Source organism: Bartonella sp. MF74HXZ, assembly GCF_042194445.1.
In the GTDB taxonomy this organism is placed as follows: domain Bacteria; phylum Pseudomonadota; class Alphaproteobacteria; order Rhizobiales; family Rhizobiaceae; genus Bartonella; species Bartonella grahamii.
Genome location: NZ_JBHIMW010000008.1, coordinates 1 through 89,938, shown reverse-complemented (window position 1 = coordinate 89,938; position 89,938 = coordinate 1). Strand labels below are relative to the sequence as shown.

General features: G+C 37.7%; 56 protein-coding genes, 2 tRNA genes, 6 pseudogenes and 1 riboswitch. Of the genes and pseudogenes, 37 read left to right on the top strand and 27 right to left on the bottom strand.

Annotated elements, in window-relative coordinates:
* Positions 1-332: 332 nt before the first annotated feature.
* Entirely contained in the window at positions 333-911 is a 579-nt protein-coding gene (locus ACFIJ8_RS07670; protein WP_375639315.1) for a hypothetical protein, read from the bottom strand.
* A 921-nt stretch (positions 912-1,832) separates the two neighbouring features.
* Here ACFIJ8_RS07670 and ACFIJ8_RS07665 point away from each other — a divergent pair.
* The 4 genes from ACFIJ8_RS07665 to ACFIJ8_RS07650 all read left to right on the top strand — a co-directional run bounded on the left by ACFIJ8_RS07665 (position 1,833) and on the right by ACFIJ8_RS07650 (position 7,855).
* On the top strand, positions 1,833-3,029 hold the full coding sequence (locus ACFIJ8_RS07665) for a multidrug effflux MFS transporter (protein ID WP_375639314.1): 1,197 nt from the start codon (positions 1,833-1,835) through the stop codon (positions 3,027-3,029).
* Between the two features lie 259 nt (positions 3,030-3,288).
* Positions 3,289-4,020, top strand: a complete 732-nt coding sequence (locus ACFIJ8_RS07660) for an alpha/beta fold hydrolase (RefSeq protein WP_375639313.1) — start codon at positions 3,289-3,291, stop codon at positions 4,018-4,020.
* On the top strand, positions 4,017-6,191 hold the full coding sequence (locus ACFIJ8_RS07655; protein ID WP_375639312.1) for an isocitrate/isopropylmalate family dehydrogenase: 2,175 nt from the start codon (positions 4,017-4,019) through the stop codon (positions 6,189-6,191). The genes ACFIJ8_RS07660 and ACFIJ8_RS07655 overlap by 4 nt, the downstream gene beginning before the upstream one ends.
* Before the next feature lie 857 nt (positions 6,192-7,048).
* Entirely contained in the window at positions 7,049-7,855 is an 807-nt protein-coding gene (locus ACFIJ8_RS07650) for an N-acetylmuramoyl-L-alanine amidase (RefSeq protein WP_375639311.1), read from the top strand.
* A gap of 1,241 nt (positions 7,856-9,096) precedes the next feature.
* Here the strand turns inward: ACFIJ8_RS07650 and ACFIJ8_RS07645 are convergent.
* Positions 9,097-10,296, bottom strand: a complete 1,200-nt coding sequence (locus ACFIJ8_RS07645; RefSeq protein ID WP_375639310.1) for a porin — start codon at positions 10,294-10,296, stop codon at positions 9,097-9,099.
* Positions 10,297-10,615: 319 nt separating this feature from the next.
* Between ACFIJ8_RS07645 and ACFIJ8_RS07640 the strand changes: the two genes are divergently transcribed.
* A tRNA-Ser gene (locus ACFIJ8_RS07640) sits at positions 10,616-10,706 on the top strand.
* Between the two features lie 84 nt (positions 10,707-10,790).
* Here ACFIJ8_RS07640 and ACFIJ8_RS07635 read toward each other — a convergent pair.
* The 4 genes and pseudogenes from ACFIJ8_RS07635 to ACFIJ8_RS07620 form a co-directional block, all read right to left on the bottom strand.
* A pseudogene (locus ACFIJ8_RS07635) lies at positions 10,791-10,930 on the bottom strand (integrase); the annotation flags it as partial.
* A gap of 1,259 nt (positions 10,931-12,189) precedes the next feature.
* Positions 12,190-13,410 (bottom strand): MFS transporter, encoded by a 1,221-nt coding sequence (locus ACFIJ8_RS07630; protein ID WP_375629239.1) that lies wholly within the window; start codon positions 13,408-13,410, stop codon positions 12,190-12,192.
* Entirely contained in the window at positions 13,407-14,333 is a 927-nt protein-coding gene (locus tag ACFIJ8_RS07625) for a ThiF family adenylyltransferase (RefSeq protein ID WP_375639309.1), read from the bottom strand. The genes ACFIJ8_RS07630 and ACFIJ8_RS07625 overlap by 4 nt, the downstream gene beginning before the upstream one ends.
* Positions 14,312-14,470, bottom strand: coding sequence for a hypothetical protein (locus ACFIJ8_RS07620; RefSeq protein WP_375639308.1), 159 nt, complete (start codon positions 14,468-14,470; stop codon positions 14,312-14,314). Before ACFIJ8_RS07620 ends, ACFIJ8_RS07625 begins: the two co-directional genes overlap by 22 nt.
* A gap of 765 nt (positions 14,471-15,235) precedes the next feature.
* On the opposite strand from ACFIJ8_RS07620, the gene ACFIJ8_RS07615 reads away from it, so the two are divergent.
* The 11 genes and pseudogenes from ACFIJ8_RS07615 to ACFIJ8_RS07565 form a co-directional block, all read left to right on the top strand.
* Positions 15,236-15,826 (top strand): hypothetical protein, encoded by a 591-nt coding sequence (locus tag ACFIJ8_RS07615; RefSeq protein WP_375639307.1) that lies wholly within the window; start codon positions 15,236-15,238, stop codon positions 15,824-15,826.
* A gap of 332 nt (positions 15,827-16,158) precedes the next feature.
* A complete protein-coding gene (locus ACFIJ8_RS07610; RefSeq protein WP_273788255.1) occupies positions 16,159-16,359 on the top strand; it encodes a hypothetical protein in 201 nt (66 codons plus the stop codon).
* A gap of 171 nt (positions 16,360-16,530) precedes the next feature.
* A complete protein-coding gene (locus ACFIJ8_RS07605; protein ID WP_273788225.1) occupies positions 16,531-16,713 on the top strand; it encodes a hypothetical protein in 183 nt (60 codons plus the stop codon).
* A gap of 21 nt (positions 16,714-16,734) precedes the next feature.
* A pseudogene (locus ACFIJ8_RS07600) lies at positions 16,735-17,600 on the top strand (baseplate J/gp47 family protein).
* 261 nt (positions 17,601-17,861) lie between these two features.
* Positions 17,862-19,040 (top strand): YbfB/YjiJ family MFS transporter, encoded by a 1,179-nt coding sequence (locus ACFIJ8_RS07595; RefSeq protein ID WP_375639306.1) that lies wholly within the window; start codon positions 17,862-17,864, stop codon positions 19,038-19,040.
* 119 nt (positions 19,041-19,159) lie between these two features.
* A pseudogene (locus tag ACFIJ8_RS07590) lies at positions 19,160-19,663 on the top strand (FAD/NAD(P)-binding protein).
* The gene (locus ACFIJ8_RS07585) at positions 19,636-21,003 is read left to right on the top strand and encodes a hypothetical protein (protein ID WP_375639305.1); all 1,368 of its coding nucleotides are present in this window, start codon (positions 19,636-19,638) and stop codon (positions 21,001-21,003) included. The pseudogene ACFIJ8_RS07590 and the gene ACFIJ8_RS07585 overlap by 28 nt, the downstream one beginning before the upstream one ends.
* A 25-nt stretch (positions 21,004-21,028) precedes the next feature.
* Positions 21,029-22,333, top strand: coding sequence for a hypothetical protein (locus tag ACFIJ8_RS07580; RefSeq protein WP_375639304.1), 1,305 nt, complete (start codon positions 21,029-21,031; stop codon positions 22,331-22,333).
* Between the two features lie 14 nt (positions 22,334-22,347).
* Complete coding sequence (locus ACFIJ8_RS07575) at positions 22,348-22,557, top strand: 2-hydroxymuconate tautomerase family protein (protein WP_015856802.1); 210 nt, start codon at positions 22,348-22,350, stop codon at positions 22,555-22,557.
* Positions 22,558-22,643: 86 nt separating this feature from the next.
* Positions 22,644-22,916: pseudogene (locus tag ACFIJ8_RS07570) on the top strand (phage tail protein); the annotation flags it as partial.
* 51 nt (positions 22,917-22,967) lie between these two features.
* Positions 22,968-24,051: pseudogene (locus ACFIJ8_RS07565) on the top strand (replicative DNA helicase); the annotation flags it as partial.
* Positions 24,052-24,183: 132 nt separating this feature from the next.
* Here ACFIJ8_RS07565 and ACFIJ8_RS07560 read toward each other — a convergent pair.
* From ACFIJ8_RS07560 to ACFIJ8_RS07540, 5 genes are all read right to left on the bottom strand, one after another.
* A tRNA-Gln gene (locus tag ACFIJ8_RS07560) sits at positions 24,184-24,257 on the bottom strand.
* 63 nt (positions 24,258-24,320) lie between these two features.
* Positions 24,321-25,079, bottom strand: a complete 759-nt coding sequence (locus tag ACFIJ8_RS07555; RefSeq protein WP_375629221.1) for an ABC transporter ATP-binding protein — start codon at positions 25,077-25,079, stop codon at positions 24,321-24,323.
* On the bottom strand, positions 25,076-25,951 hold the full coding sequence (locus ACFIJ8_RS07550) for an iron chelate uptake ABC transporter family permease subunit (protein WP_375629218.1): 876 nt from the start codon (positions 25,949-25,951) through the stop codon (positions 25,076-25,078). Before ACFIJ8_RS07550 ends, ACFIJ8_RS07555 begins: the two co-directional genes overlap by 4 nt.
* A 67-nt stretch (positions 25,952-26,018) precedes the next feature.
* Entirely contained in the window at positions 26,019-26,975 is a 957-nt protein-coding gene (locus ACFIJ8_RS07545) for an iron chelate uptake ABC transporter family permease subunit (RefSeq protein ID WP_273788235.1), read from the bottom strand.
* Positions 26,976-27,077: 102 nt separating this feature from the next.
* Positions 27,078-28,028, bottom strand: coding sequence for a siderophore ABC transporter substrate-binding protein (locus ACFIJ8_RS07540; RefSeq protein ID WP_375639303.1), 951 nt, complete (start codon positions 28,026-28,028; stop codon positions 27,078-27,080).
* 199 nt (positions 28,029-28,227) lie between these two features.
* Here ACFIJ8_RS07540 and ACFIJ8_RS07535 point away from each other — a divergent pair, with 199 nt between their 5' ends.
* The 10 genes from ACFIJ8_RS07535 (at position 28,228) to ACFIJ8_RS07490 (ending at position 52,469) form a co-directional block, all read left to right on the top strand.
* Positions 28,228-34,686 (top strand): autotransporter outer membrane beta-barrel domain-containing protein, encoded by a 6,459-nt coding sequence (locus ACFIJ8_RS07535; RefSeq protein WP_375639302.1) that lies wholly within the window; start codon positions 28,228-28,230, stop codon positions 34,684-34,686.
* Between the two features lie 674 nt (positions 34,687-35,360).
* Entirely contained in the window at positions 35,361-38,486 is a 3,126-nt protein-coding gene (locus ACFIJ8_RS07530) for an autotransporter outer membrane beta-barrel domain-containing protein (RefSeq protein WP_375639301.1), read from the top strand.
* Positions 38,487-39,658: 1,172 nt separating this feature from the next.
* Positions 39,659-42,409: an autotransporter outer membrane beta-barrel domain-containing protein gene (locus ACFIJ8_RS07525; protein WP_375639300.1), complete on the top strand. Its 2,751-nt coding sequence runs from the start codon at positions 39,659-39,661 to the stop codon at positions 42,407-42,409.
* 444 nt (positions 42,410-42,853) lie between these two features.
* A complete protein-coding gene (locus tag ACFIJ8_RS07520; protein WP_375639299.1) occupies positions 42,854-46,087 on the top strand; it encodes an autotransporter outer membrane beta-barrel domain-containing protein in 3,234 nt (1,077 codons plus the stop codon).
* A gap of 278 nt (positions 46,088-46,365) precedes the next feature.
* Entirely contained in the window at positions 46,366-46,626 is a 261-nt protein-coding gene (locus tag ACFIJ8_RS07515; RefSeq protein WP_273788241.1) for a hypothetical protein, read from the top strand.
* Positions 46,627-46,841: 215 nt separating this feature from the next.
* A complete protein-coding gene (locus ACFIJ8_RS07510) occupies positions 46,842-47,099 on the top strand; it encodes a hypothetical protein (protein WP_375639298.1) in 258 nt (85 codons plus the stop codon).
* A 106-nt stretch (positions 47,100-47,205) separates the two neighbouring features.
* Complete coding sequence (locus ACFIJ8_RS07505) at positions 47,206-47,511, top strand: hypothetical protein (protein ID WP_375639297.1); 306 nt, start codon at positions 47,206-47,208, stop codon at positions 47,509-47,511.
* 369 nt (positions 47,512-47,880) lie between these two features.
* Positions 47,881-48,171 (top strand): hypothetical protein, encoded by a 291-nt coding sequence (locus ACFIJ8_RS07500; RefSeq protein ID WP_375639296.1) that lies wholly within the window; start codon positions 47,881-47,883, stop codon positions 48,169-48,171.
* A gap of 576 nt (positions 48,172-48,747) precedes the next feature.
* The gene (locus tag ACFIJ8_RS07495; protein WP_375639295.1) at positions 48,748-48,894 is read left to right on the top strand and encodes a hypothetical protein; all 147 of its coding nucleotides are present in this window, start codon (positions 48,748-48,750) and stop codon (positions 48,892-48,894) included.
* 332 nt (positions 48,895-49,226) lie between these two features.
* Complete coding sequence (locus tag ACFIJ8_RS07490; protein WP_375639294.1) at positions 49,227-52,469, top strand: autotransporter outer membrane beta-barrel domain-containing protein; 3,243 nt, start codon at positions 49,227-49,229, stop codon at positions 52,467-52,469.
* 263 nt (positions 52,470-52,732) lie between these two features.
* Here ACFIJ8_RS07490 and ACFIJ8_RS07485 read toward each other — a convergent pair whose 3' ends face one another.
* The 3 genes from ACFIJ8_RS07485 to ACFIJ8_RS07475 are packed head-to-tail and all read right to left on the bottom strand — an operon-like array spanning position 52,733 to position 55,502.
* The gene (locus ACFIJ8_RS07485) at positions 52,733-53,704 is read right to left on the bottom strand and encodes a WD40 repeat domain-containing protein (RefSeq protein ID WP_273788244.1); all 972 of its coding nucleotides are present in this window, start codon (positions 53,702-53,704) and stop codon (positions 52,733-52,735) included.
* A gap of 10 nt (positions 53,705-53,714) precedes the next feature.
* On the bottom strand, positions 53,715-54,737 hold the full coding sequence (locus tag ACFIJ8_RS07480; protein WP_375639293.1) for a CobW family GTP-binding protein: 1,023 nt from the start codon (positions 54,735-54,737) through the stop codon (positions 53,715-53,717).
* Between the two features lie 21 nt (positions 54,738-54,758).
* The gene (locus tag ACFIJ8_RS07475) at positions 54,759-55,502 is read right to left on the bottom strand and encodes a creatininase family protein (protein ID WP_273788246.1); all 744 of its coding nucleotides are present in this window, start codon (positions 55,500-55,502) and stop codon (positions 54,759-54,761) included.
* Positions 55,503-57,709: 2,207 nt separating this feature from the next.
* Here ACFIJ8_RS07475 and ACFIJ8_RS07470 point away from each other — a divergent pair.
* Positions 57,710-58,066: a hypothetical protein gene (locus ACFIJ8_RS07470; protein ID WP_375639292.1), complete on the top strand. Its 357-nt coding sequence runs from the start codon at positions 57,710-57,712 to the stop codon at positions 58,064-58,066.
* A 797-nt stretch (positions 58,067-58,863) separates the two neighbouring features.
* Here the strand turns inward: ACFIJ8_RS07470 and ACFIJ8_RS07465 are convergent.
* Positions 58,864-60,198, bottom strand: a complete 1,335-nt coding sequence (locus ACFIJ8_RS07465) for an NAD(P)H-dependent oxidoreductase (RefSeq protein ID WP_273788248.1) — start codon at positions 60,196-60,198, stop codon at positions 58,864-58,866.
* Positions 60,199-60,361: 163 nt separating this feature from the next.
* Here ACFIJ8_RS07465 and ACFIJ8_RS07460 point away from each other — a divergent pair, with 163 nt between their 5' ends.
* Entirely contained in the window at positions 60,362-60,841 is a 480-nt protein-coding gene (locus tag ACFIJ8_RS07460; RefSeq protein WP_273723586.1) for a MaoC family dehydratase, read from the top strand.
* A 944-nt stretch (positions 60,842-61,785) separates the two neighbouring features.
* Here ACFIJ8_RS07460 and ACFIJ8_RS07455 read toward each other — a convergent pair.
* The 3 genes from ACFIJ8_RS07455 to ACFIJ8_RS07445 are packed head-to-tail and all read right to left on the bottom strand — an operon-like array spanning position 61,786 to position 64,318.
* Positions 61,786-62,445 carry a methionine ABC transporter permease gene (locus tag ACFIJ8_RS07455; protein WP_375629177.1) on the bottom strand — a complete coding sequence of 220 codons (660 nt, stop codon included), beginning with the start codon at positions 62,443-62,445 and terminating at the stop codon, positions 61,786-61,788.
* On the bottom strand, positions 62,438-63,472 hold the full coding sequence (locus ACFIJ8_RS07450; protein WP_015856779.1) for a methionine ABC transporter ATP-binding protein: 1,035 nt from the start codon (positions 63,470-63,472) through the stop codon (positions 62,438-62,440). Before ACFIJ8_RS07450 ends, ACFIJ8_RS07455 begins: the two co-directional genes overlap by 8 nt.
* Before the next feature lie 27 nt (positions 63,473-63,499).
* The gene (locus ACFIJ8_RS07445) at positions 63,500-64,318 is read right to left on the bottom strand and encodes a MetQ/NlpA family ABC transporter substrate-binding protein (RefSeq protein ID WP_273788251.1); all 819 of its coding nucleotides are present in this window, start codon (positions 64,316-64,318) and stop codon (positions 63,500-63,502) included.
* 525 nt (positions 64,319-64,843) lie between these two features.
* Between ACFIJ8_RS07445 and ACFIJ8_RS07440 the strand changes: the two genes are divergently transcribed.
* Entirely contained in the window at positions 64,844-65,491 is a 648-nt protein-coding gene (locus tag ACFIJ8_RS07440; RefSeq protein WP_026500587.1) for an SH3 domain-containing protein, read from the top strand.
* 281 nt (positions 65,492-65,772) lie between these two features.
* On the opposite strand, the gene ACFIJ8_RS07435 is transcribed toward ACFIJ8_RS07440, so the two are convergent.
* From ACFIJ8_RS07435 to ACFIJ8_RS07420, 4 genes are all read right to left on the bottom strand, one after another.
* The gene (locus tag ACFIJ8_RS07435) at positions 65,773-66,804 is read right to left on the bottom strand and encodes an aspartate-semialdehyde dehydrogenase (protein WP_273788252.1); all 1,032 of its coding nucleotides are present in this window, start codon (positions 66,802-66,804) and stop codon (positions 65,773-65,775) included.
* A gap of 1,232 nt (positions 66,805-68,036) precedes the next feature.
* The gene (locus ACFIJ8_RS07430; RefSeq protein ID WP_375639291.1) at positions 68,037-68,417 is read right to left on the bottom strand and encodes a helix-turn-helix domain-containing protein; all 381 of its coding nucleotides are present in this window, start codon (positions 68,415-68,417) and stop codon (positions 68,037-68,039) included.
* A gap of 630 nt (positions 68,418-69,047) precedes the next feature.
* Positions 69,048-69,254, bottom strand: coding sequence for a Trm112 family protein (locus tag ACFIJ8_RS07425; protein ID WP_273788597.1), 207 nt, complete (start codon positions 69,252-69,254; stop codon positions 69,048-69,050).
* Between the two features lie 13 nt (positions 69,255-69,267).
* Positions 69,268-69,930, bottom strand: a complete 663-nt coding sequence (locus ACFIJ8_RS07420) for an LON peptidase substrate-binding domain-containing protein (RefSeq protein WP_273788596.1) — start codon at positions 69,928-69,930, stop codon at positions 69,268-69,270.
* Between the two features lie 446 nt (positions 69,931-70,376).
* Positions 70,377-70,474: riboswitch (glycine riboswitch) on the top strand.
* Between the two features lie 137 nt (positions 70,475-70,611).
* Between ACFIJ8_RS07420 and gcvT the strand changes: the two genes are divergently transcribed.
* The 3 genes from gcvT to gcvP are packed head-to-tail and all read left to right on the top strand — an operon-like array spanning position 70,612 to position 74,900.
* Complete coding sequence (gcvT, locus tag ACFIJ8_RS07415; RefSeq protein ID WP_375629166.1) at positions 70,612-71,724, top strand: glycine cleavage system aminomethyltransferase GcvT; 1,113 nt, start codon at positions 70,612-70,614, stop codon at positions 71,722-71,724.
* Positions 71,725-71,730: 6 nt separating this feature from the next.
* Complete coding sequence (gcvH, locus tag ACFIJ8_RS07410; RefSeq protein WP_015856760.1) at positions 71,731-72,099, top strand: glycine cleavage system protein GcvH; 369 nt, start codon at positions 71,731-71,733, stop codon at positions 72,097-72,099.
* Between the two features lie 5 nt (positions 72,100-72,104).
* Positions 72,105-74,900, top strand: coding sequence for an aminomethyl-transferring glycine dehydrogenase (gcvP, locus tag ACFIJ8_RS07405; RefSeq protein WP_375629255.1), 2,796 nt, complete (start codon positions 72,105-72,107; stop codon positions 74,898-74,900).
* Positions 74,901-76,523: 1,623 nt separating this feature from the next.
* Here gcvP and alr read toward each other — a convergent pair.
* On the bottom strand, positions 76,524-77,639 hold the full coding sequence (gene alr, locus ACFIJ8_RS07400) for an alanine racemase (protein ID WP_375639290.1): 1,116 nt from the start codon (positions 77,637-77,639) through the stop codon (positions 76,524-76,526).
* Between the two features lie 1,103 nt (positions 77,640-78,742).
* Between alr and ACFIJ8_RS07395 the strand changes: the two genes are divergently transcribed.
* Both ACFIJ8_RS07395 and ACFIJ8_RS07390 read left to right on the top strand, forming a co-directional pair.
* Positions 78,743-79,570: a ferredoxin--NADP reductase gene (locus tag ACFIJ8_RS07395; protein WP_273788592.1), complete on the top strand. Its 828-nt coding sequence runs from the start codon at positions 78,743-78,745 to the stop codon at positions 79,568-79,570.
* Between the two features lie 34 nt (positions 79,571-79,604).
* A pseudogene (locus ACFIJ8_RS07390) lies at positions 79,605-80,038 on the top strand (ferredoxin--NADP reductase); the annotation flags it as partial.
* On the opposite strand, the gene eda reads toward ACFIJ8_RS07390, so the two are convergent.
* Complete coding sequence (gene eda, locus ACFIJ8_RS07385) at positions 80,017-80,682, bottom strand: bifunctional 4-hydroxy-2-oxoglutarate aldolase/2-dehydro-3-deoxy-phosphogluconate aldolase (protein ID WP_273788591.1); 666 nt, start codon at positions 80,680-80,682, stop codon at positions 80,017-80,019. The pseudogene ACFIJ8_RS07390 and the gene eda overlap by 22 nt on opposite strands.
* 115 nt (positions 80,683-80,797) lie before the next feature.
* On the opposite strand from eda, the gene ACFIJ8_RS07380 reads away from it, so the two are divergent.
* The 3 genes from ACFIJ8_RS07380 to ACFIJ8_RS07370 all read left to right on the top strand — a co-directional run bounded on the left by ACFIJ8_RS07380 (position 80,798) and on the right by ACFIJ8_RS07370 (position 85,210).
* Complete coding sequence (locus tag ACFIJ8_RS07380; RefSeq protein WP_375639289.1) at positions 80,798-81,715, top strand: rhodanese-related sulfurtransferase; 918 nt, start codon at positions 80,798-80,800, stop codon at positions 81,713-81,715.
* Between the two features lie 1,701 nt (positions 81,716-83,416).
* Complete coding sequence (locus ACFIJ8_RS07375; RefSeq protein ID WP_273788590.1) at positions 83,417-84,550, top strand: type III PLP-dependent enzyme; 1,134 nt, start codon at positions 83,417-83,419, stop codon at positions 84,548-84,550.
* A 75-nt stretch (positions 84,551-84,625) separates the two neighbouring features.
* Positions 84,626-85,210: a GNAT family N-acetyltransferase gene (locus ACFIJ8_RS07370; RefSeq protein ID WP_273788589.1), complete on the top strand. Its 585-nt coding sequence runs from the start codon at positions 84,626-84,628 to the stop codon at positions 85,208-85,210.
* Between the two features lie 1,158 nt (positions 85,211-86,368).
* Here ACFIJ8_RS07370 and ACFIJ8_RS07365 read toward each other — a convergent pair.
* The 3 genes from ACFIJ8_RS07365 to ACFIJ8_RS07355 all read right to left on the bottom strand — a co-directional run bounded on the left by ACFIJ8_RS07365 (position 86,369) and on the right by ACFIJ8_RS07355 (position 89,605).
* Entirely contained in the window at positions 86,369-87,940 is a 1,572-nt protein-coding gene (locus tag ACFIJ8_RS07365; RefSeq protein ID WP_273788588.1) for a DHA2 family efflux MFS transporter permease subunit, read from the bottom strand.
* 22 nt (positions 87,941-87,962) lie between these two features.
* Complete coding sequence (locus tag ACFIJ8_RS07360; protein WP_273788587.1) at positions 87,963-89,057, bottom strand: HlyD family secretion protein; 1,095 nt, start codon at positions 89,055-89,057, stop codon at positions 87,963-87,965.
* A 155-nt stretch (positions 89,058-89,212) separates the two neighbouring features.
* On the bottom strand, positions 89,213-89,605 hold the full coding sequence (locus tag ACFIJ8_RS07355) for a Fur family transcriptional regulator (RefSeq protein ID WP_273788586.1): 393 nt from the start codon (positions 89,603-89,605) through the stop codon (positions 89,213-89,215).
* Between the last annotated feature and the right edge of the window lie 333 nt (positions 89,606-89,938).

Below are 89,938 nucleotides of genomic sequence, written 5' to 3'. Positions count from 1 at the left end.
TCTCCTTGAATATGCTGGAGATACAATGTCTTTTTGCCAATTATGTTCCAAAAGTGAATAGATATGCGCTAAAAAGGACAGAAAACATCGAAAACAAGACGGTGATCATTACTTAAAATTCCGGAGTCTTTATTTCATTTTTTTGTAAAAACAGCGCGTCTTCTAAAATTTTAGTTTTTTATATATACTTATAATTAAAAGAATGCCTCAATTATTCAAAATAAATATCAAAAGTATTCAATTCAAAAAGCTATGAGAGATAAAAGAGAAGGAAGAAACATTAGTGTTCTAAGCTGTTTTTCCTTCTCTTATTGCTCTATATCAAAGAAATGCTAGAAAAATTTTCTAAGTTCTTTGAGTAAAAACTCCCAAAACCAGAGAGGAAAGTTGAAAAGTTTTGAGACAATGTCCAAAAGTTTCGAGATTCTCTCCAAAGATTGTTTTTTAGTTTCGCACGCAGTTTTTTTATGCGATGTAAGAGCATTTTGATTTGAGAGATAAATTTGACTTGATGGACCATCTTGTACTAAGAAACTGCATTTTGTAAAAGTCATGTGTTCTCCCTTTATGACGTAGGGATTATGAACTGTAACCGATTCATAGGTGCTGCAGGTTTTTGCATTTGCAGTTGTCATGGATTCTGTTTCAAATGTATTTGTCTGAAGATTACTTGTGTGTTTTTCGGGTTTACTGTCGATTAAAGTACATTCATCCATTACGCTTTTTATGGGTGCATTTACTTTGTTTAGCATTTTATCAAACTCTTTTAGTAATTCTTTTATTAAAGGCCCGTAAATATCTTTAATGTTTAAAAAATCACGAACACCAAGTTTACTGATGGCATTATAGGACCACCCTGAAAGACATGCGATTATTTCAATTGATTGCTCGTCACCTTCTTTGCTCTGTATTGCTTTTAGGTCTTTAAAGCTCGGGCGGCGTAAGGTGATTTCTGTGTATGTCTTTCCACTTTAATAGGTACAAGTAATTGGTACATGGCTAGTTCTGTTATATTCATTAATAGCTTCTCCTTGCTTTCTAAATTAGATGCAGAATGATTTATCAAATTTTCATTATATCATGTTTGTCAATAGCTTAGGCAGTAAACTTTGTGATGGTTATGTAGAATGAAAATCTAACAAAATGGACAAGATGAATTTAGATTTTAGGGGGAGACAGAAGCACCATTTGCTTTATGATATTAGTGGGCTATTAAGTTTATTTGCTCAATTATTTGTGTTGATAAAGACTTCTCTATGAGCCATTATTATACGCTGTATTGTTACAATAATATTCGCGTGGGTAGTTTTGAGGAGAGGGAGTTTGTGGCTTCTTTTTTCTTTGAGCGTTGTAAACCAATTCTGATAAAAGATATTGTCGGGAGAGTGATGTTGTTATCATGGAGAGGGGATAGATTTTGGGAGCGTTTTTGTTGATGATATCAATGAAAAAAAGCTGATGAAGATAGGGCAACATGAATACAATAAAATGCGCTATTTTGGATTGGGAAATATATTTCTGAAGGGGAGTTTTGATCTTTTAGCTTCTTTTGCGTATAGTTTTAAAATTGCGATTTGCTATGCTTTAAAATTAATTATAAAGTGAAGTGCTAAGTGTTTATTTACGTGTTGCGTGTGCGTGCGGATCAGACATTGGATTTATGCATCAACAAGATGAATTATTCTCAAATAAAGTAAAAGAATAAAGAAAAATTATTATTTTATTCCCTGTGGATAAAGTTAAAATAGATTTATATTTATAAATATAAATTATTATTTTGCTATACACGTAAAATTTAAATATTTTTAAATTTAAGAAATGTGATTTTCCTGATGAAACATAAATATACATTACCATTCATTATACTTATCGTATGTTTATCAACAGGAGGTTTGATTTCTACCGACATTTTTTTACCAGCACTGGGAGAGATGCGTCAATATTATCAAGTGACACAATCTCAAATTCAGAATGCAGTGGCAGTTTTTTTGTTGGCATTGGCACTTGGACAGCTCATTTATGGGCCGCTGAGTGATAATTTTGGGCGTAAAAAAACACTTCTATTGGGCTTATTTTTGTGGTTATTTACAACACTTGGTGTGATTTATACGGTTCATATTCACGCTTTTCTTGTGTTACGTTTTTTGCAAGGTCTTGGTGCTTGTGCGGGTATCGTCTTAAGTCGTGCAATTATCAATGATTTGTTGGATAAAAAAGCAGCCGGAAAACTTTATTTGATTGTTTTCCCTTTTATTGGAATGTCACCAGCACTTGCACCTTTCATTGGTGGACTTTTGATACAAGCTTTTCATTGGCAGGCAACTTTTATCTTTTTAAGCTTTTTTATATTTTTGACCATTTTGCTGTGTTATTTTGTGCTCACGGAAACTCTGCCTCCTCAAAAACGTCAGCGTTTTTCTCCTGTAGGATTGATGAAGGCATATTTAGGCGTTTTTAGAAATAAACAATTTATTTTTTATGCACTTATTCCGTGTTTTTCTTATGCGGCCTATTTTGCTTATATTGTGGAATCTCCTTTTTTACTCACAATATTGGGTTTATCACCTGTCTATATTGGCTATAGCTATGTCGGGGTTTCTCTCCCCTATATTTTAGGGAATCTCGTGGCGCGGTGGTTTTTTCAACGAGAGTCTATGGAAAGGACTGTGCGGCGGGGATATATTATTTTTGTTATAGGAGGCGTGCTCTTTGCTGTGCAAATGTATCTAAGTCCATGGCCCCTTGTGACAAGTTTTATGGCTATTGCTGTTCTTACTTTTGGTAATGGTTTTTTATTGCCGTTAGGGACAGCATTGGCTATTTCATCACATCCGCAAGCTGCTGGGGCTGCATCTGGTATGATGGGGGCTTTACAATTAGGAAGTGCGGCGCTAAGTGCGGCGGTTATCGGAAAGATATCTGGCCATAGCCCACGGGCTATGGCCACTTTGTTAGCTGTGTGTTGCGTGATCGGTTTTATCATTTATATTCAAAAAGCCCGTCATTTTATGACCTCAGAAATGAGCTGAGTGAAATGATAAAAAGAAAGTATTATGCGGAAATGCTTTTGATGTTTTACACGAATGGGGCATCTGTACATTAGATGAATTTTTTTATTATGTTGTTGGATTGAGTGGGTTTAAAATTTGTTACAAGCTTAGTTTGAGTTTAACAAATCGATTATGATGGGGGGAGTATGAGCCTAGAGTTTCAACATATTTTCATTATATTGGGTGGGAAAAGTTTTGGCTCTAATGCATGTTTTAAAATAAGGGGAGGAATTGATCAATGAGCCTTCCTATTATTATTCTTTCTCCTGTAATGCCAATTTGGGATGGTGGTGTTTTTTGTTCTCCATTGACAAAGCTATGCTTATCAAAAGGATTCACTGTCACTCTGCTGGATACGCTTTCTCTTTTTCCTAAGAGTTCTCATGTTCTCAATCATGCTGCTGTAGACACTTTATCTTTTATGGCAGAAAAACTTAAAAGCTATTTTAAAGAGCCCGCAGTGCTTGTGGGATTTTCTATGGCTGGAATGTTGGTACAAATATTGGCAGCACGGCTTCCCAATGTTCAAGCTGTGCTTGCTGTGAATGCACCTGGCTATCCTGATAAGGTTTTGAAACGGCGCCTTGGAGATATTCTTGTTTACTTAGAAAATAATGATTTGTCAGGAGCTTTGGAAATACTCAATGGTTTTATGCATCCTTCTGGTATTATGAAAAAAAGAGTTTTATTGGAGGTTCCTGATGAACAAAAAAGCGTGGCAATTGAACGCATGACAAGAGGCTTTAAACTCTTATTGGCGATGGATGCGAGAGATGAAATAGTTAAGTATAAGGGGAAGTTTTTAGCTTTAGTGGGAGAAAAGTCACAACTTGCAACGGTAGATAATCAGACGAAAAGCCCTTTTTTCAATCATGAATATAAGATTATCTCTAGTGCTGGTACGCGTTTGTGGGATGATAATCCTGTTATGACGAATAGAATTCTTGCTGAATGGATGAGTGAATTATGAAAAAGAAAGTTCTTGTATTACCTGGTGATGGGATAGGACCAGAGGTTTGTGATGCTGCGCTGATGGTCTTAGAGCAATTTCAATTGCCAATTGAGTTTACTTATGGTGATATTGGTTTTGAATGTTGGAAACAGGAAGGAGATCCTGTCCCTCAAGCAACTTGGCAAAAAATTACTGAGAGTGATGCGATTTTACTTGGAGCTGTGACCAGTAAGGGAAAAGAAGCGGCTTTAAAAGAACTGGAACCGCATTTACGAGAGAAAAAACTTGCCTATGTGTCACCGGTACTTCAACTTCGCCAAAAGTTAGGTCTGTTTGCAAATATACGCCCTTTCAGATACATCTTTGGTCCGAGAAAGCCTTTTCATTTTTGTGTTATCAGAGAAAATAGTGAAGGTCTTTATGCTGGACTGGATTTTCGGGGTATAACATCTGAGACAGCGGCATGGTTAAAACATCCCAATTTAGAAAAATATGGTCTTGAGGAGGCGGCGTGGACAGTCCGTTTGCAGACACGCTTTGGTTTAGAGCGGTTATTTGAATACGCTTTTTCTTATGCACGGGAATATGGTTTGAGGCGGGTTACTTTTGCCGATAAGCCGAATGTTATGCGGGAGAGTGGTCAATTTGCTCAAGAAATTTTTGAGAAAATTGCGCAAAACTATCCAGAAATTGAAGCAGACATTCACAATGTAGATGCGGTTGCTTTGTGGATAGCAACCAAGCCAGAGCAATTTGGGGTGATTGTTGCTGAAAACATGTTTGGCGATATTCTCTCTGATCTTGCCGCTGGAGTCATGGGAGGATTAGGGCTTGCACCTAGTGTGAACGTGGGAAGCAGAATTGCTTATTTTGAGCCTGTTCATGGCAGTGCACCACGTATTGCTGGACAAAATAAAGCAAATCCTTCTGCCATGCTTTATACCACGGCTTTACTCTTAGACCATTTAGGTTTTAAAGATGAAGCAAAACAATTATCTGAGAGTGTTGATCAGGTTATTCGTGCTGGAAAAACTGTATCTTACGATCTAGGAGGCTTAGCCTCTACACGTCAAATGGCTGAAGCTGTTCGCAATTCTCTTGTGAAACCTGTCTCTGTTTGTCGTGCTGCGATTATTACTGTTGGTGATGAACTTCTTTCAGGGCAATATTTGAATACAAATTTGCAGGATTTGAGTCAGAGCTTGAATAAAAGAAATATTCAAGTCACGCGTCATTTTGTTTGCGCTGATCAATTACAACAAATTAGTGAGACAGTGATTGCTTGTCTTGGGCAAGAAGATCTTATCATTATCAGTGGGGGATTGGGACCAACATCAGATGACATAACACGTGATGCGGTTGCAAAAGCCGTGCAGCAGCCTTTGTTACATCACGAAGATGTTTGGCAAACAATAAAAGGTCAATTACAACGATTAGGGATTACGGCGGATAAGAGTAATGCCCGTCAAGCATTGTTTCCTGAGACAGCAACCGTGCTTGATAATCCTACAGGCACAGCTCCAGGGTTTTATCTCTCTTGCGATGGAAGTACGCTTGTTGTTTTGCCTGGTCCACCATCACAGGCTCTTGCACTTTTAGAGAATTATTTAGAACACAATGAGAAGAAATATTCTTCTGTATCGCATGCGAGGTATGCATGGACTTTGATTGGAATTGATGAAAGTACCATTGCGCAGTGGGTTGATTGTCATCTTGAAAATGAACCATTTGAACGGCATTTTTTATGGAAAAGTCCTTATGTTCTTGTGCAGCTTGTTGGTCAATCAGAAGCACCTTTGGCACAGCATTTAATCGAACAATTTGAAGATCATTTTCGTCCATATTTGGTTGGTGCAGAAGTTACTACTGCTCGTGAACAATTGGAAAAGCATACAGAGGTTCATTGGTCTGTCAATGATCCATATCTTTTAAAATATTTTCAGCCCATAGAAAAAAGTACAAAAAATATTCCAAAGCTTGAGGTTGAAGTGAGCCTAGAACCTTCTATCGAGATATTAGAAAATCAAGAAGAAAGCCTTGGACATGCCACGATGACTATACGGATGAAGGGTTATGACGATGATCGTGTAACTTTTCCCTATACGCGACCACTTTTAGGTGCCGTCTTACAAGAATATGCAGCTTGGTTGGTTTTAAAAAGATATTTGCAAACTGAGAAAAGCAAATGAACCTCTATGGGGACGTAAAAATATTGCTCAAATTATTGAACGTTCTATTATAAGAAGTATTTTGATCCTTTTCTTAAGTGATTTTTATCTATAGGTTAATCTTTCTTTTGATGTGTAATTAAATGACTTTGATTAATTCAAGATTAAGAAAAACTTTACTATATTAGGCTTGCTACATTCAATATTTATAATGATTAGTTATTATTATAAATCAATTCGTTATCTTTCATAGAGCTGATGACAAGGAATCCAGAGACGTCATGTGCCTCAAGCGTTGTAAATAATTGAGATTCTTTGTAAATCAAAAAGCAGTGTTGTGAAAAGACAAGAAGTTGTGTCATTTACAGGAAAGCTTTGCAAATTTTATTGAAAAATATGTCCAGTTTATTGCGAATATGTGCCATTCAGTTATCTGATAATAAATTGCTGTAAAGAGCTTATAAAATTTTTCCTTTAAGTTTTTGTGTGATTGCACGATCGTTGAGTGTTCGCTTCCGAGGGGCGATATTTTTCAGTTCGATAACAGCAAGAACTATTTTTTCTGTAAGATGTGAAGGTTTAAGGAGTGATCATTTTACGCTTTTGTTTTCTTTTCGATTGGTAATTTGTAGGAATTTGTTTGGGGAAAATATTTAATGCCGTGTGTTTGTGAATGTGGTTAAAAACATTTTACGCGTGTGTGGGGGAGAAATAAAAATGTGTCTTAATTGTTGGTAAGAGTGTCAATGTTTTTGATGAACAAATTTTAGGCGTAATTCTTAGTATCTAAATGGAAAGCTCATTGCAAATTTTTAAAGTTTGTGTCCTATCTGTTGTGATGCGCAGTGGTCTTTTTTAGCAAAAAAGAAAGGGCTTTTATGTATCAGATTGATTACAACAGTTATCGTTCTGTCAAGAGTTTTAATCGTCGCGTTCGTTTTCTTGTCATGCATTATACGGCTCTTGATTTTAAATCCTCGATTATGGCACTTACAGGAGAAAAGGTTAGTGCACATTATCTTGTTCCTGATCCTTCAGAGCAGACATATCGTGAGGCAGGCTTTAAGGATATGCGTATTTTTAATCTGGTCGATGAAAATGAGCGTGCATGGCATGCGGGTGTGAGTTCATGGGCTGGGCATAGTCATCTCAATGATGCATCTATCGGGATTGAAATCGTTAATTTAGCGACTGGTCATTTTGAGTCTCCAGAAGAGACAGTTGATTTTATGGCTTATCATGGTGAGGGGGGTATATTTCCTCCTTATAATCCAATACAAATTGATGCCGTTAAGGAGCTTGCATTGAATATTCTTCAACGGTATCCCGATATTATGCCAACTGATGTTGTGGGACATAGTGATATTGCCATTGGAAGAAAAAGTGATCCAGGAGCAGCTTTCCCATGGAGAGAACTTTATAGGGCAGGTATAGGAGCATGGTATGATGATGAACTAAAAAGTCATTATCAAGAGAAATTCTCTAAGAATTCTCCACCCAAAGAAGATGTTTTGGCGAAGCTAAAATGTTATGGATATGACATTTCTGCTGTGTGTACCCAAACAGGATACAAAGATTTGATCCGAGCATTTCAACTTCATTTTCGTCAAGAAAATTATGATGGAATTCTAGATGTTGAAACAGCAGCAATTCTTTATGCATTGGTTGATAAGTATTTTCCGTGAATTCAATGCCTTTTAATTGAAAATATGATTACGTGTAAGTCTTTTTCTTATCAAGAGAGGCTTCTTTTTGCCAATACGCTTTATGTAAAAAGGGCATTAATCGTGTAAAAAATCCCATGTACGGTATAAGGCGTTTTATGGAAACATAACTCTATAGAAAGCTCTGTGATTTGCAGAGATTAAATTTTACTGTTTCTTTGTCTTATATTTTGCTTCCTTTAAAAATGAGTAAAGTCAAGATGTTGCGTATATGACGGCATGCTCCTTACGCAAGATAAAACGCTTCAATCCAAAATGGACTTGTATTGTATATTTACATGCTTGTTTTAAAAATGTCTTTTAGTGTGTACCACAATACATATTTTACAGTGACGTTCATAAAGAATATAATCTAAAATCCTCTATGAAGTGTACCTTCATTTTTATGCTTAATAAAAGTGCCTAGAACCATCATAAACTTTTCCAGATCTCAATGTTACTACAGCCCTTGGAACTTAAAACGCTTCATAAAAGGATTTTCTTTACTCGTTTTTATTCACACAGCTCTCTCCATTTGTCGTCTACAAGTGAATGGTTTTGGTTGATTCAACATGCAAAATAATAAATTGTCATTATAAATTAATGTGATGCAGATTCAAAAAAAGGTGGGTCGTTTACAGATTGCTACTGATAGGAGTCTCTATTCTTTAGATGGGGAAGAGGTTAATTCATTTTTTGAAGATATATCTATTTTCTCTTTTATTGCTTTAGAGGATATTTTCATCGTTTTGACAACATGTTTCTTGATGATTAAGTTTTTTAATGCGCGGCAGTGTTGTAAAATGTTGTGTTTTAGGATGTTAATAGAAGACACATTCATGCATATCAAAAACACAATGATGTCTTGTTTTTTCAATATTTTATCTGTTCAGTGTAGAATTTATCTGAGAAGATCATGACCTAAATTAACAAAGGTTAGAGGTAAATTACCAAGAAAGACCAATTTGGTAATAAAGCAAAGGGATTTGTCCACCTTTAAAGGGCACGCAAGAGATTGTTTGAATTGATGTGTAGAAACCGCCTATGCAGTGTTCTTATCAAGCACATTAGGTCAATTTTCTGAGAATATTTTTGTGAAAGTCAGTAATTTTTGTCAAAAAGACAAGAAATGAGTATCAAGAAAGATGCTCATGATATTTGATTTCAAAAATAAAAACTGGCGACATAATCGCCAGTTTTTAAAATCTTTAGCTTAAATAGGATTAGAATGAACGCTGTAAACGGATCATACCTTGAAAAGCACTTTTTTTATTGAATAAATGTTTTTCATCATTACTTTTATCCGTCACAACGCGATCGTCATTCCAAGAAACATAGGTCAATTCAGGTGTAATTACAAACCCTGGAACCAACGTATATGCAATATTTACAGAAGTTGCAAAAGTTTTTACAGCACTATAAGAGACTTGTGCATTCAGATTTGCCTTTGGAGTAAGTTTGTAAGTGGCACCTGCCCAAGCAGCCCATTTACCGCCCCAGTTTGCATAGATCGTTGTGCTTTGTCGTGATAATTCATCACTATTTTCTTTTACTGTGTAGTAATCAAGGCCATTTTTATAACCAGCCATTACCCATAGATTGAAACGATCATTGATATTGAAATCTGCACGTACTTTTCCAGCCCATTTTTTGTAGTAAGTATCATATGCTGCAACCGCTGAAAAACCACCCCATTTTTGCATAAACTTTATACCCAAAACCACATTCGGGGTGTAATTTTTAATTGCTTTACTTGGAAGAGTATCATTCGTGATAGAAACAAGCTTATTATCTTTATCAATATAGTATCCGTTTATTCCAGGAAGAGGATCTGCATTATTACCTATTTCAGCTCCGATAATAGCAGAAAAGCCGGAGTCACCATTAAAGGTGTAGGAAATAAAATTGGTGCGTGTTACGCCGGCAGGTGCTATGCTGTCATCATTGAGAACATTTCCATAATCACCAGTCCAGCTGTTGAAAATTGTGTCATCAAGACCTACGCGAAAACCACCCAGTTCAATGTAAGCCGCTGCAAGCTTTGCACCAGCGCTGTTTCTACCATCATCCCAGCTTGAGAAAATTCTTGCATATGAACGAAGTGTTCCCATTTCTGTTTCAGAAGCTGCTTGAAAAACAAGGGTGAGCCGTGATGATGCGCCATAGGTTTTTCTTTTGTCGTTCAGTTCAGTTTCGGTTGTTGCATCGATATTATCACCGCCTGTAAAATCAGTACGAACATTTCCTGATAAACGCATGCAGGTTTCTGTTCCAGGGATATAAAAATACCCTTTTCCGTAGGCATCACAAACGCGAATATATTCTACTGGTTCGGGTTCGGGGATAACTGTTGAAGCAGCATGTGCTCCAGAAATTGTTAAAAAAGCTGCTGTAGAGCTTAAAAAGAGGGATTTAATATTCATATGGGATCTCCGAGGTCCGTTTAATCTTCTTCTAAATTCTAAAGAGTATCATTTACCTAACGCATTAAGGACAAAGACATAAATAAAATACGCGGCACTTGTTATCTTAGCTATACTAATCTTTTTAGATATTCAAATATGAAATTACCTTTTTGTAATGTATACATGTACTATTCGAGATAATGTGGTAAAAAAGACACAATTTTTGTTTTGTTAACTTTTTACCCTATGGGCTCAATAGGAGAAAAATTTCAGATATTTGGGAAAAAAATCGAAAATGTCTTGAACTTTCTGTTGATACCATTTATGCCTCTCTGTTGGAGAGGTGGCCGAGTGGTCGAAGGCGCTCCCCTGCTAAGGGAGTAGGGCTCAAAAGGCTCTCGAGAGTTCGAATCTCTTCCTCTCCGCCATCTATTGTTATAAAAGCAGTCGGTTGTGTGTGGGAATTTTGTTTTCAGTGATTTGTGCCCATTTGCTTTTCTACCAATCCCAATTTTGTGAAGCTTTTTAATTGCTTTTCTTCCTAGACGTTTTCTATCGGCTGTTTTGGTATAGAGTGGTGCTATTTTATCTTTCTTCCATCTAAATTTATTTGCGAAATTGTAATACCTGCGCTAGCAGCGCGTGTGGTTGCTCATTTTCTTAATTCCTGTGTTGATTTTAAATTTTATGTTTCATGAAACAAGTTACAAAAACTTTTTTTCTAATGGCGTAAACTAAAGCAAAACCAATGGGGGATGTTTTAAGCGCAATATGTTTTATGTAAATCGCTATGCCAATTTATATTAAAGGAAATATGATCAGTTGTGGAAAAAATTTATCGCGAGAAAGATGGGTTTGTTTCAAAATTTCTCATGCTTTTGTTGATAAAGGAAAGCGAAGCTCTATTGTAGTATCACATTGACGTTGCATATTTTTTAGCTAAGGATTGCTTATTTATTTTTATGGATATAGGGAGCAGCACGAACGTTTGTAAGAATAAGCGGCCGTAAAGCTAGATATGTTACGGATTTTGTTCTACAAAGTGTTTTTGACTTCCCTATATTGTTCCAATCGTTTGGTGGCATATTTATTATCTTATGACGTTGTTTTGCTAAGCTTTTGCTTTATCGGTTATGTCAGCTTTTATATGCCAAATAGGGGAGAAAATATTGTATATATTTGCTAGCGAGTCATTTCTAAAAACGGAAGGATCTTTTTAATTTTGAAAAAAATATAAAAGCGGAAAAGGTGGAAGTTAGCTCCTATTTCTATCATCATCTTATTAATTCAGTTTTATAATTTTCATAAATCTCTATGGTCATGTCTTTTAAATAATGAAGATTATGTGTCTTACGCTTTTGTTTATCCCGTTGGGATTATGCCTCTCATATAAAAAGAATATTCTAAACAAAAATATACTTGTGTTGCCAATTTATGCACTTGTGTTAAAGAGATATCCTTCAATGTGTATAGGCCTATTTTGCGACGGCACCTCTTAAATGGTATAAAACGCAAAAGTTTCTGTGAGGCATATAAAGTCTTATAGAGCCACACCATTTGTATACTTATGAAGATGCAAAGGGGCATATTATACTCCTGCTTCCATGTTGTGATAGACTTTGATTATGGGAGTTCATAAAATGCATTTTTCCTTTCTAAATTGTTTTTATTTATACGGCTTTCTCCACTTACTGATGTGCAAGCAAATGATTTTGATTGTTTCAACCATAAAAACAGATTTGAAAAGAAAGAATCGTACAATATTCGAGTTTGCTATATTATCATTATAAATCAACATATTGCTTTATATTTTCATTGTATGTTGAACGTTGGATGTGGCAATGTTCTCAAAAAATTATCGATCTCTTTTAGAAGAAAACATTGTGGGTGATAATTTTAAAAATTTTCCTCTCATAGCGATTTGTGGGAGTGTTTCATCCATCTCATGACAACCAAACCACACATGAAAAAAGTAATGGTCGGTAATATTAGGTAGTAAGATGGAGAAACTTTTGCAGGAAGAAAAGAAATAATACTTAATACTGTAATTGAAAATATTCTTCCGCTAAAAGATACAGCACCAACAATACCGGAAATATGCTGCGTTTGTTTTTGGTTAAGTTCTGAGAAAAATAAGCTTTTGGCCCCTATCGGTACAGTGCAAATAAATCCATGGATTAAAGAGAAGGCGATGACTGATGCAGCAGTTTGATGGTTATGAACTGAAAAATAGAGCGCTATGCACATCAGCGCAGAAAAGAAGGAAAAATATTTTATAGAATTCTTATATTTTTTATCAAGAACATGATACTTAGACATCAGTAAATTTGAAAAATATTGTGCTGAAAAGGCTCCAATATGGCAGAACATCAAGACGAGCATTTGCGAACCGTTGAGGTGGTTAATTTTCCCCCCTGAAAGTATTATCGGTTGCCAGAAATGATAAATAATTTGAATACCAGCGCTAAAAAGGCACATGAGGAAAATAAACCATGCTCCTCCTACTGTATTTTGAAAGATCCAAAGCGTTTCCTTGGCATTGTGCAAGATTGTTTTTGTTTTGGATGTTTCAATTGTCGTTTTCTTTTCTTCCGGAACAATAAGGAATATCAAAAAAATAAATCCCATCATGAGGCATGAGATGATATATCCCAAAAAATATTGTCCAGAGTAATAGATCGTTCCAATTCCTATAATCCCACTGAGAATACTTCCGAAAGAGTTAACTTGGTGGTAGAGATGAGCATAATGCGAAAAGTGATCCTGTTTATCGCCTAGAGAATGGTAAATCCATCCGTCAATGGCGCTGACAATGATGCAAATGCCCGCTGCATAGAGAATTTGCGCAATAATAAGTGCCGTCATATTGGGAGCTTGAAGGCATAGAAGATAAAATACTCCTGTCATAAAGACCCCAGCCATAACGGAATATTTACGTCGATATCTGTCAGATAAAACAGCGCAGGGAAAATCAAGCAGCAAGATGGTGGTGGAAAAGACAACCTGAAGCAGAGCTAATTGCGCCAGACTAACTCCCATGGACATTAAAAAAATAGCATGGTAAACGCCGATCAGCATGCGGACAGCATTATAGGATCCATAGTTGAGAGCAAGGGTGCGAGGTCTGTTCATTGTGTTGTTCCACAAACCTTGCAGTGAGGATTTTTCTTTAGAGAACGCTCTTCTGTGAAAAGTTGGCTGCTCCATATCCCCACACGGCGATCAGTGGAAAGAAGGCTTCCATAACCACCCAAAAATTTAAGAGCATCATTAGCACATATGGCAGCTGAAAGTGCATTAACAGGAGGAAATGTAGCAACTTTGAAGTTATTATTAATCATAATACAAGCTTTATAAATAAGATGATCACTTTTTGCCAGAAGATTGCCTATAGACGAGCTACATGTGTAACAACCAGTTTTACCAGGTATGTAAAATGGACCAAAGACAGCTATATCATTAACATAACCGGAATTTATATAGGCTTGTTTATTTTTCACACACCATTCATTGATCCATAGGCCTAGTCGAACAGGTGAATCAGCAGAAATGATCCATAAATCAGCTTTGGGTAATTTGTTGATAGCCTCTTTTTCAGTAATCAACATTTGTAATTCATGAACTTCAATTTGGCTGTTTCTCCGCATCAGCTTACGTTTAAGAACTGTTGTTTTCGGAAGACCGATATCTTCTTCAGTAAAAAGAATTTGTCTGGTAAGGTTGGTTATCTCGATCACATCATTGTCAACAAGAGTCAATTTTCCAATGCCAGAGGATGCAAGCATTGCTGATACATGATTACCAATCCCACCACCCCTTAAAATGACAACACTTTTTTGCAAAAGAGTATGCTGAACAGAGGTTGGATGCATACCATAACATTTGATAATGGAGATGACTTCTGGAATACCGATTATTGAGAATATTGTTTGATGTTTCAGCTTGGACAAGAAAATGGTTAGAAACAAGGAAATCAAACGCACGGTCAAAACTTTTTTTAATAGGATTAGCGATAGTGAATTGTAAACTTCATCTACTGTCTTTTTTTGATCCATTGTGCCGCAATAAGCACTAAGTGGTCCCAAAATTTTTTATTATTGATAATAAACTGCTTTGAACCTGCACTAAAAATAGCATCCTCTTCACAAACAACAATACGTGTGTATTTTCCTAAAATATATTGTTGTTTCATTTCTCCTCCCCACGTGTAGAGCAAACCAACTCTTCCCTGAAAAATAATTTCAGGTAAATTTTTTTAGTTATTACTTACATTCTGTATGATCCATGATTTCCTCCCTGTTATTGATGTTTTCATTATTCACCACATTACATGGGAGGAGGATCCTATATAAAAATGTAAATACACTTTTATGATGTAAAGTAAATATTCCTACATCAAATATTGATGAATGTACATTGAGAAAAGAACGCATCTCATCAGTTTAAAACTCTATGATCTTTATCAACTTAAAAGTAATAGCATAAAATATAATATAAAAAATGAATAAATTTGAATTTATGTAAAAAATACAAACTTTTTTATTGCTTCTACTGATAAAACAAACAAATCTATATTATAAAGTAGTTTATCACTACATTAATTGTGGTTATCCGTTTTGTATACGCATCATTTTATAATTGTTAATAGATTTATTAATCAAAATATTATTTTTGAAGCAATTATAATATCCTATTAAAATATTTTAAAGTTACCTATAAAGTGATTAAATTGCTTCTATAGAGATATAAAGCTAGACAGAAAAATCTATGACTATTTTATTGAATAAATTAGTTTTTATAGCTTTATTCTGTTTGTTAAGTATTTAATTTGTGTACAATTTATCCCTTTTTATTTTTATCATAGATTATTCTAAATAGATTTAATAAATTTCATTATTAATTTTTCAATACGAATTTAATTGTTTATTTTAATTTATTGCATACGAGAAAATAAAAAATGTTTACAAAAAAAGTTCTGTTGAGAGAAGGCTTGTTGCTTATCGTATTTTTGCTAACATATCTTTTATCTACCTCGCATGGCTATACTGGTATAGATAAATTATTTTGTTCCCAAGTTGTTAAGGAACGTGATGATGCGGTTCAGAAGTTGGATTCAGCAAAGTTTGAAAAAGACAATGCGGAGAGAGGATGGAACGATACAATGCAAATATTGGGGGTGTCGGTAGAGGACTTGAAGAGAATAGCTTTTGAACAGCAGGCACTCTATTTTGCATTGCTGAAAAATATGCCAAATAACAAGCAACTGGCTTATAAATATGAAATAACGCAAAAGCGGAATGCTGCAATTTTTGAACGGCTCGAGAAGGTTTTTACTTTATTTGAGCATGTTGAGAAAAGAACAGAGGCTTTTCGAGAATTAAATGAAGCAAATAAGCTTAAGGATCAGTCTCAATCATTACATTATTTAGAAGTGATTTCTAAACATCAAGAACATATTGATAACTTAAATCAAGAGATTAAAAGGTTCGATCACGAAGTTGATAATTTAAATAACAGGCTTCAAAGTCTGAGGAAAATATTTCGATAAGAAACGAAAAGTTATTCATTTAGAAGACACGCTTGAGCAACGAGATAAAGCTCTTACAGCACAAAAAAGGAAAGAAAAGTGACGGCTCTTATGGCACTTTTCGTATCACAAAGAATGAGCTCATTCTCTCCCATGGGGAAAACCAAATCCATTTGAGTAGCCAAGGTTTGGTGCTTTATCATCAAGGAATTCATGTTGAATTAATGGGCAGTGTGCATATTCAAGCAGAAGATTTGCAGCACAATCAAAAATCTGTTGGCGCAAGCCACAAACACGGTGGGGTCAAAATGGGGTCCCTCCACAACCTCTCACCCCCTTTAAAGGAGTTTATCATGCGTGAGAACACTTATGTTATTTTAACCAATGCCGATTTTGTTGCTGGTAAGCGTTCACTGGGCAAAGGTGAAGAAATTTGTTTAAGTGAGGAAGCGGCTAAATATCCGTTGCTGCTTGGTCATATTGCTGAAAAACCAGCACCTGTTGTTTCTGTGTCCCCAACGGTTTCTCTCACAAAGACAACAAAGGGTGCTTAAAGCATGCGGTGCGGGATGAGCGAAAAGGATGGCTCTCTTTTATATGGCTTTGCGCATTGACAACAGTCACTCCGTAAATGTCTGACGACAAGGATTGGGACACGGGTTTTGCGTCGTCATTATGGGTGTGATGTTGGAGCATTCTAAGATGCCAATGCTGATCCTGCGACGATGATGCAGCTTTATCAAGCAATTGTTGAAGCACTCGATGATCCAGAGTGTGGGGAGCCTGGGTTTTCGTTGCAGAGGATTGATCTGACAAAAGCAACGCGTGAAGGTACATTCCATTTTGTTTTAACGGGTGTTTTTTATCCCAATGGGCATTTTGGGATTGGTCACACAAAGAGCCAATGAGTACTAATTTAGAGGTTGGTGATGACAGAGTTTGAACCTTTATCCATTCCACAACTCCCTCTCCCACAAATTATTGAAGAGCTTTCTGTTGAAGCAATTTTAGAGCAAAAGATCACGCGTTTGACTGAGCTTTTTGCGGCGCATCATATTCCTTATAATGTGGAAAAGACGGCTTATGATCCGGTGGTCATTCAATTGCAAGCGGCGGCTTATGAAGAGTTGCTATTGCGCCGGTGGGTCAATGAGGTGCGCGAGATAATTTACTCACATTTGCGCGTGGAACAAGTTTAGATCATTTGGGGGATTTTCATGGGGTCACGCGCCTTTTGGATGAAGATGATGAGCGTTTGCGCCGCCGCATTCGCTTGAATAGACAAAGACATTCCACAGGTGGCACAGCGCCACGTTACCAATATTTTGCCCTCTCAAGCGATATCCATGTCAAAGATGCTTTTGTTTATCGTGTGGGTAAAAGCCCGCTTATTCATGTTGCGCTTTTTAGTGACGCCCTTTCAAGGGTGGCTGATGAGGCTTTAATTGCAAAGGTGCAAGCAGCCCTTGATGCCCCTCATGTTAAAATGACCAATGACCACATCCTTGTGAAAAGCGCGGTACAGCGGATGATCAATGTTTCTGCTGATCTTTGGTTGTTACCGGATGAAGGCTCCTTTCTTTTGGAAAGAGCGGAGCAGAATTTAAGAGCAGAATGGGCGCGTGCGCAAAGGCTTGGGTGTGATCTGTCTTTAAGTTGGATACTAAGCCGCCGGATGGTTGAGGGCGTTCACCATGTGAACATAACGCAACCTTGTGAGGATATTTTAGTCGCACCTGATGAAGCAGTAGCTTTAGGGGAAATTATTTTGTCAAAGCAGGGGCGTGCTTCTTGATGTCCTCGTTGTTATTGCTGCTTAATTTCCGCCATTATTTTTCTGAAAAAAGAAGCTTTGTAGGGAGAAGAGCATCCATGGAGCAGAGTGTAAAACGAAGAAATGCATATAATTGATCCAGTAATGTTGACAATAATCGCTCAATATGTTGCCCTGATTGCTTAAACAAATGGCTAGATTGGCTTTCATTCTCTGAGATAAGTGCTACTGTTGATGAGGTAGAATGCGGATGAGCGAATTATTAGTTAAGGAATTAGAATAATGGGGGGAAAAAATAATCGTCAAGATTTGAGTTATTTCAAAATCGCTGTATTCGGTATGATTATTATGATTTTGGGGATGGGGATTGGGCGATTTTTCTATACGCCGGTATTTCCGGTTATGTTGGATGAAGGATTGTTTACCTTTAAGCAACTTTCTTATATAGCTAGCGCTAATTATGGCGGTTATTTAGTTGGGAGTATTTTTTTTTCGTTTTGCAGAGTTGGGAATATATCCCGTGCTCCCTACATGCTATTTGGTGCAGCTATAGTGACGAGTGCACTTATTTTTGCCATGGTATTAACAACAAACTTTTACTTGGTCTTCTTTATCCGCTTTGCTGCCGGTATCGCGAGTGCGGCAATGATGATTTTTGGTTCTATTACGGTTATGCAGTATAGTCACAAGTTGTGGGTTATTGCTTCGCTTTATGCAGGTGTGGGAGTTGGTATTCTACTGGGTAATGAGTATGTTATTATTGGTTTGAGTAAATCGCTGAACGCGAAAAATATTTGGTTTGGAGCTGGTTTTATATCTGTTATATTGTTGCTCTTGTTGTTTATTTTATTTCCACGTCGTGTTGATGCGTCTCAATTTTCTGGTAATGAGTCATTGGCACACGAAAATATCGTTTGGTGGGAACTCGCTCTGATTTATGGGCTCGCTGGGTTTGGTTATATTATTGTCGCGACATATCTTCCTCTGATGGCGAAAACATTTAATTTTCCACTACTCGCTAACCACTTATGGTCGTTTGTTGGAATAGCTATTGTTCCTAGTTGTTTCATTTGGTTATGGGGAGCCCATCGGTGGGGGGTATTACGTTGTCTGATGCTCAATTTGCTTATCCAAGGAGGATGCGTATTACTGACATTATTCAGCCAGTCTCTTGTACTGATAGTTCTCAGTTGCATAGGGTTTGGATTTACTTTTATGGGGACGACCTCTCTAGTTATGCCGTTAGCTAAGCGTTTATATGCGCCGTATGGCATAAATCTGCTAGGCTTGGCTACCTTAACTTACGGCTTTGGCCAAATATTAGGACCTCTCTTGACGAGTTTTTTACAGTTTGGTTCACATGCCATTGCGCTTTCCGTTATCTGTGGTGCTGTAGCGCTTTTTGCTGCTGCTGGAATCTGTCAATATTGTCTTTGTAAAAAGGTCGTTGGCGTTTCATAAACCCGCAATTTTCACTAAAAAGTCGAAAGAATTTATTACGTTCTTTTTGAAACATTTTGTGAAAGTCAAATTATTCTAATAGGGGAGATTACAGAATTCTTCACTCTACAGTCGCTATTTTGGGCGTTGGTCCTCGTGGGATCAGTATTCTCGAACGCTTGCTCACACTTTATTCCCATTATCCATTTTCTGGGAACATTGATATTTTATTGATTGATCCCAATGAGATGGGAATCGGTCCCCATAGTGTGCATTAGCCAGATCATTTATTGGTTAACACTGTCGCCTGCCAGATTACTTTATTTGGTGATGATACAGTTAAGGGGGTAGGGACTATTCGTAAGGGACCGAATTTCTATCAATGGGCTATTCAACAAGGTTATCGTAATATTAACGGTGTTTTTTCTCGTACAGAGCATAATGTTGGGAGAGAAATCAAAGAAAATGATTATTTATCACGTCGTTTGTTAGGGGAATACCTGGCTTGGGCTTACCAAGAGCTCACGCAAGATTTACCTTCCGGTATTCGTATTAAGGAGATCCGACAAAAAGTTATCAATCTCCATATCCACCAAGATAATAAACGGATGTTCTTTTGGAAGATGGCTATCGTTACAGTGTAGATTTTGTTTATATTACCACGGGTCACGGTAAGAATACATATTCATCGCATGATGAAAATCTGCAACAGTTTGTGGCTGGTCATCAAATGAAAAATGCGCTTTTGAACTATTATTCGAATCCTTATCCAATTGAAAAGTTGGATTCTATACAATCTCAGACTCGTGTGCTGGTGCAGGGAATTGGATTAACTAGCTATGATGTCTTGTCGCAATTGACTTACGGTCGCGGTGGGACTTTTACTGAAAATGCTGGACAATTGCACTACATGCCAAGCGGCAAAGAACCGAAGATAGCTCTATTCTCCCGTCAAACATTGCCTTTTAGTAGTCGCGGGATTAATCAAAAGGGTGGTAGTGGGCAATATATACCATCATTCCTTACTCTCGATGCAATACATCATCTGCATAAGCAATCCAGCATTGCTAACGGTTCTCCGAAGCTGGATTTCGAAACGCAGCTTTTACCTCTGTTGCTTAAAGAAATGTGTTATGTCTATCGAAGTACGCAGCTGGGGCACTGGCTAGACCCTGAAACCTATGTTGTTACTTCCAAAGACGAGCAGTGTATTCAAGCGTTGCTGTATCCTCATCGAAATAAAATATTTGCCTCTTTGAAGGATTATACAAGATTCTTCATGGAGCATTTGAAGGACGATCTTCATTCTTCCGCTGCAGGTAATGTTGATGGCCCAGTGAAAGCTGCTACAGATGTGCTACGAGATGTCCGTGATATCTTACGTTCAGCAATTGATTTTTGCGGGTTAACGTCTTCATCTCACAAGTACTTTATTGAATATTTTAATCCAAACTTTAACCGTATTTCTGTCGGCCCACCGATGCAGCGAAACCAAGAGTTGAAGGCTCTGATGGAGGCTGGTATCGTGACTTTGGCTGGCGGTCCTTCACCTAAACTTGTTCTCAATGCTAGTACTAGCCGTTTCGAAATTCAGTCTGTTTTCCAAGATGAAAACAGTTCAGTTGATGGAGATGTGCTGATCACGGCCAAGATTGATAGTTTTTCTCCGTTGCGTGATGAGTCTCCTTTTATCAAAAATTTGGCTGCTCAGGGTATCATCCGGCCATTTATCAACCAAGGATATCATCCTGGTGGTATTGATATTGACTGTCAGCAGCATCCTATAGATACTAAAGGACAAGTACAAAATACATTATGGGTGGTAGGTAATCCAGTAGAGGGGCCCAATTTTTATACATATATTTTGCCTAGGCCTTTAGTTAATTCGCGTGCACTGCGGGATGCAGGGCGCTGTGTCACTGACATGTACGAGCAGCTTCTTAATCGCCACTCAGTCAAAGATTCAACAATTAATGTACATTGATAATGTAAAAAGCTTCCTGATACGCATGTCCTCCGTATCCGCTATAATAGCGATGCTGATGCTATTCATTTTTCTTATATCTATCTCAATGAGAACTTGGTTTCTTATTCCATTGGATGGAGTGACTGTTTTCGGTTATTTGCTTTTGACGATACCATACTGGTGGTTGAAGGGGAATGCACGCAGTGGTGTGTTCATCCTGTTGGCTTGTACTTTAGTGCTGATATGGCGTTGGCACTTTCCTGATGTTAGTACTGTGCTTGTGCGTTTTACTGATGTCTTTTGGCTATTACTCGCCATGGGATTGTTGCGCCATGTGATGAATATATGGCGTATTTCAGAATTTCTCTCTGAACGGTTGATGCGCTATGGAAAGGGTTCGCTTACCCTGTCCATAGCGATACTGACTGCGTTTCTAGCTTGGCCGATGAGTTTGGGGGTTATCCCCCTAATGATTGATGCCTTGAAGAAAAGTGTTTTTCCCTCTCGCCATTTGGCCGCTATTGTGATGCGAATGATGAGCATCACAATGGTACTGATGCCAACCAGCATCGGTGCAGCAACAGTTTTCTCTGCTATGCCTAGAACACCAATATTCACATCCGCTGCTTTGGGGATACCACTTTTTCTATTCAGTCTGTTGTTGTTGTGCATTTCTCCTGTTGTAGCGCTAGCTAATCCGATTATTTGCGATGAGAGGAGAGCGAATAAAGAAGGAGAGAGGTTAAGAATTTGGATTTTTTTGATATTGTTCTGGCTAACATTTATCGTTGCGTTGACAGTTATCAGGTTGAATGCACTAGAAAGCATTGCGTTGACGGCGAGCATTCTATATGTCCTTGAGCGTGGGAGTTCACGCAGTGTTGATTTTTTGACTCCTTTGGTGGCAGTGATACGCAGTATATCAAGTGAAATTCTGTTGTTGCTAGGTTGTAGCCTGCTAATATCTACTTGTGATTTGCTTATTCCTTTGTTGCCGGTGACGTTTAGTCACTCATTGGCATCATTCTCTGTTTGGCAGCGCTATGCCTGTATTCTCTTCGTATTGCCAATTTTCAGTGTAGTAGGAATTCACCCTATGGTGCTATTTAGTTTGGCATTTCCCTTACTAGGGTCATCGATAACTTATGGGGTTACGGATTATTTGGTTTGGATTTGCTTCTTTATTGCAGCTCAACTCCTTTCTCCTGTATCAATCAATGCTATTTTTGCTTCCAGTAGCCTGCATATTTCACCGGTGGATACAAGCTTTAAAATGCATAGTTATTATGTATTAATGTTTAATCTTTTTGCGTTCATTTATTTGAGCTTTTTTGTACAATATTTGTAAATTATGGAGATCTTATGCCTTACATAAACATTAAAATTACTAATGAAGGGGTTACCTCTGAACAGAAACGACAACTAATAGAAGGGGCAACTCAATTATTAGTTAATATTCTGAATAAAAATCCGAAAACGACGGTTGTAGTGATCGATGAAGTGGAGACAGATAATTGGGGTATTAATGGTGTTCCCGTCACAGAATTAAGGAAAGATCAAAATAAAGAATAACTCTGTGTATTTGACAATAATTTAAGGTCAATAGGGTTAATCAATGTAAAAAATCACGTTCTTAAGCAACATTTGATCAAACCGCCATTGGTGCGGTTGTTACAGCCCCTGATGCTGATGCACAGATCTATCTCCTCAACGAGCCTGTTCTTCTCTTCACACATGAGATAGAGAAACTGAAAAAGCTTGGGAAAAAAAGAGGTACAGCTCTTGATGTCATTAACGCCGTGTGTGCGCAAGGGGTTGAGGCACAAATTATTCTTGTGCGAGTGGAAGAAAAATCAACCATTACTGAGACACAAGCGGAAATGGTAGGATCAAATGCTCACCTGACCGGTGTGCATGCGCTGAAACATGCGTGAGGTCATTTAGGTGTGGAAACCTAGGATTTTATTGGCAGCAGCTTGTTTTTGATTAATCTTGGCAATGAAGTTGCCAATACAGCTTTTGATGCGCCTGTCGAACTTACACCTTCCCAACAAATTGAAACGATTGAAAATCAGTTATTTGAGCTAGCTGAAAAAGGCAAATATGGGGGTGGGCTTTAACAGGTTTGAAAACTTTGATACAGCCATTGCAAAAGCACTTAACATGGCAAGCGCTGCAAAAAAGCGTTCCTCACAGCTCTCAGGGATCGCTACCCATATCAAAACCCTTGATGAGAAAATGGGGGGGCTACAGCCATCTGATTTGATTATCATAGCTGGACGCCCTGGGATGGGGAAAACCTCTCTGGCAACCAATATTGCTTTTAATATTGCCAATGCTTGCAAGCGTCATGATAACAGCCAAGCCAATGAAGGGGGTATAGTAGGATTCTTCTCACTTGAAATGTCATCCGAACAGCTTGCAACTCGCATTATCTCAGAACAAATAAAGGTTTCTTCTTCTGATATGCGTCGTGGTAATATCTCAGAAGAGCAATTTACCAACATCATTTACGCAATGCGTTCCTTACAAACAATCCCTCTTTATATTGATCAAACAGGTGGTGTATCCCTTGCACAATTGTCCGCCCGTGCAAGGCGTCTCAAACGACAACATGGTCTAGATGTCTTGATTATCGATTATATCCAACTCATGACAAGCGGTTCAAAGCGTTCATTAGAAAATCGCGTTCAAGAAATTACAGCCATTACCACCGGATTAAAAGCACTTGCAAAAGAACTCAATATTCCCATCATTGCTCTGTCACAACTTTCGCGTCAAGTTGAAAATAGAACAGATAAACGTCCACAACTCTCCGATTTACGTGAATCTGGTTCAATTGAGCAAGATGCTGACATTGTTCTATTCGTTTATCGTGAAGAATATTATCTCAAAAATGAAGAACCCAAAGAAGGCACTGCTGAGTATAGCAAATGGCAAGAGGCAATGGAGCAAGCCAATGGTAAAGCTGAAGTTATTATAGCAAAACAACGCCATGGTCCAACAGGAATCGTTCCACTGGCATTTCAATCGGATTTTACACGCTTTAGTGATTTGGAAAAATAGGAGCAGAAAAACGCGTTAAAGGGAGCTTTAAATACCCTTTGAGAACCACTTTAAAACTCTTTGAGAAAAAATAAATTGGTACAAAACCTAGTGGCAAAATATACAAAACCCGCTGGCAAGCTACAGCTACACTGGCTGGGGAACTTGGATTCGAACCAAGATTGACGGAGTCAGAGTCCGCTGTTCTACCATTAAACTATTCCCCAATAAGCCAATTTTATCATCTCTAGCAGATTCTACAGTGTAGGCAAGCGCAAAAAATCTTTAGATTATCGATAATAAAGAGCGATAGGAATGTCATTGATTGTTTTGATTTGAATATCAACATCATAAATGTCTTTAAGAATTTCTGGTTGCATAATTTCTTTGGGAGTTCCACAATAGGCTGCTTTTCCATTTTTCAGTGCAACAATCATATCTGAATAAGATGAGGCAAAATTAATATCGTGCATAACAATAAGAATGGTTTTTTTCAGTTCATCAGCTGTGCGGCGTAACTGCTTCATCATAGAAACGGCATGTTTCATGTCCAGATTGTTTAATGGTTCATCTAAGAGAAGATAATCAGTATCTTGGCAGATAACCATGGCTATAAAAGCGCGTTGACGCTGACCGCCAGAAAGCTCATCTAAAAAACGGTCTTTTAAATCTTGTAAGCCGAGATAGCGTAGCGCACTGTCGATAAATTGTTTATCTTCATGTGTATACCAGCCTTTTGAATAAGGATAGCGTCCGAAACTTACTAAATCGTATACGGTTAAACGGAAGGATAAAGGATTATCTTGACGCAGAATTGAGAGTTTTTGAGCCAAAATATCGTGGGGCATTTTATCAATATCAAAGCCGTCGATATGAATTGTACCATTATGGTGTGGCAAAAGACGTCTTATCAGCATTAAAAGAGTTGATTTTCCCGAACCATTGGGTCCAATGAGAGAAATAATCCCCCCTTTGGGAAGATGAAGGCATAAATTGTCGATAATCAATCGTGCTCCGTAAGCCTTGGAAAGATGATTGATCTCAATCATTTTAGTTTTCCCTTCATCAGTAACATTAAGAAAACAATTCCCCCACAAAACTCAATGATAAAACTTAAACGTCCTGCCATGTGAAAAATTTGCTCTAAAATAAATTGTCCCCCCACCAAACAAATAATCGCTAATAATATTGCAATCGGCACAACAACGCTGTGTTTTGCTTGAGGAGAAAGTTCATAGGAAAGGTTGGCAACTAACAGTCCAAAAAAGGTGACTGGGCCTACTAATGCGGTAGAAATGGAAACGAGAATGGAAACAAAAATAAGGACAGCTGTCGCACTTTTGTGGTAGTTAACGCCAAGATTAAGAGCGTTATCACGTCCCAAAGCCAAAATATCAAGAAGATGACGAGAATGCCATCCAATCAGACTCACAATGAAGACAATGATTGTGGCAAAGCTTATGAGGGACGTATTAAATTTATTAAAATTTGCAAACATAATATCCGTTAAATTCATCATTTGGTCTGGATTTAATTGCAATTGCATAAACATCCGTAAACTGAAAAAAAAGCCGCCTAAAACAACACCAATTAAAAGCGTTAAGTGAAGTCCTTTTAGGCTTCCTGAAAATAGCCAGCGAAAAAGGCTTATTGAAAAAAGAATAAGAATGAGGGCTTCGAGAATGAGTTGTCCTTCTTCATTTAAAAAGGGCAAAGAAAGAGAGCCTACAAAATACATCAGAACAGTCTTTATTAAAATATAAAGCTGATCAAATCCCATAATTGAAGGGGTAAGAAGCCGATTATTAACGATTGTTTGAAATAAAACCGTAGAAACGCTTATTGCATAGGCAATAAGAAGCAGAGAGGAAAGTTTTGTAAGACGAAATGTCCATGTATAAACATTGATATTCCACGTCATGTAAAGACTAATGACAGTACATGCTATGATGATAAGTGTTGTTAGTACACATATTGTTTTTCTTCTTCTATCCAAGACGCTTTCTCCAGCGTAAAAGCAGTATCATAAAAATAAAACTACCGATTACACCCATCATAGTGCTTATGGGAATTTCAAGAGAGGGATGAATTATTCGTCCTACAAGATCACAAATCAAGACCAATCCTGCACCGCTGATGGCCACCCAAGGAGCAGTACGGCGCATATTATCGCCCATGAAATTTGACACAAGGTTGGGCACAATGAGTCCAACAAAAGGAATACGGCCAATTGTACAGACAACAACAGCAGTGATTGAGGCGACAATAAAAAGACCAAAAAACATGACAACACGATAATTCAATCCAAGGTTATTGGTTAAATCTTCTCCCAAACTTGCAACCGTAAAGCGATCAGCAGTACAATAGGCCAGAATACAAAGGGGAAGGGACAGCCATAAGAGCTCATATTTTCCTTCAAGAACCATTGAAAAACTGCCAAATAAGTAAGCTTGAAGAGAGGGAAGTAACATTTCATAATCTGCAATGGCATTGGTTAAAGAGCCAATGATATAGCTTAGCATAATCCCTGTAAGGGGTACAATGAGAGCAGATTTTAGAGGAATGCGGCGCAATAAAAACATAAAAAGTAAAGTGCCTGTCATGGCAAAAAGTGTCGCAACGACCATTTTTCCTAAAACAGAAATATCGGGCAGAAAAATCATAATAAAAAGAATGCCAAGGGAAGCAGATTCAACAGTTCCAGCGGTTGATGGCTCGACAAAGCGATTGCGTGTCAATAGTTGCATAATCATACCTGAAAGTGCAAGTGATGCACCTACTAAAAGGATTGCAATGGTACGAGGAAGACGGGTTTGCCAAAAAATAAGCCACGCATGGGGATCGGCTGCGAAAAGGTCAGAAGGCGTGACATCAGAATAACCAACAAAAATGCTGAGGATAGACAGGAGAATGAGAAGTGTTATGGTTATCCAGTAATTCTTCACGTTAAATCATTTTCTAACAAAATTAAAAAAAGCAAAGACTGCTTAATAAACAATCTCTGCTTTTAAATTTTATTTATATAGCAAGCAAGCTCTTTTGTACGCTTATTTGCTCTTTGTAAAGGCTTCATTGATCTGCTTAGCGGTTTCAAAGAGTCCCGTTAAACCACCACTTGCACGATACCAGCTCCAAGAGTCCAAATAAATAATTTGATTTTTTTTGCTTGCTGTTGTGCGGTGAACAAGCTCATTGTTAAGCAATTGTGCTGCGGATTGCCCTTCACGTCCAATTGCGGCATCCCGATCAATCACCAACAACCAATCAGGATTTGTCTCAAGAATAAATTCAGGAGAAATGAGTTGTCCATGTTTTTGTACAGTGAGTTTATCGGTTGCAGGGGCAATTCCAAAAGCGGAATGCAAAATATCAAAACGTGACTTTGGTCCTAAGGCACTGATTTTTCCACCAGAAGTCATGAGTACAAGACCTTGGCCTTTTCCTTTAGTATTTTTACGAACTTCAGCTAAAGTTTCATTGAGTTTTGCAATTTCTTCTGCAGCTTCTTTTTCTTTGCCAAAAATTTTGCCAAGGATAGACACATTCCGTTCAATATCTGCAAGAGAGTTTTCATTTCCTACAGTTAGATCAATTGTTGGAGCGATTTTGGATAAATCATTATATTTTGCTTGAGTTCTGGAGGAAATAATAATCAAATCAGGTTGAAGGGTGGCAATTTTTTCATAATCGGGTTCAAAAAGGGTACCAATTTTTTCATATTTTGCATCATCAAATTGTTGCAGATAGGATGGTTTTTTACCTTCAGGAATACCGATAACCGTTTTGATACCAAGGCGATTCATATTATCAAGAGAGGCAATATCAAACACAACAACCTTTTGCGGAGAAGCAGGAACAGGAGTCGTGCCTGAAACATGATTAATTGTTACATTTGTTTGAGTACTCGTATTTGCAATACTCGTCTGTGTCCATAAAGCTGTTGCAAAGCTGGTTGCAACCAGTAAAACAGAAGTCATCCGTTTCATATATTTTATCATCGTAATTTTATCCTTTTATCTAATATTACAAGGGGTTGCGCATTTAAAAACCTTAACTTAGGTATTTTTATGCACAAAATGGAGCGTAAATAAATAACAGTATGTTGTAAAGTTGACTAACATATGTTACAAATTGTTCACTTACCTCATTTTCACTTAATTCTAGTGTTTTTGCAACATTATTTAGAAAGTTTAACATATGACCAATGTATTTAAAAAGCGTACAAGTCTGTACGCATTGACAACAAGTGCTCTCTTCTTTTTACAAAGTGTAGATGCTTCGGCTAGTTGGTTTAACGTATCACTTCCAAAACTACCTTCTTCATTTTCATCTCTGCTACCATCTTTCGGAGGTTCATCACAATCTTCTGAGCCTAAAGCAGCAGAGTTACCTGCGCCTCCTGCACCACGAGTCGCTGGCTCAAACGAGGGTAATCGTATAGGCAATGGCAATGGCGGTGGCGCCCCTGGTGCTGGTGGTGCTGGTGGTGCTGGTGGTGCTGGAGCTGGCGTCCCTGGTGTGGGTGTTGGAGCTGGCGGTGTTCCTGGCGGTGTTGGTGTTGGCGGTGTTCCTGGCGGTGTTGGTGTTGGCGGTGTCCCTGGCGGTGTTGGTGTTGGCGGTAACCCTGGCGGTGTTGGTGTTGGCGGTAACCCTGGTGCTGTCCCCGGTGCTGCTCCTGGTGTTGTCCAAGGTGTTCCTGTTGCAAGTTCATGTCCTCCTGATGGGAGTTTCTTGTCCCTTAACTCTGTGATCTGTTCTGATACGAGGTATCATCAGCTAAAGAGAAGTAGTATTGGTGTGTTGAAGTTTGGCGATAACGCTGTGCATGCAACAGGACAGGTTACTCGGACAGAGGTGTATAAAGCGGGTGAGAGAGAAGTCTTGTTTTCGGATCGAGGTACAACTGTTGAGTTAGATACTGTGTCTATTAAGGGGATAGCTGCTCCAAAAGGTCATGTAATTTTAAATTCTAATAACATCGGTAATCCTAATGATTTAGAAAATAGGCCTGATGATTACAATAGCTATCTTGATATAAAAGTGGGGGCAGGGGTATTAGCAACACTTGGTTCAAGAGTTAAGCTAAAAAATTCAACTATTAAGGACTTTATAGTTGGGGTTGATGCTCAAAACGATTCAAGGATTTCTATGAAGGGTGGAAGAATCTTTTATACTGGGATAGGAGCTTCTGCTGATCTTGATTCGTTTATTTTTCTAAATGGAGTGGAGTTTTATCCTGTTGGGATTGGTTTGAAAAGTGAGGGCAGGTCTGGAATAATGATGCAGTCTGGGTCAATTAATCTTGATACAGGTGATGTGGGAGTTTTAGCCGGATATAAAGGGATTGTAAGACTAGATGGAGTTCGTATTAACAGTCGAAAGGGGATAACTGGGCGAAAGAGTTCTGATTCTGAAAGTTCTTCAAATCTTATTTTCTTGTCAGATGGAGGTCTTATTTCTGTTGAAAAAGGAAGAGTTGAGGGCTCTGATGCAGTTGCTCTTTGGGTTACTGGTGGTGCTAATGAGGTTGTAACCGCTCCGATAGATGATCGTGGTTTTAGTGGTGGTCTTTTGGCAAGTCGTTTTCATATTGTTGATAAGGGTGGTGTTGATAAGGGTGGTGTTGATAAGGGTGATTCTCTTTATTCAGAAGATGAAAAGCTTGAGCGGAATGGACAGTATTATACTTATCACGCTACGGAGGATGCTCTTGTTACTCCTCTCTCTACTATAGAGAAGACTAGATCTAATCAGAAGGCTTTGCAATATATATTAGATATAACAGGTGAGGAGAGTAAAAGTCATTTTAAGATTAAAGCTGATATTAAAAATTCCACTATTCAAATAACGGGAAAAGATTCTTATGGCATATATTTTAATACGGCAGCTGCAGAAAATGAAGAAGAATCAGATGCAGAAGAAATTATAATAAATAAAGACAATAGTCGTACAGCGAAGATGGTTTCTTTAACAGGAACTACTCTTAAAATTCCAGAAGGTATAGCTATTTATGGTGGTGATTTAAATGGTGCTGTCATTTTAGGAAAGGATACCGTTCTTTCGGGTGATCTATTTTTAAAAGCTGAATCTCGTTCTAGTCTATTGGTGCACGCTCATGAATCTTCGATTATAGGTGCAGCTCGTGTTGATGAGAATGCAAATGCTGCGCTTTATTTGTCTCGTTCAGGACTGTATTTAACAAAAAGTACTCATCATAAACCATTCGAGAAAGATAGACATCGTATAGATTCAAATCTTTCGGCGGTATATCTTACAGATAGTAGTATTGTATTTTTGCCTCCAAAAAGTGCAAATGAAGGTTATCAAACACTGCAACTTGGACGTAGAGAAAGTTCGCATCTAGGTAGCGGTTTGTATGCTGAAGGAGATGCTAGGCTTTATATCAATGTGAATTTTGTTTCTGGTAATTCAGGTAACGTTAAGCTTATGTCTGATAAGCTTTTGGTTTATGGCATTGTTACTGGAAAAACGAAGGTTTATGTAAATGATAATTCTGTCATCACCACTTTAAATGAAAAACTAAAAAATGGAGAGAGAATTCAGCGTCAAGGTGTGCAAAATCAAGGTGAACGGGAGGTGAATACAAAAAAACCTGCCCCTCTTCCAATTATTCACGTTTATGGAAACGCACAAAAAGATTCTTTTGAACTTGCTAATGGATATGTCACATTGCAGGGATCACCTTATCAATACGTTCTTAGGGCGTCTGGTCCAATACAATATAGTGCTTCTGGTTCAATACGATTTTCCAGTAGTTACAGGAAACCTATAAATCTGCCTGATACAATGTGGACTTTCAGCTTAGAAAGTAAAGTAGAAGGTGGTGAAAGGCGGCAGAATACAGCTGCTAGTATAGCTCATGGACCTCGTAATATTAATATTACGCAGCCTGTTGTTCTTGATTTGTCGTCATCTGGGGGTGAAGGCACTGTATCTGGGGTTAATGGTTCTTCAGAATTAGATTCTTCATTAGCACCTGATCAAGTTACTGCTTCTGTTTCGCCTAGCAATTCTGCACTACTTGAGAGATCTGATGTAGAAGAGCCTGATGCGGATTCAGCTGATGCATCTGTTAGAAATCTTACTCCAACTTTTGAAGTTTCAGGACGTACTCCATCTGCTTCAGGAGGTGTTTTGACAACTGAGGAAACTGTTGATGGAAGTGTAGATACTTCTCTTATTGCTTCTCCTAATAGAACGGATAGTCAGAATGAAGTAGAAGATGCTACAGTACTCCGTAGTGATAATGATACAGTTGATGTGAATGATGTAGATGAAAGTGGACCTACTCCATCACCGAGAACAGAAGATAGATTAACAGGTGAAAATAGTGACACTTTAAGTATTTCTCTTCTTGATAGTTCAAGTGCGGAATCTGATGATGTAGGGTATGATATAGTGGACGAAGGAGGTAATATTACAGAGGGTAATAATACAAAGGTTGAGTTAATTCCGTCTCAGACTGTTATATCTTCTGTGCCTCAATCTTCTACGCTAGAGAGTTCTGTACTTGGAAGGTCTGACACAGGCAATTCTGATGTGGGATTAGGTCTTTTAACTGGAACTTCTTCAGTTTCTGAAACTGAAGAACGGACTTCATCTTCTGCTCCTCAATCTTCTTCGTTGGGGAATGTCAAGACTGAAGTGCCTGCTGCTTCTGGAACAACTAAAAAGCCTAAGCTTTCTTCTACCCTAGTTAATTCTATTAAATCTAAGCAAAGGAAGCCTGACTCTAAGGGGACGGATGGTAAACCTGTAGCGCGTGTTCTACTTTATAATAAAGGAGCCGACACACTTAGATCTGAATCGCAAAAGCCTATGGTGGCGACTGTGTCAGCCAATGGTATAAAGCAGGAAGGTATTTCTTCTCAGTGTAGTAATACGGAGAAAAATGATACGGAAAGACTGCAAGTTTCTTATTTTTGTAGTGATGGTAAATCACATACAATGACAAATCTTACACTGAAGGCAAGTGAGAGAACTCAGCATTCTATGCATGCAAAGAGTAATACAGTTGTTAAATTAGATGGTGCTACTATTAGTGGTACGGATTCTTTTGATAGTAAGAATAATGTTGATTTTACTGCAATACAGGCTGTGAGTGCTGTACTTGCAGAAGAAAAAGCAGAGATTGTTTTGGATAATAAATCAACAATTACGTCTTCTATGATTGGGCTTGAAGCGCAAAGTGGCGGAAAGGTTAAGATGACTGGTGGGACAGTCGATGCGCTTTATGTGGGTGCTTTGGCTGGTTCTGGATCATCTGTTAATTTAAAGGATACAAAAATTAACGTGACGGGGGATGTTGCAGCTGGTCTGGCAAGTACAGGCGGTAAGATAACCATGGACTCTGGAGCTATTACTTTGGCAAAGGGAGTAGCAGTGTGGTCAGAATCTGGGGGGAGCGTAGAGTTAGACAAAGTTAGTATTAATGTGAAAAAAGCAGCAGAAAAATTAGATTCAGCAAATGATTTTGCACGTGCAGCTTTTCTGTTGAGTGATAATGCTTCTGTTGATTTTAAGAATGGAAATGTTGTTACTGATGCTCATGCTTTGTGGGTTATGAACTCTGGTGATAATGTGGTTGAGACCGGTTCTTCTAGGAGAAGGAGATCTTCTGAGGTTCGTCCTACTATGAATCACGCAAATATCGAATCTTCTACTGTTAAAGTAGAAGGTGATGGAACCTATGGTATATATTTTGATGGAGTAACACAGAAAGAACAGAAAGAAGAGAGGAAACAAAATCGAAGTAAGGATTTAGCAACTGAGAAAGCAATTGTTGTTAAGCGGAGTGCTGTATCCAAACAGGAGAAAACACCTATAGGCATAACAGGAACAGTTTCGTTGAAGAAAACTGATTTTGGAGTTGCAAATGGTATAGCTATTTATGGTAATAAATCTGGTGGTCATGTTTCATTAGAAAATAAAACAACTCTTGCTGGTGACTTATTATTAAAAGCCGAGAATGATTCTAATATATCAGTTACGGTTGATAGCTCTATTGTTACAGGCGATGTTCGCGTTGATAAAAGTTCTTATGCAAAATTAGACTTGGCTAATAGTTCACAGTGGGTTCTAAAAAGAAGTGCGCAGAAGAATTTGGGTACTCCAGATTCAGGAGGTGTGGGTTCATGCGTTTCTTCTGTGAGACTTGTAAATAGTACTATTGATTTTAGATCTTCCGAATCTGAAGGGAAATATCAGACTCTCCATATTGGAAATGGGAACGGCACAGTTTATGAGGCACAGGGTGATGCTTCAATTCATCTCAATGCACGTTTAAATCCTCATGATCCGAGTGATCAGCAAGTAACGGATCGACTTGTCATTCATGGTGATGTTTCTGGAAAAACAAAAATACATGTACGAGGTGATGCGGGCAATGTAGGAGATGCTAGAGCGAATGGAAAGATTGCTCATAGTGTTTCAGTTATTCAGGTCTATGGTCAAGCGAAGAAAGATTCTTTCCAACTCGATGGCAATTATGTTGCGCTGAGCAACTCACCTTACAAATACACTCTTCGTGCTTATGCTCCAGAAGCGACTTCGAAACAGGAGCATGTTCAGCAGAAGTTTGTTAAGGATGGTGGAGAGTTTTGGAACTTCCGTCTAGAAAATCAGTATGTTAAGTCTATGGGATCTGCTGCCCTTTCTGAACAATTTGTAAGGTCTGTTGTTCCACAGGTTCCAACTTATCTTGTCTTGCCTAATAGTGTATTCCACGCTGGTTTGATGGATGTCAGTAATCAAAACAAGCAGTTGGAGACATTGCGGATGACTTCTACAGGAAGGGTAGAGGTTCGTGAGAATCCTGCTTTATATTTACGCGGCTATGGTGGAAGTTATCGTTATGCTTCGAATTTATCAGCACTTGAATATGGTTATGGCGGTGATCTTAGTTATAATGGTGTAGAGGCAGGTGTTCTGCTGCAAACTATTGAAAACTCTGATAGCGCTATATCCTTTGGCGTTATGGGAACTTATGGAAAACTGTCTCTGCAGCCTGTGAATGTTGAGCACAGTCAGAAGAGTGCATTTGATAAATGGACTGCTACAGTATATGGTAGCATGCAGCATAATGTTGGCTTCTATGTCGACGGTCTTTTATCCTATGGGCTGTTCAAAGGTGATGTTCTCACTCTTGCACGGGGTAAGACAGCAACATTGAAAGGCAATCCTTTGAGTGTTTCCTTAGCAGGTGGTCAGACAATTGCTACAGGATATAAGGGTTTTGTCTTTGATCCGCAGGTTCAAGTTGTGTATCAACATCTCCAGTTTAATAAAGCCCGTGATATCGACAACTTTGATATTGAAATGGGTAACCTTGATCAGTGGGTGGCACGTGTTGGTGGACGCTTAACCAAGACTCCTATAGGTTCTGAAGGCATGGATGCTGTTGCTTTCTACGGTAAGCTTTATCTTGCTCACGGTTTTGAAGGAAAACAGTCTGTGCATTTCAAGGATGCTTTCAAGTTAGGGGCTTTTGGTTCTTCATTAGAGGCTGGATTAGGCTTTAATGCCAAATTGTTGCCACAGTTCTCTCTACATGCTGACGTTCTCTATCAACATAAGCTTAATAAGGCTGGTTTTTCGGGAACAAGTTTTTCCGGAGGAGTGCGTTATCAGTTTTAATATAAGGTACAGTATGTACTTTTTAAAAAAGGCAGCACATTGTGCTGCCTTTTTTCTTTGTAGCAACTTGTGTTGTTCTTAAAAACTTTTCATCTTCTTGATTGAGCAAAAAAGACATAGTTTGTTTTATGTATGAGAGCACTTTTCTACGCTAAAGCGAATTTTTTAAAGTTTATGCTGCTACTGATACGATAGAGTGTCTCACTTTTATCGGCTTTTTAAGCGTTCAGTAGTCCAGTATGCGTTAGGTTATCCTTTTTGGTACTGATTGATATTATCTAATATAATATTTGATGTTTTCTAAAACTCGTTTTTGAGAGTTTGTTTTCCACTGATTTAACTCATTGTTTTATTTATCTCCTTGTGGATTAATTTTTAAAGTTCACAAGGTTTAGTTGTTTTTTTTAATTAATTGCACGCACTGATTTTATTTTTTCTTTACACGAAATACAGAATGCATTATACACCTATAAAGTGTGATTATTAATTGTTCTCTTATAGGTGGTTTTGGCGTAGAGCTTCTGCCAAATGTATTGGGATAATTCATTGCACAGTTCAGATGAGCATGAGGCATGTTCTTTTTGTTACACTTTTCGTGTTTTGAGGTGTGCAATGGGATGTTTTGCAGGTGCTTTTATTTTTAATGAGAGGGGAAGAAAAGTTTCGAGGGAACTATGATTAAAGTTTTTAGAAATCATCTATGTTTATGTGCTTGTACAACAGCTATCCTCTCTTTGTTCCAAAATGGAAAAGAAGTTTATGCGGCTACAGAGGGGAAGGATAGTAAATCTTATGTTATAAAGGTTATCCCAGTTGTCTCTGCTAATTCTTCTCCTCATCTTAGCGGGAGTAATAGGCATAAGCTTCCTCTTAGGGGAGAAAGTGGGGATAATTATTATCCTCCTAATATGATTCATGTTGGCGACAACGATGAGGGTATTCGTGGGAGGAGTGATTATCGTAAGCTGAGTGGAGTGGATGGAGCGAACAGACATCAGGAAAATGTAGATAACTCTGTTAAAGATGCAGACTCTGATGGAAGAGGTGTGAATCCTGGGTTTTATTACTATAATGGGTTGTATTATATATGCGATAATTGCGGGGAATCCAAAATTGATAATAAATCTTATAAAATTACGAATAAGAACGTTTCCAATTATCCTGGTGATCCTACTGCTATAACGGTAAAAGGAATAGGCACAAGGGTTAGTGGGGAGGATGTGACGGTTAGTAGTCAAGTTTCTGATAAAACTTTTCTAGTGGGGGTGCATGTATTAGAGAACGGTAAGATTGTTTTGAAAGATCCGATTATCAAAAATACAGTTATAGCCCTTCGTGCGAGTAATGGAGTGATTGAGGTAAAAAATGGAAAGATTAAGGAAAGTCATGAGGGTGTTGATGCAGCAGAGAACTCGTTTGTTCTTTTAGAAGATACAGAAATTAAGACCGCTAATGGGAATGCAAGTCTTTTAAGTTATGATCATTCAGAAATTTGGATGTCAGGTGGGGCAGTTGATTTTATGAACAGCCATGGGGTTTCTTCGACGTTAGGTGGGAAGGTAAATCTCGAGAATGTTAAAATTACTGGGAAAGGTGACAAAGGTAAGGATCGTGCGGTTGTGCATACAGATTTAGGGGGGGCTGTTAATTTAGAGGGTACTATTGTTAGTGCTATGGATGTCCATGGCATATTATTAGAAAATACAGTCAAGTCTGTTCCTCTGCAGGAAGTTAAAGATTTATCAAATGAGGATTCTGATTCAAAGATTCCTGTAACTGAAGTTAATATGAAATCCTCTTCTGTTACTGTAAAGGGTAAGGGATCTTATGGTATCTATTTGCGGGGAGAGAAGCCATGGAGTGAAGGTGGGGATAAAAAAGAAGAAATTTCATCAGAGGAAGAAGAAGCTTTACCACGATTAGAAGTTGTTAATTTGGATAAAACAGAGTTTTCTGTTTTAGATGATGCGGCTCTTTATGGTAGAAACATTACTTCTGGTGCGGTGGGGTTGGTGCACAGTACTCTTCGTTCAGGGAACTTTTTATTAAAAGCTGAGGAAGGTGCTTCTATAACAGTTTTGGCTGATGCTTCTACTCTTGAAGGTCGCACACACGTTGATAAAAATTCTAATGCCGAACTTTATTTGGGAGGCCGTTCTAAATGGATTTTACAACAACCGTTGCAAAAAGATCAACATGGGGCTGCACATGATTCTTCTATTTCACTCGTTAGTCTTATGGGTGAGAGCTCTATTAATTTTAAAAGACATGAATCTTCTTCTGCTGATGATTATCAAACTCTTCGTATTGGAAAGGGAAAGGGTGAAGTTTATAAAGCACGGGACGGTGCCTCTATTTCCCTTAATAGCTATCTGAATACTGGTGGTGCTCTTAATCATCAAAAGACTGATCGTGTTTTAATTCATGGTGATGTTTCGGGAAAAACGAAGCTCCAGGTGCATGGAGTTTCAGGAAGTCCAGGAGGATACACGGGAAGGGGAGGAAATGATGAAGGTATTTCAATCATTCAGGTTTCTGGACAAGCAGAGCAAGATTCTTTTCAGTTGGAAGGTGGTTATGTAGCACTAGATAAATTACCTTATCAGTATAAGCTTTATAGTTATGGTCCAGGGTCTCATTTAGGAAAAGCAAACATGGATCAAAGATTAGTTGAAGGGAACGGAGAATTTTGGGATTTTCGCCTTGAAAGTAGATCTATAGATTCTGATGTTAAACCTAAACCAGATCCTTCTCCGAAGCCTTTTCCTGACCCAATTCCAGGACCAGAACCTTCTCCAGCACCAGCTCCAGAGCCTCATCCTAAGCCGGGAGTTAAGGCTGTTGTTCCGCAGGTTCCGACTTATCTGCTTTTGCCTAATGCCTTACGTCATATTGGTTTGATGAATGTGAGCAATCAAAATAAGCGATTAGAAGCTTTACGAATTTCTTCTGGGGGCTTATTAGAAAGTCGTGAAAATCCTTTCTTTTTTGTGAGCGGTTATGGCGGCAATCATCGTTATACTTCAAATCTTTCCGCGCTTGAATATGGTTATGGCGGCGAGCTTGATTATAATGCCATAGAGGCAGGCGTTTTGCTGAAAGCAATCGAAAATATGTATGGTTCCACTTCTTTTGGAATTATCGGGGCCTACGAGAGATTTTCTTTGCAACCTTTGAATGTTGAGCAGAGTCAAAAAAGTACATTTGATAAATGGTCAGTTACAGCATACGGTGGTATGCAGCATGATGCGGGTTTTTACGTTGATGGTCTTGTGTCTTACGGTTTGTTTAAAGGTGATGTTCTAACAACTGCACGTGGCAAGACGGCAACATTAAAAGGAAATCCTTTAAGTGCTTCATTGACTGCTGGTAAAACGTTTATGGTGGGGGAGAACGGTTTCGTTTTTGATCCGCAAGTTCAAGTTGTTTATCAATATCTTCAATTTAATAAAGTGCCTGATGTGGATGGCTTTGATATTGAGCTGGGAAAGCTTCATCAGTGGATAGGGCGTGTTGGAGGGCGTTTAACAAAGAGGCTGGTCGCAACTGATAAGGCTCAAGTTGTTTCTTTCTATGGCAAGCTTCATCTTGCTCACGGTTTTGAAGGAAAACAATTTGTGCATTTTAAAGATGCTTTTCAGCTAGGCTCTTTTGGTTCTTCGTTAGAAACTGGATTAGGTTTTAATGCCCAATTGTCTCAAAAATTTGCGCTTTACGGCGATTTGGTTTATCAGCACAAGCTAACGAAAGCTGGTTTTTCTGGAACTAGTTTCTCTGGTGGTTTGCGTTATCATTTCTAGTTTTGTTGCTGTTTCTGATTAATCTTTGAAAAAGCCACAAGTTATGCTTGTGGCTTTTTCTCATTCTCTATTCATTTTGTGTTATAGCCTTTTTACGAGAGTGTAACTTCGCATATCTTTGATATGCTTTTGGGTTGGACTTCTTTCATTTTTTTGAAAAGTTTGAAGAGTTTGTACGTTATGGTTTCAAAACGCGTATTTCAGAATGATTATTATATTATTTATATATGCCGATTGATAAAGATGTTTTTTAATTCAGGATGCGGAAATATTTTCAATGCTCTTATGATGAACCCATAAAAAGCATTCCTTTGCATATTATGTAAGATTGGCAAGTGGATAATTGTCTAAGAAAGGAGTCAGTATAATTTGGGAAATCACCTTAGGAGGAGAGGATTTACAATATTAGAAATTGGCAAAGGAAAAGAAGATACTCAAGCGCAATGAGAGCTATATCCGATGAACTTTATATTATATCCGCTGTCGTTGTGAAATGGGGATGGAAAAAATGAGAGATATCTGAGAAAACTGATGGATGAGAAACATAATGACATATTGTTTTTGGAAAATGTGTTTTCTTAAAAGGAATGCGATAAATACTAGGATGAAGTCATGTATAATCTTTACTTTTTAAAGATCCGGCTCTGAATGCGTTTAAATGTTATCAAGTTACATTAAAAGGAGGTAGTAAAAATAGGAACTGATTTTTACACGTTCCTACTCTTTATTAGGCTGTCTTGCCACGAAGTTTGCCTAAAAAGGTATAGGTAAACTCTTGTTTTTCAATTTTGGTATATGTTTTGTCTGCTTACAAATACATATTGTTTCAATATAATATTTCTATCGTAAGGAGGTTGATTATACCCGTTCTGGTGGGATTAGACAGCAGTTAAAGCAGGCGTTTTTAATGCATGTCAACCGATTAAGGCTATTTTGGAATAACAATTTTAAAGGTGATTTTTCTGTCGTTCTTCAGTTATATTTTTGCAATTTTTTTTGTAAAAGCAACAGATCTAGATTGTATTTTTGAGTAATTTTTTAATTCCATATTTACATAAAACACAAAAAATATTAATAGACTTCCTATCTTTAAACCAAAACGTATTAAATTTCCTAGTTAAATTTGATACGTTATGCATTGCTCTATGATGGGGCAGAATTATGGTGTAATTATGGTAAATCTATTTAAAAATCGTTTCTCCTTATGTACTTTTACAACAGCATGTCTCTTTTTTGCACACAATGTTGATGTTTTTGCACACAATGCTGAATCTCAAGTTTCCTCTGAAAAAAAGCAGTCTTCATGTGATCAGAATGCAGCATTTTATCAATGTTCTGATGGTAGAGAGCATGAAATTAATAATAAAGTTTATTCACGAACGGGTAAAAATATTAATAGTGTTTATGGAGCCATAGAGGCGTCTAAGAAAGGTACAACTATTCGTGGCAAGAATATAACTATTAAGGATGCTTTAAATAGTGATGGTTTGGATAAAGATTTTTGGGAATATGGTGTAGTAGCCAATGATGAGGGAGCTGTTGAGATAGTAAAAGGAGTGATTAATTCTACAAATGGTGTCGGAGTTCTGGCAAGTAATAGAGGGGTAGTTAAGATAATAGAAGGAACGATTGACTTTAAAAATGGTATCGGAGTTCAAACAAAAGAGAGAGCACGCGTCTTGATGAAGTCCGTTTCCATTACCGACAATGGTAGTCAGGCAACGGGTGTAAATGAGAATAGTGAAAATTCGGCTTTTCAGATGTTGGGATATGGGGGGTATATCAATCTTGAAGAGGGTAACGTTAAGCTTTCTAATGCCCATGGTGTTTCATTTTCGGAAGTTGCTGGCTATATTCGTATAGATAATTCTACCATTGTAGTAGAGGGGAATGCGTCTTACGGCTTCCGTTTTCTTGGTGAGAAACGGCGCGATTATGATCCAGGAGAAGTTTTTCATGCGGAAAACTCGGCTTATGTTTTTCGCTATCATCATGGAGCGGGTTCAAATGTCTTCGGAAGTTTGCCGAAAAAAGGGATATTTGCGAGTGGGGCTGTTAATTTAATGCGTGCTAAGTTTATGGTTCCAAATAGTGCGGCTATTTATAGCAAAAAATCTGGTGCTAGTGTTAGCGTTGACTTGAAGGCTACACTTTCTGGAGATTTATTGTTGAAGGCTGAGGATAATTCTCTTGTGAAGGTTTCAGCTGATTGGGGTTCTACACTTATAGGGGGTGTTCTCATTGATGAAAGTTCTGTTGCTGAATTTAAGTTGAATGGAGGGTCAACATGGACTTTAACGCGACCGAAAAATAATAATTTGCAAAATTCTAGCTCTATGGGTGTTTCATCGATTTCATTGATACATCTTATTGATAGTTCTATTGTTTTTGAAAAACCAAACTCTAGCGGAGCTGGTAATTATCAAACACTCCACATTGGAAAGGGATTAGGTGTGGTTTATAAGGTGCAAGGCAATGCGCATCTTTATCTCAATACGTACTTGAATGAGGGTGGTTCTGTAGAAAATCAACGGACCGATCGTGTTTTAATTCATGGTGATGTTTCTGGTAAAACAACAGTACATGTGCAAAGCGTTTCTGGAAGTCCAGGGGGGGCTACGGGGAGTGGTGGAAATGATCAAGGAATTTCGATTATCCAAGTTTTTGGGGCAGCAGAGAAGGATTCTTTTAAGCTGAATGGTGATTATGTTACGTTAAACAATTTACCTTATCAGTATAGACTCCGTGCTTATGGTCCAAAGTCTGAGTTGGGAGAAGGAAATTCTTCTCAAAAATTAGTTTTAAGTAGAAGAAGAGAATTTTGGGATTTTCGTCTAGAGAATTTGTCTGTTAAATCTGCTGATTCTCAACCTACAACTCTTCTTCCTTCTTCTGAGGTTAAGTCTGTAGTTCCTTCTTCTGAGGTTGAGTCGGGTTCTCATTCTGGGCGAGCTGTAAGATCTGTTGTTCCTCAGGTACCAACTTATCTCCTTTTGCCAAATAGTTTGTTCCATGTAGGTTTGATAGATATTAGCAATCAAAACAAGCAGCTGGAGACAGCACGGACTAATTTGGGTGGAATGTTGGAAATTCGTGAAAATCCTGCTTCATTTTTGCGTGGCTATGGTGGGAGTTATCGTTATGTTTCAGATTTATCTGCGCTTGAATATGGTTATGGAGGGGATCTAGGGTACTATGCGCTAGAGACAGGTGTTTTGCTACAAACTGTTGAAAATGTTGACAGTACTATATCCTTTGGGGTTATGGGGTCTTATGGAAAGCTTTCTCTACAGCCTCAAGATGTTGCACAAAGCCAAAAAAGTACATTTGATAAATGGACTGCTACAGTATATGGCAGTATGCAGCATGATGCAGGATTCTATATTGATGGTCTTTTATCCTATGGTCTGTTTAAGGGAGATGTTCTGACAACTGCTCGGGGTAAGACTGCAACATTGAAGGGTAATCCTTTAAGTGTTTCCTTAATGGGTGGTCAGAAAATTGCCACAGGATATGAAGGTGTTGTTTTTGATCCACAGGTTCAGGTTGTTTATCAACATCTTCAATTTAATGCGGCTCGTGATATTGATAATTTTAATATTGAGATGGGTAAACTGGATCAATTGATGGTACGTATGGGTGGTCGTTTGATGAAGACCCTGACTGCGTCTGAAAAAGATCGTGATGTTTCTTTCTATGGAAAGATTCATTTTGCCCATGATTTTGGCAAAGAAAGAGCTGTGCGCTTTAAAGATTCTTTCCAGTTAGGGGCTTTTGGTTCTTCTCTAGAGGCTGGATTAGGTCTTAATGCTCGCTTGTCTCAAAAAGTTGTGCTTCATGGTGATTTGGTTTATCAGCATAAGTTGAGCAAAGGTGGTTTTTCTGGGATCAGTTTTTCTGGTGGGTTGCGCTATCGTTTTTAGAATGATCATCTTGGGGTAAGTTGTTTAAAAAGCCATAAGCATAGCTTGTGGTTTTTTATTATTTGTTTGCAACTTTTAAAATAAGCTTTTTTAAAAAATGTTTTTTGCATGAGCAAGTTTGTTTCTTTTTAGAAACGAGATAAGGATTTCTGGTTTGCAGTTCTTGCTTCTTATGCTGTTTTTCTTCCTTTAGTGTATTTTTATTAAATTCTCTTTAAATCACCGCTTTGGGGTGGATTTTTTATTTTTATCTATATTTTTACGCGTTTTTATAAATAATACAATTTTAAATTGTGATATTTTGGGGTTCTGGCTTTACATAAAACATTTAGTGGATATATAAAATACAAAACGTATTTTAAATTATCACGCGTAACCAAAGTTATTAAACAGAACGCGTGTTTTTTTGTTTTTAGAGAAGGGGAAGAAAGTTTGTAAAAAATTATGCCTAAAAATCATCTCTCTTTATGTCGCTTTACAACGGTTATTTTTTTCATTGTATACAATGCTGATGCAGGTGAGATTCCCGCTGAGAAGAAGCCATATTCATGTAACGAAAGTGCCTCATTTTATCGCTGTAATGATGGTCAACCGCATGAAATTTCCAAGAAAACTTATCAACTTACGGGTGCAAGTTCTGATGCTGCCATAGAGGCATCAGGGGAAGATACAATTATTGAGGGAGAGGCTATAATCATTAACGGTGTTTCGAATGCAAATGGCCATTCAGAAACAAATGCTTGGACAACAGCTGTAAAGTCCTCAAATGGGGGAGGTGTTGCTCTATTTTATTCTATGTTAAATGATGTGTCGATAGGGGCTGATGTTAATGATGAGGGAGCTTTTGAGATGCAGGATGGGGTGATTAAAGCAACCAGAATGGGGATCAGTGTTGCTGGTAAAGGGTCGTTTGTTGCTTTGACCAAGACAGAGATTAAGACATCTTCTGATGCGATAGGTCTTTTGAGTTCTAATGGTGCAAAAATTTATATGAAAGGAGGGAAAATTAACTTTGCTGATGGTATTGGTGTTCAAACAGGAGGAGAAGGAGAAATTAATTTAGATGGTGTTTCTATTACTGGGAGGGGGAAACAGGGGATAAATACAGATAATCATCGTGAAGCTTCTGCTTTTAGTATGCTGCAGGGGAAAGGCTCTCTTAATTTCCAGAAGGGAAACGTTGATGTTAACAATGCTCATGGCATTGTATTGCAGGGGAATGATAATAATGATGCCCATATCAAATATTCCAATATTTTTGTGGAAGGGAATGCATTTAATGGCATGCGCTTTTTTTGGGAAGCTGTCTTAAATGATCAAAAAACAATTATACCTGGAAAAGGGTCTGTCCATTTGACAAAGACAACCGTTATGGCTCCAGAAAGTACGGCTATTTATAGCCGCCAATTCGAAACTTCTGTTAAACTCTCACAACATTCAAAAATTTCTGGAGATTCACTCCTTAAAGCTGTTGAGCATTCCAATGTAAAGATTGAGGCTGATGCTTCTACTCTTGTAGGAGTTGCACATGTTGATGAAAGTTCTACAGCTAAGATAGAGTTAAAAAATGGTTCAAAGTGGATTTTATCGCGACCAAAAGTTGACAAATTGCACAACTCTGATGCTTCTGGTTCTAAGTTAGGGGACTATTCCTTCATTTCATCGGTCAATCTTACGGATAGTTCTCTTATTTTTGAAGAACTAAAATCCAAAACGACAGATGGTTATCAGACACTTCTTATCGGAAAAGGGGCAGGGACTGTCTATCGTGCACAAGGCGATGCGCGTCTTTATCTTAATGCATATTTGGATAAAGGAGGTGCTCTGCAAGAGCAAAAAACGGATAGGCTTTTAATTAATGGTGATCTTGAAGGAAAAACGACAGTCCATGTGTATAGTGTTCCTGGAAGCTCAGGGGCATTGACGGGAGATGGTGGTAATGATCAGGGGATTTCCATTATTCAGGTTTATGGAAAAGCCGCTGAAGATTCTTTTCAGTTAAATGGGGGGTATGTCACACTTGAAGCCTCTCCCTATCAGTATCATCTTAAGAGTTATGGTCCAAGCTCTGCTTTAGGGGCGGCAGATTCCAATCAAAGAGTGCTTAAAAATACTGAAACATTTTGGGATTTTCGCCTCGAAAGTCAATTTGTTGATTCTACTTCTCTCGATTCCACTAAAGTTTTTCCTGTTCTTGATTTGGTTGTCCCTCCTTCTTCTGACGATATTCCTTCTTTTCCTAAAATTCATCCTAATATGACGGGAGGTGAGGATGGTTCTATTGCTTCTAACTCTCAGCAAAAACCTCAGGAGCCAAGTCTTTCTTCTCCTGATAGGGACTTTCATCTTACTACCACACCTAATGTACCTGATGTTGTTGTGCTTGAGATCCCCAATCCTCCTTCCTCTCTTGCACCTGTTGTTCCCGCTATTGCTGAATCTAAACCAGTTTCCCCAGTTTCATCTGGTCCTTCTGTTCCGCCGCCTGTTTCCCGCCCCACTTCTGTAGTTGTTGCCCCAGTTGCGTCTGGTTCACTTGTTCCGCCACCTGTTTCTCGCCCCACTTCTGTAGTTGTTGCCCCAGTTGCGTCTGGTTCACCTGTTCCGCCACTTGTTTCTCGCCCCACTTCTGTTGTTTCCCCAGTTTCATCTGGTTCACCTGTTCCGCCATCTGTTTTTGAGCCTTCTTCTCATTTTGAACCAAATGTGAGAGTCATTGTTCCACAGGTTCTGACTTATATTCTTGTGCCAAATACCTTATTTTATGCTGGATTGATGGATATCAGTAATCAAAACAAGCAGTTGCAAGCGCTGCGAACTGTTTCTGGTCGGTTGTTGAAAAATGACGAAAATTCCGCTTTGTTTTTGCGCGGTTACAGTGGACATCATCATTATACTTCAAATTTATCTGCACTTAAATATGGTGATTATGGCGGTGAGCTTGATTATAATGCACTAGAGGCAAGTATTTTACTCAAGAAAATCGAAAGTGCATATAGTACGACATCCTTTGGAATTATGGGAAATTATGGCAAGCTTTCTTTGCAGCCTCGAAAGATTAAACAAAGTCAAGAAAGTATATTTGATAAATGGACAATCACAGCATATGGAAGCATGCAGCATGATACGGGTCTTTATATGGATGGTCTCTTCTCTTATGGCTTGTTTAATGGAAATGTTCTCACACTTGAGCGAGGTAAAACGGCTGCATTGAGAGGTAAGCCCCTAAGTGTTTCCTTAACTGCTGGTAAAACGTTTATGATAGGCAGCCGATATTTTATTTTTGAACCGCAGGTTCAGTTTGTTTATCAAAATCTCCAGTTTCATAAGACTCGTGATATTGATAATTTTAATATTGATATGCAAAGCCCAGATCATTGGGGAATGCGTATTGGTGGGTATTTAACGAAGGCACTTACATTTACTAAAGATGCACATGTCCTTTCATTCTATGGAAAGCTTCATTTCATTCGTAGTTTTGATGATAAACAATTTGTGTATTTTAAAGATGCCTTCCAGCTTGGTTCCTTTGGGTCTTCGTTAGAGGCTGGATTTGGTGTTTTTTCGCAACTATCTCCAAAAATTATTTTTCATAGTGATCTGATTTATCAGCATAAATTTACGAATTCCGGCTTTTCTGGAACGCATTTTTCTGGTGGATTAAGCTATCATTTTTAATTGTTATTTTCTTTAATACATCCTTTGTGAAAATTATAAGCACAAAACATAGTTTTATTGTATTATTTTTTCTGATTTCTGATTTTCATATATAATATAAAGAAAATTATGTGGATGACACATAATAAGAATAATCAGTGGATGAACTAGATGTGTCGTTTCGGTTTTTTATGAAGATAAAATAAAGAAAGTTTAGACTAAATTATAATTCAAGTATTAAAATGCCATGTGCGTGTTCTTTTGCGACCTCTGTTTTTTTCTTCGCGCACAATATAGATGTGAGTGCAGAAGATTATAAACCCTCATGTCATTCTCTTTTTAAATCGTATTCGTGTGATACAGTTGATGCTGCTTGTACTTTTGGAAGTAGTGGTAAGTTATATATGAGTGGATTGGATAGGAAAACTACAGATGTTATTTTTACAATACAATCCCATAACATAGTTATTTTGCTGAAAAAAAGTAAAAGGGAAAAAGGCGTTTCAGGAACTGGTGGAATTTTAGAATTAAATAGATTTGAGAAAATTAATCAGCAGTGATTGCGTCAAAAGGTAATAAAACTTCTTTTAAAAAAGAGTTCTATTACAGGAAATGGCGAAAAGAAAAGTGGTAGAAATGCCATGTTATCTCAATCTGTGTTTGGCGTGAAGCAGGGCGATTTTTTTCCTTTAATGAAGGTAAGATTTAGGTTTCTGATGTTCATGGTATAGCGGTTGAAAGTGCCGAGCCTGTTTTTAAGGAAAGATCATATGAGTTGCAGGATGGTCTTGTGTCTGGTTTTTTTGTTGAAAACACAGAGATCCTTCTTAAAGGACAAGGGGGTCACTGTTTGTATTTTAGAGGAGTTCCTTCGCAATATGAATATCAAGGGGGAGAGCTTCTTACAAGTTTAGGTGAATTTCGGTTTAAAAAGACTGTTCTTCACGTTCCCGATGATACGGCTATTTATAGTAACGATGCTAGGAGGTCTCCTTATATTACGATATTAGAGGGTTCGCGTATTTTTTGCTGATCGGTTATTAGATGTCAAAAATAATTCATTTGTCGCGCTTGATGCCTATGCGTCTTTTCTTGCAGGAGGAGCACATGTTGAGAAAGGTTCTTATGGTAGTGTTGTGTTGTTCAATCAATCTCAATGGACTGTAAGAGAAAATAAAAATGTGCTTAAAAATAATCATAAAAAAGTTCCATATTTTGTAGATTCATTTCTTTCCTTTTTAAGGCTTATTGATAGTTCTATTTTTTTCAGAAAACCAAGAAATGATTTTTTTCAGACACTTCGTATTAGGAGATTGGATGATGATCATGGTTTAGATTATGCTTACGTTGCAGGAGGGGACGCGCGCTTATATGTTAATGCACATCTTGCTGTAAATGGTAAAAGCAAGAGAATAAAAGCTGATAAACTTCTTAATCTATGGTGATGTTTATGGAAAAACTAAGGTGCATATTGTCGATGGTTTAGTGGCTTCAAAAAAATAAAGAACCATAGCAAAGGTAAGCAAAAAGACGATAAAAAGATAGCCTCAGTGTTTCAATTGTTCAGGTTTATGGAAAGGCTGCGGAGGATCCCTTTAAACTGGCAACAGATTATGTTGCTTTAAGAGGAGCACCTTATCGATATAGTGTTTTCGTGCTAATGGTCCAAATTCTTCTCATAGATAGGTAAAAGGTGGGAATGGATCCGTTAAAGAGAAAAATATTGAGTATAATGGAAATTTTGGAATTATCGACTTGAAGTTGAATATGTTCAGAAACTTTCTCATCTGCGTCATATTCGGTTGGAAAATGATGTGTCTCGTTCTTTAAGCACTTATACTTATCATAATAATGTTTTCGCTGATCATGATGCTTTTGTTCTTTATTCTGAAGAGGGCGTTAAAGCGGTGGTCCCGCAAGTTTCAACATATCTGTCGATGCCCCATGCTTTGTTTCATGTTGGTTTGATGGATATGAACAATCACAACAAACAGCTGGAAACATTGCGTATCGCTGCTGGGGCTTTAGGGGAAAATGGTAAAAAAATCCTGCACTTTTTGCGCGAGGTTACGGTGGAAGTTATCATTATGTTTTTGACCACCTGAGCTTCAATATGGCTATGGCGGAAATTTGAATTATAACGCTATAGAGGCAAGAGTCTTGCTCAATGCGATTGAGGATATACATCACACTTTGAGCTTTGGAATAATGGGGAATGATGGAAAAAATTCTCTAAAACCTCAAGATATTGAAGAAAGCAAAAAAGTACATTTGATAAATGGTCTATTACAGCATATAGCAGCATGCAGCATGATACAGGCTTTTATATAGATGTCCTTTTTTCCTATGGTTTATTTAAGGGGGATATTCTCACGAAAGCAAGAGGCAAGACAACAACATTGAAGAGGAACACCTTTGAGTGCTTCATTGATTGCGGGTAAGTCATTTATGACAGGACATAAAGGGGATAGTTCGTTTCTGCCTTTCTCTATTTTTTCATGACCCAAGTTCATGTCGTTAATTTAAATGTGTTCAGATTCTTCTGAACACTCATATTTGTTACAATTACAATTATAGTTAGGGGTTATTTTTGATCCGCAGGTTTAGGTTATTTATCAAAATGTGCGGTTTGATAAGGTGTCTGATATTGATGGTTTTAATATTGAAATGGAAAACTTGTTTTGTGGGGGATGCGTGTTGGTGGGTCTTTAAGAAAGATGCTTTCTGTTTCTGAAGAGGGGATTACTGTTTTTTTCAATGGCAAGCTTCATCTTGCCAATAGTTTTGGAGAAAAACAACGTGTACAGTTTGGAGATGAATTCCAATGAGAGGCTTTTGGTTTTTTTCTAGAAACTGGAGTTGGGTCGAATACTCAGTTGTCTTCACATTTTGCATTGCATGGAGATGTAACTTATCAACATTGTCTTAGCAAATTAGCAAAGATGGTTTTTCAGAGACCATTTTTTCAGGCGGGTTACATTATCATTTTTAGCTATACATAAACTATATAGTAACTTATATATAAGTATATATTGTTATATTAAGTATTAAAAGTAGCTCTTTAGTTTTATATTTATTGTATTTTAAGAAGCTTGTTAGTTTAAATATAGATATTATTCTTAAATGAATACAAATAAGGGAATAGGAGTCGGGAAGAGTTATGGTTTATGTATTTAAAAAACATGTATTTTTGTGCAACTTTACAACAGCTATTCTTTATTTTTTTCAGGTTACTTATGTTAGTGCTGCAGGATCTTCAAGTGATGCAGGAGAAGCATTTTATAAATGCGATGATAGAAAAACACACTTTCTCGCAGATAAAGTTTATTACTTAAAAAATTCTCAGGAGGTTGCGCCTATTGCAGCTATATATGTAGAAAAAGATGGCACTGTTGTTAATGCCTCTCAGATAACAGTTTATGGCGATAATTCAGATAAAATATCTGCCTATGGGGCGTATGTAAGAAATGGTGGAAAACTTAATCTAACAGCTGCAGATTTCAAGGATATACCTGCTCTTCGTGCTCAAAATGCAGTTATTAGCATGACAGTAGGGGAAATTAAGGGTGCTTCACATGCTATTTATGCATGGGGGAGAGAAACGGATATTTCTTTAGAGAGTGTGAATATCGATATTGAGCCAGATAATTTGAAGGTAAAAGGGATCGGTATTATGAGTGGTTTTGATGCAATGGTTAGAATGTCAGGAGGTACCGTTAATTTTAATAAGATTGGCTCATTTTCAACTCGGTTTGGGGGGCGCTATATTTTTGATACTATGTGTATTACGGGGCAAGGAAGGAGGGAGGAAGCTAGAACAGATGGTGATGGCGCTATGGGGGGATTGCCTGAAGCTTTTGAGGTTTTTCAAGGGGGTGATGTTTATTTGAAAAACGCTTTTATTCATCTTAATAATATGCATGCACTCGTGATTAAAAATTTTTCAGGTTATGTAGACGATAATGGCAAATTAATTCAGAAGTATGTTTCGTCAGATGGCTTTAAGAATACAAGTATTAAGATAGAAAAAAACGATATTTCTGTGAAAGGGGATGGAGCACATGGTCTGTATTTTAATGTTTTAGCTCCAGAAGAGATTGCTAAGATGGTTAGGCAACGAGATGATGAAAAAGTTTTAGAAACCCAAAAATTTCTCACGGGGAAGGCATTTGTTTATTTATCACAGACAAATATGACAGTTCTAGATGGTATTGCGATTTATGCGAAGGGGAATAGAGGCTATAGGGCTGAAGGTATTCTTGAATTATCTGATGAAACAAAGATTTCTGGTGATTTGTTGCTAAAAGCTAAAAATAACTCTTCTCTATTGGTGAAAGCAAGCGCTTCTTCTCTTACAGGAGGTACGCGTGTTGACGATAAATCAACTATTGATTTAGAGTTAACCCGTTATTCAACATGGTATCTTACTAAAAGTAAATACAATGGTTTACGGGAATCTGTTTCATCACTTTCTTCTCTAAGTCTTTCCAATAGTACACTGTTCTTTAATGATGAAGATATATCGAATGGTTATCAAACGCTACACATTGGAAAAAGGGCGGATATAGACGCAGGAGATAGAATTCTCGCATCAAAAGATAAAAAAGTTTACAGTGCTGAGGGAAATGCTCAGATTAAGTTGAGTGCATTTTTGAGTGATGAGGGTTTGTTTGATCCTCAAAAAACCGATCGTATATTGATTTCTGGTGATGTCTCGGGAACGACATTCGTTCATGTGCTAAATTTTCCAAAAGCTGCAAATAAAGAAGTCCATGATGGAAGAGATCAAAGCATTTCACTTATTCAAGTTGCTGGAACAGCGCAGGCAGGTTCTTTTCAACTCGCCAATGGTTATGATAGTTATACTACAGTGAAAGGTTTTCCTTATCAATATCGTATTCGTGGTTATGGTCCAAATTCGCCCTTTGGAAAAGCGGATGCTAGGCAAAGATTAGTGGAAGGTGAGGGGGATTTTTGGGATTTCCGTCTTGAAGGTATCTATATTTCTTCTAGAATAGGTACTTATAATGGTCCATTTATTAAACCGGCTTCGTTTTCATTATCTCGTCCTTTAAATTCTCCGCCCCCCAATCCACTTCCTACGTCATTGACATCTGCCATACCTTCTTCTTCTAAATCTTCTGATCCTGTTGATCCTCCACCTTCTCCCCCCAATCCACTTCCTACGTCATTGACATCTGCCACAGCTTCTTCTTCTACATCTTCTGATCCTGTTGATCCTCCCCCTTCGCCACCCGATCCACTTCCTACCTTGTTGATGTCTGACTCGCCTTCTGTTTTGGCACCTCCTTCATCTGCAGATTCTGTTTCTCCTGCTTCTGCTCCTATTGAACAAAAGCCTTCTACATCTTCTGACCCTGTTGAACCTTCATCTAATCTTCCTATGTCGCTTAATGTTCAGTCTAATCTCCAAATTAGAGCTGTTGTTCCTCAATTGCCAACTTATCTTCTTTTGCCAAATACCTTATTTCATGCTGGTTTAGTGGATATGACCACGCAAAATAAGACGGTAGAGACAATGCGGAATGCTTTTCATTCCTCTTGGAAGGATGATGAAAAGCCAGCCTTTTTTCTGCATGCTTATGGTGGTAGTCATCATTATGCTTCCAATTTATCTGCTTTTGAATATGGCTATGGAGCAGAACTCGATTATAGTGCATTGGAAGCAGGTGTTTTGTTAAACGAGACTGAGAGTTTATACAGTCGTACATTCTTTGGGGCTTTGGGGAACTATGGAAACTTCTCTCTAAACCCACAGGATGTTGAACAAAGCAAAAAAAGCGCATTTGATAAATGGTCTGTTGGAGCCTATGGAAGTTTACAGCATGATACGGGTTTTTATATCGATGGAGTATTATCGTATGGACTTTTTAAGGGAGATGTTTTGACACTAGCACGGGGCAAGGTTGTAGCGTTAAAGGGTAAACAGTTTAGCGGTTCTTTAACAAGTGGCAGAACGTTTGCAACAGGGTATAAAGGTGTTATTTTTGATCCGCAGATTCAGGTTGTTTATCAGCATCTTCAGTTTAATCCGGCACATGATGTTGATAATATTGATGTTGATTTAGGAAAATTTCATCAATGGGTGGGGCGTGTTGGTGGGCGTTTAAGCAAGACACTTAATGTTTCTGAAGAGGGACGTGTCGTTTCTTTTTATAGTAAGCTTTCTTATTTGCATAGTTTTGAAGATAAGCAATTTGTTTCTTTTAAAAACGATTTCCAATTAGGTTTTTTTGGTTCTTCTTTGGAAGCAGGGCTTGGTTTTAATGCGCGTCTTTCTTCAAAACTTTCTCTTTATGGAGATATAAATTATCAGCATAAACTGACAAAAGCAGGGTTTTCTGGAGCAAGTTTCTCTGCTGGTTTGCGCCACCTTTTTTGACAAAGTATGATATGTCATTTTATAAAAAAGGCAGTAGAAAATGCTGCCTTTTACTTTATTAAAATCTTCTCTTATCTTTTCTAAATGGTTCTTTTGTCTTGATGAAAAAGGTCCACAATATATGATTTCTTTGGTTTGTGATTGAAAACGCCTCGTAAGTGTGTTTATTTTTTAGAGAGGAAGATGGGTTTCATGCGCAATTGCTTCTGGGGGATTGCGTAGGCATTTTTTATCAGCGATGGTTGCGCTTGTTGGTGCTTGGTTTAATCAGTGATATTGATTATACCACATTCACCATTTTCGCTACCAAAGGTGAGGTTGTACCCTGTCTGATCCCAGTTGAGTGCTGAGATAGCACTTTTCCCATAACCTTTTAGAAGGACTTCTTTTCCATCATGAAAATGTGCACACAAAATCATTCCATCATTGAAGCCTATTGCTACAATTTCTTTGCGTGGATGGCATGCAACGGTGCTAACAAGCGCATTTGCTCGTGTTCCTAGTTCTAGTGGTGTTTTTCCCATGGGGCCATCTTTTGTATGAAAGGGCCAGACAATGGCTGCTGATGCACCGGATGTTGCTAACCATTTTCCCTTCACGCTCCAAGACCAGCTTTTGACTTTGCTTGGGTAGCCACTCATGCGGAGATGCTGATTATCAGTGAGACGCCAGCCATGGAGGGCGTTTTCTTGCATGGTAGAAATGACATAGCGGTTGTCTGGCGAGAAGGTGACGCCACAATGAGCTCCTTTCCATACCAATGTGGTGGGAGATATTTGCGTTGATAACCAATGAAGAGTAACTCCATTGTAATGGGCAACGGCAAGTCGTAAACCTTTTGGGGCAAAAGCGAGGCCTTCTACACTGCGTTCATGTGTAAGCTCTTGTCGTTTTTTTCCAACATGCACAAATGCGAAACGTGAGGAGGAAAAAGCAAAAGCTTTTTGTGGACCAAAAGCAACGTTGTTTATCCATTTGCGTTCTTTTTGGCTTAGCACTTCTGTATGTCCCGCTGCGGTTGTTTGACAGACTTTTCCATCTTCTCCACCTGTGATGATCGCGGTATTGTCATGGGAAAAATGGCTTGAAATTATTCCTTTGTGAACTTCAAAGATTTGTGGGGTTGGATTAAACAAAACAATGAAACCTTCTACGGAAACAAAAGCTGGTTTATTGCCTATAAAACCGCAAGAAAGGCAGTAACTTTTGAGATCATAATGGGTAATGTTTGGCATTATCACTCACTTATGCGCAATTTTCAAAACCAGTTTTTAATTTTTCAGCATCAAGAGAGCGTCCTATAAAAACAAGGCGACTTTCTCGTTTTTCATCTTCACGCCATGGGCGTTGATGTTGTCCCTCAAGAAGCATGTGTATACCTTGAATGACATAACGATCATCGTCTCTTTGAAAGGCGATAATGCCTTTGAGACGTAAGATATCAGGTCCCTGTTGCTGCGTAATCTGTTGGATCCAAGGGAAAAACTTTTCTGGTTGTAGAGCACCTGTTTTTAAACTTACAGAGGTTATTGTAATATCATGAATGGTGGATTTGTGGTGATGTGCATGATCATGATTACAATCGGGACCACAGACATGGTCTGCGTGCTGATGGTCAAGAAAATGGGGATCATTATCTAAAGTGCGTTGGAGATCAAAGAAACCTCGATTGAGGAGTTTATCAAGAGGGATGTTAGCGCGCTCTGTTGCGTAAATTATGGCTCTGGGATTAATTGCAAGAATGAGCGATTGCGCGTGTGCACGTTCTTCTTCGCTGACAAGATCAATTTTATTTAAGAGAACAATATCAGAGAAAGCAATTTGTTCTTCAACTTCACGACTTTTTTTCAGTTGAGAGGGCAAATGCTTTGCATCAACGACCGCGATGACACTGTCGAGAGCTGTTTTTTCATGGACCGTATCATCCATGAAAAAGGTCTGTGCTACGGGAACGGGATCTGCAAGCCCTGTTGTTTCTATAATGATTGCATCAAATCGATGAGAACGTTGCATCAAACTTTCCAGAATGCGAATGAGATCACCACGCACGGTGCAGCAAACACAGCCATTATTCATTTCATAAATTTCTTCATCTGATTCAATGATCAGGTCATTATCAATACCAATTTCACCAAATTCATTGACAATGACGGCATAACGGTTGCCATGATTTTCACTGAGAATGCGGTTGAGAAGGGTGGTTTTTCCTGCACCAAGATAGCCTGTGAGAACCGTAACGGGAAGTTTTTTTGGGTGTGTCGTTTCCATGGAGAGACCTTTTATTGTTCTTTATTGCCATGTGTTTATGTTAAATCGATTGATATCATCAAGTAAATCACGAAGCTGAGACAGAACATGAGAAAATATTGCTTCACCGGCTTGTGGTGTTGCTTTGCTTGCGTTTCCTGCTGCACCTTGCGTATTTAGATCTCGCATTGTCCAGCCAAAGGCATGAGGACCATAAGCGCGTAAATACTGATAGTTGGCAATCATATCCGCTTGTTTATTATGAAAATTTGTTGCCTTTTCCATATGAACTTTTTCCGGTGCTAAATAGAGCATTAAAGAGGTTTCGATAAATCCTCCATGGATATCAAGATGCTGTTGAGACGGTGCCATTAAACCTTGTGGCAAACCAAAACGACTCCAACTTGTTGCTACCGCAAGCATTGAAAAACGCCTCCGTAATTCGGTGATAACAATGCTCATTAAGGGTGAGTTGCCTCCATGGGCATTGAGAAGAAGAAAACGCTTTATTCCTTTGCGATAGCAGTTTTCACCAATCTCTATCCATCGCTCAATAGCGTCGGAAAAGGTGAGCGTTTGTGTGCCTGTAACATCCATATGTTCTATAGAATAGCCAATCTTTTCAACCGGTAAAAGTGCGATATGAAATTGTTCTTTTGTTTGTAAAGTGAGGGCTTTTGCAAAAGCTTCAGCAATGATCCAGTCGGTTTCGAAGGGAAGGTGCTCTCCGTGATATTCGTGTGCGCCCAAAGGTAAAAGAGCGAGAAAAGGCGTGTCAGATACCATAAATTATTGCCCAAAAGAGAAGTTAACACAGAAAAAATGATCAAAAGTGCTGTCACTATTTAATCTATCTATAAGAGAAACGCAAATAGGCGTCTTTTTACATCACATATGGATGCTATAAAAATGAGAGCTTTGTCAAACAATAGTGAAGATTTTATTGAGCAAAGCCAACTCAAATTTTTTGTAATATGAGGCGAGCTTTCTAAAGATAGCTATCTTTGGTAAGACTTTCTGATGCATATTCTCATTTTTAATAAGTAAATATTCATACAGATTAAATACTTCACATCATGTAATGAAAAATAAATTTTTCATTGTTTATTGAAAGCGCAATTTTTTCTGTAAGGTGCATATTCTTCTTTTTACTATGGAGCGAGGATAACAAAACTATTTCTATTGTTGCAATAGTACAGACTTTGGTTGCAATCAGGAGTTATAAATTCTTAATTCAAGTATCTGTATAGTAAAAAAGAATAGAAATGTTTTTTGATTGATTTTACTTTGGATCGTATCTTAACAGACTTTATTGTTCATGAGAAAAAATGAATATAAAGGGAAGGATTCACGTAAGATAAACTTGCAGTCTCAGAGAGCTCGATGAGTTTATAAGATGATTCAAGAAGAAACACCGTTGGATACATGATAGACAGAACGCCATTGTGTTGCACATTGATACGCTTGTTTTAAAGAAACCTTTCTCAAGGTATCCAAGCCTATTTTGCGACGCTGTTCGTGAAGGGTATAACGGTAAATCCTCACAATATAAAATGTATTGTACTTCACTATATTTATATTTTTAAAGTAAAAAGGGGCTCCACTATTCACTTTGTCAGTTTTCAATACTGTGTTAACAGCGCTTGATAGTTAAAATATCTCATAAGTGATATTTTCCTTTCTTCAAGTTTTTTTACACAGACACATCGTTTTCTTTTGTGCTTTGAAAGCGAAGAATTTTGATTAATTCAATATAAACAGCGTTAAAATTAAGAGAATCCTATAATAGTTAGTTCTCTCATTCAACATGCAAAACAATAAATGATTATTATAGATTATTATCCTGCTATTAAAATGATCAGTTGATAAATTTATCATTTAATATCAGTTTTTTTCAAGTATTTTATCAATTCTTTATTATTATTTACTTTGTACAAATTGCATACAGTTATGTGAATATTGCCAAAAACTTATTTAAAAGAGAATTATTTTTACTAATACAGAGTAAATAGAATTATTCAAAATATAAATAGGGCTGCGCTCTACAATATTGACGAAAAATATGGAATAACTTTTATGAAAATTAAGAAAGAAAAATTTTTCAGTATTTTGGGGGATCATCTCATTTTTCATGACTCTCTTTTTATGTAATTTTAGGTAGTTTTTTGGTGCTCTAGTGTTGCTTATAATATTTTTGTAAATCTGATAGGTTTATTTATTTTATGCGTTTGTTTTGTTAGGTTTGAAAGTCAATATTTTGAGTTTTTTATGCTGTATGAGATAAAGGAGCTAAATTACCTTTTTGAAGATGCTATGCGCTATTTTCTTTATATATCAGTAAAAGTTGAGAATCATTTTATTAATGTCTTTTCTATTTGAAAATAGAGATCTTAATTTCTTTTTATATTTTATAACTGTTTTATAGAAAAATAATATACTATTTTAAGGTTTGCTTATTAGGATAGATTTGTTTTAGATCGAGTTTTTTCGCTATCAATTTTATTTTAAAGTTTATTGATGAGCGATATAATAAAAATTCATTAAGTACTATTTCATTTTTATATTTATTGAAATAATAGAGAATAATTATCATTAGATTGACAGTTTTTAATGTTATAGTTCTTTAAAATTTAATTACATTTTAAATTATTTATAAAAGTTCTATTATATAAATTTTCAAATCAATTTATTTTTTAATCTTTACTATAATAAGCAATTTGATAAATTTTTATTATCTTGAAGTAGATAAATAACAATGACAATATATTACTGTTAGGATCTTAGTTATTATAGTGTAAAAGGAATAAATTATTTTTATCATTTGTTGTTTTTGTGTCTTTACATGCAATACACAATGTGTTATATATAAAATATAATTACATATAATATTTTATTATGTGTAATTATATAAATGATTAAATATAAGTTTTGGTTTTTATATATGTGAATATTCTTTCATTTTTTCAGTGAAGAAAAGAGGAGCAAAGAAAGCTATGTTTAAAATATTTAAAAATCGTGTATGTTCATTTACTTTTACACTATTTATTCTCTTTTTTGTACAAACTATAGAGGGAAATGCAAGTTTTGTAAAAGATCAATTTCAAGAGAGAGTGGCAGTTACTATTTCTACACTAGAAAAAAATGTAGCTATTAAAGCTGTGGATAGAGCTGTTATTCAAGGCGTTGAGGAACAAGATGGCATTGCTTTGGGGAAAGTTGAAAAAACTGCTGCTTTTTCAGGTGCAGCCTTTTGGGGGGGAATAGGTATTTTATCACTTCTTGCTTCTTTATGTGTTGGGGATGTATTAGGTGCTGTTGTATCTCTTTGGGGAATATTTACTACACTTTAGCAGAAAGATCATCGACAAAGTCGATGATTTTTTTGTTCGCTTCATGATTTTGAAAAAATAAATATTTGAACTTATTTATACTGTATTGAATAAAAATCACTATTCTTAATACTAAATATAGCTTTTATTAACATTATTAAAGTTCAAGGTCCTACATTTATGGTTTTTTACAAAATAGTGTAACCTGATTTTTTACAGTTTATGTTTATTCTCTAGTAATAAGGCTAGTATAATCATTATCTTTATCAGCTTTTTAATATTGTCTATATTCTCTCATATGAAGATTATTCATCAAAGGCATATTTTATCCTTTTTAAATTTTTTTATTTTTTATAAGAGGATAAAATAAAAAGATCCCTGTATTCATAGCTCTTATGCAATAAGAAAAATGATAAATTATCATTTCAAAGTTGTTTATGTTAAATCCATCAAAAGTATTTTTTACGTATCACAAGTTGTGTTCGTGTATGGATAAAATTATTAAAAAAAAGAGTAAAATTCTTCTCATGAATCATCTCTAAGGCTCAAGGGCTGTCGTAATATTGACAAATAAATGGTGATGCCGGTTTGTATCTTTATAGAGTAAAGATAGTGATACACAATGAATCTTATGTCATATCATGGGGTGGTTTATATTGTAGCATTTATGCGCCATATTGTGAGAGATAAGTGGTGATATGCATCGTTGAAAATGCCTTTATTAAAACATAAACACTTGTATTTGCGATACAAGTGTATTCTGGGTTGTTTCGTTGTGTAAGGGAAAGATGCTGTTAAGTAAGGTAATTAAGGAGTGTTTATAGCTTAGCGGAAGAAGGGTTATGAAGTAAAAGGTCTTGTTTAGCACGAAGACGCGCAATCCATTGATCTTCACGAATAGCAGTATTATGTGTTGTAATGAGTTCGTTTTTTTTAATTGCAGCTGTTACTGTTGCTTTTTCTAAAAGACCACAAGGAATGGCGTGGTGAGCGCGTGCTTCTGCGATGTTCATTATCCAAGCACGATAAGTATAAAGACCGATAAAGTCTAGCTGATCACCTGGATGTAAATCTTTTTTAGCAACAGCACAGACTTCTACTACGGGATGGCTAAGAGGAACCATATCTTTTTTGCCATAAAGCATAACGCGTGCGCAGGTGAGGGGAACTTCCATTGCTGTTAAATGATAGGGGCGGTGAAAGGTGAAATAAGGCCCCTGACCAATTTTTAAATCTTCCATACGTTCACGTAAACGTGGGTGTGCTATTTCTGCAATGACAAAAACACCTGGGGAAACACCTTGGCCTGTTGAATAATCTACAATACCATATCGCTGTAAAATGCCTCCATCTTGTTTTGGGATAAGCACTTTGTTTAAATCTTGCAGCGCCGCTTGTGGTCCATGCATTCCTGGGCAATCGGGGAGAAGCCCAGTGGCATTGGCAATTGCTGCCATTTCAACCATCGTTTTGGAACCATCAATAAATTCAACCAACATGCGCACATTCATATTACGCCGGAATGCTTCTTCTTCGTAAGCATCAGGTGTAGCATCAAAGCGTAGAGGATTATTTTTTCCTTTACCCGCTGCAACAATCTTATGTCCAAGGGCTGAAACAAATTCTATAAGTTCCATACAAGAAGTTGGTTCATCTCCGGCACCAAGTGTATAAATGAGTCCTCGTTTTTCTGCTTCATGTTTGAGATAAGCGCCAATTGTAACATCTGCTTCAACATTCATCATGACAAGATGTTTGTTATTCTCAAGCGCTTTGATACCAATTTCTGCTCCTGCTTCGGGATAGCCTGTTGCATCAACGATAATATCAATTTGTTCATGACGTAAAACAAGGTCAATATCATCTGTTGCTGCAATCAAATTTTTTTCAATGCTTTGCGTGAGAGCATAAGTATTTTCAACTTCACAGACATGTCCATCCTCGCCATAGGCTATTGTAGCGGCATCAAAAATACGTGACGGCGTCCTAGTGGCTACTGCAGCAACTGTTATACCATCCATATGCGCGATACTTGATAATAAATCTGTGCCCATTTCACCACAACCAATCAGTCCAATACGGATGGGGGGATGCTTTTCTGCACGTTGTTTTAAATCATGCGCTAAACCTGTTAGGTTCACATTGCTTGCCATTCTTTTTTCCCATTTGAAAACTATTCTGCTAAAGAACTTTTCTCATTCATAAGGTGCATTTGTTTTTAAGACAATTAATCTTTTATTCTTGATGCTCTAATCAATGGATTTTATAAAAGCAAGAGGGGTGGTCGTTTTTATCAAATAAAATAGGAATAGCGTTATGCAGCAAAAAATAGCAATACAAGATGTTACCAGTTTTATTGGGAAAGAAGTGGGATTATCGGGGTGGCGTCTTGTTACACAGGATATGATTAATCAGTTTGCATGCGCTACAGATGATCATCAATGGATACACGTTGATGAGGAAAAGGCTAAAAAGACACCTTTTGGGGGCACAATTGCTCATGGGTTTTTAACATTATCGCTTTTGTCTACGCTCGCTTATGAGGCGCTTCCAGAGTTGGAGGGGAGCACAATGGGGATTAATTATGGTTTCGATAAAGTACGCTTCATGAGTCCTGTGAAAACAGGGGTACGGGTACGTGCGCGTTTTGTGTTAGATGATGCAGAAATTCGCCCTTCTGGTCGAGTGGTTTTCCATTATGGGGTTACGGTGGAAATTGAACAGTTAAAAAAACCAGCTCTTACGGCTCAATGGCTTATTGTGGCAGTGATGGGGGAAAAATCTTCCAATATCTAGATTAGTTTGAGTACTTTATTTTATAAAATTTTTGTACAATTCTATGAGAAGTTTCTTCAATGATAATATTGAGAATAATCTATAGGGTGATAGATATGCTGGAGCTATCATAGCGTTGATAGCTATAGCAGATTGCTATCTTTCCTAGATCGTTTTGAAGAGGAGTTTCTTGGTGAAGATAGTGCATTGCCTCACGCTTTTGTTTATAGCATTCTTTAATGGGGTCACAGCTCTCACATAAAACAGAATGTTTCAAATGGAATATACTTGCGTTGCCAATTCACGGGCTTATTTTAAAGAAACATCTCTCAACGCTCGTCACACCCATTTCGCAATGGCGCCTGTGAAGAGTATAACGATAAAGCCATTGAGCATCCCCATGTCTTTATGCCTGTGAAGAAGAAAACCGGTACTATCATATTATATGCTAGCACCCAATGTTTAAGACAGGTCTTGGTGCTTGAGATAATTCATAAGAGGCACGCCTCCCTTGCTTGTATAGTTTTTACTCACACGGCTCTTCCTGCTTGTAACATGCAAGCGAGAGATTTTGATTAATTCGATATGGAACAAATTGGGAATGAGAGGACTTTACGGGATTCAGAGTTCTCATCCAATATGAATAACGCCATATTATCATTATAAATTCAATATGTTATCTAAGGTTGGGAAAGGTCGTGACCAATGTCTTAATTTGACATGATAATTTATCATTTTTATGTTAAGAGAGAGTCTCACATACTGTGAGATCTCTTATTTCATTCTCTTTTATATTCAATCAGTTAAAACTATTTTCTTTCATGTTACAAACGGATGGGGAGAGATAAAAACTGTTTAAGAAAAAAGTTCCTAATCTCTTATGAGCGTTTTCGATAGGCAAGGGTTGTTGCACTTGGAAAGTGGCAAAGAGGATGATGATATTGGTATGTGAAATTCTAAGTCTTTTAATGTTTTGTTTTATCAAGTTTTTGTACGATTTTATCAGAAGTCCATTGGGTTATAATATTGAGCATGATCAAAAGAATGATGACAATGGTCATGATGAAGGTATTATAGCGTTGATAGCCATAGCGGATTGCCATATCTCCTAAACCGCCTCCACCAAGATATCCAGCAAGTGAGGTGGCTCCTATGAGAGAAATGATCATAACTGTAAAACCTGTAATCAGGCTAGGGAGAGCTTCAGGAATAAGAACATGTCTGATAATTTGAAGACGGCTTGCACCCATAGAGCGGATCGCTTCAATGAGACCGTTTTCAACGGTTTTAAAAGAGAGTTCCGCCATGCGTGCATAAAAAGGAATAGCTGAAATGGTCAGTATAAAAATTACAGCAGGCATTCCTATCCCTCTTCCTACAACGATACGCGTAACGGGAAGAAGATAAAATGCAAGAATAATAAAGGGAATGGCACGAATACTGTCAATGATCATGCTTAAAGGGCGATTGATGAGAGATGAGGAAAAAATCCCCCCGCGTGCTGTTGTGTGAAGAAGAAGACCAAGGGGAAGTCCTATAATAAATGCCATAAAAGAAGCACTAAGTGTCATCAATATTGTATCAATAACAGCTTGGGGAAGTTCATGAGACAAAACATTAAACATAGCCTAAGACCTCACAATATCGTCCTTTTTTCGTTAACCATTGAACAGCTTTTTCTAAAGCTTCTTTATCTTCTCCAGGAAGAGCCAAGAAGAGTCGCCCGATGGTTTCATCTTGAACTGTGTCAATGCCACCATGCAAAATACGTGCTTTTAAACCACTCTCATTTTCTAGAAGATGAAGAAAAGGCTGCTGGGCAATTTCACCGGCAATATTGATTTCAATGACAGCTTCTCGCCCGATTGGTTTGAGATTTTTCGCAAATTTTTCAGGAAGTTGCGGGGTGACAAGCTTGAGCATGGCTATGGTTGTATCGTCTTGCGGTGATGTAAAGATGTCTTTCACACGTCCTTCTTCTACGATGTTCCCCTGATTAAGAACAACAACGCGATGCGCTATGGTGCGCACAACTTCCATTTCATGGGTGATGAGCACAATCGTGAGATTGAGGTGTTTATTAATATCAGCAAGGAGCTCTAGAATAGATTGTGTTGTTTCAGGGTCAAGAGCAGAGGTGGCTTCATCTGATAACAATATTTTAGGATTAGCAGCGAGCGCACGAGCAATGCCAACGCGTTGTTTTTGCCCCCCTGACAATTGTGCCGGATAGCAATATTCTTTTCCGTATAACCCAACCAATTCAATCAGTTCAAGGGCACGTTTGTGGCGTTGTTTTTTACTTACACCACTTAATTTAAGCGGCAATGCAATGTTATCAAGAATATTTTGCGATGAGAGAAGGTTGAAATGTTGAAAAATCATCCCAATTCGTTGACGGTAAGGTGCCCACTCTATCTCTGATAGATTTGAAATATCAACACCTTCAAAAAAAATGGACCCTGCATCAATCTTCTCTAACCCATTTAAACAGCGGATAAGTGTTGATTTTCCTGCTCCACTGCGCCCAATAATCCCAAGGATTTCACCAGCATGGATATTTAAAGAGAGATTATTAATTACCGGAACACCAGCCGTTTTGTTAAAACAACGGCTGATGTTTTTTAAGGAGATAAGAGTAGGTTTTTCCATTCACAATTACTCGGATATTTGGCACAATTACCAAGAAGTTTGGGCGGTTTTGCCAAAAATCTCTTTTATTTTTGCACGGATGAGATCGTTGTTGTAAGCGGCAACTAATTTTTTAACCCATGGCTCATCTTTTTCGCTCGTGCGTACAACGATGATATTATCATAAGGATTATTTTTTGCACTCTCCCATGCGACGACATCTTTTTCGAAGTTTAATCCGGAAACAATAGCCCAGTTTGTGTTTATAATTGCAAGATCAAAATCGTCAATAGCTCGCCCTAACATACCAGCATCGAGTTCACGAATTTGCAGGTTTTTAGGATTTTCGATAATATCAAGTGGAGATGCAAGAATATTATGGGGATCTTTTAACTTAATGAGACCTAAAGAATTGAGAAGAAGTAAGGCTCTTCCACCATTAGATGGGTCGTTTGGAATACCAACATGTGCACCATCACGTAGATCTTTTAAGTCTTTGATTTTGTGCGAATAAACACCGATTGGAGCAATAAATGTATAGCCGACAATTGAAAGTTTATAGCCACGTTGTTTCATTTGTTCATTAAGATAAGGAGCGTGCTGAAAAGCATTCGCATCGATCTCTCCTGCGTTGACAGCGTCATTAGGCAAAGCGTAATCAGAAAAATAAACGAGTTCAATATCTAAACCAGCTTTTTTAGCCTGTTCAGCAGCAGTTTTCCAAATAATCGCATCCCGCCCTTCCATAATACCAAGTTTGATTTTTGATTTGTCTGTAGCCATGACAAAAACCGTAGATAAAAAAAGTGCAAAGAGAGAGAGGAATAATCCTATAATCCGACTACGAGAAAAAATTTTTAATGTCATGTACTTTTAACTTTCTTTTCCAAGAGCTTTTTTGAGGGAAGTTTCAATATACTCTGTATTTTTATACTCTGTATTTTTTAGGAAGATTTAAAGTTATACAAGCTTTAGAGAATATTCAATCACTTTTATTTTTAAAAGAGTATTATTTTTCCTCCTATTTTTAGTATTTTGGGGGCTTATCATCATTCATTCTCTGAAATTCAGGCAATCAATTCTTTTATTGCAATCATTTGTTGAGGGAACCAATAACACTTTAAAAACTTCTTTAAGGGACGATTGGTTGAAGGACCAGATAATCAAATGATGCTTTAGCTGTAAATTTATGAGGAGCATACTGCGCAATCAAGATCAAAAGGCCGTGTTCGTGTAGAGGGGGAATAAGGGGAATAAAGAGAGATTTTGTTGCAATGTTGAGGGGGCTTTTGGGCGGGAAATAAAGGTTGCAGATCATTGGATTTAACCGCGGCAAATTTTTGCAAAGGCGAAATTTTGCCCTTCACATGTTTTGAGAGAGGAAGAAAAATAATGTTAAGAAAGAAATTTTTATCAACAACAATGATTTTATGGGCTTTGGGAGCGTCGGGGGTGGCTGTGACTGCTTCTCACGCGGAAGCTGGAACCATTGCAGGAACAGTTGCTCGTGTTGCATCAGGTCAGGTATCTTTACGCACAGGCCCTGCGACAGCTTATAAAGTAATCACAATGGTTCCAATGGGAGCAAAAGTGCAAATTTATGGTTGTCTGTCCAATAAAACTTGGTGTTCTCTTGGTTATCACGGAAAGGTTGGTTGGGCATCTGCACGTTATGTCAATGTCAACAATGTTCCTACCGTTGCTTTTACAAAGATGCCAGTAAAGCCAAATGCTATGAGAAAATCGCCAAAAGTAAAAAAAGAAAAAGTAAAACAGGTTGTTTCTGGTTTTAAAGCTCTTCCGGCGATTCAAAAAACACGGAAAAACATACAAAAACTCTACAGAACAGATATGATTATCGATTCTACAGGTGTCAAAAAAAGAGATGAACGGACAATTTTAAATCCTTCGCCCAAAGCACAAAGAGTTTCTGTAAAGCGCGTAAATGCTTATAATCCCTTCTTTCCTGATAATGTCAATTATAAAAACTTTGAACGTAATGAAACACGTTACCGTGTTGTGACTTATCCTGCTCGATAAGGGTAAGTTAATTTCACAACCGGAATGATAAAAAGGATCAGCAGCATGAAGCAAAAAACGCTTATGCTGCTGATCCTATTGTACCGTAAAATGGCATTAGGGCGGCGATGATTAATTAAGGTGGCGAGGTATTCATGGATATTCAGAGTAAAATTTTTCAATACCCCGAATTACAGTCCTTTAGACTGGCGGTATGAATCCCCAGCAGGGGAAGATCCTGCTGAAGAGAAGCCGGACTTTTGACAGACCGGCTAGGGCTCTTCATCCTTTCGGACAGGGCGTTAATTTACGGACTTAGGCTTTATCAAATTACGAGAAATGAGCAATTCAGCAATTTGAACTGCGTTCAATGCTGCTCCTTTTCTTAAATTATCGGCGACAACCCAGAAAGCTAAACCATTTTCAACGGTGATATCTTCACGAACACGGCTAATAAAGGTGTCATCTTCTCCGGTACATTCATAAGGTGTGGTATAGCCACCATCTTCGTGTTTATCGATAAGCTGACAACCGGGAGCATCGCGAAGAAGCGCTTGTGCTTCAGATACGCTTAGTGGTTTTTCAAATTCAACATGGACAGCTTCGGCATGACCGATAAAGACAGGGACACGAACAGCAGTGGCTGTTAATTTAATCTTCGGATCGAGAATTTTCTTTGTCTCAGCAGTCATTTTCCATTCTTCTTTTGTATAACCATCTTCCATGAAAACATCGATATGAGGAATGACATTAAAGGCAATGCGTTTAGTGAATTTTTTTGATGTAATTGGGTCTGCAACAAAAACAGCACGTGATTGTTCGAAAAGTTCGTCCATTCCTTCTTTACCAGCTCCAGAAACCGACTGATATGTAGAGACAACAACACGTTTAATGATTGCAGCATCATGGAGAGGTTTTAAAGCTAAGACCAGTTGAATTGTTGAACAATTAGGATTTGCTATAATATTACGCTTAGAAAAGGCATTTATAGCTTCGGCATTGACTTCAGGGACGATCAACGGAACATTGGAATCATAGCGCCACGTGGAGGAATTATCGATGACGACACAGCCAGCGGCAGCGATTTTAGGAGCATATTCTTTGGAAATGCTTCCTCCCGCGGACATCAGACAAAAATCTGTGTCAGAAAAATCGTAAGTATCCAGTGCTTTTACTTTTAAAGTTTTATCTCCATAAGAAACTTCTTGTCCTAATGAGCGTCGTGATGCTAGAGGGACAATTTCATGCGCAGGAAAACCACGTTCCTCTAAAATTGTAAGCATTTCACGACCAACATTTCCGGTTGCGCCGACAATTGCAACTTTAAAACTCATTTTCTATATACTCCTCATGTCTCTCCACGTTTATTCCCCGTGCTATACTCAGGAGAGAGTGAGTTGGTCAAGGAACATCATTAAATTATATTTTTGATTTTCAACAACTCAATTTTGTACACATCAATCATCATCAGCACAATAAGTTGTTTTATTTCAAATGATACGTCTTTTTAATCTTTCAGAATTGAAAAATTGAATATTGTACGCTAAACTGTTATCTCTTTTAGAGAGCACTTTAATTAAGTGAATTCCGTATCTTCTGTCAATTGTTTACCTTCACTATTTTGAATTTTTTAAGGATGCTATTACGTATCGCGTTGGGGGAATTTAAGTGTTGAAGTATTTGATCTTCTCCCTATGCCCTTAAAAGCGAAGCTTCCTATTCAGTCTGTAAACAGCCAGATTCTAGCGGTACTTTTAGCGGCTTCCCATTTTTCACTTGAAACTTAAGGCTCAACAAGCAAGCCTAAAAATATTTAAAAAAACATTTGGCACCTAAAAAACATTTGAATGTTTCAAAGAGGTATGCATGCTTCATATTCTCATACCTTAAATGATAGAATTTATGGCACAACAGGATAAACTTAAGTATCCATTATATAAATAAATTCTTATGAAAGTTATACATATAGTTTTTTCGTGTCTGTTTTTTACTTTAATCCTGTTATGCTATAAAATATCGTTATTTGAAGTATGGTGGTATAAGATCTTTAAGCTTTCTTGATATATTTAAGTGTGTGGGAATATTCTTAGGCTTGTTTGGCGAGCCTTTTGTTTCAAGTGGATTATATGAGTGGAAAACCGTTGAACACCTCCATGTTTAATGTTTAAAAAAAGAGTAAGTTAGCATCATCATACATTTTTTCAGCACTCAATGTGGCTACAGTTCTTGGTATGTGAGACGATTCAATTAAGAGGTATGCCTTTTTTGTACATTTTTACTCACACGCTAACTCTGCTTGTAATGTGCAAATAAATGATTTTGATTGATTCAATATAGAACAAGTTTGAAATGAAAGAATTTTATGATATTCGAGACACTCATTCAATATACATAACGTTAGATATATCATTATGAATCAAAGCGCTATTGCTCAGTTAAATTCGTTAGAATTCGGACTATTTACAGATCAGATTAGATTTAAGAATTTTCGTTCTCATGAGGTGTGGGGAGACAGCCAAAATTCTTTTCAATGTTATTAAGGGCGTTGATTGTTCTTTCAGTGAACTTATGAAAATAAGGGGTCATTTTTTTCACCAGAAATCAACTGCAAAATAGCCCTTTGTTTTTTGCGGGTCAGCATTCTGAAACTTTGCAAAAGTAAATATTCTGCTTTGCTTTCTACTCTGTCATCATAATGATAGAGGGGATCTTCTTTTTTTGTGTTATCAGCATAAAAGAAGGAAACGGGAACATCTAATATATGAGCAATTTCTTGTAAACGTCTTGCACTTACGCGATTTAAACCTTTCTCATACTTTTGAATTTGTTGAAACGTTACGCTCAAATGACTCCCTAATTGTTTTTGAGAAAAAACCATGACGTTTCTTCTAAAGCGAATTTTTTTGCCTAAAGAAATGTCGTAAAAATGTAAATTTTTGGCTCGCACTTTGCTCCCCCTCCGGTTGCGAGCGCCCTCGCATTAGTATTCCGGGGTCTGGAAGTGCTGACTCAAAACAGCCTCTTGCTTTTAGTGCTGAGAGCACTTGGACATAACAAGAGCCCCCGGAAATTCCGGGATATCCGCAAAAAGCGGTTTTATTTCTAGTTTGAGTTTTTCGGGCTTCCAGACCCTATTTGATCGTCGCGTATACGACCAAAAACACAAGTCTCATTCATAGGGTAATTTCTTTAAATCGTCAACCAGAGTGACAGCAGTTGTTTTGGTTGTTTTTTGCAAAGTTTACATGCAACTGTTGCAATGCATCCCTTTATTTTGATGAAATTTAGGACAATTTCTTGGTGATCATTATGGGGTATGTTTAAAATTGTAACTATATGACTTTATCCATTTATTTTGTATAAAAACGGAAGCGTCTTTTCGCATTTAGAAGCAAAAGACTTTTTAGAGTAAGTATAACATTGGAAGTTGGTAAAGAGGGGAGTTGGTAAAGAGAATGCTGGTGCTGGCGTGTGGTGGATTAGCACCAATATTAAAAAGATTGCACAAGCAAAAGAGAGCTTTTCATAGAGCAGTGATTGATAACAGCTTTCTCCAGAAAAAATGAACGAAATTTTCTTATTTTTTATAGGTTATTTTTTCATCGTTTTGCAAAGGGCGCGCTTCTGAGGCAAGCATAATGGGGACGCCATCACGAATAGGATAGGCAAGTTTGGCTTTGAGAGAAATGAGCTCTTGTGTTTCTCGGTTGTAAGAGAGTGTGCTTCTCGTTATTGGACAAACGAGTAATTCGAGCATTTTGGGGTCTGTGGTCATTTTTTTCATGTTTTGACGTTTATTAGTTTAAACGGTAATCTGTACCTGTTTGTTTCATGAGTGAGCGTTCTGTTAATGCAAGAAGAGTTTGGGCACGGCTTTCGATATCTGGAGCTTCAAGGAGAGCTTGCTTTTCTGCTGGTGTAAAGGGGATAAGAGCTGAAAAAGCATTAACCAATATAGGTGTAGGGGCTTCTATGATACTGCTCCAATTATATTCCATTTCATGTATGGTTAGATATTTTTCTACAACGTCGAGTAAGCTCTCTCGGTTAATGCTTTCTTCAACATCAAATTCTTGCAAGTCTTTTATGTTTGATTGGATGAGAGCTGTTCGATAGGATTTTGTGTTTGTCAATTCTTGTTCTAAGGTGAAGCGGCAAATACCTTGTAAGATAATGAATAGTTGTCCATTTCCTGTTTCACTGTAGTTTGTAATGCGCCCTATACAGCCTGTTTTATAAAGTTGTGTAGAGAAGCGGTCTGTATCCGATGAAAGTGGTTGAATAATGCCCAATAGACGATCGGTTACCATTACGTTTTCAATCATTTCAAGTGATTCTGGTTCAAAAATGTTGAGTGATAAAAAACCGCCGGGTAGTAAGAGTGCACCTTCTAAAGGAAAAAGGGCAATTTGCTTTGGAAGATCATTTTCGCAATTGTAAGAGATATTACCAGCTTTCATGAGTATTTTGTCACCTTTGTTCGGTAGTTTAGTCTGTAAATAGTCGCAATTTATGACACTATTGAGAAAGAAAAAAACCCACTTCTTGTGCATTAAAATCATACTTATAAAATACTTGAAGTCCTTATTCTAAAAAAAGAATATGAAACCCTATATTTAAGGTTGAACTGCGCGAGAAAGAATATTGCTTTGCGATCTTGTTAGTGTGTGACGTTTTGCATGATTTTCAAGAGGTATTTTTGTTTATAGCTTTTGATTTTTGTCTTAAATTTCCTAAAATGTGTTCCTTGCAATTTTTGTAAGGTTCAAAAAGATACTATTATAAATCTTTTGAAGCAGCTTATGCAAGTTTTAAAATGAGAACATTTTCATCACTTTACTAATGACAGTGTGATAAAGATGGGTTATAGATTAGAACATGCTGGAAAGAGCGTTATTGTTTCTTTCATTCTTTTGCGGGAGAGTGCAGATTGCGAGTTTTCGCATTGCCGCCGAAGGGGAAATAGCCCATAATCTCTCAGGCTTTAAGGACCGTAAAAGGAAGAAGGCAGATCTGGAAAGTCGGGAGAGCCCGCGCCGAAGGTGTAAGCGAAAAATTTTTTCGCGAGTCTCTCAGGTTGATGACAGAGGGGTGCAGAGACGTCCATATTCTGTGGGCGTTAGCGCAGCTTTGGAGTTATTATGGGCACAGCACAAGAAACATCTTCTTTAAAAACACTTCCTTTATATGATATGCATGAAAAAGCAGGAGCAAAATTTGGCGCTTTTGCGGGGTGGAACATGCCTTTAACGTATCCTCTTGGCGTTTTGAAAGAGCATCTTCATACGCGTGCACATGCGGGATTGTTTGATATTTCTCATATGAAATTGATTGCTGTTGAAGGGGCACAAGCCGTGGAATTTTTGTCCTATGCTTTTCCCATTGATGCAGCAGCTTTAAAGATTGGGCACTCACGGTATAATTACTTGCTTAATGAGCAGGCTGGTATTCTTGATGATCTTATCATTACCCGTTTGGAAGAGAGCCGTTTTATGTTGGTCGCCAATGCTGGGAATGCACAGGCTGATTTTGTAGAATTGGAAAAGCGTGCGGTTGATTTTGAATGTCAAGTGATTGCTCTTGAAAGGGTATTGCTTGCTCTTCAAGGTCCTGAAGCGGCTGCTGTTCTTGCTGATGCTGATTTACCAGGGAATGAATTGTTCTTTATGCAAGGATTCGAACCACAACAAGATTGGTTTATAACGCGTTCTGGATATACGGGAGAGGATGGTTTTGAAATTGCTTTGCCTATAGGGCATGCGCATATGTTGGCTGAAAAATTGCTGAGTGATTCTCGTGTTGAGTGGATTGGACTTGCAGCACGCGATAGCTTGCGGTTAGAAGCAGGGTTGTGTTTGCATGGAAATGACATTACCCCTGATACGACACCTATTGATGCGGCTCTAACATGGGCTGTTCCTAAAAGTGTTCGAGAAAAAGCACAATTTTATGGCGCGAAGGCTTTTCTTGAAGCGCTGCAAAAAGGACCTGCTCGTTGTCGTGTTGGATTAAAACCCCAAACGCGCCAACCTATTCGTGCTGGTGCGGTGCTTCTTGATGATCAAGGTAATGAGATTGGAGTTGTAACATCAGGTGGTTTTGGTCCTTCTTTTGATGGTCCTGTCGCGATGGGTTATGTTCCTGTTGATTGTAAAGTTGAAGGGACACAAGTCTTTACAGAACTGCGAGGCAAAAAGATTGTATTATCAGTTCATTCACTTCCCTTTGTTGAACAACGTTATTTTAAAGGATGATTTTTTATGTCTAAAACTTATTTTACACAAGACCATGAATGGCTTAGCGTTGAAGGAAAAGTGGTGACTGTTGGGGTTACGCATTATGCGCAAGAGCAATTAGGAGATTTGGTTTTTGTTGATTTACCACAAAGTGGGACAAAACTTTCCAAAGGAGAGGCAGCTGCTGTTGTGGAATCGGTGAAAGCCGCTTCAGATGTTTATGCTCCTCTTGATGGTGAAGTGGTCGAAATAAATGAAGCATTGGCTGATCATCCTGAATTGGTAAATCAGAAAGCCGAAACAGAAGGCTGGTTATGGAAAATGACATTGCAGGATGAGACACAACTGGAAGGGCTGTTGGATAAAGATGCTTATAAGGCTTTGATTGGATGAGTATCATGATCGAGCGTTCTTTTTCTTCTCGACATATTGGGCTGCGTCCTGATGAAACACAAAAAATGCTTGATGTTTTAGAGCTTGATTGTGTTGATACACTCATTTCTCAAGCTGTTCCACATTCTATCCATTTGGGACGTTCACTTAATTTGCCAAAGGCTGCTAGTGAAGGACAAGCCTTGGAAGAACTCTCCAAGATGATGGAGCGTAATTGTGTGCACAAAAGTTTTATTGGGCAAGGATATCATGGAACTCATGTCCCCCCAGTTATTTTACGAAATCTGTTTGAAAATCCTGCTTGGTATACTGCTTATACACCGTATCAAGCAGAAATTAGTCAGGGTCGTTTAGAACTTTTGTTTTATTTTCAGACATTGGTGAGTGAACTCACAGGTTTGCCTGTTGCTGCTGCCTCCCTTCTTGATGAAGCAACCGCTTTAGCTGAAGCCAATGCCCTCGCTTTTCGCTTTTCTCGTGAGAAAAAAACAAAAATTTCTCTTCAGAGTCTTTTACATCCTCAGACTTTAAGTGTTGCGCAAACGCGTGCTGAAACACAAGGTATTTGTATCAGTCAAGAGAGGAAAATTTGTTCTAATACAGCGGCAATTGTTTTATCTTGGCCAGATACAAAAGGTGCTTTTCATGATTACAGTGAGATCATAAAAGAGGCAAAGGAAAAGGGAGCTTTAGTTATCGTTGTGGCTGATCCTTTAGCACTTACTCTTATGGAGCCACCTGCTCAATGGGGGGCAGATATCGTTGTTGGCTCTATGCAGCGTTATGGCGTTCCAATGGGCTTTGGTGGTCCACATGCTGGTTACCTTGCGGTGAGTGATGCGTTAACGCGTCTTATTCCAGGGCGTATTGTTGGTCAGTCCGTGGATACGAGAGGGCGTGTTGGTTTTCGTTTAGCTTTGCAAACACGTGAACAACATATTCGGCGCGATAAAGCGACGTCAAATATTTGTACAGCTCAGGCTTTGTTGGCTAATATGGCAACCGCTTATGCTGTTTGGCATGGGCCGAAAGGTTTACAAGAAATTGCGCAGCGAATTCATCATTTAACATGTCGTTTTGTTGCTGGTTTAGAGGCTGCAGGTGTTTTTTGTGAAGGAGAATCTTTTTTTGATTGTGTAAGCATTGTTGTGAAGGGAAAAGCGAAAGAGATTGCACATCAAGCCAAAATGAGTGGACGCCTTATTCGTGTTCTCGATGATGACACCATTGCAATCAATTTTGATGAGTTATCGACAGAAGAAGATGCTTGTGCTTTAGCACAGCTTTTTGGGGCACAATTAGGTGATCAGGTTTCTCCACAGCTCTTTGGCAAAAAACGGGATGCTGCTTTTCTTTCCCAACCTTTTTTTCATGCGGTGCATTCAGAGACAGATATGATGCGCTTTTTGCGTCGTTTGGCGGATAAGGATTTGGCACTGGATCGTGCTATGATTCCTCTTGGCTCTTGTACAATGAAGCTTAATGCGGCGGCTGAACTGATGCCTGTAAGTTGGGCTAGTATGGCCAATATACACCCCTTTGTTTCACAAGAGGATGCAGCGGGTTATTTGGAGATGATCGATCAGTTAAATGCGTGGTTGTGCGAAATTACAGGATTTGCACAAGTTTCTTTTCAGCCAAATTCTGGTGCTCAAGGTGAATATGCGGGGCTTTTGGCTATCCGACGATATTACCAATCACGGGGAGAACATCAACGTACAGTTTGTCTTATTCCTGCATCTGCGCATGGTACCAATCCAGCTTCGGCACATATGGCAGGTATGGAAGTCGTTGTGGTAAAATGTTTAAGCGATGGTGATGTTGATGTAGATGATCTCAAAATGAAAGCGCAATTGCATAAGGATAAATTGGCTGCTCTCATGATTACTTATCCTTCAACACATGGTGTTTATGAGGAAAGCATTAAGGAGATTTGTTCTATTATTCATGAAAATGGTGGACAAGTTTATTTCGATGGCGCTAATCTCAATGCGCTTGTGGGGCTTGCTCGTCCTGCAGATATTGGCGCTGATGTTTGTCATATGAATCTTCATAAAACATTTGCCATTCCCCACGGAGGTGGTGGTCCTGGTATGGGACCAATTGGAGTTGCAGCGCATCTCAAACCATTCTTACCAGGGCATGAACAGGATGGGACAACACATGCGGTTTCGGCAGCTCCTTATGGAAGTGCGTCTATTCTTGCGATTACATGGATGTATATTCGAATGATGGGGGCTGATGGTTTAAAATATGCAACACAAATAGCCATTTTAAATGCCAATTATATTGCTGCACGTCTTTCACCCGCTTATTCCATTCTTTATCGGGGCAAGCATGGACGTGTTGCTCATGAATGTATTGTGGATACACGTGTGTTGAAAGAGCAGTATGGGGTGAGTGTTGATGATATTGCAAAACGTCTCATTGATTATGGATTCCACGCGCCCACGATGTCATTCCCTGTTCCGGGAACTTTGATGATTGAGCCAACGGAATCAGAACCAAAAGCAGAAATTGATCGTTTCTGTGATGCTTTACTCTCTATTGCTGAAGAAGCAAAGAAAGTTGGTCGTGGGGTTTGGCCAAAAGACAATAATCCATTGGTGAATGCTCCTCATACAGTGGCAGATACTTTAGATGATGCTTGGGAACGACCCTATTCGCGACAAGAAGCTGCTTTTCCCAACAGTTCTCTTGATCCAGCGAATAAATATTGGCCTCCTGTATCGCGTATTGATAATGTTGCGGGAGACAGAATGCTCATTTGTTCGTGTCCGCCATTGGGAAATACCTATTAAATAACAAATATGTATTTACTTTGTTTATTTACATAAACAAAAAAGCCCACACATTTTGTGTGGGTTTTTTACTTATTGATCATGTTGTTATGGAGTTATTTGTCTATTTTCTAGAATTTTGCATAGTTTTTTATAACATGAGAAAAATCGGAAAAGTCGACAAAAAAACTGTGTTTTGTGGGTAATAGGCATGCTCTCCTTTGCCTTCTACCGTATGACATGGTTTTAGTGACTAGGCGCATCGGTCTAGCCAGCTAATTCACGTAAACGAGAGTGAAACCTACAGGGGATAGGGTCCAGTCTGTTGCATGTGTTGTGACATACGACTCTCACTAAGGTGACTACGACCGGTTGCAGAAAGAATAAAATCAAATTTAGTGCTTTTGATGATAAAGCCCCGCGAAACTCTGTTGTTGCATCTTCTTAAGTCAAGAATTGTCTAAATATTTCTCTTTAATCTGCTTTTTATAAATATGACGCAAAAATATGCAAGAACACCTGTCAGAATGAGTAAATGCAAAACCAAATGTATTATGGTTGTTTTTTTTTAAGGGTGTCTTATAAAAAGCCGGCACATCTTTCCAATCCATTGTAAGTGAGTTTGTGACTTTACGGTGTTGTTTTCCTAAGAGCCCGTGTGTTTTAGCTGTTGCCTGTAAATCCACATCCAAACTTAACGCAGCGACATATTTTAAGTCAGAGATTGAGACAAAAAAGAGCTTTATGAGTAGTTCAAGCTTTTGTATGCAGATGATGGTGAGGGGATTGCGTATTTCTGTTGACGTAATTTTTGAAACTGAAAGACAATCTAATTTCAGAGAAATATAAAGCCGTAAAGGTGAAACTCAATCCTCAGTTTGTCATCTCCCTTTCAGCTTTACGGCTTTCAGAAGCATCTAAAGCAATGTTTTTTTATAATGGGGATTACATATTGTCCCATGCTTTTATTTATTGTGTTCTTTAATGGGGACCCCCTCATGTAAAACAGAACACTCCAAAAAGAATATACTTTGGTTGTTAATTCACGTGTTTGTTTTAAAGAGACATTTCGCTCCCAATCCCATTTCGCGACGTCGCTCGTGAATGGTGCAATGATAAATCTATTGAGAGCCCCCCAATCTTTACGCTCTATGAAGGAAGAAGTTGGCACTATCATACACTTTTTCAGCCGCTTAATGTTATAGCCATTGGCACTTGAGATGGTTCATAGGAGGTATTCTTTTCTTAAATCATTTTTATCTACACATAGTCCAGTTTGTGGTATGCAAGCGAATGATTTTGATTGCTTTAATATGAACAAAGCTGAAAATAAGAGAAACTTACAAGACTGGATGTTTTGTTTGATATCTAGAGAATTAATATTTTGGTTTAATTGGGCAATTAATTTTAAAAACTTTGCAGTAGATTCTTTTTTGTCAATTTATAGGGAAAAGGCTAAGCTTTTATATTTTGGGTGAAAGCTACTTCCATAAAACAGTTCATCAATTTGTCTATTTTGAGATTTCTGTGAATGTGCGGTGTCTATGATCATTCTATATGATTGATTGTTGTAAAATCTTTCGTAAAAAACCCCTCAATTTTCTAACATGATGATTTTTATCAATTTATTTCTTTAAAGAGTTTTTATGTGTAAATGTATTTATAGCGGGAGCCAAGAGATGTTAGAATTTCATTGGGAAGGGTATCGGCATCTATAGATACTTTTTCAAGTGTTTGATGGGGGCCAATGAGTTCTACCCAGTCACCTGTTTGAGGTTTTTGATCAAGATCGGTCGTATCTACAATAATGGAATCCATAGAAACCCGCCCAACCATGGGAAGTTTGTACCCGTTGAAATAAACCGTTCCTTTATTCGAAAGAGCACGGAGCCAGCCGTCTGCGTAGCCTATAGAAATGGTTGCAAGAGTGCTTGGTCTGTTGGTTATAAAGCTTTCTCCATAACCAACAGGTGTACCTATATCAACAACGCGGTTTTGAATGACTTGGGCTTCAAGTTTTAAAACAGGTTTCAGAGGTGATGGGTGTTTCCCCCGCGGATCAACTCCGTAAAGTGCAATGCCTGGACGAACAAGATCAAAATAAAAATCTGATCCTAGAAAGATACCTCCAGAATTGGCAAAGGAAACTTTGCAAGCAGGTAATTGCGCAAGGACAGTTTTGAAAGTAGCCAATTGGGCATAATTGGATGGGTGGGTATCATCTTCTCCGTTAGAAAGATGACTGAGAATATATTTTATTTCTGCTTTTTCGAAAATTGTAGGGTGTTTGATGAGTTTTTGTAATTCTTTTTTATCCAGTCCTAATCGGTTCATATGGGTATCGATTTGAACAATTGCTGGAAATTTTTTATCTTTTTTTTGACAAATTTTTTGCCAATTTTCAATGGCATTCCAAGAGTTTAGAACAGGAACAATACCAGATTGTGCGACAAACTCTTCTGCTAAGTGTGGAAGTCCATTTAGAAGGGCAATCGTGACATTTGATGGTAAAATGCTTTTTAATTGGAGTGCTTCTATGATTTGGGCGACAAAGAAAGTGCGACAACCAGCTTGATAAAGGGCAGGAGCAATTTTGTGAGCTCCTAATCCATAGGCGTTTGCCTTTACAACTGCTGAACATTGTGTTGGAGCTACACGTTTGGCTAAAGTGATATAATTGGCAACAATGGCACTGACATCGATGGTTGCTACAGCTACATAGAGTGATGTATTGATTTCATCATTAATGGATTTTTTCATTTTAAGAGCTTATCTGTGTTCGTGAAATACGGAGTTTTTTGGTTATTTCATTGAGGTTCTTTACGATATAGGGAAAGACACTATTTTCTATGGTCAAAATCATAAGGAGCTTATACTGAATTATGTACCATTAAAGTCGTTTTTTTATGTAAAATGGTACTCTGGATATAAGAGATATTTTAGTTTTCTTTGTGTTGTTAGCAACACGGTATCTTCTAATAATTTGTAAAACATAGACTTTTGTTTTTTTACTTATTTTCCTTAGTTGAGGCATATAAAAAAATAAAACATAGTTTATTGTATTGTATCATTTTGAAGAGTGCAAGATTAGGCTGTTGTTGCTGGTGCGATTGTTTTGATTAAACATTGCATGGGCTGCTTATTCAGAGAAGGTAAAATGATTAAATTAATTACTCTAAATCAATGCATTACAAGTTTTCTATCATGGGGGAAAGATCACTTATCTGTGCAATTTTGGATGTCGTCTCATGCACTTAAAGTTATTTTTGTTAAATGGAAAACAGTGTGTAAACACTTTCTGATACATTAAAAACTGTTGATTTAGAAAGCCCGTTGATTTGGATGTTGTTGGTTTTCAAGATGGATTGGGTATCCAATACTTACTTTCTATTGTTTGATTGGTTTTTAGTGAAATCAATTTTGTTGCTTATAGAGCGCTTTAGACTCATTTATTTATGGATATTTATGGAAAGCGCAGTGTAAAAAGGTCAGTAACGAAAACAATAGATGTAATGCCGGAAATCTTGTTGGAGATTCGTGTGGTTATCGTTCAATCAACAAAAATTTTATCTCTCTTATTTGAAGGTTTTAGGTCATAAGTTTTGTTAAGCGAGAGAGTGTTATAGCGTTACAATGGAAATATGCATTATGTGTTAAAGGGGAAAAGAGTACCGTGATTGTTTAATACTCAATGTTTTTGTTTTTCTTTGAATGTGATTTGTATTCGTATTTTCCTCATTCGTTTAATAAAGTGTTAATCTTGAGATTTTTGTTTTAAGAAAATTGTTGGCAGATGGTTATGCAAGTACTATATCACGTCAAAGATTCGAAATTTAACGTTCAATAAAGATATGGGGAAGAGTATGAATACGTCTGCTACCAATGTTCCGTCAAACATCAGCAGCGTTGCAGATTTTCCGATTCCTGAGAATGTGTTCGCCCTTACTGTCCAAGAGGTTTGTCACTATACAGATCGGTTATTTAAATTCCGTTTGAATCGTCCGGATAGTTTTCGTTTTCGTTCGGGTGAGTTTGTTATGATCGGTTTACCAAATGCAGAAAAGCCGATTTATCGCGCTTATTCGATTGCAAGTCCTTTTTGGGATGAACAGCTTGAGTTTTTTTCGATAAAAGTTCCAGGGGGACCTTTAACCGAGCATCTCCAAAAAATTAAAATTGGTGATACAGTTCTCATGCGTAAAAAATCTACAGGAACACTGGTTCTTGATGCTCTTATTCCTGGAAAACGTCTTTATCTTCTTTCAACTGGGACGGGGGTTGCTCCTTTTGCAAGCCTTATTCGTGATCCTGAAACTTATGAAAAATTTTCAGAAGTTGTCCTTATTCAAACAACGCGTGAGCAGAGTGAGTTAGTTTATGCAAAAGATCTTGTTTCCTCTTTGCAACAAGATCCACTCATTGGAGAGTATGCACAACAGTTGAGATTTTATCCTATGACTACTCGTGAACCTTCTGAGCATATGGGCCGTATTACGACTGTTATGGAAAGTGGGGACTTTTTTGAAACAACTGGCCTTCCTAAAATTCATCCTGATGAAGATCGGGTGATGATTTGTGGTTCCATGGCAATGTTAAAAGATTGTGCAAGGATGTGTGAAAGTTTTGGTCTTGTTGAAGGGGCCAATAATGCTCCTGCTACTTATGTTGTAGAGCGCGCTTTTGTGGGATAATGAGTGGGGAAGTTGATGCTTTATCTTCTTTCAAACCGGTACGGTTTTTTTTCCTTTTGCAAGCTTTATTCGGGATCCTGATACTTATGAAAAATTTTCAGAAGTTGTCCTTACTTTAAATAATGCGTGAGCAGAATGAGTTAATTTATGCAAAAGATCTTTTTTCCTCTTTGCAACAAGATCTACTCATTGGAGCGTATGCATAACAGTTGAAATTTTATTGTATGACCACGCGTGAGCTTTCTGAGCATATGGGGCGTACTACGACTGTTATGGAGAGTGGATGCTTTTTTGAAACAAGCGGCTTTGAAACAATAGCACTCTCCTAAATTCATCTCGATGAAGATCGGGTAATGATTTGTGGTTTTATGACAATGTTAAAGATTGCGCAAGGATGTGTGAAAGCTTTGGTTTTGTTGAAGGGGCTGATGTTCTTGCATTTTACATTATATTGTAGAAAGAGCTTTTTTCGAGGGAGAGGGAAGTTGCGATGCAGTATATGCTAATGCAGTAATCGAATCCCAATCATTTATTGCAATGAGTTGTTGGGGCGCTATCCAAGAACCGCCAACGCAGAAGACGTTAGGTAGTTGGAGCCATTGTGTTGCACTTTTTTGTGTAATACCGCCTGTTGGGCAAAACCGGATATCAGAGAAGGGAGATGCTAAAGCTTCGATGAAGGCAATACCTCCAGCGGCTTCAGCTGGGAAAAATTTGAGATATGAATAGCCTTTGTTTAATGCTTGCATGAGTTCACTTGGGGTCATTGCAGCGGGAAGAAGGGGAATTTCACTATTTTTTGCACAATTGATTAATTCATTTGATAATCCGGGGCTTACAATAAACTTGGCTCCCGCTTGTTCGGCTTTTTCGTAATGTGTTGTGTTGAGAATTGTTCCGGCTCCAACAATTGCTTCAGGGACTTCTTGTGTAATTTTCTGAATTGCTTTGAGGGCATTTGGTGTTCGCAAGGTGATCTCAATTGTTTTTAATCCGCCTTTGACAAGAGCGCGTGTTAAGGGTACAGCACTTTGTAGATTGTCAATGAGCAAAACAGGTATAACAGTTTGTCCTTGGAGATATAGTAAAAGCTTTTCTCTTTTTTGGCACATGATATTTTTTCTTCTTGGAGATGATATTATTTGTATCGTTTGATTAAGCACAATATGTTAAAGAGTACATGAATAAATCTTGAAATTGAATGAAACGCGCGTTATGGCAAAACACATGGAAAAGAATTTTAAAGTTGCTGCACTTTATTGCTTTGCAGATTTGAAGCATTATCATCAATTACAAAAACCTTTGCAGGATTTATGTCAAGCAAAGGATATCAAAGGCACTTTGCTTTTAGCACAAGAGGGAATTAATGGAACGGTTGCTGGTTCTTGTGCTGCGATTGAGGCATTGGTGGATTTTATTACCGCTGAGCCAGCGTTTCAAAGGCCGGAGATTAAATATTCATGGGCATCTAAAATGCCTTTTCATCGCATGAAAGTGCGGTTGAAAAAAGAGATTGTGACAATGGGGGTTGAAGGTGTTGATCCGCTAAAAGTTGTTGGTACTTATGTGGATCCTGAAGATTGGAATGCCCTTATTCAAGATGAAGAGACAATTTTGATCGATACGCGTAATGATTATGAATATGCGATTGGAAGTTTTCAAGGAGCGATTGATCCACAGATTAAAACATTTCGCGAATTTCCTGAATGGGTGCGTCAACATGAAGCTGATTTAAAGAAGAAAAAGAAAATTGCTATGTTTTGTACAGGCGGTATTCGGTGTGAAAAATCAACAGCTTATGTTCGTGAGCTTGGTTATGATCAGGTGTACCATTTAAAAGGAGGTATTCTAAAATATTTAGAAAAAATTCCAAAAGAGGAAAGTTTATGGTGGGGTGAGTGTTTTGTTTTTGATGAGCGTGTTTCTGTTCAACATGGTCTTGAAGAATGTGGACGCGAATTATGTCGCGCGTGTCGTTCCCCTATCAATGCTGAAAGCAAATTATCGCCTCATTATGAGGAAGGTGTTTCCTGTGATGCTTGTTATAACACGCGTAGTGAAGCCGATAGAGAGCGCTTTCGTGAGCGCCATAGGCAGTTTCAATTGTTGAAGTTGCGTGCAATTGATTCTCATCAAGGGACATAAGGATAGCGCAGTGTAGGGCTGTAAATTTTAGCGTTTTTCTCTTAAATTTAAGAGAGAAGAGTTTTTTTGATATTGGTAGAAAATATTTTATAAGACCGGATATTATTCGGTCTTTTTGTCTATGTTAAATTATTTGATTTATAAATAATCATTATAGATCGTTTGCTCTCCTTACATTTTATAGGATTGAGTATTTAAATACTTTTCATTTTAAAATAGAAACTCTCTTCACCAACAGTGCAGGGGAGGGAGAATTATAGCTTAAGAGAAAAGCGTATGAATAAGATGTGATTAATAAGAGGAGATGAAAAAGAAGATACTAGGTGGAAAAAATAAAATGATAATAGGAGTTTATGATTCCAGGATTTAATATAATAAATTGATTTATAATGATAATTTATTTTTATTTTGAATAAAAGAGTTCAATATTATGAACTTTATTGCTTTCAGATTAGATGAGAACGAATCATGTAAAACCCATTCACTTGTACGTTACAAATGGGGAAACGTGTGGACAAAAATCATTTTAGATAAGGTGTTATGAAACATTTCAATGTAGGAGTTTTTGCAATATTGGAAGTTGGCAGATAGAATGGGGGTACAGGTTTGTAATTTCATAAGCATAAAGAGGGTGAGATGTAGTTAATCTATACTACACAGGTTATATTATACGGGGAATTTGCATGATATTTTGCTTAAGCGATGCTGTGAAATGAATGTGGAAACAGGGATGTTTTTTTAGGATGTAAATAAGAAAGATAATGGTATTTGTTGGAGGAAGGACATCGTTATCTTTAAAGATGATAGTGCTTCAGTCGTTACTATTCCCAGTTTTCAATGTTAGTCATCTTTGCATTTGAGAGGATATATAAGAGGTCCCCTTTTTTCAGTTGTTTTTTATTTGTGATGCGCACAAGAATGATCTTAATTGATTCATTGTAAGAGGGGTGAAATAAGAGAATTTTATGATGAGATTTTTGTTTAAGGGAAAAATAATAAATTATCATTATAAATTAATGTGTTGAGTAATTTATTTTGCGTTATTTTCTGCTGCGGATATTAGGAGATAGAATGGGGCAAAGAAACGAGGGGCTTTAAAAGCAAGACAGCGATTTATGTTGCACGGATAATGTAAGGGGTGTGATCTCATGAAAGCGGATGGATAGCTTTGTCTGGTGGGGAGAGTGTTGTTTTTTCGCATCATTTTATCTTTAAGAATTAAAAAATGTTTAAAATTAAAAAAATGATTGAAATGAGCAAGAATTCGTTTTATAGGATGCATTGCCCAAAGTCGCACGTGCCTGTGGGTGTCCGCTGGTTCTCAAATGGTGAGATTAACCGGTACGGTACCTGGAACTAACCGCTCCAGTCATTCTTACAGCCAATTGCAAGAATGAGGACATCTTGAAGCAACGACGGTGCGGGCCTTTCTGGTGTCTTCCAGTTTTAAATACTGGGATAACTATAGAGGCACACCTCATTGCCTTCAGTGCGGAAGTGGTTTTCTCAACTCCAATCAAAAAGGCAGATAAAATAGAATGACGCGGCTTCGCGCTGTTCTTTCGCTGCATACAATGCTAATTTCTGGTTTTTTGTAATCAGAATGGGGATAGTTGTTGTGTGTTTTTTGTCCTTTAGCTTTTGGTAGCTTTGGCTGTCCAAGCATAGAGTGGGGGAGCTTTCCCTCAAGGAGAATTGCAGATGGCAACGCAACGTATTCGCGATTTTCTTGCAACACATCGTTCTGAAGGTCCATGCTTAATTGTTGACCTTGATGTTGTTCGTGACAACTATTTAAATTTTGAAAAAGCTCTGCCGCAGTCGCGTATTTTTTACGCAATAAAGGCAAATCCAGCACCTGAAATCTTGCGTTTGCTGAGTTCTTTAGGATCTTCTTTTGATGCGGCTTCTGTTGCAGAAATTGAAATGGCTTTAAAAGCAGGAGCAACGTCAGAGCGTATTTCTTTTGGGAATACGATTAAAAAAGAACGCGATATTGCACGAGCATATGCATTGGGTGTTTCACTTTATGCAGTTGATTGTGTTGAAGAAGTGGAAAAAATTGCGCGGGTTGCTCCAGGAGCACGTGTTTTTTGCCGTGTTCTGACTGATGGAAAAGGTGCAGAGTGGCCATTGTCACGCAAATTCGGTTGTGTCCCTGCTATGGCGGTTGATGTTCTAAGACGGGCACACCAATTAGGTTTACAAGCCTATGGTGTTTCTTTTCATGTTGGGTCTCAGCAGGTTGATCTGAGTGCGTGGGATCGTGCTTTATCGGATGCTGCTACAGTTTTTAAGCGTTTGGAACAAGAAGGCATTTCGCTGAGGTTGGTGAATATGGGGGGCGGTTTTCCAACGCGTTATTTGAAAGATGTCCCTACAGAACAAGCTTATGGTACAGCAGTTTTTGATTCATTGAAAAAGCATTTTGGTAATCGTATTCCTGAGACGATTATTGAGCCTGGGCGTGCGATGGTTGGCAATGCTGGTGTTATTCGTACAGAAGTGGTTCTGATATCCAAAAAAGCTGATAATGATAATGTACGATGGGTTTATCTTGATATTGGAAAATTTAATGGTCTTGCTGAGACTATGGATGAAGCCATTCGTTATCCTATTGAGACACCTCATGATGATAAGGTTATGGAGCCTTGTATTTTGGCTGGACCAACATGCGATTCGGCAGATGTTCTCTATGAAAAAACACCTTATCCGCTTCCTCTATCCCTAACGATAGGAGATGAAATATTGATTCATGGAACCGGTGCTTACACAACAACTTACGCATCGGTTGCTTTTAATGGTTTTGAGCCTTTACGATCATATGTGATCTGAGGTTTCCTTTTAACTATAGGTTTTTTAGACTTTTTGCTATGCTCGTCATGGCGCTATAAGAGGGCGGTCATTGAGATGAACATGATGAATTTTCAAACAAAAGATGGGGCATGTTTTACACTTTTATTGGAGCAAGAAGCAGATAAGCCTTATCGAGAAATTTTGCTTGATTCAACGATGGGGTATGGACGTAAACGTAAATCATCAGAGGCTTTACGTCGTGGTCGGTTAGCTGCTCAAGGACTTTCTTTTGTGGTTAAAAATGCGCTTGGAGAGCTTGTGGGAAGTGTCCGTCTTTGGCATGTTTCTTTTTCTAAAGGAAAAAATAAAACACAACATGCTTTACTTTTGGGCCCCTTGGCTGTTGCATCTGAATGTGCTGGTCTGGGAATAGGATCAATTTTAGTCCGCCATGCAATTGAAACAGCAAAAAAATTAGGATATGGCGCCATTTTGCTGGTAGGGGATTGTGAATTTTATCAACGTTTTGGCTTTTCAAATAGTTTAACAGAAAATTTGGCAATGCCTGGTCCTTATGAAAAGCATCGCTTTCAAGCGTTGGAACTGATACCACATTATCTTTCTGGCTGTTATGGCACTTTAGTTCCTAGTGGAGAACGAGAAGTTTCAAATCGTTTTCAGCATCATAAAGTGGCTTGAGGATCGTGTTTATTTTGTTTTTCAACAGCTGGCATTGAGGAGAGCATACTGTTTTGACGAGTGCCAAAGTATTTAGCGGTACAAAGTTTTTGGGGAGTTGTATTGCGATTTTACTATATGACTTTTTCTTTATGGGGTTGATTTCTTATTTTTGATAATTTCAGTTAAGTGAGTAGGAATATATTTAAAGCTCATTTTTTTGGAATAGCGTCCTATTTTATAATATTAAAGGAACCGGATTTTTGAGTGATCTTGTATTCTTTTAAAGCCGGTATCATCATACAGTTTTCAATATCGTTGGTAAATCTTGCATCAAAACGGTTGGATATTTTACTTTTTTCTTAAACAGTTTTTATCTCTTTGCTTTTTATGTACAAGCGAATAATTTTTATTGGTTCAATAGAGAGACACTTTGAGAAATTTTATACAATTTTAGCGCTTGTTGAAAAAGAAGGGGCTTAAGAAAGAAAAATATGCAGCAGTAGAATCAAAATTGTAAGTATCAGCTTTTTTAAAAGAGTGTAAAAAATAAAATTACATGTTCAAAGGCAGCTTTTTTGAAAAAAAATAGATCATTACTTTTTTGCTATAAAGGTTAATCGTTTTGCAATTGGCATGAAAGTATCAAATACAAAATGATTTTCTCATGTAAAATTTTGCATTCAGAATCAAAAAAACGTTATCCTACACATTATAAGGGAAATAGATGCGTGAATAAAAATCACAAGAATCATAAATCTTTTATGCATATTCTTGTAAGCATCAAAAGAGTGAAGGACAAAGAATCTTACAGAATAGTTTTTATGAGGATAATAGCGTAAAAAGGGGGAGATAGATGAGAGATTTAATGACAGGCGCAAATATTGTTTTAACGTTTTTTTCTCTACGGTCATAAATCAGAAATCTTATAGAAATAGCTGCTTTATCTTTATGGTGTGGAGCACTTTAGATAAGCTCTTTGTTTATTATCATCTAAGATAATTTTTGTATGCAAGAAGTTATTTTAAAATGCGTAAAGAGCTCGCATTGAAAAGAATTTTCATCAGAAGAATCATTTAGAATCACAAGTTAATTTATACTGTCTCTTGAGAAGAGATAAAGTGCATAGGAAGCTCTAAAGTCATAAGGATGAAAAATATTTCTCAATTTTAATTAAGTTTAGTGACTTGGTGGTGAATCCATGAGAGGTGGTATTTTTTTAAGAAAAATGGTCATAAAAGTCAAAGTACCAAAGATAATGGTTATGATAAAGAAAATATCACTAAAAGCCATAATCGTTGCTTGTATGCGTACCATACCAAACAATTGAGAAAGAGCAAGAGTATACGAATCAAAGGTTTCTGTTTTGAAAAATAAAGTAAGCTTTGAAAGCATTTCAGTTGCTTGTCTGTTTGCGTGGTTAAGCGTTTCGGCTATTCGTTCATAATGGAAGTCTGTGCGTTTTGTCATGAGAGTGCTGATAATGGCAAGCCCTACAGCACCACCTAGATTCCGTGTGAGATTAAAGAGTCCAGAAGCATTTTGCATTCGTTCTGGCGGGAGTGTTCCCAAGGCAATATTATTAACAGGAACCATACATAACATCACAGAAGCACCACGGAAAATTTGCGGCCAAAAGAGCTGCCAAAAATCCCAGTTATCTGTGATAGAGCTCGCCATCCAAGTGCCTATTGCAAAACCCAAAAGTCCTATTGCCATCATTAAACGTGCATCGATTCGTGCTGAAAGAAATCCAGCAAGCGGAGCAGTTAATAACATGGCGAATCCTGAAAGAAACAATGTTTCTCCAATCATGAGGGCATCATAATGGCGGATTTGGCTTAAATAGACAGGATAGAGATATGTGAGTCCATAAAGACCTATTCCCAGTGCAAAGGAAAAAATGGATGCAGCTGAAAAATTAAAATTAGAAAAAGTAGAGAGATCTACAATGGGTTCTTTTGCTGTAAAAGCACGCCAGAAGAATAAGGCTGCAGCAAGAATCATGATAATGAAAAAATCTCGAATCAGCCTATCACTCAGCCAATCATGACGAGCTCCTTCTTCTAGAATATACTCTAAAGTTCCCAAGAAAGTAGCCATAGAAATGAGGCCTAACCAATCAAATTTCTTCATTAAAGAGGGATCAGCTTTATCAAAATCAATTAATTTCCAAGCGAGAATTGAGATGATAATCCCGAAGGGTACATTGATGAGAAAGAGCCAATGCCATGATGAGAGATGACAAATATAGCCTCCCACGGTTGGACCAATGGTAGGGGCTAATGTTGCGACCAGTCCGACAATAGGGGTGACAATAGGACGTTTGGAAGGAGGAAAAAGGACATAGGAGGCAACAAAAACACTAGGGATAATTCCACCACCAATAAAACCTTGTAGCGCGCGATACACAATCATCTCTCCAATAGATGTTGCCGTTGCACAAAGAACAGAAGTAATCGTAAAACCGATAGCTGATAAGGTAAAGAAAACACGTGTTGAAAGCAATCGTCCTAAAAATCCAGAAAGCGGCAACATGATGACTTCAGCGATAAGGTAGGAGGTTTGAACCCATGAAATTTCTTCAGAGCTTGCTGCAAGCCCCGCTTGAATTTCAGCTAAAGAAGAGGAAACGATTTGGATATCTAAGATTGCCATAAACATGCCAAAAGACATAGCAATAAAAACTACAATTTTGTGCAATCCGATGCGTTCTTGAGACTGTATGGGCTCTGGTATGGAAGATGTCATCGTAAGATCTTCTACTTTTTTGTTATAAGAGACTTTTATCTTGTGGCTTTGTACGTGTATCAACTTTCACTGAAACACTCATTCCTGCTCGGATATGTCCGTTTTTTAAGACTTCTTCTGGAATAGAAATACGTACGGGAATGCGCTGGACAATCTTTGTAAAGTTACCAGTAGCATTTTGTGGAGGCAAAAGAGAAAAAACAGCGCCTGTTGCGGGCGAAATAGAAAGCACTTTTCCTGTAAAAAACTCCTTTTTGAAGGCATCAATAGCAATATAAGCCTTTTGTCCTGGGTGAATATTTTGCAACTGTGTTTCTTTATAGTTTGCTTCAATATAAAGTGCATGTATGGGGACTAACGCCGCAAGACGTTGGCCATTTACAACAAAATCTCCTGTTTTTGCTGTTAAATTTCCTACAACTCCATCAAATGGGGCTCGTATAATGGTCGAATCAAGATCACGTTGTGCTTTTTCACGCGTGAGCTCTAAACTCTTTGTTTGGCTTTCCGTTTCACTTCGTTGCGCTTCTAGCACTCGGATATTTGCACGTGCTGCAGCTATTTGTGCATCCGCTCTGTTAACATTTGCAATGGCTTGTTCATAAGCTGATTTGGCATCATCAACATTGGATTGAGGAGCATAACGATTTTTTTTCAGTTCTGTTACACGTTTTAAGCTGAGTTGTGCATTGGTTGCTATGGCTGAAGCAGCGGCTTTTTGTGCTTGCGCATCATCTAAAGCACTACGAGCTGCTGTAATTTGCGCATCAATGCGTAGAAGTGTTTTTTTCTGTGTGTTAAGATGCGCTTCTGTTTGATCCAAGGCTATTTGATAATCACCATTGTCTAGGTAAAATAAAACATCGTCCTTTTTTACAACTTGGTTGGCTTTAATGGCAATTTTTTCAATATATCCATTTAATTTAGTCGCAATAGCTGCTATATCTCCTTGCACATAGGCGTCATCTGTTGTGAGTATATAACGCCATTGCGTTACCCACTTATAGCTAAACCAAAGAACAAAAAGTGCAAAGATAATAAGAAGAGCCTTAATTGCTTTCTTTTGTTGCGTTTTATTGAAATTTTTGGTCGAAAAAATTGTCTCAGCTACGGACATGATTTTATACTTTCAATATTTATGTTCCACTGAGTATAATAAACCTATCACTATAGATTAGGGTGATATACATGCAAGGACGATAAGAGCTTTTCAAACAATAAGATAATTTTTGAAACATAATGCTAAAAATATGAACTTGCAAGTTCAAGGTCTTATTCTGTTACGCATTTTTTACAAAGACCTCGTACTTCTAGGGTGCTTTTGTGGGCTTGGAAGTCAACAGCTTGAACCATCTGTTTTAAACTCGATACAATCGTTTGATTTTGTATTTCGTTGACTGTACCACAGTTTTCGCAAATTATAAACGTTGTAAGTTCATGTTGACAGTTTTCAGGGTGTAAACAGACCATAAAGGCATTTACACTTTCAAGACGATGAATACACTTTAACTGTACGAGTTTTTCTAACGCACGATAAACTTGGAGAGGTGCACGAAAGCCTTCTTCGCGTAAGTGATTGAGAATCGCATAAGCACTTAAAGGCCCTTTTGCATTTTTTAAAGTGTTTAAAACCAATGTTTGGTTACGCGTCAGTTTAGATGACATTGACATCTTCCTTTTGCTCTCATGGCAAAGCATAAAGCGTGTAAGAGGTTTATGCAATGGTGATTATAGAATATGTACTCTATCTTTAGCCTTTTACATGACATCATTGTGATATGTAAGAAAAGTTGCAATCGTTGTGAGGGGAGGGGTATTATAATCTGAAAGCCGCTGTTATCTAGCAAGGAACTTTTATATGCTTTTTATTTTAGTGTAATGTATTGAAATACAACCAGATGTTTGCGCTATTTTATTTTAAAAAAAAAGTAAAAAATGATATTGACTCTTTATTTGAAAGAGTACTATATACGACGAGTAACGAGAGCGGTTTCTGCT

Bases quoted from the DNA above. Each gene is read 5' to 3' on its own strand.
- ACFIJ8_RS07665 (WP_375639314.1), top strand. From the start codon at position 1,833: ATGAAACATAAATATACATTACCATTCATTATACTTATCGTATGTTTA.
- ACFIJ8_RS07660 (WP_375639313.1), top strand. From the start codon at position 3,289: ATGAGCCTTCCTATTATTATTCTTTCTCCTGTAATGCCAATTTGGGAT.
- ACFIJ8_RS07655 (WP_375639312.1), top strand. From the start codon at position 4,017: ATGAAAAAGAAAGTTCTTGTATTACCTGGTGATGGGATAGGACCAGAG.
- ACFIJ8_RS07650 (WP_375639311.1), top strand. From the start codon at position 7,049: ATGTATCAGATTGATTACAACAGTTATCGTTCTGTCAAGAGTTTTAAT.
- ACFIJ8_RS07645 (WP_375639310.1), bottom strand. From the start codon at position 10,296: ATGAATATTAAATCCCTCTTTTTAAGCTCTACAGCAGCTTTTTTAACA.
- ACFIJ8_RS07630 (WP_375629239.1), bottom strand. From the start codon at position 13,410: ATGAACAGACCTCGCACCCTTGCTCTCAACTATGGATCCTATAATGCT.
- ACFIJ8_RS07625 (WP_375639309.1), bottom strand. From the start codon at position 14,333: ATGGATCAAAAAAAGACAGTAGATGAAGTTTACAATTCACTATCGCTA.
- ACFIJ8_RS07620 (WP_375639308.1), bottom strand. From the start codon at position 14,470: ATGAAACAACAATATATTTTAGGAAAATACACACGTATTGTTGTTTGT.
- ACFIJ8_RS07615 (WP_375639307.1), top strand. From the start codon at position 15,236: ATGTTTACAAAAAAAGTTCTGTTGAGAGAAGGCTTGTTGCTTATCGTA.
- ACFIJ8_RS07610 (WP_273788255.1), top strand. From the start codon at position 16,159: ATGCGTGAGAACACTTATGTTATTTTAACCAATGCCGATTTTGTTGCT.
- ACFIJ8_RS07605 (WP_273788225.1), top strand. From the start codon at position 16,531: ATGATGCAGCTTTATCAAGCAATTGTTGAAGCACTCGATGATCCAGAG.
- ACFIJ8_RS07595 (WP_375639306.1), top strand. From the start codon at position 17,862: ATGGGGGGAAAAAATAATCGTCAAGATTTGAGTTATTTCAAAATCGCT.
- ACFIJ8_RS07580 (WP_375639304.1), top strand. From the start codon at position 21,029: ATGTCCTCCGTATCCGCTATAATAGCGATGCTGATGCTATTCATTTTT.
- ACFIJ8_RS07575 (WP_015856802.1), top strand. From the start codon at position 22,348: ATGCCTTACATAAACATTAAAATTACTAATGAAGGGGTTACCTCTGAA.
- ACFIJ8_RS07555 (WP_375629221.1), bottom strand. From the start codon at position 25,079: ATGATTGAGATCAATCATCTTTCCAAGGCTTACGGAGCACGATTGATT.
- ACFIJ8_RS07550 (WP_375629218.1), bottom strand. From the start codon at position 25,951: ATGACGTGGAATATCAATGTTTATACATGGACATTTCGTCTTACAAAA.
- ACFIJ8_RS07540 (WP_375639303.1), bottom strand. From the start codon at position 28,028: ATGATAAAATATATGAAACGGATGACTTCTGTTTTACTGGTTGCAACC.
- ACFIJ8_RS07535 (WP_375639302.1), top strand. From the start codon at position 28,228: ATGACCAATGTATTTAAAAAGCGTACAAGTCTGTACGCATTGACAACA.
- ACFIJ8_RS07530 (WP_375639301.1), top strand. From the start codon at position 35,361: ATGATTAAAGTTTTTAGAAATCATCTATGTTTATGTGCTTGTACAACA.
- ACFIJ8_RS07525 (WP_375639300.1), top strand. From the start codon at position 39,659: ATGGTAAATCTATTTAAAAATCGTTTCTCCTTATGTACTTTTACAACA.
- ACFIJ8_RS07520 (WP_375639299.1), top strand. From the start codon at position 42,854: ATGCCTAAAAATCATCTCTCTTTATGTCGCTTTACAACGGTTATTTTT.
- ACFIJ8_RS07490 (WP_375639294.1), top strand. From the start codon at position 49,227: ATGGTTTATGTATTTAAAAAACATGTATTTTTGTGCAACTTTACAACA.
- ACFIJ8_RS07485 (WP_273788244.1), bottom strand. From the start codon at position 53,704: ATGCCAAACATTACCCATTATGATCTCAAAAGTTACTGCCTTTCTTGC.
- ACFIJ8_RS07480 (WP_375639293.1), bottom strand. From the start codon at position 54,737: ATGGAAACGACACACCCAAAAAAACTTCCCGTTACGGTTCTCACAGGC.
- ACFIJ8_RS07475 (WP_273788246.1), bottom strand. From the start codon at position 55,502: ATGGTATCTGACACGCCTTTTCTCGCTCTTTTACCTTTGGGCGCACAC.
- ACFIJ8_RS07470 (WP_375639292.1), top strand. From the start codon at position 57,710: ATGTTTAAAATATTTAAAAATCGTGTATGTTCATTTACTTTTACACTA.
- ACFIJ8_RS07465 (WP_273788248.1), bottom strand. From the start codon at position 60,198: ATGGCAAGCAATGTGAACCTAACAGGTTTAGCGCATGATTTAAAACAA.
- ACFIJ8_RS07460 (WP_273723586.1), top strand. From the start codon at position 60,362: ATGCAGCAAAAAATAGCAATACAAGATGTTACCAGTTTTATTGGGAAA.
- ACFIJ8_RS07455 (WP_375629177.1), bottom strand. From the start codon at position 62,445: ATGTTTAATGTTTTGTCTCATGAACTTCCCCAAGCTGTTATTGATACA.
- ACFIJ8_RS07450 (WP_015856779.1), bottom strand. From the start codon at position 63,472: ATGGAAAAACCTACTCTTATCTCCTTAAAAAACATCAGCCGTTGTTTT.
- ACFIJ8_RS07445 (WP_273788251.1), bottom strand. From the start codon at position 64,318: ATGACATTAAAAATTTTTTCTCGTAGTCGGATTATAGGATTATTCCTC.
- ACFIJ8_RS07440 (WP_026500587.1), top strand. From the start codon at position 64,844: ATGTTAAGAAAGAAATTTTTATCAACAACAATGATTTTATGGGCTTTG.
- ACFIJ8_RS07435 (WP_273788252.1), bottom strand. From the start codon at position 66,804: ATGAGTTTTAAAGTTGCAATTGTCGGCGCAACCGGAAATGTTGGTCGT.
- ACFIJ8_RS07425 (WP_273788597.1), bottom strand. From the start codon at position 69,254: ATGAAAAAAATGACCACAGACCCCAAAATGCTCGAATTACTCGTTTGT.
- ACFIJ8_RS07420 (WP_273788596.1), bottom strand. From the start codon at position 69,930: ATGAAAGCTGGTAATATCTCTTACAATTGCGAAAATGATCTTCCAAAG.
- gcvT (WP_375629166.1), top strand. From the start codon at position 70,612: ATGGGCACAGCACAAGAAACATCTTCTTTAAAAACACTTCCTTTATAT.
- gcvH (WP_015856760.1), top strand. From the start codon at position 71,731: ATGTCTAAAACTTATTTTACACAAGACCATGAATGGCTTAGCGTTGAA.
- gcvP (WP_375629255.1), top strand. From the start codon at position 72,105: ATGATCGAGCGTTCTTTTTCTTCTCGACATATTGGGCTGCGTCCTGAT.
- alr (WP_375639290.1), bottom strand. From the start codon at position 77,639: ATGAAAAAATCCATTAATGATGAAATCAATACATCACTCTATGTAGCT.
- ACFIJ8_RS07395 (WP_273788592.1), top strand. From the start codon at position 78,743: ATGAATACGTCTGCTACCAATGTTCCGTCAAACATCAGCAGCGTTGCA.
- eda (WP_273788591.1), bottom strand. From the start codon at position 80,682: ATGTGCCAAAAAAGAGAAAAGCTTTTACTATATCTCCAAGGACAAACT.
- ACFIJ8_RS07380 (WP_375639289.1), top strand. From the start codon at position 80,798: ATGGAAAAGAATTTTAAAGTTGCTGCACTTTATTGCTTTGCAGATTTG.
- ACFIJ8_RS07375 (WP_273788590.1), top strand. From the start codon at position 83,417: ATGGCAACGCAACGTATTCGCGATTTTCTTGCAACACATCGTTCTGAA.
- ACFIJ8_RS07370 (WP_273788589.1), top strand. From the start codon at position 84,626: ATGAACATGATGAATTTTCAAACAAAAGATGGGGCATGTTTTACACTT.
- ACFIJ8_RS07365 (WP_273788588.1), bottom strand. From the start codon at position 87,940: ATGACATCTTCCATACCAGAGCCCATACAGTCTCAAGAACGCATCGGA.
- ACFIJ8_RS07360 (WP_273788587.1), bottom strand. From the start codon at position 89,057: ATGTCCGTAGCTGAGACAATTTTTTCGACCAAAAATTTCAATAAAACG.
- ACFIJ8_RS07355 (WP_273788586.1), bottom strand. From the start codon at position 89,605: ATGTCATCTAAACTGACGCGTAACCAAACATTGGTTTTAAACACTTTA.